This window comes from Ruegeria sp. H7 (assembly GCF_056532945.1).
This window is the reverse complement of the sequence record NZ_JBQFNZ010000004.1, coordinates 1-115,343: the sequence shown is the minus strand read 5'-3', so window position 1 is coordinate 115,343 and position 115,343 is coordinate 1. Positions and strand designations below refer to the sequence as shown.

At 60.0% G+C, this 115,343-nt stretch carries 103 protein-coding genes and 1 riboswitch (1 of these 104 running past the window's edge); of the genes, 48 read left to right on the top strand and 55 right to left on the bottom strand.

Annotated elements, in window-relative coordinates; translation table 11 throughout:
- Both ACR0AC_RS11110 and ACR0AC_RS11105 read right to left on the bottom strand, forming a co-directional pair.
- A protein-coding gene (locus tag ACR0AC_RS11110; protein ID WP_480873370.1) for an MmgE/PrpD family protein crosses the window boundary here: on the bottom strand, positions 1–1,092 show its 5' portion. 252 nt of this gene lie to the left of the window's left edge; only the first 1,092 of its 1,344 coding nucleotides appear in the window; it begins with the start codon at positions 1,090–1,092; its stop codon lies beyond the left edge, outside the window.
- A gap of 38 nt (positions 1,093–1,130) precedes the next feature.
- Entirely contained in the window at positions 1,131–2,051 is a 921-nt protein-coding gene (locus ACR0AC_RS11105) for a LysR family transcriptional regulator (protein ID WP_480873368.1), read from the bottom strand.
- Between the two features lie 149 nt (positions 2,052–2,200).
- Here ACR0AC_RS11105 and ACR0AC_RS11100 point away from each other — a divergent pair, with 149 nt between their 5' ends.
- The 8 genes from ACR0AC_RS11100 (at position 2,201) to ACR0AC_RS11065 (ending at position 10,942) form a co-directional block, all read left to right on the top strand.
- On the top strand, positions 2,201–3,217 hold the full coding sequence (locus tag ACR0AC_RS11100) for a TRAP transporter substrate-binding protein (RefSeq protein ID WP_480873366.1): 1,017 nt from the start codon (positions 2,201–2,203) through the stop codon (positions 3,215–3,217).
- A 60-nt stretch (positions 3,218–3,277) separates the two neighbouring features.
- The gene (locus tag ACR0AC_RS11095; RefSeq protein WP_170622569.1) at positions 3,278–3,820 is read left to right on the top strand and encodes a TRAP transporter small permease; all 543 of its coding nucleotides are present in this window, start codon (positions 3,278–3,280) and stop codon (positions 3,818–3,820) included.
- Entirely contained in the window at positions 3,820–5,160 is a 1,341-nt protein-coding gene (locus ACR0AC_RS11090; protein ID WP_170622570.1) for a TRAP transporter large permease, read from the top strand. Before ACR0AC_RS11095 ends, ACR0AC_RS11090 begins: the two co-directional genes overlap by 1 nt.
- Before the next feature lie 24 nt (positions 5,161–5,184).
- Complete coding sequence (locus tag ACR0AC_RS11085) at positions 5,185–5,673, top strand: universal stress protein (RefSeq protein WP_170622571.1); 489 nt, start codon at positions 5,185–5,187, stop codon at positions 5,671–5,673.
- Positions 5,674–5,869: 196 nt separating this feature from the next.
- Positions 5,870–7,120, top strand: a complete 1,251-nt coding sequence (locus ACR0AC_RS11080; protein WP_480873363.1) for a sarcosine oxidase subunit beta family protein — start codon at positions 5,870–5,872, stop codon at positions 7,118–7,120.
- 12 nt (positions 7,121–7,132) lie between these two features.
- Complete coding sequence (locus ACR0AC_RS11075) at positions 7,133–7,420, top strand: sarcosine oxidase subunit delta (protein ID WP_170630557.1); 288 nt, start codon at positions 7,133–7,135, stop codon at positions 7,418–7,420.
- Positions 7,417–10,377: a sarcosine oxidase subunit alpha family protein gene (locus ACR0AC_RS11070; protein ID WP_480873361.1), complete on the top strand. Its 2,961-nt coding sequence runs from the start codon at positions 7,417–7,419 to the stop codon at positions 10,375–10,377. The genes ACR0AC_RS11075 and ACR0AC_RS11070 overlap by 4 nt, the downstream gene beginning before the upstream one ends.
- Entirely contained in the window at positions 10,370–10,942 is a 573-nt protein-coding gene (locus ACR0AC_RS11065) for a sarcosine oxidase subunit gamma (protein ID WP_480873359.1), read from the top strand. The genes ACR0AC_RS11070 and ACR0AC_RS11065 overlap by 8 nt, the downstream gene beginning before the upstream one ends.
- Before the next feature lie 5 nt (positions 10,943–10,947).
- Here the strand turns inward: ACR0AC_RS11065 and ACR0AC_RS11060 are convergent, their stop codons facing one another.
- The gene (locus tag ACR0AC_RS11060; RefSeq protein WP_480873357.1) at positions 10,948–11,982 is read right to left on the bottom strand and encodes a GlxA family transcriptional regulator; all 1,035 of its coding nucleotides are present in this window, start codon (positions 11,980–11,982) and stop codon (positions 10,948–10,950) included.
- A gap of 130 nt (positions 11,983–12,112) precedes the next feature.
- On the opposite strand from ACR0AC_RS11060, the gene ACR0AC_RS11055 reads away from it, so the two are divergent.
- The 5 genes from ACR0AC_RS11055 to glnT all read left to right on the top strand — a co-directional run bounded on the left by ACR0AC_RS11055 (position 12,113) and on the right by glnT (position 17,273).
- Complete coding sequence (locus ACR0AC_RS11055; RefSeq protein WP_480873355.1) at positions 12,113–12,763, top strand: helix-turn-helix domain-containing protein; 651 nt, start codon at positions 12,113–12,115, stop codon at positions 12,761–12,763.
- Positions 12,764–12,935: 172 nt separating this feature from the next.
- Positions 12,936–13,832 (top strand): class II glutamine amidotransferase, encoded by an 897-nt coding sequence (locus ACR0AC_RS11050; protein ID WP_480873353.1) that lies wholly within the window; start codon positions 12,936–12,938, stop codon positions 13,830–13,832.
- Position 13,833: 1 nt separating this feature from the next.
- Positions 13,834–14,517 (top strand): protein GlxC, encoded by a 684-nt coding sequence (locus tag ACR0AC_RS11045; protein ID WP_480873351.1) that lies wholly within the window; start codon positions 13,834–13,836, stop codon positions 14,515–14,517.
- Positions 14,518–14,527: 10 nt separating this feature from the next.
- Positions 14,528–15,865, top strand: a complete 1,338-nt coding sequence (locus ACR0AC_RS11040) for an FMN-binding glutamate synthase family protein (protein WP_170622580.1) — start codon at positions 14,528–14,530, stop codon at positions 15,863–15,865.
- A 79-nt stretch (positions 15,866–15,944) separates the two neighbouring features.
- Complete coding sequence (gene glnT, locus ACR0AC_RS11035) at positions 15,945–17,273, top strand: type III glutamate--ammonia ligase (protein ID WP_480873348.1); 1,329 nt, start codon at positions 15,945–15,947, stop codon at positions 17,271–17,273.
- An 80-nt stretch (positions 17,274–17,353) separates the two neighbouring features.
- Here the strand turns inward: glnT and ACR0AC_RS11030 are convergent, their stop codons facing one another.
- Together ACR0AC_RS11030 and ACR0AC_RS11025 are read right to left on the bottom strand one after the other, a co-directional pair.
- On the bottom strand, positions 17,354–17,647 hold the full coding sequence (locus ACR0AC_RS11030) for a DUF1330 domain-containing protein (protein WP_480584133.1): 294 nt from the start codon (positions 17,645–17,647) through the stop codon (positions 17,354–17,356).
- On the bottom strand, positions 17,640–18,332 hold the full coding sequence (locus tag ACR0AC_RS11025) for a GntR family transcriptional regulator (RefSeq protein ID WP_480873346.1): 693 nt from the start codon (positions 18,330–18,332) through the stop codon (positions 17,640–17,642). Before ACR0AC_RS11025 ends, ACR0AC_RS11030 begins: the two co-directional genes overlap by 8 nt.
- 103 nt (positions 18,333–18,435) lie before the next feature.
- Here ACR0AC_RS11025 and ACR0AC_RS11020 point away from each other — a divergent pair, with 103 nt between their 5' ends.
- From ACR0AC_RS11020 to ACR0AC_RS11000, 5 genes are read left to right on the top strand one after another with little or no spacing between them, the layout of a single operon-like run.
- Positions 18,436–19,038, top strand: coding sequence for an amino acid synthesis family protein (locus tag ACR0AC_RS11020; RefSeq protein ID WP_480873344.1), 603 nt, complete (start codon positions 18,436–18,438; stop codon positions 19,036–19,038).
- Positions 19,010–19,837, top strand: coding sequence for an alpha/beta fold hydrolase (locus ACR0AC_RS11015; protein ID WP_480873342.1), 828 nt, complete (start codon positions 19,010–19,012; stop codon positions 19,835–19,837). The genes ACR0AC_RS11020 and ACR0AC_RS11015 overlap by 29 nt, the downstream gene beginning before the upstream one ends.
- Positions 19,834–20,778, top strand: a complete 945-nt coding sequence (locus ACR0AC_RS11010; RefSeq protein WP_480873340.1) for a flavin reductase — start codon at positions 19,834–19,836, stop codon at positions 20,776–20,778. Before ACR0AC_RS11015 ends, ACR0AC_RS11010 begins: the two co-directional genes overlap by 4 nt.
- Positions 20,775–21,812 carry an LLM class flavin-dependent oxidoreductase gene (locus ACR0AC_RS11005; RefSeq protein ID WP_480873338.1) on the top strand — a complete coding sequence of 346 codons (1,038 nt, stop codon included), beginning with the start codon at positions 20,775–20,777 and terminating at the stop codon, positions 21,810–21,812. The genes ACR0AC_RS11010 and ACR0AC_RS11005 overlap by 4 nt, the downstream gene beginning before the upstream one ends.
- 14 nt (positions 21,813–21,826) lie before the next feature.
- Positions 21,827–23,290, top strand: coding sequence for an aldehyde dehydrogenase (locus ACR0AC_RS11000; RefSeq protein WP_480873336.1), 1,464 nt, complete (start codon positions 21,827–21,829; stop codon positions 23,288–23,290).
- A gap of 15 nt (positions 23,291–23,305) precedes the next feature.
- Here ACR0AC_RS11000 and nadC read toward each other — a convergent pair whose 3' ends face one another.
- Genes nadC through nadA form a run of 3 tightly spaced genes read right to left on the bottom strand, consistent with a single transcriptional unit; the run spans position 23,306 to position 26,777 of the window.
- Positions 23,306–24,154 carry a carboxylating nicotinate-nucleotide diphosphorylase gene (gene nadC, locus ACR0AC_RS10995; protein ID WP_170622588.1) on the bottom strand — a complete coding sequence of 283 codons (849 nt, stop codon included), beginning with the start codon at positions 24,152–24,154 and terminating at the stop codon, positions 23,306–23,308.
- Positions 24,151–25,716 carry an L-aspartate oxidase gene (locus tag ACR0AC_RS10990; RefSeq protein WP_480873334.1) on the bottom strand — a complete coding sequence of 522 codons (1,566 nt, stop codon included), beginning with the start codon at positions 25,714–25,716 and terminating at the stop codon, positions 24,151–24,153. Before ACR0AC_RS10990 ends, nadC begins: the two co-directional genes overlap by 4 nt.
- 8 nt (positions 25,717–25,724) lie before the next feature.
- Positions 25,725–26,777, bottom strand: a complete 1,053-nt coding sequence (nadA, locus tag ACR0AC_RS10985) for a quinolinate synthase NadA (protein WP_480873332.1) — start codon at positions 26,775–26,777, stop codon at positions 25,725–25,727.
- Between the two features lie 245 nt (positions 26,778–27,022).
- Positions 27,023–27,126, top strand: a riboswitch (TPP riboswitch).
- Between the two features lie 31 nt (positions 27,127–27,157).
- Between nadA and thiB the strand changes: the two genes are divergently transcribed.
- From thiB to ACR0AC_RS10970, 3 genes are read left to right on the top strand one after another with little or no spacing between them, the layout of a single operon-like run.
- Complete coding sequence (gene thiB / locus ACR0AC_RS10980) at positions 27,158–28,138, top strand: thiamine ABC transporter substrate binding subunit (RefSeq protein WP_480873330.1); 981 nt, start codon at positions 27,158–27,160, stop codon at positions 28,136–28,138.
- Entirely contained in the window at positions 28,114–29,661 is a 1,548-nt protein-coding gene (locus tag ACR0AC_RS10975; protein WP_480873328.1) for a thiamine/thiamine pyrophosphate ABC transporter permease ThiP, read from the top strand. Before thiB ends, ACR0AC_RS10975 begins: the two co-directional genes overlap by 25 nt.
- Positions 29,648–30,340, top strand: a complete 693-nt coding sequence (locus tag ACR0AC_RS10970) for a thiamine ABC transporter ATP-binding protein (protein ID WP_480873326.1) — start codon at positions 29,648–29,650, stop codon at positions 30,338–30,340. Before ACR0AC_RS10975 ends, ACR0AC_RS10970 begins: the two co-directional genes overlap by 14 nt.
- A 21-nt stretch (positions 30,341–30,361) precedes the next feature.
- On the opposite strand, the gene ACR0AC_RS10965 is transcribed toward ACR0AC_RS10970, so the two are convergent.
- Positions 30,362–31,129: a helix-turn-helix domain-containing protein gene (locus ACR0AC_RS10965; protein ID WP_480873324.1), complete on the bottom strand. Its 768-nt coding sequence runs from the start codon at positions 31,127–31,129 to the stop codon at positions 30,362–30,364.
- A gap of 117 nt (positions 31,130–31,246) precedes the next feature.
- On the opposite strand from ACR0AC_RS10965, the gene ACR0AC_RS10960 reads away from it, so the two are divergent.
- Together ACR0AC_RS10960 and ACR0AC_RS10955 are read left to right on the top strand one after the other, a co-directional pair.
- Positions 31,247–32,848: an ABC transporter substrate-binding protein gene (locus ACR0AC_RS10960; protein WP_480873322.1), complete on the top strand. Its 1,602-nt coding sequence runs from the start codon at positions 31,247–31,249 to the stop codon at positions 32,846–32,848.
- 80 nt (positions 32,849–32,928) lie between these two features.
- Positions 32,929–34,404 (top strand): M81 family metallopeptidase, encoded by a 1,476-nt coding sequence (locus tag ACR0AC_RS10955; protein WP_480873320.1) that lies wholly within the window; start codon positions 32,929–32,931, stop codon positions 34,402–34,404.
- Positions 34,405–34,409: 5 nt separating this feature from the next.
- Here ACR0AC_RS10955 and ACR0AC_RS10950 read toward each other — a convergent pair whose 3' ends face one another.
- The gene (locus tag ACR0AC_RS10950; protein ID WP_480584093.1) at positions 34,410–35,318 is read right to left on the bottom strand and encodes a LysR substrate-binding domain-containing protein; all 909 of its coding nucleotides are present in this window, start codon (positions 35,316–35,318) and stop codon (positions 34,410–34,412) included.
- Positions 35,319–35,413: 95 nt separating this feature from the next.
- On the opposite strand from ACR0AC_RS10950, the gene ACR0AC_RS10945 reads away from it, so the two are divergent.
- Both ACR0AC_RS10945 and ACR0AC_RS10940 read left to right on the top strand, forming a co-directional pair.
- Positions 35,414–36,925, top strand: a complete 1,512-nt coding sequence (locus ACR0AC_RS10945) for a trimethylamine methyltransferase family protein (RefSeq protein WP_480873318.1) — start codon at positions 35,414–35,416, stop codon at positions 36,923–36,925.
- 41 nt (positions 36,926–36,966) lie between these two features.
- Positions 36,967–39,435, top strand: coding sequence for a GcvT family protein (locus ACR0AC_RS10940; RefSeq protein WP_480873316.1), 2,469 nt, complete (start codon positions 36,967–36,969; stop codon positions 39,433–39,435).
- A 104-nt stretch (positions 39,436–39,539) separates the two neighbouring features.
- Here the strand turns inward: ACR0AC_RS10940 and ACR0AC_RS10935 are convergent, their stop codons facing one another.
- Positions 39,540–40,292 (bottom strand): sulfotransferase-like domain-containing protein, encoded by a 753-nt coding sequence (locus ACR0AC_RS10935; protein WP_480873314.1) that lies wholly within the window; start codon positions 40,290–40,292, stop codon positions 39,540–39,542.
- A gap of 2 nt (positions 40,293–40,294) precedes the next feature.
- Positions 40,295–41,221: a hypothetical protein gene (locus ACR0AC_RS10930; protein ID WP_480873312.1), complete on the bottom strand. Its 927-nt coding sequence runs from the start codon at positions 41,219–41,221 to the stop codon at positions 40,295–40,297.
- A 17-nt stretch (positions 41,222–41,238) separates the two neighbouring features.
- Between ACR0AC_RS10930 and ACR0AC_RS10925 the strand changes: the two genes are divergently transcribed.
- A complete protein-coding gene (locus ACR0AC_RS10925) occupies positions 41,239–42,138 on the top strand; it encodes a LysR family transcriptional regulator (protein ID WP_480873311.1) in 900 nt (299 codons plus the stop codon).
- Positions 42,139–42,156: 18 nt separating this feature from the next.
- Here ACR0AC_RS10925 and ACR0AC_RS10920 read toward each other — a convergent pair whose 3' ends face one another.
- The 3 genes from ACR0AC_RS10920 to ACR0AC_RS10910 form a co-directional block, all read right to left on the bottom strand.
- The gene (locus tag ACR0AC_RS10920; protein ID WP_480873309.1) at positions 42,157–42,990 is read right to left on the bottom strand and encodes an HTD2 family dehydratase; all 834 of its coding nucleotides are present in this window, start codon (positions 42,988–42,990) and stop codon (positions 42,157–42,159) included.
- A gap of 108 nt (positions 42,991–43,098) precedes the next feature.
- Positions 43,099–44,202, bottom strand: coding sequence for a mandelate racemase/muconate lactonizing enzyme family protein (locus tag ACR0AC_RS10915; protein ID WP_480873307.1), 1,104 nt, complete (start codon positions 44,200–44,202; stop codon positions 43,099–43,101).
- 1 nt (position 44,203) lies between these two features.
- Positions 44,204–46,690, bottom strand: coding sequence for an FAD-dependent oxidoreductase (locus ACR0AC_RS10910; protein WP_480873305.1), 2,487 nt, complete (start codon positions 46,688–46,690; stop codon positions 44,204–44,206).
- A gap of 272 nt (positions 46,691–46,962) precedes the next feature.
- Between ACR0AC_RS10910 and ACR0AC_RS10905 the strand changes: the two genes are divergently transcribed.
- The 4 genes from ACR0AC_RS10905 to ACR0AC_RS10890 all read left to right on the top strand — a co-directional run bounded on the left by ACR0AC_RS10905 (position 46,963) and on the right by ACR0AC_RS10890 (position 51,183).
- Positions 46,963–48,051 (top strand): aromatic ring-hydroxylating oxygenase subunit alpha, encoded by a 1,089-nt coding sequence (locus ACR0AC_RS10905; protein ID WP_170622604.1) that lies wholly within the window; start codon positions 46,963–46,965, stop codon positions 48,049–48,051.
- A gap of 73 nt (positions 48,052–48,124) precedes the next feature.
- Positions 48,125–49,579 (top strand): aldehyde dehydrogenase family protein, encoded by a 1,455-nt coding sequence (locus ACR0AC_RS10900; protein WP_480873303.1) that lies wholly within the window; start codon positions 48,125–48,127, stop codon positions 49,577–49,579.
- A 3-nt stretch (positions 49,580–49,582) separates the two neighbouring features.
- Positions 49,583–50,803, top strand: a complete 1,221-nt coding sequence (locus ACR0AC_RS10895; RefSeq protein ID WP_480873301.1) for a Coenzyme F420 hydrogenase/dehydrogenase, beta subunit C-terminal domain — start codon at positions 49,583–49,585, stop codon at positions 50,801–50,803.
- Positions 50,803–51,183 (top strand): carboxymuconolactone decarboxylase family protein, encoded by a 381-nt coding sequence (locus tag ACR0AC_RS10890; RefSeq protein ID WP_480873300.1) that lies wholly within the window; start codon positions 50,803–50,805, stop codon positions 51,181–51,183. The genes ACR0AC_RS10895 and ACR0AC_RS10890 overlap by 1 nt, the downstream gene beginning before the upstream one ends.
- An 81-nt stretch (positions 51,184–51,264) precedes the next feature.
- Here the strand turns inward: ACR0AC_RS10890 and ACR0AC_RS10885 are convergent, their stop codons facing one another.
- The 3 genes from ACR0AC_RS10885 to ACR0AC_RS10875 form a co-directional block, all read right to left on the bottom strand.
- Positions 51,265–52,317: a quaternary amine ABC transporter ATP-binding protein gene (locus ACR0AC_RS10885; protein WP_480873299.1), complete on the bottom strand. Its 1,053-nt coding sequence runs from the start codon at positions 52,315–52,317 to the stop codon at positions 51,265–51,267.
- Between the two features lie 11 nt (positions 52,318–52,328).
- Entirely contained in the window at positions 52,329–53,363 is a 1,035-nt protein-coding gene (locus ACR0AC_RS10880) for an ABC transporter permease subunit (RefSeq protein WP_170630519.1), read from the bottom strand.
- A 159-nt stretch (positions 53,364–53,522) separates the two neighbouring features.
- A complete protein-coding gene (locus tag ACR0AC_RS10875; RefSeq protein WP_480873298.1) occupies positions 53,523–55,541 on the bottom strand; it encodes a CocE/NonD family hydrolase in 2,019 nt (672 codons plus the stop codon).
- A 341-nt stretch (positions 55,542–55,882) separates the two neighbouring features.
- Between ACR0AC_RS10875 and ACR0AC_RS10870 the strand changes: the two genes are divergently transcribed.
- Positions 55,883–56,851: an ABC transporter substrate-binding protein gene (locus ACR0AC_RS10870; RefSeq protein ID WP_170622611.1), complete on the top strand. Its 969-nt coding sequence runs from the start codon at positions 55,883–55,885 to the stop codon at positions 56,849–56,851.
- An 87-nt stretch (positions 56,852–56,938) separates the two neighbouring features.
- Here the strand turns inward: ACR0AC_RS10870 and ACR0AC_RS10865 are convergent, their stop codons facing one another.
- The 23 genes from ACR0AC_RS10865 to ACR0AC_RS10755 all read right to left on the bottom strand — a co-directional run bounded on the left by ACR0AC_RS10865 (position 56,939) and on the right by ACR0AC_RS10755 (position 82,537).
- On the bottom strand, positions 56,939–57,874 hold the full coding sequence (locus ACR0AC_RS10865) for a 3-hydroxyacyl-CoA dehydrogenase NAD-binding domain-containing protein (RefSeq protein ID WP_170622612.1): 936 nt from the start codon (positions 57,872–57,874) through the stop codon (positions 56,939–56,941).
- A complete protein-coding gene (locus ACR0AC_RS10860) occupies positions 57,874–58,623 on the bottom strand; it encodes an SDR family NAD(P)-dependent oxidoreductase (protein ID WP_480873295.1) in 750 nt (249 codons plus the stop codon). The genes ACR0AC_RS10865 and ACR0AC_RS10860 overlap by 1 nt, the downstream gene beginning before the upstream one ends.
- Positions 58,616–60,037 carry an aminobutyraldehyde dehydrogenase gene (locus ACR0AC_RS10855; RefSeq protein ID WP_480873293.1) on the bottom strand — a complete coding sequence of 474 codons (1,422 nt, stop codon included), beginning with the start codon at positions 60,035–60,037 and terminating at the stop codon, positions 58,616–58,618. Before ACR0AC_RS10855 ends, ACR0AC_RS10860 begins: the two co-directional genes overlap by 8 nt.
- Positions 60,038–60,049: 12 nt before the next feature.
- On the bottom strand, positions 60,050–60,985 hold the full coding sequence (gene kce / locus ACR0AC_RS10850; protein ID WP_480873291.1) for a 3,5-dioxohexanoate:acetyl-CoA acetone transferase: 936 nt from the start codon (positions 60,983–60,985) through the stop codon (positions 60,050–60,052).
- A gap of 3 nt (positions 60,986–60,988) precedes the next feature.
- Positions 60,989–61,783, bottom strand: coding sequence for an SDR family NAD(P)-dependent oxidoreductase (locus ACR0AC_RS10845; protein WP_480873289.1), 795 nt, complete (start codon positions 61,781–61,783; stop codon positions 60,989–60,991).
- Positions 61,773–63,320 carry a choline-sulfatase gene (betC, locus tag ACR0AC_RS10840; RefSeq protein WP_480873287.1) on the bottom strand — a complete coding sequence of 516 codons (1,548 nt, stop codon included), beginning with the start codon at positions 63,318–63,320 and terminating at the stop codon, positions 61,773–61,775. The genes ACR0AC_RS10845 and betC overlap by 11 nt, the downstream gene beginning before the upstream one ends.
- Positions 63,321–63,426: 106 nt before the next feature.
- Complete coding sequence (locus ACR0AC_RS10835) at positions 63,427–64,566, bottom strand: aromatic ring-hydroxylating oxygenase subunit alpha (protein WP_480873285.1); 1,140 nt, start codon at positions 64,564–64,566, stop codon at positions 63,427–63,429.
- A 109-nt stretch (positions 64,567–64,675) separates the two neighbouring features.
- Complete coding sequence (locus ACR0AC_RS10830; protein WP_480873283.1) at positions 64,676–65,695, bottom strand: GlxA family transcriptional regulator; 1,020 nt, start codon at positions 65,693–65,695, stop codon at positions 64,676–64,678.
- A gap of 80 nt (positions 65,696–65,775) precedes the next feature.
- Entirely contained in the window at positions 65,776–66,786 is a 1,011-nt protein-coding gene (locus ACR0AC_RS10825) for a LacI family DNA-binding transcriptional regulator (protein ID WP_480873281.1), read from the bottom strand.
- Between the two features lie 5 nt (positions 66,787–66,791).
- Positions 66,792–67,961: a dihydrodipicolinate synthase family protein gene (locus ACR0AC_RS10820; protein WP_170622620.1), complete on the bottom strand. Its 1,170-nt coding sequence runs from the start codon at positions 67,959–67,961 to the stop codon at positions 66,792–66,794.
- Positions 67,962–67,965: 4 nt separating this feature from the next.
- The gene (locus ACR0AC_RS10815; RefSeq protein WP_170622621.1) at positions 67,966–68,274 is read right to left on the bottom strand and encodes a Dabb family protein; all 309 of its coding nucleotides are present in this window, start codon (positions 68,272–68,274) and stop codon (positions 67,966–67,968) included.
- Entirely contained in the window at positions 68,271–69,863 is a 1,593-nt protein-coding gene (locus tag ACR0AC_RS10810; protein ID WP_480873278.1) for a GMC family oxidoreductase, read from the bottom strand. Before ACR0AC_RS10810 ends, ACR0AC_RS10815 begins: the two co-directional genes overlap by 4 nt.
- A 17-nt stretch (positions 69,864–69,880) precedes the next feature.
- A complete protein-coding gene (locus tag ACR0AC_RS10805; RefSeq protein ID WP_480873276.1) occupies positions 69,881–70,639 on the bottom strand; it encodes a 3-ketoacyl-ACP reductase in 759 nt (252 codons plus the stop codon).
- A complete protein-coding gene (locus tag ACR0AC_RS10800) occupies positions 70,636–72,126 on the bottom strand; it encodes a GMC oxidoreductase (RefSeq protein WP_480873274.1) in 1,491 nt (496 codons plus the stop codon). Before ACR0AC_RS10800 ends, ACR0AC_RS10805 begins: the two co-directional genes overlap by 4 nt.
- Positions 72,123–73,235 carry a sn-glycerol-3-phosphate ABC transporter ATP-binding protein UgpC gene (locus ACR0AC_RS10795; RefSeq protein WP_170622625.1) on the bottom strand — a complete coding sequence of 371 codons (1,113 nt, stop codon included), beginning with the start codon at positions 73,233–73,235 and terminating at the stop codon, positions 72,123–72,125. Before ACR0AC_RS10795 ends, ACR0AC_RS10800 begins: the two co-directional genes overlap by 4 nt.
- Before the next feature lie 6 nt (positions 73,236–73,241).
- Positions 73,242–74,123: a carbohydrate ABC transporter permease gene (locus ACR0AC_RS10790; RefSeq protein WP_170622626.1), complete on the bottom strand. Its 882-nt coding sequence runs from the start codon at positions 74,121–74,123 to the stop codon at positions 73,242–73,244.
- On the bottom strand, positions 74,123–75,016 hold the full coding sequence (locus tag ACR0AC_RS10785) for a carbohydrate ABC transporter permease (RefSeq protein ID WP_170622627.1): 894 nt from the start codon (positions 75,014–75,016) through the stop codon (positions 74,123–74,125). Before ACR0AC_RS10785 ends, ACR0AC_RS10790 begins: the two co-directional genes overlap by 1 nt.
- 97 nt (positions 75,017–75,113) lie before the next feature.
- Positions 75,114–76,364 carry an ABC transporter substrate-binding protein gene (locus ACR0AC_RS10780; protein WP_170630506.1) on the bottom strand — a complete coding sequence of 417 codons (1,251 nt, stop codon included), beginning with the start codon at positions 76,362–76,364 and terminating at the stop codon, positions 75,114–75,116.
- 52 nt (positions 76,365–76,416) lie between these two features.
- Positions 76,417–77,940 (bottom strand): aldehyde dehydrogenase family protein, encoded by a 1,524-nt coding sequence (locus tag ACR0AC_RS10775; protein WP_480873272.1) that lies wholly within the window; start codon positions 77,938–77,940, stop codon positions 76,417–76,419.
- Positions 77,941–77,945: 5 nt separating this feature from the next.
- On the bottom strand, positions 77,946–78,713 hold the full coding sequence (locus ACR0AC_RS10770; protein ID WP_480873270.1) for an enoyl-CoA hydratase/isomerase family protein: 768 nt from the start codon (positions 78,711–78,713) through the stop codon (positions 77,946–77,948).
- Positions 78,710–80,281 carry an acyl CoA:acetate/3-ketoacid CoA transferase gene (locus tag ACR0AC_RS10765; RefSeq protein WP_480873268.1) on the bottom strand — a complete coding sequence of 524 codons (1,572 nt, stop codon included), beginning with the start codon at positions 80,279–80,281 and terminating at the stop codon, positions 78,710–78,712. Before ACR0AC_RS10765 ends, ACR0AC_RS10770 begins: the two co-directional genes overlap by 4 nt.
- Positions 80,281–81,282, bottom strand: coding sequence for a Gfo/Idh/MocA family protein (locus ACR0AC_RS10760; protein WP_480873266.1), 1,002 nt, complete (start codon positions 81,280–81,282; stop codon positions 80,281–80,283). Before ACR0AC_RS10760 ends, ACR0AC_RS10765 begins: the two co-directional genes overlap by 1 nt.
- 139 nt (positions 81,283–81,421) lie before the next feature.
- On the bottom strand, positions 81,422–82,537 hold the full coding sequence (locus ACR0AC_RS10755) for an ROK family transcriptional regulator (protein WP_170622681.1): 1,116 nt from the start codon (positions 82,535–82,537) through the stop codon (positions 81,422–81,424).
- A gap of 256 nt (positions 82,538–82,793) precedes the next feature.
- Between ACR0AC_RS10755 and ACR0AC_RS10750 the strand changes: the two genes are divergently transcribed.
- The 4 genes from ACR0AC_RS10750 (at position 82,794) to ACR0AC_RS10735 (ending at position 86,407) form a co-directional block, all read left to right on the top strand.
- Positions 82,794–83,810, top strand: coding sequence for a sugar ABC transporter substrate-binding protein (locus ACR0AC_RS10750; RefSeq protein WP_170622633.1), 1,017 nt, complete (start codon positions 82,794–82,796; stop codon positions 83,808–83,810).
- Between the two features lie 112 nt (positions 83,811–83,922).
- Positions 83,923–84,996 carry an ABC transporter permease gene (locus ACR0AC_RS10745; RefSeq protein WP_170622634.1) on the top strand — a complete coding sequence of 358 codons (1,074 nt, stop codon included), beginning with the start codon at positions 83,923–83,925 and terminating at the stop codon, positions 84,994–84,996.
- Positions 84,996–85,772: an ATP-binding cassette domain-containing protein gene (locus ACR0AC_RS10740; RefSeq protein ID WP_170630976.1), complete on the top strand. Its 777-nt coding sequence runs from the start codon at positions 84,996–84,998 to the stop codon at positions 85,770–85,772. Before ACR0AC_RS10745 ends, ACR0AC_RS10740 begins: the two co-directional genes overlap by 1 nt.
- A complete protein-coding gene (locus tag ACR0AC_RS10735; protein WP_480873263.1) occupies positions 85,769–86,407 on the top strand; it encodes a nucleoside/nucleotide kinase family protein in 639 nt (212 codons plus the stop codon). The genes ACR0AC_RS10740 and ACR0AC_RS10735 overlap by 4 nt, the downstream gene beginning before the upstream one ends.
- 12 nt (positions 86,408–86,419) lie before the next feature.
- Here the strand turns inward: ACR0AC_RS10735 and ACR0AC_RS10730 are convergent, their stop codons facing one another.
- The gene (locus ACR0AC_RS10730) at positions 86,420–87,205 is read right to left on the bottom strand and encodes an ABC transporter permease subunit (RefSeq protein WP_480873261.1); all 786 of its coding nucleotides are present in this window, start codon (positions 87,203–87,205) and stop codon (positions 86,420–86,422) included.
- A gap of 156 nt (positions 87,206–87,361) precedes the next feature.
- Here ACR0AC_RS10730 and ACR0AC_RS10725 point away from each other — a divergent pair, with 156 nt between their 5' ends.
- From ACR0AC_RS10725 to ACR0AC_RS10715, 3 genes are all read left to right on the top strand, one after another.
- The gene (locus ACR0AC_RS10725; protein WP_480873259.1) at positions 87,362–87,871 is read left to right on the top strand and encodes an antitoxin Xre/MbcA/ParS toxin-binding domain-containing protein; all 510 of its coding nucleotides are present in this window, start codon (positions 87,362–87,364) and stop codon (positions 87,869–87,871) included.
- Positions 87,868–88,557 (top strand): RES family NAD+ phosphorylase, encoded by a 690-nt coding sequence (locus tag ACR0AC_RS10720; protein ID WP_480873257.1) that lies wholly within the window; start codon positions 87,868–87,870, stop codon positions 88,555–88,557. Before ACR0AC_RS10725 ends, ACR0AC_RS10720 begins: the two co-directional genes overlap by 4 nt.
- Before the next feature lie 130 nt (positions 88,558–88,687).
- Positions 88,688–89,125 carry a hypothetical protein gene (locus ACR0AC_RS10715; protein ID WP_480873256.1) on the top strand — a complete coding sequence of 146 codons (438 nt, stop codon included), beginning with the start codon at positions 88,688–88,690 and terminating at the stop codon, positions 89,123–89,125.
- Here ACR0AC_RS10715 and ACR0AC_RS10710 read toward each other — a convergent pair.
- From ACR0AC_RS10710 to ACR0AC_RS10690, 5 genes are read right to left on the bottom strand one after another with little or no spacing between them, the layout of a single operon-like run.
- A complete protein-coding gene (locus tag ACR0AC_RS10710; RefSeq protein ID WP_480583988.1) occupies positions 89,116–90,186 on the bottom strand; it encodes a polyprenyl synthetase family protein in 1,071 nt (356 codons plus the stop codon). The genes ACR0AC_RS10715 and ACR0AC_RS10710 overlap by 10 nt on opposite strands.
- Before the next feature lie 4 nt (positions 90,187–90,190).
- On the bottom strand, positions 90,191–92,305 hold the full coding sequence (locus ACR0AC_RS10705) for a hydroxysqualene dehydroxylase (RefSeq protein WP_480873254.1): 2,115 nt from the start codon (positions 92,303–92,305) through the stop codon (positions 90,191–90,193).
- The gene (locus ACR0AC_RS10700) at positions 92,298–93,125 is read right to left on the bottom strand and encodes a DUF3237 domain-containing protein (protein WP_480873252.1); all 828 of its coding nucleotides are present in this window, start codon (positions 93,123–93,125) and stop codon (positions 92,298–92,300) included. Before ACR0AC_RS10700 ends, ACR0AC_RS10705 begins: the two co-directional genes overlap by 8 nt.
- A 14-nt stretch (positions 93,126–93,139) precedes the next feature.
- A complete protein-coding gene (locus tag ACR0AC_RS10695; protein ID WP_480873250.1) occupies positions 93,140–94,018 on the bottom strand; it encodes an encapsulin in 879 nt (292 codons plus the stop codon).
- A gap of 25 nt (positions 94,019–94,043) precedes the next feature.
- Positions 94,044–97,274, bottom strand: coding sequence for an adenylate/guanylate cyclase domain-containing protein (locus ACR0AC_RS10690; RefSeq protein ID WP_170630496.1), 3,231 nt, complete (start codon positions 97,272–97,274; stop codon positions 94,044–94,046).
- Between the two features lie 413 nt (positions 97,275–97,687).
- Between ACR0AC_RS10690 and ACR0AC_RS10685 the strand changes: the two genes are divergently transcribed.
- From ACR0AC_RS10685 to ACR0AC_RS10675, 3 genes are read left to right on the top strand one after another with little or no spacing between them, the layout of a single operon-like run.
- Positions 97,688–99,211 (top strand): DUF4153 domain-containing protein, encoded by a 1,524-nt coding sequence (locus tag ACR0AC_RS10685; protein WP_480873248.1) that lies wholly within the window; start codon positions 97,688–97,690, stop codon positions 99,209–99,211.
- Between the two features lie 13 nt (positions 99,212–99,224).
- Positions 99,225–99,917 (top strand): response regulator transcription factor, encoded by a 693-nt coding sequence (locus ACR0AC_RS10680; protein WP_480873247.1) that lies wholly within the window; start codon positions 99,225–99,227, stop codon positions 99,915–99,917.
- Between the two features lie 38 nt (positions 99,918–99,955).
- Positions 99,956–101,455, top strand: coding sequence for a sensor histidine kinase (locus tag ACR0AC_RS10675; RefSeq protein ID WP_480873245.1), 1,500 nt, complete (start codon positions 99,956–99,958; stop codon positions 101,453–101,455).
- Here ACR0AC_RS10675 and ACR0AC_RS10670 read toward each other — a convergent pair.
- The gene (locus ACR0AC_RS10670) at positions 101,421–102,275 is read right to left on the bottom strand and encodes a LysR family transcriptional regulator (protein ID WP_480873243.1); all 855 of its coding nucleotides are present in this window, start codon (positions 102,273–102,275) and stop codon (positions 101,421–101,423) included. The genes ACR0AC_RS10675 and ACR0AC_RS10670 overlap by 35 nt on opposite strands.
- Positions 102,276–102,366: 91 nt before the next feature.
- Between ACR0AC_RS10670 and ACR0AC_RS10665 the strand changes: the two genes are divergently transcribed.
- Together ACR0AC_RS10665 and ACR0AC_RS10660 are read left to right on the top strand one after the other, a co-directional pair.
- Positions 102,367–103,362: a quinone oxidoreductase family protein gene (locus ACR0AC_RS10665; RefSeq protein WP_480873241.1), complete on the top strand. Its 996-nt coding sequence runs from the start codon at positions 102,367–102,369 to the stop codon at positions 103,360–103,362.
- 10 nt (positions 103,363–103,372) lie between these two features.
- Positions 103,373–104,110 (top strand): SDR family oxidoreductase, encoded by a 738-nt coding sequence (locus tag ACR0AC_RS10660; RefSeq protein WP_480873239.1) that lies wholly within the window; start codon positions 103,373–103,375, stop codon positions 104,108–104,110.
- A gap of 31 nt (positions 104,111–104,141) precedes the next feature.
- On the opposite strand, the gene ACR0AC_RS10655 is transcribed toward ACR0AC_RS10660, so the two are convergent.
- The 7 genes from ACR0AC_RS10655 to ACR0AC_RS10625 all read right to left on the bottom strand — a co-directional run bounded on the left by ACR0AC_RS10655 (position 104,142) and on the right by ACR0AC_RS10625 (position 110,451).
- Complete coding sequence (locus ACR0AC_RS10655; protein WP_480873237.1) at positions 104,142–104,672, bottom strand: Lrp/AsnC family transcriptional regulator; 531 nt, start codon at positions 104,670–104,672, stop codon at positions 104,142–104,144.
- Positions 104,673–104,776: 104 nt separating this feature from the next.
- Positions 104,777–105,793, bottom strand: a complete 1,017-nt coding sequence (locus ACR0AC_RS10650; protein ID WP_170622648.1) for an alpha/beta fold hydrolase — start codon at positions 105,791–105,793, stop codon at positions 104,777–104,779.
- Between the two features lie 58 nt (positions 105,794–105,851).
- A complete protein-coding gene (locus tag ACR0AC_RS10645) occupies positions 105,852–107,291 on the bottom strand; it encodes a glutamine synthetase family protein (RefSeq protein ID WP_480583951.1) in 1,440 nt (479 codons plus the stop codon).
- Positions 107,292–107,442: 151 nt separating this feature from the next.
- Positions 107,443–107,847, bottom strand: coding sequence for a cupin domain-containing protein (locus tag ACR0AC_RS10640; RefSeq protein WP_170622650.1), 405 nt, complete (start codon positions 107,845–107,847; stop codon positions 107,443–107,445).
- A gap of 3 nt (positions 107,848–107,850) precedes the next feature.
- Positions 107,851–108,288, bottom strand: coding sequence for a lactoylglutathione lyase (gene gloA, locus ACR0AC_RS10635; protein WP_170622651.1), 438 nt, complete (start codon positions 108,286–108,288; stop codon positions 107,851–107,853).
- Positions 108,289–108,303: 15 nt separating this feature from the next.
- Positions 108,304–109,413 carry an aromatic ring-hydroxylating oxygenase subunit alpha gene (locus ACR0AC_RS10630; protein ID WP_480873235.1) on the bottom strand — a complete coding sequence of 370 codons (1,110 nt, stop codon included), beginning with the start codon at positions 109,411–109,413 and terminating at the stop codon, positions 108,304–108,306.
- A 255-nt stretch (positions 109,414–109,668) separates the two neighbouring features.
- Positions 109,669–110,451, bottom strand: a complete 783-nt coding sequence (locus ACR0AC_RS10625) for a nitronate monooxygenase (RefSeq protein WP_480873233.1) — start codon at positions 110,449–110,451, stop codon at positions 109,669–109,671.
- A 173-nt stretch (positions 110,452–110,624) separates the two neighbouring features.
- On the opposite strand from ACR0AC_RS10625, the gene ACR0AC_RS10620 reads away from it, so the two are divergent.
- The 5 genes from ACR0AC_RS10620 to ACR0AC_RS10600 all read left to right on the top strand — a co-directional run bounded on the left by ACR0AC_RS10620 (position 110,625) and on the right by ACR0AC_RS10600 (position 114,941).
- Complete coding sequence (locus ACR0AC_RS10620; RefSeq protein ID WP_170622654.1) at positions 110,625–111,209, top strand: TetR/AcrR family transcriptional regulator; 585 nt, start codon at positions 110,625–110,627, stop codon at positions 111,207–111,209.
- Positions 111,210–111,429: 220 nt separating this feature from the next.
- Complete coding sequence (locus ACR0AC_RS10615; protein WP_170630485.1) at positions 111,430–111,720, top strand: DUF1330 domain-containing protein; 291 nt, start codon at positions 111,430–111,432, stop codon at positions 111,718–111,720.
- 147 nt (positions 111,721–111,867) lie between these two features.
- Positions 111,868–112,650 (top strand): M24 family metallopeptidase, encoded by a 783-nt coding sequence (locus ACR0AC_RS10610; RefSeq protein WP_170622656.1) that lies wholly within the window; start codon positions 111,868–111,870, stop codon positions 112,648–112,650.
- Positions 112,651–112,719: 69 nt separating this feature from the next.
- Positions 112,720–113,097, top strand: a complete 378-nt coding sequence (locus ACR0AC_RS10605) for a hypothetical protein (RefSeq protein WP_170630484.1) — start codon at positions 112,720–112,722, stop codon at positions 113,095–113,097.
- 344 nt (positions 113,098–113,441) lie between these two features.
- Positions 113,442–114,941 (top strand): CoA-acylating methylmalonate-semialdehyde dehydrogenase, encoded by a 1,500-nt coding sequence (locus ACR0AC_RS10600; RefSeq protein ID WP_170622658.1) that lies wholly within the window; start codon positions 113,442–113,444, stop codon positions 114,939–114,941.
- Positions 114,942–115,343 lie beyond the last annotated feature (402 nt).

Genomic DNA, 115,343 nt, shown 5'->3' with positions numbered 1-115,343 from the left:
GGTGCTGATACGCGTCATCTCGGGGTCGTCTATCAGGTGAATGGCGCGGCTGACACGCAGGATGTCGGGGTCGCGCAATGTGTCTGCGCTTAGCTCTTCAATCCCCAGGCGGCCGCGCACAATCATTGCCGCCACCGGAAAGGCAATTGCATATGCAAATTCGTCCTGATTTGCCGGTTCGTGGCCTGCCAGACGGGTGGCGTAGTGAAAGGTTCGGATTTCTACACGTTCGATTTGCTGGTGGGACAGAGCATGTTCGCGCATCAGGTCCCGAACCGAATCAAGTGAGGGATGGGCCCAACGACAACACGGGTAAGCCTTGTAATGCGTGTGATCGACCAACCGCCAACCGGATCCCAGATCGTTCCAGAAGGCGGCGCCGTCATCGCCTTCACAGGTCAGGGCAGGGGCGCCCGTAAAGCCTTCCATGGCCAGATAGGCGGCGGTGACGCCTGATGGTGCCCCCCAGCCGACCCCGTCGCGCAGCATGGTCGGATGATCGATGCAGCGCATCATCTGGCTGCGCGGGCCGTGGTATTCGCCGATACCTGCGGCGTGACGGATATGCTGCGCGTGTCCGCCCAGCAGCTTTGCACCGGCTGCCGCGACGCCCACGGCCGTCCAGGCCCCGGATGTGTGATAATCGGCGCAGGTTGCGTGCTGTACCAGACCGGCGCGATAAGACAGCTCGTACGCAGTCGCCAGAAGCGTGGCAAAGTCGCGCCCGTCCATCTTTGGCGCACTGGCCTGCGCCATCGCGATCAGTGCCGGGAAGATGGCCGATCCCGCATGGCCCTTGCAGGGCGTAGTGCCGTCATGGGCGTCTATACTGTCAATCGTGAAGGCACCGGCCATTGCCGCGCCGACGGGGCTGACCGCGCGCCCGTCCATCAGCATCTGTGCCTGCCCCGCACCGCCCGCCCCGAAAATCAGCGGGGCCACGCGACGCGCGATTCCGGACAGCTCGGTGGTGGCCCCGATGGCCGCGACGCCCATGGTATCAAGAAAGGAGCGGCGCAGAGTCCACAACGCCTGTTCGGGCAAATCCTCATAGCGCAGTCCGGCTGCAAAAGCGTCGAAACTGGGGGTCACGCGTTTATCCTCTGCAATCAGAAGGGCTGTGTTCGCGGCTAACTTTCGTGGGCTTTGCGCAGAATATCCAGAAACAAATTCAACCGACGTCCCTTTGATGCGCTTTTTCGGACAATGGCTGCCATGGTCGACGAAAACTCGGCCTCGGGGCAGTTGATCTGTTTGAGGAAACCGTCCTTCACCAAAGCGCGTGCTTTATGTGTCGGCACGAACCCCAAGTATCGACCGGACAGAACCAGAAGCATCAAAGATTCTTCGTTTTGGACGAATGCGGATTTCCTCAGCATCAACTTTTGGTGAACGGCCATGTTGGGCGAGTTGAAGCTCAGACCGGCATAATTGTATTTGCGCAGCTGGTTCAGGGGGACGATGTCGGACGCGGAATGAAACAGCTCGTGCTCTCGGCCGCAGAACAACCGCATTCTTTCGACATAAAGTTCCGAGTAGGACAGCATCGGCGACTGCCGATGCAAGGGAACGATCCCCAGATTGAAGCGCCCGTTGATGACGCCTTCTTCGATGATGTTCGGCGGCTCCATGGATATGTCCAGCGTCACGCCCGGCGCCTTGTCGATGAATAGTCTGATTGCTTCGTCGAGGTTGGATTCCTCGTTTGAAGTAGAATGATCAAACAAGGCGATACGCAGTTTTCCGGTCAGTTCCGAGCGCACATCGCCCAGCCCGTTCTGGAACTTGTCGATGGCCAGAAACAGCTCATTGGAGGAGTCCAGCACATACTGGCCGTCCGATGTCAGGGAAAACCCGGCGGCCCCCCGATGGCACAGTTTTGCGCCCAGCCGGGTTTCGAGATCGGCAATATGCTTGCTGATCGTCGACCGGCTGATGTTCAGTTCAAACTCTGCCGCTGTGAACCCGCCACAGGAGACGACTGTACGAAAGACCTGAAGCAGCCTTATGTCGACATCAGAGATGCTGGTAATTGCTTTTTTCTGTGGCACGGTTTACGTGTAGTTTTCTGCACCTTTACGTCGATTACTTTATCTTAGCGTTACAGTCAAAACAACTTAGTGTTCGTGCGAAGTGAGTCTAGTGAGCGCTCGTTCATGTCGGAACACTTTCCAAAAACCAACGAACAGGAGGAGGTTTTATGACTCTGCTCAACAGTATCAAAACATTTGCGGCGGTTGCATCGCTTGGCGCATTGGCATTGGCCGCGCCTGCAAGCGCCAAGAACTTCAAGATCGCTGTCGGTGACAGCGGAGGGTCCAGCCAGGAAGCAACCGGCCTTGCCTTCAAGGAAAAACTGGAAGAGCTGTCAGGCGGCAATCACACCGCGACACTGTTCCTGAACGGTCAGCTGGGATCCGAACAGGACACCGTCAACGATGCCGCAATCGGCACGCTGGACATGTCGCTGCTGGCGATCAACAACGTCACGCCGTTCTCGCCAACCGTTGGTGTGTTCACGCTGCCTTACGTGATTCTCAGCCTGGAAGACGCGGAAACGCTGACCCAAGGCCCGATTGGTCAGGAACTGACCGAGAACACCATCAATGACGCCGGTGTTCGCATCATCGCATGGACCTATACGGGTTTCCGCGTTCTGACGAACTCGAAAAAACCGGTCAAGTCGGTTGCTGATCTGGAAGGTCTGGTCATCCGCGTTCCCAAGAACGAGATCATGATCGACACCTACAAGGCGTGGGGCATCAGCCCGACCCCGATGGCATGGTCGGAAACCTTTGCCGGTCTGCAGACCAAAGTTGTGGACGGCCAGGACAACCCCTACACCACCATCAACGCGATGAAGTTCTACGAAGTTCAGGACTACGTCACCGAGATCCGCTATATCTTCTCGATCGAGCCTCTGATCGTGTCCGAGCAGGTATTCCAGGGTCTGTCGGCTGAAGATCAGGCCATGATTCTGGAAGCCGGTGAATACGCCACCAAAGCCTCGGCTCAGTTCCTGCGCGACAAGGAAGCCGAGATCAAAGAACTGCTGGTCGAAAAGGGCATGGAAATCCACGTTCCTGAAAACGACGAGGCAGAGTTCATCGAACTGGCAACCACCGCCGTGTGGCCAAAGTTCTATGACAGCATCGGCGGCGTCGAAAAGCTGAACGCCGTGCTGGCCGCAATCGGCCGCGAGCCGGTCTCGGAATAATAATACAAAAAGACCAAGAGAGCGCCCAAGTGGCGCTCTCTCACTTCTAGGGAGGGGCATATGAAAACCTTTTTAGGGATCCTCAACAATATAGAAAGCTACCTTTGCCGCTTTCTGCTTGCGACATTTGTTTGCTTGTTGTTCCTTCAGGTTGTCGTCCGAACAGTGTTCAATTTCTCGTTCTCCTGGGTCGAGGAGCTGTCTGTCTACATGTTCGTCTGGTTCGTGTTTTTCGGCGCGAGCTATGCGGCCAAGATGGGCGCCCACAACCGGGTGACGTTCCAGTTCAAGTTTCTGCCGCCGCGCGCGATCAAGTATATCGAAGCGTTCGCCGACCTGTTCTGGATCTGCTTCAACCTGTATTTCGTCTATCTGGCGCTGGACTTCATCTTCAACCGTATGAACCGGTTCCAGTCGTCCCAGACGCTCGGGTTCCACCTCAGCTGGGTCTACATCGTTCTTCCCATTGCATTTGCCCTGATGACCGTTCGCATTATTCAGGTGAACTACAAGAAAATCGTTCTGGACGAGGATCTGCGCGATCCGGACAAGGTTGACCTGGAAGAGGTCCGCGCAGAACTCGGCGAAGAAGGGGGCAAGTAATGGGCACCGAAATCATCTATATCCTGTTCGGCGGGTTCCTTCTGCTGTTGTTCATCGGCGCGCCGATCACGGTGGCGTTGGGTGTGTCGACGCTGATCACCTTCCTCGTGCTGGATGAAAACCCGATCAAGTTCGTCCAGATCGCCTTTACCTCGGTGGGGTCCTTCCCGCTGATGGCGCTGCCCGCCTTCATTCTGGCCGGTGCGCTGATGGAGGCGTCGGGCCTGTCCCGCAGGCTGATCAACGTGGCCGAAAGCTTTGCCGGGCCGTTTACCGGCGGCATGTCTGCAGCGGCGGTCTTTGCCTGCCTGTTCTTCGGCGCGATCTCGGGCTCGGGGCCCGCGACAACGGCGGCGGTGGGCATGCTGATGATCCCCGCGATGATCCAGCGGAACTACAGCCGCGACTATGCGTCGGCCATCACGGCCTCGTCCGGTGGTCTGGGCATCGTGATCCCGCCATCGATCCCGCTGATCATCTTCGGCATCGCGGCACTGGGTATGCCACCCCCACCCGAGGCGGTGGCCGAGCATGGCACCTTCCAGACTGTGTCGATTCCGAAACTGTTCATCGCGGGCTTTTTCCCGGCCTTCCTGATTGCCGGAAGCCTGCTGGTCATGAACTACATCCTGGCCAGAAAGCGCGGCTACAAAGGCACGACCGAAGGCTGGTCCGCCCGCCATATCTGGTGCGAGATGTACCGTGGGTTCTGGGCGCTGATGGCACCGGTGGTTATTCTGGGCGGCATCTATTCGGGCTTCTTCACCCCGACCGAGGCGGCGATTGTGGCCATCTTCTACACTCTGATCGTGGGTGCGTTCATCTACCGCGAACTGACATGGCCGAAGCTGTTCACCTCGCTTGAGACCACGACCTGGCTGACCGGCCGCGTGCTGCTGATCATGTTCACGGCGACGGTGTTTGGCCGCCTGCTGGTTGAAAACCAGATCCCCGCCATCATCGCGGACGGGATGCTGTCGATCACCGACAACATCTATATCATCTGGACGCTGGTGATCCTGTTCCTGCTGTTCGTCGGCATGTTCATGGAGACGCTGGCGACCATTCTGATCCTGGTTCCGGTGATGCTGCCGGTGGCCTACAGCATGGGGATCGATCCGATCCACTTTGGTGTTGTCATGGTCTGTACTCTGGGCATCGGCTTCCAGACGCCGCCATTGGGTGAAAACCTGTTCATCGCATCGGGTATTTCCAATATCTCGATCGAGCGTATTTCGGTGGCGGCCCTGCCGTTTGCCTTCATCAACACGGTGGCGATCTTCATTATCGCTTTCGTGCCCGAAATCGCGCTATGGCTCCCAAGGTTCTTTGGGTACTGATCCGCGACACGGAGGAAGAAGACAATGCTACCCAAAATCGAGAATATCCTGATCGCAACGGACCTGTCCGAAAACGCGGACAACGCGCTTCGGCACGCATTGAGCATCGCAATCGCACATGGGGCAAAAGCCCATGTGCTGCATGTCACCGAACCGTTGTCGCAGGATGCCATCGTCACCATGCGGATGTTCATTCAGGACGACAAATCCCGCAAGCAGGCCATCAAGGACCGGCACGATGCCGTGAAGTCTCTGCTGACGGACAATCAGCACGATTTCCTGAAATCGCTGACCCCCGAAGATCAGGAGAAATATTCCGCCGTGTCTTCGGTGGAACTGATCGACGGTCACCCTGCCGAATCGATTCTGAAACGCGCCAGAGAGCTGAAATGCGATCTCATCGTGATGGGGTCGCACGAACATGGCACGTCGCATACGTTTCTGGGCACAGTCGTAAAGCGCGTTCTGCGCAGATCAACCATTCCGACGCTTGTGGTGCCGAACCAGAACTAGCAAAACTCCCCATCGCTTTAGCGACCTGGGCAGCCTTTTGGCTGCCCTCTTTTTTTGGTGCCCCAAGGTTCACAGCCCGCTCCTTTTGGGCTTAGGACCCTGTTCAGGTCGCAAAGAGACAAGTGCACACCGCAAAACACCTAAGCCAAGCGATCCAGAATCGCGCATTGTGGGGTCAAACTGACATGAGAGACCCATGCGCTATTCCGGATTTCGGATCATCAAAGAGGCTTTGACCGGCCACAAAGGGTGGACGCCCGCCTGGCGCGACCCCGCGCCTCAAAGCGAATATGACATCATCGTCGTGGGCGGTGGCGGGCACGGGCTGGCCACCGCCTATTATCTGGCCAAGGAATTCGGCGAGGCCCGGATTGCCGTGCTGGAAAAGGGCTGGATCGGTGGCGGCAATGTGGGGCGGAACACGACCATCATCCGTTCGAACTATCTGCTGGACGGGAATGAACCGTTCTATGAGTTCTCGCTGAAACTGTGGGAGGGGTTGGAACAGGATTTCAACTTCAACGCCATGGTCAGCCAGCGTGGCATTCTGAACCTTGTGCACACCGATGCGCAGCGTGATGCGGCGCGGCGGCGGGGCAATGCCATGATCCTGAACGGCTCGGATGCCGAACTGCTGGATACCGAGGGCGTGCGGGCGATGTACCCGTTCCTGAACTTCAACAATGCGCGGTTCCCGATCAAAGGCGGCTTGCTGCACCGACGCGGCGGCACCGTACGCCATGACGCGGTGGCCTGGGGCTATGCGCGTGGCGCGGATATGCGCGGCGTCGATATCATTCAGAACTGCGAAGTGACGGGTTTTCGCATTGAAAACGGCAAGGTGCAGGGGGTCGAAACCTCACGCGGGTATATCGGGGCCAAGAAAGTCGGGGTGGCCGTTGCCGGATCATCCGGCCGGGTGATGGAAAAGGCGGGGATGCGCCTGCCCATCGAAAGCCACGTGTTGCAGGCTTTTGTCTCGGAAGGGCTGAAGCCGTTGATCGACGGCGTGATCACCTATGGTGCCGGGCATTTCTATTGCAGCCAGTCCGACAAGGGCGGGCTGGTCTTTGGCGGCGATATCGACATGTACAACACCTACGCGCAACGCGGAAACCTGCCCGTGATCGAGGATGTGGTCGAAAGCGGCGTGTCCCTGATCCCGGCCTTGGGTCGCGTGCGCCTGTTGCGGGCCTGGGGCGGCGTCATGGACATGTCGATGGACGGCTCACCCTTCATCGACCGGACGGGGATCGGGGGTCTCTATTTCAATGGTGGCTGGTGTTATGGCGGCTTCAAGGCCACCCCGGCCTCGGGCTGGTGTTTTGCGCATCTGCTGTCCACCGACCGCCCTCATGAGGTTGCAACAGCCTATCGTCTGGACCGGTTCCGCACGGGTCACATGATCGACGAAAAAGGGGTGGGCGCGCAGCCCAACCTGCACTGACGGAGCCGGCATATGATAATAAACCATCCTCTTCTCGGCCCTCGCGATGCGCAGGAATTCGTCTATCTGGGCGACGCTGCCATGATCGACCGCCCCGATTGGCAGGCCGATAACGCGGCCGAGGCGTTTCACGACTATCTATATCTGCGCGACAACCCGGCGGGGGAGCATCAGGAGCTTTGGTATCACGAACAGGGCGACCGGTCCTGGCTGGTGGTCACGCGCAACACGCTGACCCATGAAATTACCGATGTAAAACTGGCCCGCGACGTGGCCCGGGAACGGGGGCGCGGCAGATGAGCGGACAGATCAATCGATTGAGTGGCGGTCTGGTCGACCACGGGCAGAGCCTGAATTTCACCTTTGATGGCAAGCGTTATCAAGGGCTTGCGGGCGATACGCTGGCCTCGGCGTTGTTGGCCAATGGCGTGCGCCTGATGGGCCGGTCCTTCAAATACCATCGTCCGCGTGGGGTTTTAACCGCTGGATCGGAGGAACCGAATGCTCTGGTCGAACTGCGCTCGGGCGGGCGGCAAGAGCCGAATACGCGCGCCACTGTGGCGGAGCTGTATGAAGGGCTGGACGCGCGTTCGCAGAATCGCTGGCCGTCACTGCAGCGGGATGTTCTGGCGGTCAATGACCTGTTCAGCAATTTCCTGACGGCGGGCTTCTACTACAAGACCTTCATGTGGCCCAAGGCGTTTTGGGAGAAGCTGTACGAGCCGATTATCCGCCGCGCTGCCGGATTGGGCAGTGTTTCGGGACAGGATGATCCAGACCCATACGACAAGGGTTTCCTGCATTGCGACTTGCTGGTGATTGGGGCCGGTCCTGCCGGTTTGTCGGCGGCCCTGACCGCAGGGCGCGCTGGGGCGCGGGTGATACTGGCGGATGAGGATTTTGCCCTTGGTGGTCGGCTGAATTCGGAATCCTATGCCATCGACGACATGGCCGGGTCGGACTGGGCAGCTCAGGCCGTGGCCGAACTGACGTCGATGGACAATGTGCGCCTGCTGCCGCGCACAACGATTGTCGGCGCGTTCGATCATGGCATCTACGGCGCGGTCGAGCGGGTGGCCGACCACAAACCGCAACCCGGTTCGGCAGAGCCACGCCAGATCTTCTGGCGGATCTACTCGAAACGGGCGGTTCTGTGCGCCGGCGCAACCGAGCGCCCCATAGCCTTCCCGAATAATGACCGGCCCGGGATCATGATGTCGGGGGCTGTGCGATCCTACACCAATCGCTGGGCGGTGACGCCGCATGAACGTGTCGCAGTGTTCACCAACAACGACGACGGGCATCGCACGGCTGCGGATCTGATGGCAAAGGGCGTCAAAGTTGCCGCGGTCATTGACACGCGGGCCGATGCGCCTGCGGTCGACGGTGCGGAGCTGTTCGCCGGGGCTCAGGTCATTGGAAGCAAAGGGCGGCTGGGTCTTGAGACCGTCACGATCCAGACGCAACAGGGCTTTACCCACGACATCATCTGCGGGGCGCTGGCTGTCTCTGGCGGCTGGAACCCAAATGTGCATCTGACCTGTCATCAGCGCGGGCGACCCCAGTGGAACGAAGCGCTGGCTGCGTTTGTGCCAGGTGAGTCTCTGCCGGTTGGCCTGTCGGTCGCGGGTGCGGCGGCGGGAGTGTTGTCCACCCATGGAGCTATGGAAACGGGCGCCGCGCGTGCCGTCGAAGCTCTGGCTGATATGGGCATTCAGGCCACGCCGGGTGATGTTCCAACAGCCGAGGATGCTGCGGTCAATCTGCAACCCTTCTGGTATGTGAAGCAGGGCAAAGGTCGGGCCTGGATCGACCAGCAGAACGATGTGACCGTCAAGGATGTGAAACTGGCGCATCAGGAGAATTACGTCTCGGTCGAGCATCTCAAGCGCTACACAACCCTCGGGATGGCGACCGATCAGGGCAAGACCTCGAATATGGGTGGTCTGGCGGTGATGGCCGAGATGACCGGCAAGTCGATCCCCGAGACCGGTACAACCATCTTCCGTCCGCCCTATACACCGGTGGCGATGGGCACTTTGGCAGGCCGTGCAGTCGGCAAGCACTTCCACCCCACCCGCAAAACTCCCAGCCACACATGGGCCACCGAGCAGGGCGCGGTATTCACCGAAGTCGGCGACTGGCTGCGCGCGCAATGGTATCCGCGCAAGGGCGAGACCCACTGGCGGCAATCGGTGGATCGCGAGGTTCTGGCCACCCGCAACTCGGTCGGCATCTGCGATGTGACCACGCTGGGCAAGATCGACGTGCAGGGAGCGGATGCGGCTGAGTTTTTGAACAAGATCTACTCAAACGCATTTGCCAAACTGCCCGTCGGCAAGGTGCGCTATGGGTTGATGCTGCGCGAGGACGGGATCGCCTATGATGACGGCACCGCCGCGCGGTTTGCCGAGGATCATTTCGTTGTCACCACAACCACAGCCAACGCGGTGCTGGTCTATCGCCAGATGGAATTCGCGCGGCAATGCCTGTGGCCCGATCTGGATGTTCAGCTGATCTCGACCACAGAAGCCTGGGCGCAATATGCGGTGGCAGGTCCGAACGCGCGCAAGTTGCTGCAAAAGGTGGTTGATGCCGAGTTTGACATTTCGAACGAGGCCTTCCCCTTCATGGCCTGTGGCGAGATCACCGTCTGTGGCGGTTGCCGCGCGCGGCTGTTCCGTATCTCGTTCAGCGGTGAGCTGGCCTATGAGATCGCCGTACCCACCCGCTATGGCGACGCCCTGATCCGGGCGCTGATGGAGGCAGGGGAAGAGTTCGATGCGACCCCGTATGGCACCGAAGCATTGGGCGTCATGCGGATCGAAAAGGGCCATGCAACCGGGAATGAGATTAACGGGACCACAACGGCCCTAAACCTCGGCCTGGGGCGGATGGTCAGCAAGAAGAAGGACTGTATCGGCAATACGCTCAGCGAGCGGGACGGGTTGAATGAACCGGATGCCTTGCGGCTGGTCGGGCTGAAACCTGTCGATGCCAGCCGGACCGTGACAGCCGGGGGGCACCTGATGAACAAGGGCGGCCCTGTCGATGCGGCCCACGATCAGGGTTATGTCACCTCGGCGGCCTATTCCCCGATCCTTGGGTCTTCGATCGGGTTGGGCCTTTTGAAGAACGGGGCCGAGCGGATGGGTGAGGTCATGCGTCTGGTCAATCCGCTGGAAGGGTCCGAGACCGAGGTCGAAATTGTCAGCGCCCATTTTGTCGATCCGGAAGGGGAGCGTTTGCGTGCATAAACTGAAAGCCATAACCGCCCTTGGATCTACCGAGGCACGCGTCTCGACCATCGCAGGGCTGACGATAACCGAGGTGACAGACCGCGCTCTGGCCGCTGTTTCGATGCGTCTGGGGCAGGGCGCGGAATTTGCCAAACGGGCCAAAGACGTTTTGGGGTTCGATCTGCCGGGTCCCGGCGGCGCGGCTGTTGGGTCGCCATTTTCCGGCTTCTGGCTTGGCCCGGACAGCTGGATGATCGATGCGGATTACGCGGCGCATGAAACGCTGGCTGCAGACCTCAAGTCGGCCATGCAACAGACCGCTTCGGTGGTTGAGCAGACCGACGGATGGTGCCAGTTCGACGTCACCGGCCCGACGGCCTGCGATCTGTTCGAACGGTTGTGCAACGTGGACATTCGCGCGATGAAGGCCCAGACCGCGACACGTTGCTCCATTCATCACATCGGCTGCTACCTCTGGTGCCTTGAGGCCGGTCAAAGCTTTGCCGTGCTTGGGCCACGGTCGTCTGCCGGGTCCCTGCATCACGCATTGGAAGAGGCGGCGCAGGCCATCTCGGTCGGCTGAAACGATCAGTGCAACACGGTATCGCGGGTGACGCGGAACCGGTTACGCTCTTGCCGGTCCTGGCGCGGGGACGCGCCGAACTGTTCTGCATAGTGGCGCGACATGGCGGTTGGGTTGGTGTAGCCGATGGCGTGGGCAATCGATGTCAGGGAATCCTGCGTGTAGATCACCAATTGCCGTGCCGCGCGCAGGCGCAGATGCCGGTAGTATTCTGCCGGGCTTTGATCCAGCGCCTGACGGAAGCAGCGTTCCAGATGTCGCGAGGATACACCGACCTGACGCGCAACATCGCGCGTGGTCAGTGGAAATTCCAGATTGTCGGCAAATAACCGGACCGCACGGGCCACGACATGCGGCAGATGATCGGCGGTTTCGTCGGTTTGAAAGGTCGGCGTTTTTTGCGGGATATTGGGGCTGCGGATCGCGGGGTGCTGGAACCAGCAGGCGACCTCAGTCATCGTGGCCTCACCCAGCATGGCTTCGACCATGTGCAAGGACAGATCAAAGGCCGAGGCCGCGCCGGATGCGGTGCAACAGCGCCGGTTCACCGCGATCACGTCATCGGTTACGGCAATCTGGGGAAATTCGGCCTCGAACGCCGTACGGTACAGCCAATGGACCGAGCAGGTCTGCCCCTGCAAAACGCCCGAGCGGGCCAGTGGGAACACCCCGCCGCTGATCGCGCCCAACCGTGTGCCGTGGCGTGCGAGATAGCGCAGTTGCGCCGTAACCTCGGCAGGCGCGCTGAACTGGCCATCGGGTTCGGACAGAACAATCAGAAGATCGACATCGCGCAAGGCCTTCAGGGCGCACTCGGTTTGGAACGGGATACCCGCGCTGGCGGTAACGGGGCCTGCGTCCTCGGAACACAGCACCCAGGAAAACACCTGTTTGCGCGCGATTTCATTGGCGGCGCGCAACGGCTCGATCACCGAGGTCAGACAGGCCATCGGAAAGCCGGGCAGCAGCAGGAAGCCAACCGAAATCCGGTCTCGCCCGTCGAAATCAAGATCCTTTAAAGGGGCCGATAACTGGTGCATGTCAGCTTCCGTTGCAGGGAATTTCGATATACTATGGGGAAAAATACTTTCCTGACAAGAGTGGCTACACAAATCAGGGTCTCGTGTGCCATGGTTGGCAGAACCACCCTCAGGGATCAAGGGAATAGCAATGGCGCAGGCCGAAACGACCGATGACAAGCTGACATTGTCGCAGGACCCGCACAGGGTTCGGGACAGCGGTGAAAAGAATCTGGAAACGGCAATCGGGCGCGAAATCAAGGCGTTGCGCCTGCAGCAAGGGACAACGATTGCCGAATTGTCCGGGTTGACCGGCCTGTCGATCAGTATGTTGTCCAAAATCGAGAACGGGGCGACCTCGCCTTCCCTGACAACCCTCCAGTCTCTGGCCGATGCGCTGAGCACGCCGATCACATCGTTTTTCCGACGTTATGAAGAAACCCGCAACGCGGTGCACACCAAATCGGGCGAAGGGGTCGAGACCGAGCGGGCCGGCACGCGGGCCGGGCACCACTATACCCTACTGGGTCATTTGGGGGCCAATGCCAGCGGTGTCGTGGTGGAACCCTACCTGATCACGCTGACCGAGGAATCTGACCGCTTTCCGACATTCCAGCATGACGGGATTGAGATGCTGTATCTGCTGGAAGGTGAAGTGGATTACCGTCACGGGGACAGCATTTTTTCGATGAAGCCGGGCGACACGCTTTTCTTCGATGCCGATGCCCCGCATGGGCCAGAGGGTCTGGTGAAACTGCCTGCAAAATACCTGTCGATCATCTCGTATCCACAGACAAGCTGACCATTTTCATCATTGGTGTCGTCTAAACCGGGCTGCTTGAGTGCTGCGCCGGACCGTGGACCTATTCCTGTTTTGTGGATTTTCCTCACAGGAATATTTATTTCTCAGTGTTGTTTTTCACACTTCGGCCTGCTAGCGTCAGATTCGACGAAATTTCAGAGGACCAAAGCGGATGTGTGGAATTGTCGGTCTGTTTCTCAAGGACAAGAGTTTGGAGCCTGAACTGGGCTCGATGCTGACGGATATGCTGGTCACGATGACGGACCGGGGACCGGACAGCGCTGGGATTGCGATTTATGGCGCCGAGTCCGATGGGACAGCAAAGCTGACGGTGCAATCGGATGCGGCGGATGAAGACTTTGCAACGTTGGCCGCTGATCTGGGCGAGGCGATTGGCGCGCAGGTTTCCTTGCAGGCCAACGACACGCATGCGGTACTGCAGATGGACGGTGCCAAGGTCGAACAGGCCCGTCAGGCCGTGCGCGAACTGCGCCCCGGTCTGCGCGTGATGTCGGACGGCGCGGCGATTGAGATCTACAAGGAGGTTGGCCTGCCACGGGATGTGGCCGACCGGTTCAACCTGTCGACCATGGGCGGCAGCCACGGCATCGGTCACACGCGGATGGCCACCGAATCCGCTGTGACCACCGAAGGCGCACACCCTTTCAACACCGGCTCGGATCAGTGCCTGGTGCATAACGGCTCGCTTTCGAACCACAACGCGTTGCGACGCAAGCTCAAGCGTGAAGGCGTGCGGGTGGAGTCGATGAATGATACCGAAGTTGGCGCGGCCTACCTGACCTGGAAGATGCAGAACGGGGCCACCTTGGGTGAGGCGCTGGAAAGCAGTCTGGAAGATCTCGATGGGTTCTTTACCTTTGTCGTCGGTACCAAGGATGGGTTCGGCGTGGTGCGCGACCCCATCGCCTGCAAACCGGCGGTGATGGCCGAGACCGATCAATATGTGGCCTTCGGCAGCGAATACCGCGCTTTGGTCAACCTGCCGGGCATCGAAGACGCCAGGGTCTGGGAACCCGAACCCGCAACCGTCTATTTCTGGAGCCACTGAGATGCAGACTTACGATGTTGCAGAAAACGGCCTGCGCGGTTTGAATTCAACCCTTCAGGCCCAAAGCGCCGACACCAACCAGACCAGTTGGGAAGTGCGGAACCCCAAGGGCAGCCACGCCATTGCCGTGGGGTTGGACGCGCCCATTGAGGTGACGGTCAAAGGGTCCACCGGCTATTATTGTGCAGGGATGAACCAGCAGGCGACCATCAAAGTCGAAGGCTCGGTTGGTCCGGGCGTGGCCGAGAACATGATGTCGGGCACCGTGATTGTCGATGGTGATGCCAGCCAATATGCCGGGGCCACTGGGCATGGTGGTTTGCTGGTGATCAAGGGCAATGCCAGCTCGCGCTGCGGGATCTCGATGAAGGGGATCGATATCGTCGTGCATGGCAATATCGGTCATATGTCGGCCTTCATGGCGCAGGATGGCAATCTGGTTGTCTGCGGCGATGCGGGCGATGCGCTTGGCGACTCGCTGTACGAGGCGCGGTTGTTTGTGCGCGGCTCGGTCAAAAGCCTTGGGGCGGACTGCATCGAGAAAGAGATGCGGCCCGAGCACCTTGAATTGTTGGCCGATCTGCTGGACCGCGCCGGAGCGGACGCCAAACCGGAAGAGTTCAAGCGGTACGGCTCGGCCCGTCAGCTCTACAATTTCGACGTCGACAACGCGGCTGCTTACTGAGGATATGGGTATGAAAGACACAGATCACGCCATCCCCCGCACCATGCCGATCCAGTCGGCGACCTTTACCAACCCGATCAATGCCGAAATCCGGCGGGCGGCGGCGACCGGCATCTATGACATTCGCGGTGGCGGTGCCAAACGCAAGGTGCCCCATTTTGACGACCTGCTGTTTCTGGGTGCCTCGGTGTCGCGCTACCCGCTGGAAGGCTACCGCGAACGCTGCGACACCTCGGTCACGCTGGGCACGCGCTTTGCCAAGAACCCGATTCAACTGGACATCCCGATCACCATTGCGGGCATGAGCTTTGGGGCCTTGTCCGGCCCGGCAAAAGAGGCTTTGGGCCGCGGCGCTTCCGCGGCGGGTACGTCGACCACCACGGGTGATGGCGGCATGACACCCGAGGAACGCGGCCATTCGTCCAAGCTGGTCTATCAGTACCTGCCCTCACGCTATGGCATGAACCCCAATGACCTGCGCAAGGCCGACGCGATCGAAATCGTGGTCGGTCAGGGCGCAAAACCCGGTGGCGGCGGCATGTTGCTGGGTCAAAAGATCAGCGACCGCGTGGCCGAGATGCGCACCCTGCCGAAAGGCATCGACCAGCGCTCGGCCTGTCGTCACCCGGACTGGACCGGCCCGGACGATCTGGAAATCAAGATCCTTGAACTGCGCGAGATTACCGGCTGGCAGGTTCCGATCTACGTCAAGGTTGGCGCGACCCGGCCCTATTACGACACTGCGCTGGCGGTGAAGGCCGGGGCCGATGTGGTAGTGATGGACGGGATGCAGGGCGGCACTGCCGCAACGCAGGATGTGTTCATCGAGCATGTGGGCCTGCCGACGCTGTCGTGTATCCGCCCTGCCGTGCAGGCGCTGCAGGATCTGGGTGTGCACCGCGAGGTGCAACTGGTGATCTCGGGCGGTATCCGCACCGGCGCTGATGTGGCCAAGGCTATGGCATTGGGCGCAGATGCGGTGGCCATCGGGACTGCGGCTTTGATCGCCTTGGGCGACAATGACCCGAAATGGGAATCCGAGTACCAAAAGCTGGGCACCACCACCGGGGCTTATGATGACTGGCACGAAGGGCAGGACCCTGCGGGTATCACCACGCAGGACCCGGATCTGGCCGCGCGGCTGGACCCGGTCGAAGCGGGCCGCCGGTTGCGCAACTACCTGAAGGTGATGACCCTTGAGGCGCAGACCATCGCGCGCGCATGTGGCCATAATCACCTGCACAATCTGGAGCCCGAGGATCTGTGCGCCCTGACGATGGAGGCCGCCGCCATGGCGCGCGTCCCATTGGCGGGCACCGACTGGTATCCCGGCAAGGCCGGGTTCTGAACTGCAAGCGAAATGAAGGCGCGGCCCAAACGGGCGGCGCCTTTCTTCTTTTGAACCAACAGGGAAAGGAAGGCCGACCATGACGACAGATCTGGCAGCTTTCGCCAAGGAAAAAGGCGTCAAATATTTCATGATTTCGTTCACCGATCTGTTCGGTGGGCAACGGGCCAAGCTGGTCCCCGCGCAGGCTATTGCGGATATGCAGGAAGAGGGCGCAGGTTTTGCCGGGTTTGCCACCTGGCTGGATATGACCCCGGCGCATCCCGACATGCTGGCGGTGCCCGATCCGTCCTCGGTGATCCAACTGCCCTGGAAGCCCGAGGTCGCCTGGGTCGCTGGTAATTGCGTGATGGAGGGCGAGGACGTCGCCCAGGCCCCGCGCAACGTGCTGCGCCGCCTGATCGACGAGGCCGCCGACATGGGCATGCATGTCAAAACCGGGATCGAGGCCGAGTTCTTCCTGCTGACGCCCGATGGCGAGCAGATCAGCGATCCGTTCGATACGGCCGAAAAGCCTTGCTACGACCAGCAGGCGGTGATGCGCCGTTATGACGTGGTACGCGAGATCTGCGACTACATGCTGGAACTGGGTTGGGGGCCGTATCAGAACGACCACGAGGACGCCAATGGCCAGTTCGAAATGAACTGGGAATTTGACGATGCCTTGCGCACCGCCGACAAGCATTCCTTCTTCAAGTTCATGACCAAATCGGTAGCGGAAAAGCACGGCTTCCGCGCCACCTTCATGCCGAAACCGGTCGAGGGGCTGACGGGCAATGGCTGCCATGCCCACATCTCGGTCTGGGATGCGCCGGGCGCGGATGCAAAGACCAATGTGTTTGCCGGTGAGGGTGACGGTCCGACGGGCGAGGTCGGTCTGAGCGAACAGGGAAAACATTTCCTCGGCGGCATCATGAAGCACGCAAGCGCGCTGGCGGCGATCACCAACCCGACGGTGAACTCGTACAAACGCATCAACGCCCCGCGCACCATGTCGGGTGCTACATGGGCTCCGAATACTGTCACGTGGACCGGCAACAACCGCACCCACATGGTCCGCGTCCCAGGACCGGGCCGGTTCGAACTGCGTCTGGCCGATGGCGCGACAAACCCCTATCTGCTGCAAGCGGTGATTATCGCGGCGGGCCTGTCGGGCATTCGGTCCAAGGCCGATCCGGGCCGCCGCTATGACATCGACATGTATGCCGAGGGCCATACGGTGACCGACGCACCCAAACTGCCGCTGAACATGCTGGACGCGCTGCGCGACTATGACAAGGATACCGAGTTGAAGGCTGCGATGGGCGAAGAATTCTCCGCCGCGTTTCTGAAGATGAAACATCAGGAATGGAACTCTTTCGTCAGCCATTTCTCGCGCTGGGAAAAAGAGCACACGCTGGATATCTGAGGTTCATCGCCCTTTTTGAAACAGGGAAAGGCCGGAGTGTTTCGCAGTCCGGCCTTGTAGCATGACGGAGCGCGCCCGCCTCAGACGCCTTCGATCAGCGCAATATCCGCCTGACATGCATCCCGGCGCCTTTCTCGTGCTGCGCGGTATTCGTCAGAGGCATAGCAGGCGCGAGCGTCCTCGATACTGTCGAACTCGATGATCACCCGGCGTTGCCATGGGTGGCCTTCCAGCGTTTCGGCCTCGCCCCGGGCCAGGAACCGCGCGCCGAATTTCTGAAAGGCCGCTGGGGCGATATCCTGATAGCCCTTATAGGCCTCGGGGTCGGTGACGGTGACGTTGGCGATCCAATAGGCTTTGGGTTTTTCACTCAACTTGGTTTCTTTCATCCGATGCAAACAGCCGTTCGGCGATTTTGGTGGTGTCGTCCAGATGCCGCTCGACCGCTGCGCGGGCGGCGACCGGGTCGCCCGAGGTAATGGCGTCGCAGATCTGTTCCATATGGGTCAGGCCGGGCTGATCCCGATCGTCCGAAGACAGGGTCATCATGCGCAGCCTGCTGATCCGGCCATTCAGGCGCTGAACGATATCCCAGGCGATGTAGTGACCCGCGCCATCGAAAATCTCGGAGTAGAAATCCGCCGTGGCGCGGAACAGGGCACCCGGTGCCTTGTTCTCAAACCCGCGTCTGAGATGGTCCAGCGCCTGTCGCAGCGCGCCTGCGCGTTCGGGCGTGACATTGCGCGCGTAGTTTTCTGCGGCGGCAGTTTCGAGCATGCGGCGAATATCGTAGATCTGGCGTGCATCCTCCCACGACATGACGGCAACGATGGGTCCGCGCCCGGGCAGGATGTCTACCAGACCTTCGGCTTCGAGATAACGAATGGTTTCGCGGATCACGGTTCGGCTGACGCCCAACTGATCGCAAAGCGGGCGTTCGACCAGCCGCTCTCCGGGTTCGAACGTGCCTTCGATGATCGCCTCGCGCATCCGTTCCTGAACCATATCGCGCAGGGTCGCGGGGGGGTGGTCTATCTTGGTCAGTTTGGGTTCCGTCATGGCCAGATACCTATCGGTTTGGAAGATCGCTCGCAAGGTATGATTGACAGATGGTATGATGGTATACCAAATAGATCTGCACCGAATCGTAAGGAGCAGAACCATGCCCGCCGAAATCCGAAAGACCCTGTTGCATGTGGAAAACACATTGATCGAAGGGGGAAAGGTCGCCGAGACGCCGTTGAGGATGATTGCGGCTGTTGCGGTGATCCGGAACCCGTGGGCCGGGCGCGGTTTTGTCGAGGACCTGAAGCCCGAGATCCACGAGTGCGCGCCGGGTCTGGGCAAACTGCTGACCGATATGGTGCTGCAAGCCGCAGGCGGGGGCGACATGGTCGAAGGGTACGGCAAGGCCGCCATTGTCGGAGTGAATGGTGAGGTCGAGCATGGCTCGGCCCTGATCCACACGCTGCGGTTCGGCAATTTCTATCGCGAGGCGGTCGGGGCCAAATCCTATCTGGCCTTCACCAATACCCGCGGCCCGGCAAATGCGTCGATGCAGATCCCGCTGATGGACAAGAACGATGGCGGCAGGCGCAGCCACTATCTGACCATTCAGTTGCAAGTGGCAGACGCGCCCGCTCCGGATGAGATCATGATCGCGCTGGGGGCATCCATCGGGGGCCGTCCGCATCACCGAATTGGCGACCGCTATCAGGACCTCAGGGAACTGGGCCATGACGTCGACAACCCTGCAGCTGTCTGAGCCCTTCGGGCAGATTGCCTGTCGCGAGGCGGGCCTGTCCCATGCCGGGAAGGCCCCACCTGTGGTTCTGATCCACGGGGTCGGCATGCAATCGGCGGCCTGGGGTCCGCAGATCGAGGCGTTGTCGCAAACGCATCACGTGATCGCGCTGGATATGCCGGGGCATGGGGGTAGTGACCGTATCCATTCTGGCGCGGACCTGCCGGTGTTTCTGGACTGGTTGCTGGCCGTTCTGGATGCGCTGAGGGTTGAACGGGTCAGTTTGGCCGGGCATTCCATGGGGGCCCTGATTGCAGGCGGGTTCGCCGTGTGTCACCCGGACCGGGTGGCCCGCGTGGCCTTGCTGAACGGTGTGTTCCGCCGCGACGCCAAAGCCAGCAAGTCCGTGATCGAACGGGCCGAACTGATCGGAACCGGGTCCTTCGATCTGGACACGCCCCTGCGCCGTTGGTTCGGGGACACACCGACCGACCGCGCCGCGCGGGGCCACGTGGCGCAATGGCTGTCGGAGGTGGATATTGACGGCTACGCGACCGCCTATGGCGCATTTGCGCGAGGTGATGCGCTGTATGCTGACGGGTTCGGCAGGATCAAATGCCCGTTGCTTGCGCTGACCGGGCGGGACGATCCCAACTCGACCCCCGCAATGTCGCAAGCGATGGCAGAGGCGGCACCATACGGGCGCGCTGTTATCATCGAAAACCACAGACATATGGTAAACCTGACCGCACCAGACGTGGTGAACGCTGCGCTGACGGACTGGTTGCACATGCCATCTGAACAGGGTGAACTGACATGATTGAATTTGACCCGAACACGCTGAACAACCTGCGCGCCTTACGCAATGCCTACGGCACCTTCATGACTGGCGTGACCGTTGTGACGGCCAATGACGATGCGGGCAACCCGTTGGGCTTTACCGCGAATTCCTTCACCTCGGTCTCGCTTGATCCGCCTTTGGTTCTTGTCTGTCTGGCCAACACCTCCAGCAACTATGAAACCTTCGCCAATACATCGAAATTCGCGATCAACATCCTGTCCGAGGCACAGATCGCACTGTCCAATACCTTTGCCCGCCCGGTCGAGGATCGGTTTGCGAGTGTCGACTGGGAACCCGGCCCGCATGGCTCGCCCATTCTGGGGGGTGTCTCGGCGTGGTTCGATTGCGCCATGCACAGAACCGTCGAAGCGGGCGATCACCTGATCCTGATTGGTCAGGTCAAAGCCTTTGATCAGGATATCGCGCCGGGCCTGGGATACGCGCGCGGGGCCTATGTCACACCGGCGGCCGAGGCGCGGGCGCTCAGCAAACGCTCGGACATGGTGGTGTCGGCCCTGATCGAGCGCGACGGGAAGATCCTGCTGCAGGACGATGGCAACGGCTATTTGACCATTCCCAATACCGACGATGTCGCGGGCGGCGCAAACGCGGCTCTTACCCGCTTGATCGCCGACAGCGGCGTGAATGCGGAGCCCGGCTTTATCTATTCCGTCTTTCAGGACGACGCGCGCCAGCAGCAGCATATCTCGTTCCTGTGTCAGGCCGACGGCGGTGAACCGGTGAATGGGGTTTTCACAGAAATTAGCCCGTCCACATTGATGGATGTGTCGGACCCGGCCCTTTGCACCATGCTTGAACGGTTCGCGGCGGAAAGTCAGATCGGGAATTTCGGGGTGTATTACGGCAATGAGGTGAGCGGGCGGGTCAAGCCTCTCACCGGGGGAGTTAAGCGGACATGAAATTCTCACTCTTTGCGCATATGGAGCGGATCTCGGAGGATCAGGACCAGAAGCAGCTGTATGACGAGTTCATTCAACTGTGCAAAATCGCCGATGAGGGCGGGATGCACGCGGTCTGGACGGGTGAGCATCACGGGATGAATTTCACCATCGCCCCAAACCCGTTCCTGAACCTGATCGACGTGGCGCGCCATACCAAAAATGTGCGTCTGGGCACCGGCACCGTGATTGCGCCGTTCTGGCACCCGATCCGTCTGGCCGGTGAGGCGGCGATGACCGATATCATCACCGAGGGCCGTCTTGATTTGGGTATCGCACGCGGGGCCTACAGCTTTGAATACGAACGTCTGATGCCCGGCATGGACGCCTGGGAAGCCGGTCAGCGGATGCGCGAACTGATCCCTGCGGTGCAAAAGCTGTGGCTGGGCGACTATGCGCATGAGGGTGAGTTTCACCAGTTTCCCAAGACCACCTCGGCCCCGCAGCCGGTTCAGAAAGACGGCCCGCCCATCTGGGTTGCGGCGCGCGATCCCAACAGCCACGAATTTGCTGTATCGCATGGGTGCAACGTGCAGGTGACGCCGCTTTGGAACGGCGATAACGAGGTTGAAAGCCTCATGGTCAAGTTCAACGACGCCTGCGCCAAGTTTCCTGATGTAGCACGGCCCAAAATCATGTTGTTGATGCACACCTATGTGGCCTCGAATGACGCGGACGTGAAACAGGCGGCGGTCGAGCTGAACCGGTTCTACAACTATTTCGGGGCCTGGTTCATGAACAAGCGCGATATCTCGCAGGGCCTGATCGACCCGCTGAGCGACGATGAGATTGCCGCGCATCCCTTCTATACCCCGGAAAACATGCAGCGCGATCTGGTCATCGGTACGGTCGATACCGTCGTCGACCGGCTGCGCCACTATCAGGCGCTTGGCTATGATGAGTATTCCTTCTGGATCGACTCCAGCATGCCGTTCGAGCGCAAGAAAGCCTCGCTTGAGCGGTTTATCAAAGACGTCATGCCGGCGTTTCAGTAAAGGGGTGCCATAAGATGCAGCAGTTTCAACAGTATATCGATGGCGCTTTTTCGGATGGGGCGACACAGTTCGACAGTCTGGACCCGGCCACCGGAAAGGTCTGGGCAAAGATGCCCGAGGCCAACGCGGATGATGTCAATCAAGCTGTTGAGGCCGCGGATCGTGCGTTTTTTGCGCCAGAATGGGCCGGGATGACGGCCACTGCCCGTGGCAAGCTGCTGTACCGGCTGGCGGATCTGATTGCGGAAAACGCCCCGCGCCTGGCCGAGTTGGAAACCCGCGACACCGGCAAGATCATCCGAGAGACTTCGGCCCAGATCGCCTATGTCGCTGATTATTATCGGTATTACGCCGGGCTGGCTGATAAGATCGAAGGCGCGCATTTGCCCATCGACAAGCCGGATATGGAGGTCTGGCTGCGCCGCGAACCCATCGGCGTTGTGGCCGCTGTGGTGCCCTGGAACTCGCAACTGTTCCTGTCGGCGGTCAAGATCGGCCCGGCTTTGGCGGCGGGTTGTACCGTGGTGCTGAAAGCATCCGAAGAAGGCCCCGCGCCGATGCTGGAATTTGCCCGCATCTTCGATCAGGCCGGGTTCCCCAAGGGCGTGCTGAACGTCATCACTGGTGGACCGGTGGTAGGGGCAACGCTGACCAGCCACCCGAAAGTGGCGCATGTCGCCTTTACCGGCGGGCCGGAGACTGCGCGCCATATTGTGCGCAATTCGGCCGAGAATCTGGCTTCAACCTCGCTGGAACTGGGCGGCAAATCCCCGTTCATCGTGTTCGAGGATGCCGATATCGAAAGCGCCGTGAATGCACAGGTGTCGGGGATATTCGCGGCAACGGGGCAAAGCTGTGTCGCCGGGTCGCGGCTGGTGGTGCAGGCCTCGATCAAGGAGGAATTCCTCGCTCGTCTTAAGGACAAGGCCGAGGCGGTTGTGATCGGTGCCCCCGACGACATGTCGACCGAGGTCGGCCCGCTGTGCACGCTGCGTCAGCGGGACACTGCGGTCGACCTGATCCAGCGGTCTGTTGCTCAAGGTGCCCGACTGGTAACCGGTGGGCAGCCGATTGACCGCGACGGGTTTTATTTTCCTCCGACCATTCTGGATTGTTCCGACGTGCCGGACGCCGACAGCCTGACCAACGAGTTTTTCGGTCCGGTCCTGTCGGTCGTTTCGTTCGAGACCGAAGCCGAGGCCATCGCCATCGCCAACAATACCCAATTCGGTTTGGCCTCGGGCCTGTTCACGCAGAACCTGACGCGGGCGCATCGCATGATCCGTGCCATCCGTGCGGGGATTGTCTGGGTAAACACCTACCGCGCGGTCAGCCCGATTGCGCCGTTTGGGGGCCACGGTCTGTCGGGCCACGGGCGCGAAGGGGGTCTGCAAGCGGCGCTGGATTACACCAAGATCAAATCGGTCTGGCTGCGCACCAGCGACGACCCGATCCCGGATCCGTTTGTCATGCGCTGAGTTGCGCGGATCGGCCTAGAAATCCAGACCCAGATCGACAGTCCGATAGGAATGGGTCAGCGCGCCGGAGGAAATGAAGTCCACGCCGGTCGCGGCAATGGCAGCCACAGTCTCTTGTGTGACATTGCCCGAGGCTTCTGTGACCAACCGACCGTTCACCAGCGCGACTGCCTCGGCCAAGGTTTCGGGCGACATGTTGTCCAGCAGCACAACATCGGCACCGCCAACCTCAAGCACTTGGGCCAATTGATCCAGCGTATCCACCTCGATCTCGACCTTCATCATGTGCGAAGCGCGGGCCTGCGTCGCCTCAAGCACCGCGCGCACGCCGCCTGCCGCCGCGATGTGGTTGTCCTTGATCAGGATCGCATCCGATAGTGAGAACCGGTGATTGAACCCACCGCCATGCAAAACGGCCTGTTTTTCGACGATGCGCAGGCCGGGCGTGGTCTTTCGCGTGCAGGTGATGCGCGCGCGGGTGCCCTTGGTTTCCGCGACCAAAGCCGCTGTGGACGTTGCCACGCCGCACAGCCGCCCGGCAAAGTTCAGTGCCACGCGCTCCGCCGACAGGATCGAGGATGCCTTGCCCGTGATCTCGATCAGCGTATCGCCCTTGGCGCAGGGCTGGCCATCCGCGATATGTGTCGAGATATCCAGCGAAGGGTCGATCAGACGGAACGCCAGCGCCGCGACCTGCATCCCCGAGACCACGGCATCCTCGCGCGCGTTCAAGCGGGCCGCATAGGCCGTATCCGACGGGATTACGGTCTGGGTGGTGATGTCGCCATAGGCACCCAAATCCTCCATCAGTGCTGAGCGCACCAGGGGTTCAAGGATCATGTCGGGCAGGGCCGGATGGGTCATGCTGCGTCCTTTGCAATGCGGTCCCGCAGGGTCAGCGCCTCGTTCAGCGTCAGGGCCGAGCGTTGGCCGGGGCCGGGGGTAAGGTCGGGGAAATCAGAACGGTAATGCGCACCACGGCTTTCCTCGCGCAAAAGAGCGGCGGCGGCGATCAGCGTGGCGGTGGCGGTCATGTTCAGAAACACGTCGGAGTCCGGATGCCGGGCCTCAAGCGCCGCGATTTCGGTCAGAGCGCGATGCAGACCGGCCTGATCGCGGACAACGCCCGCATGCTGGGTCATGGCATGGCGCAGGGCAGCCAGATCCGGGATCTGTTCGGTCGCGCTTTCGGGGGTCAGCGAAACATCGACCTTTGGTGCAGGCTGCCCGGACACAACGGTTGCAATGTCCTGTGCGCAGGCGCGGGCAAAGACCAGCGCCTCAAGCAATCCGTTCGACGCCAGCCGGTTCGCGCCGTGCAACCCGGTCGAAGCCGCCTCGCCACAAGCCCAAAGCCCGTTCAGCGAACTGCGGCCCGCCAGATCGGTTTCGATGCCGCCCATATGGTAATGCGCCGAGGCGGTCACCGGGATCGGATCGCGCATCGGGTCGAGACCGTGGCGCAGACAGGCCTCGGTCACTGCCGGGAAATGGTCCGCGATCTGTGCGCCAATCGCCGCGCGGGTGTCCAGCGCCGGGCGTTTGCCCGTCTGTGCCTGTGTGTAGACGGCACGTGCAACGGTGTCGCGCGGGGCCAGATCGGCATCGGGGTGAATGTCGGGCATGAACCGATGCCCGTCATTGTCGATCAGAACAGCGCCTTCACCGCGCAGCGCTTCGGTCGCCAGCGGGGTGGGGTCTTCGCCGACGTCGATGGCGGTGGGGTGGAACTGGACAAACTCGGCATCCGCAATCCGCGCACCGGCGCGCGCGGCCATGCCGATACCCTGACCCCGGATGCGCGCAGGGTTGGTGGTTTGCGCATAAAGACCCGCCGAGCCGCCGGTCGCCAGTACATGCGCCGACCCGCGCAGCAAGACCTGTGGCGCGCCCGGCGCGTCGGCGCTGGTCAGATAGACACCGCTGACCTGCGCGCCGTCGCTTTCCAGCCCAACCGCCAGAGCGCCTTCGATGACCTGAATTGAAGGCGTTTCGCGCAGGGCCACAATCAGCGCGCGCATGATCTCGGCCCCTGCCTGATCGCCCTTGACGCGGACGACCCGCGCGGCGGAATGCGCTGCCTCGCGCGATTGCACAAAGCCGCCATCGGCGGTGCGGTCGAACCCGGTGCCCAGATCGGACAGATCAAGGATATGTTCAGGTGCCGCCTTGGTCACAAACTCGGCCACTTCACGCAGAACCGATCCGGCCCCGGCGCGCATCGTGTCCTCGGCATGGGCCTGCGGGCTGTCCGTTCGCGCCATCGCCGCCGCAACGCCACCCTGCGCCCAGGCCGAGCTTGCGCCGGATCCAAGCGGTTCGGGTGAGATCATGACAACGGGGCAGGGGGCCAGTTTCAGCGCCGTATAGACCGCCGCCAGCCCGGCCCCGATGATCACCACGCGTGGTGTCTGAACGGTTTGCATATCGCCGATCAAATACCCAACTGACGCGACAGGTCGATCATGCGCTGCACCGACAGGCGGGCCTTGTTTGCCACTTCGGCATCCACCTCGACCTGTCCGGTCATCGTGTCCAGCGCGAACAGCACCTTTTCCAGCGTGATTTTCTTCATGTAAGGGCACATGTTGCAGGGGCCGACAAAATCGACTTCGGGCAGAGAATCCGCGATATTCGACGCCATCGAGCATTCGGTGATCAACAGCGCCTTTTCCGGCTTCTCATCCGTGACGTATTTGATGATCCCGCTGGTCGAACCCGAGAAATCGGCCTCGGCCACCACATCCGGCGGGCATTCGGGATGGGCAATCAGACGCGTGCCCGGGTTCCATTCGCGGAAGTCGCGCAGATCGCTTGCGCTGTACTGCTCGTGCACGATGCACGAACCTTCCCACCAGACCACGTTTTTCTGCGGCACGTCCCGCGCCACGTTTTGGGCCAGATACTGATCCGGGGTCATGATGACGGTATGGCTGTCCTGCGCCGCAACGATCTGCGCCGCGTTCGATGAGGTACAGCAGATGTCCGAGGCCGCTTTGACCTCGGCCGTTGTGTTCACATAAGACACGACCGGCGCACCGGGATAGCGGCGTCGCATTTCCTCGACGCCTTCGGCGGTGATGGATTCCGCCAACGAGCATCCGGCTTCCATATCCGGCATCAGCACGGTTTTGTCGGGGCTTAGAATCTTCGACGTCTCGGCCATGAAATGCACACCGCATTGCACGATCACATCCGCTTCGACCTCGGTCGCCTTGATGGCCAGTTGCAAGCTGTCGCCGCCGAAATCCGAAATGCCCCGGTAAATCTCGGGCGTCATGTAGTTGTGGCCCAGAATGACCGCGTTGCGCCTGGCCTTCAGATCGTTGATCGCCTTGACGTAAGGCGCGTAGATCGCCCAATCCATCGGCGACACCACACGGGACATGCGGTCGTAGATGTCGCTCATGCTTTCGGCAAGCTCGGGCGAGGGGGCAAGATCATATTTTTCGGAGAGATGCGCGCGCTGCGCGGGAAGGTCGAACACGGGACTGTTTTTCTGCCTGTTAAACGCGTGGCGTTCCTCATATGGGGTCTTCAGTGGAATGACCAGCGCTCAGACAGGACGAATTTCCCAAAAATCGGATCGGGCGCAAAACAATCCGTTTTTTTGGCCCTTGTTTTGGGCATTATCGGAAATTTCCTGCCCGGTTTCGGCCCGACGCGGCCCTTTCAGGCGGCACCTGCGGGCAGCGAATCTGGTTGTCTTTTGATCCGTTCCCCCCTAGTCAGGCTTTTACCTCGGGGTGCGTGACAAAAACGCTGAGATGCCATGGGCGAACCCGTTGAACCTGAACCGGCTAGAACCGGCGGAGGGAAAGGTAACGGTTCATCCATCCTTGCCCTCTCGCCGCAATGGAGGATGACATGAAACATCTGCTGATTGCTGCGGGAATTCTGAGTGCAACAGCCGCCATGGCGGACGACAAACCTCAGCTGACCGTTTACACCTATGACAGCTTCGTCTCGGATTGGGGCCCCGGTCCCAAGGTCAAAGAGGCGTTCGAGGCCGTCTGTGATTGTGACCTGAACCTTGTTGGCGTTGAAGACGGCGCAGCGCTTCTGTCGCGCATCCGGCTTGAGGGCGAAAGCTCGGACGCGGATGTGGTGTTGGGTCTGGATACCAACCTGATCACCGCCGCCAAGGAAACCGGCCTGTTTGCGCCAAGCGCAGTGACCGCTGAATATGCGCTGCCGATCGAGTGGTCGGATGACGTGTTTGCCCCCTATGACTGGGGCTATTTCGCCTTTGTCCACAATGCCGATGCTGCGGCCCCTGCGAATTTCCGGGACCTGGCCGACAGCGACACCAAGATCATCATTCAGGACCCGCGCTCCTCGACCCCCGGTCTGGGTCTGCTGCTGTGGGTCAAGGCGGCCTATGGCGATGACGCGCCCCAGATTTGGGCCGGTCTGGCCGACAATATCGTAACCGTGACCAAGGGTTGGTCCGAGGCGTACGGGCTGTTTCTGGAAGGTGAGGCCGACATGGTCCTCAGCTACACCACATCGCCTGCCTATCACCTGATTGCCGAAGAAGACGCCAGCAAGGCGGCGGCGGCTTTTGACGAAGGTCATTATATGCAGGTGGAAGTGGCCGGGAAACTGGCTGGGACGGATCAGCCGGAACTGGCAGATCAGTTCCTGCAATTCATGGTCTCGGACGCGTTCCAGCAGATCATTCCCACGACCAACTGGATGTATCCGGCGGTGACTCCGGCATTGGGCTTGCCCGAAGGGTTCGATACGCTGATCACCCCGGAAAAATCACTGTTGTTGTCCCCGGATGAGGCTGCCGTTGCGCGGGATCAGGCGCTTGCGGAATGGCTGGGCGCGCTCAGCCAGTAAGCCCCTGGCCGGGTGTTGGCGCAGCGGCGCTGGTCGCTGCGCTGATCCTTGGGACGCTGGCCGCCGTTGCACTGCGGGCTGATGCAGCCGGCGGGTTCGGCCCGGCGGACTGGGCCGCGTTGCGCTTTACGCTGGTGCAGGCCGTCTTGTCGGCCCTGTTCAGCGCGGCGCTGGCGATCCCTGTGGCCCGTGCACTGGCCCGGCGGCGCTTTCCGGGGCGGCGCGCGCTGATCGCGCTGCTGGGTGCCCCGTTTATCTTGCCGGTCATCGTCGCAATCCTTGGTCTGTTGCAGGTCTTTGGCCGTGCGGGCTGGATTTCCGACGTTCTGGGTCTGTTTGGCTTGCCGCCGATACGGATCTACGGGTTGCACGGCGTCGTGCTGGCGCATGTGTTCTTCAACTTGCCGCTTGCCACACGGCTGATCTTGCAGGCGTGGCAGGAAATCCCCGCCGAGAGGTTCCGTCTGGCCGCGCAGCTGGGCTGTGACGGAATGGCGATGTTCCGCCTGATCGAACTGCCGATGCTGAAACGCATCCTGCCCGGTGTGCTGGCGGTGATCTTCGCGATTTGCCTGACCAGCTTTGCCGTCGCCCTGACGTTGGGAGGGGGGCCGCGCGCGACAACCATCGAACTGGCGATCTATCAATCCTTCACCTACGATTTCGATCTGGGCCGCGCCGCGCTGCTATCCGCGCTGCAACTGGCTCTGACAGCCGCCGCTGCACTGGCTGCCCTTCGGTTTTCGCGGGGTGACGGCTTTGGCACCGGGCTGGACCGGGCCATTCGCCGCTGGGATGGAGGGGCACCCGTCTTCGACACGTTCTGGATCATCGCCGCGGCGGCGTTTCTGCTGTTGCCGCTGGCGGCGGTCGTGATCTCGGGGATCAGCGGGATTTTCGACATGCCCGCATTGGTCTTCCGCGCGGCGCTGACCTCGGTTCTGGTGGCAGCCGTCAGTACCGCCGTTTTGCTGATGCTGGCGTTGCCTATGGCGATGGCGGTTGCGACCGGACGACATGGCATGGTCGAGATCAGCGGCATTCTGGGCCTTGCAGCGTCACCCCTGGTGATTGGCACCGGCCTGTTCATTCTGATCCGACCGGTGATCAGCCCCACATCGCTGGCCTTGCCCGTGACCGCGTTGGTGAATGCGGTGATGGCGCTGCCGTTTGCCCTTCGGATTCTGGTGCCTGCGGCGCGTGATGTGGTCACCCGGCACGGGCGGCTGGCGCTGTCGTTGGATATGACCAGATGTACCTTTTTCACGCGCGTCCTGTTGCCGCGTATGCGCGCGCAAATCGGCTTCGCCGCAGGGTTGGCGGCGGCGTTGTCGATGGGCGATCTGGGCGTGATCGCCTTGTTTGTCGATCCGCAGGTTGCGACCTTGCCGCTGCAGATCTACCGCCTGATGGGGGCGTATCAGATGCAAGCTGCTGCAGGGGCGGCGCTGTTGTTGCTGGTGTTGTCGATGGGCGCATTCTGGCTTTTGGATCGTGGAGGGCGAGCACATGCTGAAACTTGAGGGATGCGTCATCGAAAATGGCGGCTTCTCGCTGCATGCGGATTTTGAGGTCGAGGCGGGTGCCAGCGTAGCAATCATCGGCCCGTCCGGTGCGGGCAAGTCAACGCTGCTGGAGGCGATCGCCGGGTTTCGCGATCTCAGGCAGGGGCAGATCCTGTGGCAGGGCGCGCGAATTTCCGACCTCGCGCCGGGCAAGCGCCCCGTGGCGATGCTGTTTCAGGACGGCAATCTGTTCCCGCATCTGACCGTCGCGCAGAATGTGGCCCTGGGCCTGCGTCCGAACGGACGCCTGACTGACGCTGAGCAGTCGCAGGTTCAGACTGCACTGGCGCGCGTGGCCCTGTCCGGGTTCGAAGCACGCAAACCAGCCGAGTTGTCCGGTGGCCAGCAAAGCCGGGTGGCTTTGGCGCGGGTGCTTGTGCAGCGGCGACAGCTACTGTTGCTGGACGAACCATTCGCGGCCCTTGGACCCGCGTTGAAGGCAGAGATGCTGGACCTTGTCGCGGATTTGCTGGCAGAAACCGGAACGACCCTGATGATGGTCAGCCACGATCCGCAGGATGCGCGACGGATCGCAAGTCAAACCGTTCTTGTGGCCAACGGACAGGCGCATCCTCCGGCAGCGACAGGCCCGCTATTCGAAAACCCGCCGCCAGAACTGCGCGACTATCTGGGGTGATCGGTTGGCGGAAGACTGCCCTTATCCCGATGCCTGCCTCAGATGCTGGCGGATCTTGGACTCGACCCTTGGACTGTGCAGATCAAAGCTGCCGCTATTGGCAAAGAGTTCGCGCACCGAGCGGTAGCTTTCGACCTTCTTCCATACAACAGGCGAAGAGGTCGGCGCCCGGCCCGAAAGCGAGGCCAGATAGGACATTGTGCCAAACAACAGGCGGGATTTGTCCCGGTGTGGTTTGTTCAGAATATACAGGCTTAGCGGTGCGTCCGGTCCCCGCTCGGCATCGACGACAAACACCTGACCGGCGCGGAAGGCCGCTTTGCCATCACACCGGGTCCAGCGACGCGTCGAGGATTTTCCTTCGCTCAACGCTTCGACAATTCGGCTGTAGACGGTCCCGTTGCGCTCATCCAAGAAGGCTACGTTGACAATCACTTTGGTCGGATCGTTGGGCGCGCGAAAGAACACCTGATACGATCCCAGGAAAGGTCGCAATCTTTGCAGATCGCCCGGAAACACGTCGATCAGCGGGTCCCGACGTCGGTCGGCTTCGGTTTTGGCCAATCGGGTGGTGTGGCGGCGCAACTCGGCCGGGTCGCCCAGTAAAATATGCTCGTCAACGCCAAAGAACCGACCGATCCGGCGCAGGTTGTTGGGCGAGGGCTGACTGCGACCGCTGAGGTATTTGGCAAACTGCTGGTGGTTGATTCCGATGTCCCTGCACACCGCGGCAACCGAAGGGTGATCGGCGCACAGATGGCGCAGGTTCGCTGCCAGATGTTCATGCATATGCGGTTGGTCTTTCGCTTAAACTCGCTAAAGAAAGCATAATCTGGCGTTATTGTTAAGCCCATTTGGGCGCGCAATCCTTGGGCCAACGCATCCATGCCCAGGGGAGGTCAAGCAATGGATAAATTTCAGTATGTGCGGCAACTGGAATACCGCCTGCAAATGCGTCAGGTGGACCGCCGCCAGTTCATGCGTGGGGTACTGGCAACCGGGATGACCGTCAGCGCTGCAACCTTGCTGGCTGACCGGGCAATCGCTGCGACACCCAAGAAAGGTGGCAGCATGGTCGCAGGGATCGGCCACGGTGCATCCACCGAACAACTGGATCCGGGGCAGATCTCGGCGGGCTTCCTGATCCCGTTGAGCCTGGGTGTGAATGGCTTCCTGACGGCTGTGGACGCAGACAGCAATGTTCAGCCTTCGATTGCCCAATCCTGGGAAGCCTCGCCGGATGCCTCGGTCTGGACATTTCAGTTGCGCGACAGGGTCGAGTTTCACAGCGGTCGCAGCGTGACCTCGGACGATGTGATCGCGTCGATCAACTATCACCGGGGCGAGGGTTCGACCTCGACCGGTGCGCCGCTGTTGGCAGGGGTCAAATCGGTCCGCGCGGACGGATCGCAAACCATCGTATTTGAACTGGAAGGCGGCAATGCGGACTTTCCGGCCATCCTCAGCGACTATCGTTTTGCCATTCTGCCCGCCGAAGGTGACAGTATCGACTGGCAGTCGGGCATTGGCTGCGGGGCCTATCAGTTGACCGACTTCCAGCCCGGCATCTCAGCCGATCTGGTGCGTCATGCCAACCATTGGAACGATGATGTGGCCCATGTGGATGAATGGAAGCTGCTGGTGCTGCTGGATACGACCGCGCGTATGGCGGCCCTGTCGGCGGGCACGGTTGACGTTGCTGACAAGGTCGATCCAAAAACCGCCAAATTCATCTCGCGCGATCCCAATGTCACGCTGCATTCGGTGGCGGGCACCCAGCATTACTCGTTCCCGATGCTGACAAATACCGCGCCATTTGATGACAACAACATCCGTCAGGCGATCAAATGGGGCATCGACCGGCAGGAATTGGTCGACAAAATCCTGCTGGGCTATGGCGCGGTTGGCAACGACCACCCGATCGGATCGGGCCAGAAATACTTCAACGCCGAGCTTGAGCAGAAGACGTTCGACCCCGACAAGGCGAGATTCTATCTGAAACAGGCCGGGTTGGACTCGCTGGATGTCGAGCTTTCGTCGTCAGATGCCGCCTTCCCCGGTGCGGTGGACGCCGCGACGCTGATTTCGAACTCGGCGGCGAAATGCGGGATCAATGTCACCGTCAAACGCGAGCCCAATGATGGCTACTGGTCCGAGGTCTGGACCAAGAAACCCTGGTGCGCCAGCTACTGGGCCGGTCGCCCGGTCGAAGATCTGATGTTCTCGCTGGCGTTCCAGTCCGGCGTTGCCTGGAACGAATCCTTCTGGTCGCACGAAAAATTCGACAAGCTGCTGGTCGAGGCGCGGGCCGAGTTGGACACTGACAAACGCCGCCAGATGTATGGCGAGATGCAGGACATCGTGGCCAATCAGGGCGGCGTTGCGATCCCGATGTTTGCCTCATACGTCTTTGCTACGCGGCCCAGCGTCGGCACGCCGGAAAAATTCGGCTCGAACCTCGATCTGGATGGCAGCAGCTTTATGGAACGCTGGTGGAAAGCAGAATAGCAGCCGATCTATGCTAGTATCGTGAAAGAAAAGGGGATGGCTTTTGCGGTCGTCCTCTGCCGTGTCGGGGATAGGATTCCATGAAACTCTTCATTGCAACGCTATCGACCGAAACGAATACGTTCTGCACCATGCCAACCGCGATGTCGGGGTTCGAGGAGTATTTTCTGCGCCACGGAACCGCAACGCAGGAGCCGCCCAACCTGATGACCGAGGCACTGCATCTATGGCGCGCGAAAGCAGAGGCCTTGGGGTGGCAGGTCATCGAAAGTCTGGCCGCCATTGCCGAACCTGCCGGGCCGACCACCCGTAGCTGTTATGATGCGTTAAGCGGCGAGATCCTGTCTGATCTGACCGAGTGCGGCGGCGCAGATATCATTCTGTTGCAACTGCATGGCGCGATGGTGGCCGAACATATCGAGGATTGCGAGGGCGACCTTTTGGCCCGCGCCCGTGCGCTGTGCCCGAATGCCACGATTGGGGTGTCTCTGGACCTGCATTCTCATCTCACCGACAGGATGCTGCAGGCCAGCGATCTGATCGTGCATTTCAGGGAATACCCCCATGACGACGCCACCGCCTGCGCGGCTGAGCTATTCGACCTGGCCCGGCGCGCCCATGTGGGTGAGATCGTGCCTTGCATGGCGTTTTATGATGCGCGGATGGTGAATCTTTATCTGACGAAAGCGGGGGCGATGAAGGATTTCGTGGCCGAAATGGCCACCGCTCAGTCCGCGCCCGATGTGTTGTCGGTGTCACTCAGCCACGGGTTTCCATGGGCGGATGTTGCGGATGTTGGCGCGCGGATGCTGGTCGTGACCGACAATCAGCCGCAACTTGCGGTCCAACTGGCCGAGACACTGGGCCGTCGGTTTTTCGATCTGCGTCACCGGGTGACCACTGACTATCTGCCGATCGACAGCGCGCTGGATCAGGTAGGAACGCGCGCAGGGCTGTGTGTTCTGGCGGATATGGGTGACAATTCGGGCGGCGGCGCACCCGGCGATGCCACCTATCTGCTGGCCGCCATGCTGGAACGTGGGCTCAGGAATTTTGCCAGCGGGATGTTCTGGGACCCCGGCGTTGTTCGCATTTGTCAGGATGCGGGTATCGGCAGCACGTTGACCGTTCGGCTGGGCGGCAAGACAAGCGCGGTTTCAGGCGATCCCATTGATCTGCGGGCGACGGTCATGAATATCGCAACAGGTCTGGGTCAGCATCTGGGAACCGGGTTAGAGCCGATGGGCACCGTGGTCTGGCTGCGTCTGGACGGCCATATCGACCTGCTGGTCAACGACCTGCGCGTTCAGGTGTACCACCCCGAAGCGTTTGAACAGATGGGTATCCGACTGGCCGAGAAATCGGCGGTGGCGGTGAAATCTCTGTTCCATTTCTACGGCCCGTTCAGCAAAATCTCGGATCACATCCTGCAGGTCGCCAGTCCGGGCGGAACCCAGCCCGCGTTTCGTGACATCGCCCTGCACAAGCGCAAACTTCCCTATTGGCCGGCGGTCGAACACCCGTTCGTGGATGACTGCCTTGCGGATACCGGGTAGCGGCCTCAGTCAACCGTCCGGGCCGACAGAATCCAGTCGCGGACACTCTGGGCCTCGGGTGTCAGGGGGCGGGATTTCGACCAGACCAGATAGAAGCCTTTGCCGGTTCTCCATGTCCATTCCGGGCGCGCGGCCAACACGCCTTGCTGCACCAGATGTTCGACGATGTGGTGCCAGCCAAAGGCAAACCCTTCGCCCGCCATCGCCGCCTGCAAAACCAATGCGTAATCGTTGAGACGCAGACCGCTGCGGGGCGTAACTTCGGATATGCCGAACGCGCTGAACCACTGATCCCACGAGGGGCGCTCGCGGATGGGTTCCTCAAGATGGATCAGGCGCTGGTTCAACAGGCCCGGCACACTACGCAAGGTCACTGCGGCGGCCATGACGCGGGGGGCGGCTACGGGGTATATAATCTCGTCATAGATCAGCTGCGCCTCGCAATCCGGCCAGTTGCCATCGCCTAGCCGCACCGCAAGACTGATGGTTTCGACCGTCAGGTCAGGCTCGCGGTCGCTGGATTGCAGGCGCAGGTCAATATCTGGGTGCTTTTGCTGGAACGAGGCAATACGCGGCACCAGCCAATAGTTGTTGAAGGCCGAAGAGGCACTGAGTGTCACGTGGTCATTGCTGGCGAACTGCCGGATCGAGGATGCGGAATGCGACAACATCTCGAACGCGCGGGTCACATCGGCGAACAATCGCGTTCCCGCATTTGTCAGGGTGATCCTGCGATGGCTGCGCCGGAACAGGATCACGCCAAGCGCGGTTTCAAGCTGCTTGATCGACGCGCTGACCGCCGGTTGCTGCACATTCAGCTCTTGCGCCGCTTTGGTGAATGACCCGGTCCGGGCGGCAGCTTCGAAAACGACCAGATGACGGGGGGATGCGAGTTGGGACCAGAGGTTTTGCATAAATTCAGCTTATGCAAAAGATCATTCTTTTCAACCGTCACAGATGGGCGTTTGCGCAGTATGACTATGTGCGAACAAGTCGATGAGGGTTGGCAATGGCACGGCGCGCACGGGGATCCAGACAACGACAGGACACGCAGCCAGCGTCTCCGTTTATCCAACGGCAAGCACCATATTACGACCTGCTGGATGAAGAGCAGATTGCCCGGCTGGAACAGCAAGTCGACTGGATCATTCAGGATGCCGGCATCGCCTTTCGCGACGACCCCGAGGCGCTGGAATTGTGGAAAAGGGAAGGGGCCCGGATCGAAGGCGATACCGTGCGCGCCCCGGCGGACTGGATCCGCAGCCTGTGCGCCAAGGCCCCGCGCGAGTTTACGCAACTGGCCCGCAACCCCGAACGCTCGGTTCGGATTGGTGGACGCAATCAGGTCTTCGCGCCGATCTACGGCGCGCCGTTTGTGCGCGATTTGCACGGCGGTCGGCGTTATGGTGACATCAAGGCGTTTCAGGACCTTGTGCGCCTGACCTATATGCACCCGAACCTGCATCACGGCGGCTTTGTCACCTGCGAGCCCTGCGACGTGCCAGTCAGCAAGCGCCATCTGGACATGCTGCTGGCCCATATGACGCTGAGCGACAAACCCCATCTGGGCGCGATCACCGAGATGAGCCGCGCGCAAGACAGTGTCGATATGGCCGAGATTGTGTTCGGCGCCGATGTGATGGCCGAAAACTGCGTCATCATGGGCAACGTGAACACCAATTCTCCGCTGTTGGTCGACAAGGTGGTGACCGAGTCCGCGCGGGTTTACAGCAGCCGGGGGCAGGGCATGATCGTCGTGCCGTTCATCCTGTCGGGGGCGATGGGTCCGGTCTCGACCGCCGCCTCGGTCGCGCAGGCCATGGCAGAGGCGATGATGGTCTGTGCATATGTTCAACTTATCCGACCCGGCGCGCCCTTTGTTCTGGGCAACTTCCTGTCGTCGATGTCACTGAAATCCGGTGCGCCGACCTTTGGCATGCCCGAACCTGTGATCTCGAACTATGCCATCGGCCACCTGGCCCGCCGCGCGGGTCTGCCGCTGCGCTGTGGTGGCTCGCTGACGGCATCCAAGATCGAGGACGCGCAGGCCGCTTATGAAAGCGCGGATTCGATGCATTCGACCATGTTGGCCGGGGCGAATTTTGTCCTGCACTCAGCCGGTTGGCTGGAAGGCGGCCTGTGCACCGGGTTTGAAAAGCTGATCATGGATGCGGACCGGTTGGGGTCTTATCAAAAGGTTCTCAGCCTAGGGCTGGATACCTCGGATGAGGCACTGGCCCGCGACGCCTATGCCGAGGTCGGCCCCGGCGGTCATTTCCTGGGCTGCGGTCACACCATGCGCCACTATCAGAACGCCTTTTATGAACCCGCGCTGAGCCACAGCGAGAATGTCGAAAGCTGGGAGGATGAAGGCGCGAAAGATATGCGGACACGCGCTTATGACCGTTGGACCCAGATGCTGAAGGACTACGAAGCACCGCCTATCGAAGAGGCCACGCGCGAAGCCCTGGAGGCGTTTGTGGCCAAACGCAAAGAAGCCCTTCCCGATGCCTGGTACTGATCGCCCCCTTGCCGCGACCCGGATGATGTAAGGAACACCCCATGCCCGAGATTCAAAAAGACGAGACCGCCACCGGTAAACCGCTGCCGTCCCACGCCAAGGTTGTTGTAATTGGCGGCGGCGTTGTTGGCTGTTCGATCCTGTTTCACCTGGCCAAGTTTGGCTGGAAAGACGTAGTGCTTCTGGAACGGGACGAGCTGACCTCGGGCTCAAGCTGGCATGCGGCGGGGCAGATTCACACGATCAGTTCTGACCCGAATATCAGTCGCCTGCAAAGCTATACCATTGATCTTTATAAAGAGATTGAAGAAACATCGGGCCATTCGGTCGGCCTGCATATCACTGGCGGGTTCTACGCGGCCTCGACCAAGGAATGGTATGATTACCTGAAACGCGAACGCTCGAAAGCGCGCTATATGGGGCTGCATCAGGAATTCATCTCTCCGTCAGAACTGGCCGAACGGCACCCGCTGATCGATCCGAAACACTATTATGCGGCGCTATGGGATGATCAGGATGGTGATCTTGATCCGTCTGGGGCCACTTATGCTTTTGCCAAATCCGCCCGCGTGCATGGGGCGCAATATTTCACCCATTGCGGGGTGACGGCAATGTCTCAGCGGCCGGACGGGTCTTGGGACCTGACCACGCCCAAAGGGCGGATCAACGCCGAGCATGTGGTCAATTGCGGCGGCCTTTGGGCGCGTGAGGTGGGGCATATGTCCGGCATCCATCTGCCGGTGCAGCCGATGGAACATCACTATCTGATCACTGAAAAAATCCCTCAGATCGCCGAGCGGATGGAAAGCATGGGTGAGGCCGGTCGCCTGCCTGCCGGGATCGATTATGAGGCCAACATCTATTTCCGGCAGGAACGGCAGGGGATGCTGCTGGGTACTTACGAGCCGAAATCGACCCCGTGGAAAGTGGATGGCACGCCGTGGGACTTTGGGCACGAACTGCTGCAACCCGACCTCGACCGTATTGCTGACCGGCTTGAGATGTCATTCGAACGTATCCCCACGATCGGTCAGGCCGGGATCAAGGACATGATCAACGGTCCGTTTACCTTTGGCCCCGATGGCAACCCGATGATCGGACCGGTACCGGGGATGAAGAACTATTGGGTCGCGGTTGGCGTCATGGCGGGCTTTTGTCAGGGCGGGGGTGTCGGCCTGACCATGGCCGAGTGGATGATCGACGGCGAACCCTCGATCGACGTCTGGGCCATGGATGTTGCGCGATTTGGCGAATTTGCGACGCCAGACTGGGGCACGGTCAAGTCCTCGGAAAACTATGAGCGGCGGTTTGTGATGACCTTCCCCAACGAAACCTTGCCCAAGGGCCGGATGCAGAAAACCACCGCGCTTTATGACCGGCTGGTCGCCAAGGGCGCGCGGATGGGGCAGGGGTTCGGTCTGGAAAACGCGCTTTGGTTCGCAGATGGCCCCGACGACGCACACGAAGACCCGACATTCGAGCGCAATCGCAGCCACGACTATGTCGCGCGCGAGGTCAAGGCTGTGCAAGAGGCCGTGGGCGGGATCGAGATCGCCAACTTTGCCAAGCATGAATTCAAGGGCGCAGGCGCGCGTGCATATTTGGATCACGTACTGGCCGGATATGTGCCCAAACCGGGTCGCCTGACACTGACGCCGATGCTGACACCCAAGGGCAAGCTGTACGGAGATCTGACTGTCGCCTGTCTGGCCGAGGATCACTTTGTCCTGTTCGGCTCGGGTGCAATGCAAGAGGCGCACCGCCGCTGGTTCGAAAAGGATCTGCCCGACGGTGTGACCTATGCCAATGTCTCGGACGACTGGCATGGCATCGCGCTGTCTGGTCCAAAATCCCGCGACGTGCTGGCGCGGCTGACGCGCGAGGATGTCTCGGCCGACGCGTTCAAATTCCGTGACCTGCGTCAGACCTTTGTGGCCGGGGTTCCGGTCATTCTGAACCGCATCTCGTTCAGTGGCGAGTTGGGCTATGAAATCTACTGCAAACCGCAATATCTGCTGCGTCTGGCTGAGGCCATAGAAGAGGCCGGGGCCGATCTTGGTTATCGCTGGTACGGCGCGCGGGCGCTGATGTCGATGCGGCTGGAAAAGGGCTGGGGCGTCTGGACCCTGGAATTCCGTCCCGATTTCAATGCGGTCGAAAGCGGAATGGACGCGTTTATCAACTGGAAGAAAGATTTCGTCGGTAAAGATGCGACTGAGGCGTCGCGTGCACAGGGCGTGAAGCAGAAACTGGTGACAATGACGATCGACGTGGACGGGATTGACGTTTCAAACGACGAGGCGATCCTGAAAGACGGTGCCGCTGTTGGATATGTCTCATCCGGCGGCTTTGCCCACCGGGTCGGGCGATCCATGGCGATGGGATATGTCGCGACCGAGCATGCCGCTCCGGGCACGGCGCTTCAGGTGGAAATTCTGGGTGAATGCTATGACGCCGAAGTTCTGGGCGGACCCATCTATGATGCAAACGGGGCCAACATGCGGGCGTAAAAGCCGATGTGCATTAAAGACCTATAAGCAAGGTTATGTTAAATGTTGCTCGACCTTCTTCAAGGTCGAAACCCCACCTTCAGCCTAGCCGGTTGCTTCATCCCTCAGACAGTTTCCGACACCCGGATCCGGTTGCGGAACAAATGGTCGTAATGCGGCTTCATGCGGCGGTGAACGCGGCGGACGCGATCCGGGGTGTTGGACAGATCGACATATTTGCGTTCCTGCCGGACAAGGCCGGTCGATTTGGCGAGGTTTGCGTGGAAGGATCCTCCGTCCCACCAGCTATGCGCTGAAGGATCGCCGCCCGCCTCCCAGCTCAGCGCCTCTTCGATGAACGGGATTCCGACGGCTTCGCAGAAGGCTTGGGTCATTTCGTATGGGTTCTCCAGCACATCATCGCTGTCGATCACCGGCGGCGGCGTTCCGTGCAAGGCAGTCAGAAGATCGTAAAGCGCGCGTTGCTCGGGAAAGCCGACCTCTAACTCGTCGAAATCGGGCCACTTGTTATACATTGACGTGATCGTTTTGGCCGGATCGCGGATCAGGAAAGCATGGGTGAAATGAGACAGGAACTCGGCATCCCACATGTGATTGATATAATGCGGGAAATCCTTGATGAAGACGGGGCTTTTCTCGGCGCGGGCCTTGACGTCCTTCCACACGCTTTCAAGGGTCAGGCCGGGCGTTGTTTTCTCACCTTCCTTGAACCGGGGCCACATGGGATCCTCGCCCTGATACCAGGCTTCGCCGAAAGGTTCATGCAGACAGTCCAGATCGCCGCGCTGACGCATCATCCATTCAAACGCGGTCGAGGTTGAGCGTGGGATGGCCCAAAGGGCGACGATTTTGTGCATGTTCAGCCTTTCAGTGATGAGAGCAATCGGCCCTGCTGCGTTTCCGGGGCAATGCCGAGTGTCTTGAAAATCCGCCAGTACAGCGCCGTGTCATGGCCGATGATCGGTTTGCCCAAACGGCTTTCCAGCGCGACCTCATAATGCACCGGGCGTTGTGCGATCCCGTCAGATGGGCGGCGATAGTTGCTCATCCCGTTGATCAGGTAGGCGTCCACATTCGGGGCCTGCTCTGCCGTGTAGTCGAAGGATTTCCACAACAGGTCCTCGTCAAAGCACCAGATGCAGTCGTCAACCGCGTCCTGACTTTCAAACCAACCCTGATCGAAGAAATTGCCCGCCCAAACCACATCAAACCCGGCTTCGCGCAGGAAGCCAACGGTGCCGGTATACCAACTGTCGGGGTGGTAGCAGGCGTTCAGCGCCACCTTTTCAACATTCAACGCGCGCAGCGCCTCGACCATGGCATAACCCGCCATGTGAAAGGGGGTCTGGTATTTGTCGCTGAGTTGCTCGCAATGTTGCCGGATGCCCTCGACACCCAGACCGCTGGCATGCACCCAGTTCGAGCCGACCTGACCGCAGACATCCGCACCGTTATTGGCCATGCATTCGACGAATTCTTCCAAAAGGCCAAAGTTCTTTTGCCGCTGATCCAGACGGTGCGCGTAGTCCGGTACATGCAGCATCCGGCCATGCACGCCCACGCTGCGCGGGGCCATGCGCAGAAAGTCCGAAGGTGCTGCGTCAAAGTCATGTGGCGGGGCGGTAAACCCCACCTGATGCGGGAACAGCTTGACCTTGGGGTTCTGCCATTTTGGGGGTTTTACATAGCTTTCCATGCGCCAGCCTTGTGCCGTTCCGAACCTGTGGTGGGTTTTCGGACCTTGCTGCCGCGCAGCCCGAAATGCCATTGCTTTGACGTGCAGCATTCAATATCAAAACTGATATGAGTCAGCGCAAATATAACCTGCCGTCGATCAACGCGATGATTGCGTTTGAGGCGGTGGCACGATTACAGGGTTTTGCGCGGGCCGCAGAAGAGCTGAGGACATCGCAGCCCGCGATCAGCCGACATATCCGAAATCTGGAAATCCGGTTCGGAACCACCTTGTTCGAGCGGCAAGGCGCGCGCGTTTCACTGACCAGAAAAGGCAGGGATTTTTATCATTCTGTCGCGCAGACGCTGGATAAAATGCAATCCGCTGTGAACAGCCTGGCGCGTCCGCAAAGCGAGGTGACAGTTGTGTGTTCCCATTCGGTATCGCATCTTCTGTTGATGCCGCGCTATGGCGCGTTGCGCAGGGCGTTGGGAAGCGGGTCCGAGCTGCGATTGCTGACAGCGGAATACAACCTATTGACCGCCGCCATTGATACCGGGGCCGATATCGTCTTTGAATACGCTTCGGCCACTCCGGACGCGCCGCATGTGGTTTTGTGCGAGGAAGAGATCAAGCCAGTCGGCACGCCCGCCATCGTTGAACAGGCTGTTGCCGCCCTTGCGGGCAAGGCCAAGCCCCCTCCTCTGCTCAGGTTGCAGAAAGAGAATTTCGGATGGATGGACTGGCCCGACTGGGTGAATGTGCATCCCGCCTATGCCGGGTGGCCGATTGCCGAAGAGTTTGACAGCTATGTCTACCTGCTGGAAGCCGCTGCCGCAGGGCAAGGTTTGGGCCTTGGCTGGCGCAGCTTTGTGGATTCGTACCTGACCCGGGGCGCCTTGGTCGAGATGCCGGTCGACTGGCATTCAAACAAAACCAAGTTCTTCGCGCGCCTGACTCGGTTCGGCCAACAGAACCCGGTTGCGCATAAGTGCCTGTCTTTGCTGGAGCATCTGGATCAGCGCTGACAGGGTTTGGGCAACGGATCAGAATGTCGCCTTGGCGTCCATCGCTTTGACACCGTCCTGACGCCGCGCCCAAAGCTGGATATCTTTGCCGGTTCTGTTGCCCTCGATATTAAACGGGACCATGCCCGCAATCGGCGACAGCCCACGAAACGCGAAGGTTTTTGGCGATTTGCCTATTGTCCGGCAGGCCAGATCGACAAGAAGCGTGGCGGTCAGTGGGCCGTGGAAAACCAACCCGTCGTACCCTTCGACCGACCTAGCATAATCAACGTCATAGTGAATGCGGTGGCCATTGAACGTCAGCGCCGAGTAGCGAAACAGCATGACCTGAGACGGCGCCACATGCTCAGAGATTTGCGCATCCGTGGGTGCCACGGGCGGGATCGGCTGTGGCGCATCGGGATGTGGGTCTTCGCGATAGACGATGTCATGTTCTTCGGTCAGGGCGAGGGTGCCATCCTCAAGCATCAGCTCGTGCAGGACGGTTACAAAGCAAAGCGGGCCGCTGCGACCGGTCTTTTCCACGACGCTTTTGATGGTCGAGCGTTTTTCGACCCACACCCCCATAGGCAACGGGTTGTGAAAGACAAATCGCCCTCCGGCCCACATGCGTCGGGGCAGCGACACGGGGGGTAGAAAACCACCTTTCTTTGGGTGGCCATCGCGCCCCAGGCCATCCATCGGCTGCGCCTCAAGGAAATAAAGCCAGTGCCACAGCGGCGGCAGCGGGTCGCCGACCTGAAGGCTGGGGGTCCACCCCAGAGTCGCCTGCATGAAGCGCGCAGGCTCGGGCCGCAGAACGTCCCTGTGGGTCTCGGTTCGTCCGATCCAACTGTCGAGGGGCTTGGACATGGTGAGTTCGCCTGCAATTGCCAGGGCACTTGTGCCGCTGGCGCAGCGTAGGATCGACCGGTGCCAGGGGCAAGGCGGCAGCCCGGTGAACTGGGGCTGCCACCGAGGTCAGTCGATGATCGTGACCGGCTGGCCAAGCGCGTCCGCATCAGGTGTGACGCCAAGCCCCGGCCCTTCGGGCGGGGCGATACGGCCGTTTTCACGCACCGGGCCATCCGGTGCCAGACGCGGGCCGACATAGTGGCTCAGGTCGCAGGTGTTCATGATGCCGCGCGCCGGTGTCGATGCCGCCAGATGCAGCAGCGCCGCCGTGGTGATGTCACTGCCCCATGTATCCTCGACGCACATCCGGGTGCCCAGGGTCAGGCACAGATCGCGGATTTGCCGCATCGCCGACAGGCCACCCATCTTGGACAGTTTCAACGCTGCGGCCTGCATACAACCGGCCTGATGCGCCTCGATCACCGAGGCGATGTCATGGGCGTTCTCGTCGATCTTCATCGGCAGACCGGTGGTGCGCTGGACATGGGCGCATTCCTGCAAGGTGGTGCAGGGTTGTTCCAGCATCACGTCCAGATGCGCAGCGGCGCGTCCCACACGGATCGCCGACAGCGCATCGCTGCCGCAGTTCCAATCGCCATAGACCAGGGGCCCTGCCCCAACGGCCTTGCGCACCTTGGCCAGACGTTCGACATCCATCTGCCAGTCATTGTCGGCGCCCAGCTTGACCTGAAACTGGCGCATGCCCTTGTCATAGGCATCCCGCGCCATGCGCGCCATTTCGTCCGGCGCGACGCAGGTGATCGAGTGATAAAGGGGCATGTCCTTGACCTGCCTCCCACCCAACAGGCGATGCAGCGGCAAGCCCGCCGCCTGCGCCGTCAAATCCCAAAGGGCTGTATCAAGGGCGGATTTGGCATAACCGTGGCCCTGAAGATACGAGTTCAGTTTTTCCATCAGTGTTTCAGGGCCAACCGGGTCGGCCCCGATCAGAACCGGGGCCAGTTCCGTTACCGCAGGCACCACGCCCTTGGCGTAGGCAGGCAGGTAATGGGGAATGGGGCAGACCTCACCCCATCCTTGCAGCCCGGTGTCGGTGTCGATCCGCAACACCACCGAGGTTGTGGTGTCGCAGGTTTTTCCGTCTGCCATGTAGTAGGTCTCATGGCTGGTCAGGGGGACTTCCCACAGCGCGATGCGCGTGATCTTCACGTCAGGCTTCCTCTACTTGTTCAAGCTGTGGGGCGTCGGTGCGCGGCAGCAGGCTGGCCGGGTCATAGGCTGGCTCACCCAGAATGCACCCTTTGCGCGGCTTGCCCGCTATGATGACTTCGATCTCGGTGCCGGGCACATGTGCGCGCGGTTTGATATAGGCAAAGGCCAGAATTTTACCGACCGTATGGCCATAGGCGACCGAGGCCGTTGCGCCGACGATTTCGCCATTTACAACAACGGCTTCGCCGCCATGGCCGTCTTCGACCCCGTCCGGTTCGATCTCCAGATAGGCGCAGATCCACGGCATCTCGCCCGTCTCGGCCTGTTGCGCGCTGACACGGGTGGCCTCAACGCCCAGATAGTCTTTGTCCAGCTTCATGAAGCGGCCCACATTGGCCTCGGGCAGCGTGACCTCATTGGTCAATTCGCCCGCACCGGGGAAGGCTTTTTCCATCCGCATCGCGTTCATCGCGAAGGACCCGTAATTGACGATGCCAGAGGGCGCACCTGCGGCCCAGAGCGCGGAATAGACGTCAACGCAGGCCGCGTCAGGCATGTGCAGCTCCCAACCCAACTCACCCGCGTAGGACATCCGGAACGCCCAGACCTTGTGGCCTGCAACGGTGATTTCCTGTGCCGACAGCCAGCGGAACCCTGCATTCGACAGATCCGCATCGGTGCATTGCGCCAGAACATCCCGCGATTTCGGGCCGTTCAGCGACAGGGCCGACCATCCGGCGGACAGCGCCGTGATGATTACATCCTCATCGGCGCGGTTGTGGTTCAGGTGGTCCAGCAGGCGCTGTTCGAAGAAGGCGGCGCAGACCAGATAGAACCGGTCATCCGCCATGCGCACCAGCGTGGTTTCCAACTCGACCCGACCCCGGCGGTTCAGCATATGGGTCAGCGTGATCGAGCCGGTTTTCTGCGGCATCTTGTTGGCGGTCAGACGGTCCAACAATGCGTATGCGTCCGGGCCCGAAACCTCGACCTTGGTAAAGGCGGTGACGTCCATAATGCCGACGCCTTGGCGTACGGCTTTTACCTCGGCGCCCACCACATCATGCACCACATTGCGGCGGAAGCTGTAGTGGTCGCGTTGCTCGACGCCGTCCATCGCAAACCAGCGGGGGCGCTCAAACCCGTAAACCTCTTCATACACCGCGCCTTTGTCCTTGAGGATCTCATAGAGCGGTGACGGCTTGATCGGGCGACCTTCCAGTCGGTTGAAATGCGGGAAGGGAATCTCGTGGCGCAGCTTGTAATCCTCATGCGCTTTGATGACCTGCCAGTCCTTTTTGGCATAGCTGCCAAAGCGGCGGGGGTCGTAATCGCGCATCGAGATATCGGCGGCACCCCGCACCATCCATTTGGCCAGTTCGCGTGTCAGGCCGGGGCCCCAACCGATCCCGATCTGGGTGCCGCAGCAACACCAGTAGTTCTTGACGCCCGGCGCAGGCCCAACCATCGGGTTGCCATCCGGCGGGTGGCTGATCGCGCCGTGGACCTCACGGGTGATGCCCAGTTCCGCAAAGATCGGCATGCGCTCCAGAGAATTCTCAAGCCATGGCATGACACGGTCATAATCGGCCTCGAATAGCCAGTTCTCGTATTCCCACGGGCACTCGTCATGCCAGACCGAGTTCGAGTTTTCTTTCTCGTAGATCCCGATCAGGCCCTTTTTCTGCTCCATCCGGATATAGCCCGAGACCATCTTGTCGTCGCGGATCACGGGCAGCTCGGTGTCCAGATCCTGAAACTCGGGCACATTCTCGGTCACGAAATAATGGTGCGTCATCGAGGTCATCGGCAGTTGCAAGCCCGACCATTCGCCCATCTGGCGCGCATAGGTGCCACCGGCATTGACCACATGCTCGCAAATGATTGTGCCCTTTTCGGTTTCAACCACCCATTCGCCCGCATCATTCTGGGTGATGTTCGTGGCGCGGCAATGGCGAAAGATCTTCACGCCTTTCTGACGCGCACCGGTGGCCATCGCCATGGTCACGTTTGACGGGTCCACATGGCCATCATCCGGGGTGTAAAGCGCGCCCAGAACGCCTTCCAGATTATAGAAGGGGTGCTTTTCTGCGATGAAGTCCGGCCTCACCAGCTCGATATTGAAACCCAGCGAACGGCCGACGGACAGGGTGTGGCGCAGCCAGTCCATCTCATCCTCGGTATAGGCCAGCCGGAACGAGCCGCAGCCGTGCCAGGTGACCGCCTGCCCTGTCTCTTCCTCAAGCGTCTTGGAATAAAGGCCGATGTTGTAATCGACCATCCGCCCCAGCCCGTAAGAACTGGTGGAATGGGTGATCTGCCCTGCTGCGTGCCATGTCGACCCGCTGGTCAGTTCGGCCTTTTCCAGCAGGACGGTGTCGTCCCCCCAGCCCTCATGCCCCAGATGATAGGCCAGGCCGCAACCCATGACGCCGCCGCCAACAATGACGACCTTTGCACGCTGCGGCAGTTCTTTTTTGGACATCGCAAAATTCCTGTTCGAGAGTCGCAGATTTCTGTGGATTTGATATTCAAACAAATGTACCACGGTCAATGATAAATGATACAAATGATCGAGAAACGGATCGGAATGGAACAAATGCGTGAATCGGCCCGCGACGAGAACGGTTTGTCGCTGGTATCGGATTCGCTGTCGCCCAAGGCACGCAAGGTCGTTGCGTTTTGTGCTGACACTGGGACTGTTCGGACCTTTTGCGATCACCCCCAGCACCCTGGCTTCTAGGATGAGGAACCCAAATGAATAAGCCGCTCACCCATTCGCTGGACGCCAGCTACTATACGGATTCCGCCGTCTTCGAGAATGAGATGAACGGCCTTCTGGCGCGGACCTGGCAATTTGCGGGGCATTCGGCGGATATCCCAAATGTCGGCGACTATTTTGCGTTTCAGATCGCCGGGCAGAACCTGTTTGCCATTCGCGGGCGGGATGAGGTGATCCGCACCTTCTATAACGTGTGCCAGCATCGCGCCCATGAGATGGTGACCGGCACCGGGAACACGCGCGTTGTTGTGTGCCCCTACCACCAATGGACCTATGAGCTGACCGGCGGCCTGCGCGCCGGGCCGAATATCAAGAAAGTGCCCGGATTTGATCGCGAAAAGATTTGCCTGACCGAGGTTCGGACCGAGATCTTTCTGGGCTTCATCTTCGTCAATCTCGACAGGGACGCCGCGCCTATGGACGAATGGTATCCCGGCGTGCGGGAAGAGATCGCCGAATTTGTCCCACAGATCAATGACCTTGCGCCGTTGGAATGGGTGGAAATCCCCGAAAGCTGCAACTGGAAGGTTTCGGTCGAGAATTACTCGGAATGCTATCACTGCCCGACCAACCACCCGACCTTCGCGGAAGGCGTGGTTAAACCTGAAACCTATGACATTCAGCCGGATTCAGATGGCGGCTATGTTCTGCGCCACACGACCGAGTGTCAGGCCCTTGAAAAGATGACTTACCCCATCGACATGACGGTGCCGCATGCGGGTGATTACCAATCGTGGTTTCTGTGGCCGATGTTCTCGTTCCAGTGCTATCCGGGCAATGTGCTGAACACCTATCACTGGCGTGCTGAAACCGTCGATAGCTGCACGGTCTGGCGTGGCTGGTATACCGAAGGCGGCCATGAAAGCGATGTGATCCGCGGGCTTGCCGTGCAGGACCGGGAAACCACTGTGGCCGAGGATATTCGTCTGGTCGAATCCGTCTATCGTGGTTTGAAATCAAAAGGCTACGTGCCTGGCCCACTGGTGCTGGACCCCGAGGGCGGCGTGATGAGCGAGCATTCGATTGCCAAGTTGCAGCAATGGATGCGCGACGCGGTCGACTGAAACTCAGAATAGCGAAAGACAAGTTGTTCTAGGAATGCCAAGCGCGTTCCCTGAATACCCGGAGGCGCGAGATATGCATGACGTGAAACCCTATTGGCAGAACTATATCGACGGGCAATGGGTCGATGGCGGCGCGGGCCGCATTGATGTTGTCGATCCCGCCACGGGTGAGAAACTGGCCGAACACGCTTTGGCCGATGCCGCTGACGTGGACCGCGCCGTTCAGGCCGCGCGCCGGGTGCATCTGTCAGGCGCGCTTGGCGCGCTGCGCCCGGTCGAACGCGGGCGGATGGTTCAGGCCATCGGTCGCTATCTGCTGGATCATATCGATGAGATCGCGCCCGTTCTGACGCTGGAACAGGGTAAACCCCTTTGGGAAGCGCGGATCGAGGTCGAGGGCGCAGCGCGTTATTTCGAATATTACGGCAATCAGGCCGAAACGGTCGAGGGGCGCTCGATCCCGCTGGGGGCGAATTACTTCGACTTCACCACCTACGAACCTTACGGGGTTTCGGCGCAGATCATCCCGTGGAATTACCCGGTCGAAATGACGGCGCGGTCTTTGTCGGCCGCGCTGGCCACGGGCAACACCTGCGTGATCAAGACACCTGAACTGACCCCGCTGACCAACGCCTGGTTCGCCCACGCGGCCGAAGCGGTTGGCCTGCCCGCAGGCGCGGTGAATATCCTGTGCGGCTTGGGGCACGAGGCCGGTGCAGCCCTGTCCGCTCACCCGCAGGTCAACCAGATCGTCTTCACCGGCTCGGTTCCCACAGGCGTCGCTATCGCCACCGCAGCAGCGCAAAACGTTGTACCTTGTGTGTTGGAGCTGGGCGGAAAATCGGCAGCCATCGTTCATAGCGATGCCGATATCGACGCCTTCACCAATGATGTCCGCTGGGGCATCTTCTTCAATGCCGGACAAGTGTGTTCCGCCATGAGCCGCGTGATCGTGCATGAGGATGTGCATGACACGCTTGTCGGAAAACTGGTGGACATGGCCGAAGGGCTGTCGGTCGGTGCAGGGATCGAGCGCGCCGAATTCGGTGCCAACATGGGTGCCATGGTCAGTCAGGCCCAACGGGACCGCGCCTTTGGCATGGTATCGCAAGCCGTGTCGGACGGGGCCAGGGCGGCAACCGGTGGGCGCAAGCTGAACCGGCCCGGCGCGTTTCTGGAACCGACCATCCTGTGCGATGTTTCACCCGATATGACCATCGCCAATGAAGAGGCCTTTGCCCCAGTTCTGTCGGTCCTGAAGTTCAAATCCGACGCCGAGGCGATCGAGATTGCCAACGGCACCCCTTATGGTCTGGTCGGGGGCGTCTTTACCCGCGATATTGACCGCGCCACGCAGGCGGCCCGACAAATCCGCGCCGGTCAGGTCTTTGTGAATGAATGGTTTGCAGGCGGCGTCGAAACCCCGTTTGGTGGATATGGAAAATCCGGATATGGGCGCGAAAAGGGCCGCGAGGCGCTGTGGAACTACGTGCAAACCAAGAACGTCGCGATCCGGTTGAGGGCATAAGGTATGCGACACCCGCACTCCGTGAAAGATGTGGTCAATGCCGGTCTGTGTATCGGGTGCGGGTTGTGCGAGGCTGTGGCCCCCGCGCGTTGGAAAATGGCCTATACGGCCGAAGGTCGGCTGCGCCCTGCGGAAATCGGGCCCGGCTCGGATGCTGAAATTCTGCGCGCCTGTCCCGGCGCGGTTGCGCGCCCGAATGCTGAACCTTCGGCGCATACGGATCAGATCTGGGGCGGCTATCACAGCATGCAGGAAGCCTGGGCCGCAGACCCGGACATTCGCTATCGCGCGGCAACTGGCGGAGTTTTAACGGCGCTTGGTGTTCACCTGCTGCGATCCGGGCAGGCCAAATTCATCCTGCATTGCGCCGCCTTGCCGGATGACCCGATGCGCACCGGTTGGTGCATCAGCGAAACGCCAGAGCAGGTCGTGGCGCGGGCGGGGTCGCGATATGGACCCAGTGACACTCTGGCCGGTCTGAGTGCGGCGCTGGACCGGGACGCGCCCTTTGCCATCATAGCCAAACCCTGCGACGCAGGGGCCGTGCGGGCGCGGGCAGAGGAAGACGAGCGGTTGCGCCGAAATCTGGTTGCCCTGCTGGTGATGGTGTGTGGCGGGGCGTCGGACCTTGGCAAATCGCAGGCGGTTCTGGATGAATATGACCTGTCGGAACGGGACGTGACCCTGTTTCGCTATCGTGGGTACGGAAACCCCGGTGCCACGCGGATCGAAACCGGCGACGGGCAGGTGTTTGAAAAGACCTATCTGGATATGTGGGCGGACGAATCCGGCTGGCGTATCCAAAGTCGCTGCAAGCTCTGCCCGGATGCCTTGGGCGAGGCTGCCGATATTGCCGCAGCTGATATCTGGCTTGGTGGCGCACCGGTGGGTGAGGATGAGGGGTTCAACGGTGTGATCACCCGCACGACCGCCGGAGAGGATCTGTATCGCGCGGCCTGCGCCGCAGGCGATCTGCACTTTGGCCAGACCATCACCCCGCGCATGTTCGACGATTTCCAACCCCATCAGGTCCGCAAGAAACACGCTTTGGCAGCCCGGTTGAGGGGTATGACAGACGCTGGCGCCCCGGTCTACGCCCATGACGGTTTGCGACTGGATGCTCTGGACGCCCATGACCCCGACGAAGAGGCCGGAACCGCCAGACGCGTGCGCGAGGGCCGCTTTTATGAAAGCCTTCCGAAGATTGAAACAGGAGACACGTAATGGACAATGATCTGTTCGAAAAAGGGCTGGAACAGCGCAAGGCGACGCTGGGGGCCGAGTATGTGGAAAAAAACCTGGCCGCAGCCGATGATTTCACGCTTCCCTTTCAAGAGGCGATGACCGCCTGGTGCTGGGGCTTTGGCTGGGGCGATGACACGATTGACGCCAAGACACGCTCGATGATGAACCTGTCCATGATCGGCGCGCTTGGGAAGATGCATGAATGGGAGATTCACTGCAAAGGCGCGCTGAACAATGGGGTCTCCAAGGAAGAGATTCAGGCGATCATTCACGTGATCGGCATCTATTGCGGCGTGCCGCAGTCACTGGAATGCTTCCGCGTCGCGCGCAAGGTTCTGGAAGAGCGTGGTCTGCTCTGACGCCTGTCCACAAGGCAAACATGCCATCTGAGTGACCATCCGTGGCCGGGAAAACGGCCACGGATTTCGGGGATTGTGCCCCTAAATGCGGCGTGATGCGCTTTCGGATGCGGCGGAAGGCACCAGTGCCCGCACCAGATCCTTCATGTCCAAAACGCCCACATCCTGTCCGTTGGATTGTACCTTGTAGGTCTTGTAGGTGTCGCCGCCGGACAGGCCGATCAGGTGCTCAAGGTTGTCGTCCACATCGACCACCCCGGCGAAATCGGTCTCGCCATTCATCGGGTGCATGACGGACCGCACGCGCAGAACGCGGGCACGGTTAATGTCGCTGACGAAATCCTCGATATACGGATCGTTCGGGTTCAGCAGGATATGCTGCGGTTCACCCTGTTGGACCACGTAACCGTCTTTCAGGATCACAAGGTGATCGGCCAGTTTCAGTGCTTCGTCCAGATCATGAGTGATGAACACGATGGTCTTGTGCAGGTCTTTTTGCAGTTCCAGCAACAGGTCCTGCATGTCGGTCCGGATCAACGGATCGAGCGCCGAGAACGCCTCGTCCATCAACATGATCGGGCTGTCCGAGGCCAGGGCGCGGGCGATCCCCACCCGCTGCTGCATACCGCCCGACAATTGGTGCGGATAGCGCTTTTCGAACCCGGCCAGACCGACGCGGGCCAGCCACTTTCGGGCCTCTGCCAGACGTTCGTCATGGCTTTCGCCGCGCACTTCGCGGGCCATGGCAGCGTTTTCCTCGACAGTGCGATGCGGCAACAGCGCGAATTTCTGGAACACCATCGACATCACGTTGCGCCGCAGATCGCGCAGGCGATGTTCGCCATAGCTCAGCACATCTTCGCCGCGCACATCGATACTGCCTGCCGTGGGTTCGATCAGGCGGTTCAGGTGCCGGATCAGGGTCGATTTCCCGGACCCGGACAGGCCCATGATCACGGTGATCTCACCTTCCTGCATGTCGACATTTATGTCACGCAGGCCCAGCACGTGCTGGTGTTTCTCAAGCAGTTCGGCCTTGTCCATGCCTTGCAGAACCTGCGGCATCACCGATTTCGGGTTTGCGCCGAAGATTTTGTACAGTCCTTTGATGGAGACAATCGGGGTCTTGCTCATTTCATGCCTCCTTAATGATGCGTGGATTCGTCGACGCGCGACAGGGCGGCCTTGGACACACGGTCCAGCAGGATCGCCAGCAGAACGATGCAGAAGCCCGATACCAGACCAACCCCAAGTTCGAGGTTGCGAATGCCGCGCAGGACCAGAACACCCAGACCGGGGGCCGAGACCAGCGAGGCGATAACAACCATTGCCAGGCTCATCATGATCGTCTGGTTCAGACCGGCCATAATGTTGGGCAGGGCCAGCGGGATTTCGACCTTGAACAGCTTCTGGCGCGCGGTCATGCCAAACGCATCTGCCGCCTCGATCACGTCCTTGTTGACCAGACGGATACCCAGATCGGTCAGGCGGATGATCGGCACAATTGCATAAAGGATGATGGCAATACCGTAGAGTTTGGATTCCGTGACGCTGAACAAAAAGATCAGCGGGATCAGATAGACAAAGCTGGGCAGGGTTTGCAGCATATCCAGGATCGGGATGACCGATTTCTGCGTCTTGTCCGATTTAGACATAAGGATTCCGATCGGAACGCCAAAAAGGACGCACAGGAAGGTGCAGACAAAGATGATCGACAAGGTCTGGACGGCGAATGTGTAGTGGTCGATGAAGGCCATGAACAGGAAGGTCACGGCAACCAGTATGGTGACCGACGCCTTGCGCACCGCCAGATGTGTCCCGATCAGGATCAGCGGGATCAGGATGAACCACGGGATTGCCAGAAACAGCCACAGCGACCCGTCCAGCATCCAGCTGAGCGGTTGCGTGAGCGGATCGAGAATGAATTTCAGACCATCCTTGATTGCCAGAAAACCATTCTCGACCCCCGATGTCATGTCCCGTGTCTGGGCGATGGCCGGGCAGGCATCGTGCAGCGCATCAAGCGACGGAAACGGCGTTTCATACCAGGGGGTCTTGGCTTCGCTGCCTTTGACCTGCGCCATGAGATCTGTGAGTGAAAGCTGTTCGCCGCCGGTCTTCCCGGCATTGCACCATTCCGTAAGGCCAAGCGTGCTGAATAGCCAATCGTAAGTTGCCATTGTACCCCTCTGCGTTCCGGGTCAGGCCAGCGAGGACGCCGCCCGGTGTTGGACTAGTTTTATTGTTGTATTTGTGCGCAAACCTTAGCCCGAGCAGCAGCGTTTCACCAGCGATGCGAGGCGTCTTTGCAAATCAATCTCAAATGTGCTGCATCTGTGTCAGTTCAGGTGTCTGGGCACGGTTTCGTCCCAATGGTCTTCGTGCACAAGCTCGTCACCTTCAAAGGCGCGCAGGCTTGCCTTGATCTGCCAGTCCGTCAGGCGGGCCGTCATACTGACCTCGGTTTCCGTGCGAATGGACCAGTCGCCGCGCGACATCTCATAAACCCACGTCGTTTGGCCCAAAGCGCCTTCGGGGTCATGGTCCGATGCGCTGAAGGATTCCCGGCCCAGAACGCTCAGTTCAAGGTTGTTGTCGACGATCCGGTACCGGCCTGTTGCGTGTTGTGAAACCACGGTTGTGACGCCGTTGACCACATCATGGGTCACCCAACGCCCGCCTTCGGCCGCTTCCAGCATTTCGGTTTCCAGTGCCGGGGCCTGCGCGGCCGGCGGATACTCATGCAGCGTTTCGTCGATTGGGTTTGGCTGCCTGTCCGGCAGCGTCAGGCGGCAGTTTTCAAGCTTCAGCTCCAGTGTTGCGGCTTCCGGCGCGGGCCAGATCAGGGGGAAATACTGTGTCGAAAGCGCGATCCTGATGCGGCTGCCTGCCCCGAATCGATGTGCGATGGCGCGTAAGGGGATTTCGATCTCATAGTCCTGCCCCGGTACTAGAGGTTCAGGGCTTTCGTGACTATTGCGATGGGTCACGTTCAAAACGGCATAGGTCACACGAGAGGATGTTCCATCGGGCAACACCTCATTCAGACGCGCTGCGATCTGGGCCACGGGCTTGTCCGAAGTGAAAGCCAGACGCAGAACCGGTTGGCCGACGATTTCAAACGGTTCGGTCAGGCGATTGCTGTCGAAACAGACCGACACGGCGTCGTCGCGCCGTTGATCGCCGGGTAAATCGCCGTCGCTGGCAAAGGCGCACCAGAAACCGGCATTGCCGCCAACCATGACCGGCGAATTGACAGGCACCCTGCCCGCGCTGCGCGGGGTCGCTGAAAGCCCCCCATTTTCATCGAAATACCAATTGCTCGCCCCGATTGATGGCGATGGCCAAGTTTCCTCGGCCACCCAATGGCCTTCACGACGTTCCATTGCCGCTGCCGGGTCCGCGCTGTGCTGCAGAAATAGCCGCAGCATCGGTTCCGCCATGATGCCGGTGTCGCGGCCTTTCAGCCAATGATCCCACCAGCGCAGAACCTCTTGCAGGAACCCGATTTGCGGCCCCGGATTGCCAGCGTTTGGCATCACATGTGCCCATGGTCCGATCAGCCCTTTGCGCGGCCCTTGCAGATGTTCCATCATCCGAAAGACCGCCGGATAATAGCCGTCGGCCCAGCCCGAGACTGCAAAGACCGGAATGCGGATGCGCGAGAAATCCTCGCACACCGAGCCATGTTTCCAATAGTCATCGCGGGTTTGGTGCTGCATCCATGTCTTCAGCCAAAGGCCCGAGCCGCGCAGCCGGTCCAGCCACATGTCGCGCCAGCGATCACCGACATTTGCAGGGTCCGGCGGCATAGTGTTCTTGCCGAACATCGTCGAGGACCAGGTCAGTTGCTCACCCAGCACGCAGCCGCCGGAATAATGGATGTCGTCGGCATAGCGGTCATCGGTTGAACACAGCGTCATCACCGCCTTCAAGGCCGGAGGTTGCAACGCAGCGATTTGCAGCCCGTTGAACCCGGACCAGGACTTGCCGGTGATGCCGACCTTGCCGTCACACCAGGTCTGCGCGGCGATCCATGCAATTACCTCGCACCCGTCCTGCAGCTCCTGCGGTGTGTATTCATCGGTCAAAACGCCCTCGGAATCCCCGCTGCCGCGCAGGTCAACCCGCACCACGGCGTATCCGTGACCCGCGAGATACGGGTACAGTGTCACGTCCCTTTCGGCCATGATGTCGTTCTTGCGATAAGGTTGAAATTCAAAGATCGCAGCGACCGGTTGCGCCTCGGCGTTTTCGGGCATCCAGATCCGTGCACCCAATCTGCATCCATCGGACATGGCGATTTCAGTGTGATAGATTTCGCGGATGGGATTGGGGAAACCAGAAACGATGTTCATGCGGGCACCCGTCTTCCTGCTGCGGTTTGAGACTCCAGTGGCTTCCAGCCCACGGACAGGTTTCGGTGCACCATGATGATTCCTCCTGTCGGTCAGCATTTTTGGCTTGGGCACTTATGTCAAATTTGAATTCCACTGCCCTCGTGCAGGACCCGCCACGGGGAAACCAATCGGGTCGGCGGTATGATCAGCGAACAGCGATATGACTGATTATGTTAATTCGGCGACTGTCTGAGAAAAATGACAGAACGGCAATTGATGCAATCTAGCGGTTCAATTGCCAGAAGCGCTCGATAATAATGGCGCATGATAAAAACGAATCTTGCTACAGGGAGAAAGCAATGAAACTCAAGACACTACTGGCTGCATCGGCTCTTGCGACCGGGTTCAGCGCAACCACGGCACTGGCCGATTGCGGTGAGGTTTCGATCACTGAAATGGACTGGGCCTCGTCCGCGGTTGTGACTGCGGTGGCCAAGTTCCTGCTTGAGAACGGATATGGCTGCACGGTTGCTGCGGTTCCGTCCTCGACCACGCCTGCGATGGCGTCGATTGCGGAAACCGGCGAGCCTGACATCCTGACCGAATTGTGGACCAACTCTTCACCGGTATATGAAGAGCTGCGCGCCGACGGCAAACTTGTCGAACTGGCGAATGTTCTGGCTGATGGCGGGGTCGAGGCATGGTGGATTCCAGCCTATCTGGCCGAAGAGCACCCCGAACTGACAACGGTCGAAGGTATTCTGGCCAATCCTGAACTGGTCGGTGGCCGGTTCCATGACTGCCCGTCGGGTTGGGCCTGTGATGTGGTGAACAACAACAACCTCAAAGCGCTCAACATGACCGAGAACGGGATTGAGCGGTTCCAGCACGGGTCCGGCGAAACGCTGGCCACCGCAATCGCGGCGGCCTATGCGGCGAAAGAGCCCTGGTTCGGTTACTACTGGGCACCCACTTCGGTTCTTGGCAAGTATCCGATGGTTCAGGTCGAAACCGCACCCTTCGATCAGGATGCACACACCTGCAACGGTGACCCGGAATGCGCAAACCCGGTGCTGTCCGCCTATCCGACCGCCAAGGTTGTGACCGCCGTGGCCCCGTCCCTGCTGGAGCGTGAGCCGGACGTAGTTGAGTTCCTCAAGAAGATGTCTTTCTCGAACGATCAGATGGGCACGGTTTTGGCCTGGCAGGATGACAATGGCGCATCTTATGACGAGGCCGCCGTTTACTTCCTGACCAACTATCAGGACACATGGTCGGAATGGCTGAACGACGATGCGCGCGGCAACCTGTCGGCGCTGCTTCAGTAAGCCAGTTTGTCAGATCCCTCCGGCTGCTTGAGTGTCCGGAGGGATGTGAGAGTAAAGAAAGCGCCGCGTGTTGAGCGGCGCTTTTTCTTAGCTTGTATCGCGCAATCCCGTTGTGGCTTTTTGCATCGCAAGGATCAATGCGTCCCGCTTGGCGGACAACTCCGCCGGGCTTTGGCCCTTCGCGGCCTCGCCGACGCCCGCGATCAGGTGTTGGGCGACGGATTCGTCCAGATGGATCTGGCCCAGATCGTCCCACCAGCCATTGAACGTGTCCGAGAAATGATCGCAAAACGCGCGCAGACCGCCCTCTCCCGCGCCGAGGTTGAACAGCATGGTTGGCCCCATCGCCGCCCATCGCAGCCCCGGCCCGGCCCAAACGGCCTTGTCCACATCCTCGACCGAGGCGACCCCATCCATCACAAGGCTGATCGCTTCGCGCCAGATCGCCGCCTGCAGGCGATTGGCCACATGGCCCGGTCGTTCCTTGTTCACCCGGATTGTGACCTTGCCGACAGCTTCGTAGAACCGCTCGGCCCCGTCCACGGCGCTGGCATCGGTTCGGTCATTTCCCATCACCTCGACCAGCGGGATCAGATGCGGGGGGTTGAACGGGTGACCCAGCACAAAGCGGGCGGGATTGGCCCAGCCGCCCTGCATCTGGCCCAGCGTCAGGCCCGAGGCTGAACTGGCCACGATGGCGTTCGGGTTCAGCACCGGTTCGATCTCGGCAAAGGTTGCGTGCTTGATGTTGATACGCTCGGGCACGTTCTCCTGCACGAAGTCCGCGCCCTCAACTGCGGCGGCGGCGCTTGGGTGAAACCGGATCGCATCCGGGTTGCCGTTTTTGGTCAGGCCCAGCTCGGTCAGGGTGGGCCAGGCCATCTCGATGTATTCACGCACGGATGTCTCGACCGTCGGGGACGGGTCAAACAGCGCTACCGACCGCCCCGAGGCCAGAAACAGCGCGGCCCAACTTGCACCAATGACGCCGCCACCCAGACAGGCAGTGTGTTGAAATTCCATCAGAACAATCCCGGATTGAGGGGTGAGGCAGCCGTCATGCCGCCATCCACTGTGAAACATTCACCGCTGACATAGGCGGCTTTCTCAGAGGCCAGCCATGACACCATATTGGCAACGTCCTGCGGTTGGCCGAACCGGCCCACCGGATGACGGGCCAGCGCGTCGGCCATGGCTTTCTCGGGGTCTTGCGCCAACGCGAACCCATCCTCGGCCATCTCGGTCATGATCCAGCCGGGCCGGATCGCATTGCAGCGCACCTTGGGCCCGTGATCCACCGCGATGGATCGGGTCAGCCCGTGAACCCATGCTTTGGACGCGTTATACAGCGCCATGGACGGGTCCGCGACCATGCCCGAGATCGAGCCGATATTGATGATGTTGCCGCCATGCTCGCTCATATCCGGCAGCGCCGCGCGACACATGTTGAAGACGCCCTTGCAATTGACGTTCATCACCAGATCCCAGTCGGCATCGTCACTGTCGGCTATGGTCTTTTCGACCTGCACACCTGCGTTGTTGACCAACAGGGTAACCGGGCCTAAGGCTGATTTGGCGGCGTCGAACAGCCGCGTGGCATCGGCGGTTTTGGAGACGTCCGCAGTGACCCACATGACCGCTTCGGGCAGACCCTCGGGCCGTGCGCCGCGTCCGCAGGTCACGACGTTGAACCCGTCCGAGACCAGTTGATCGACAATGGCGCGCCCGATGCCCCGGCTTCCGCCTGTCACAAGAGCCGTTTGCTTATCCATGGGCGATCATCACATGTCTGACTGCGGTATACGCATCCAGCGCAAAGACACTCATATCGCAGCCTGTGCCCGAGGATTTCATCGCGGCCCACGGCATCTCGGGCGTCGCGACGCCGTGAGTGTTTACCCAAGTGAACCCATAGCGCAGCTTCGCACTCATCCGCATCGCGCGGCCCGTATTGTTGGTCCAGACCGACGAAGCCAGCCCAAAGGGGCCGGTATTGGCGACCCTCAGGGCCTCTTCTTCGGTACTGAACCGCGAGATGGTCACGACGGGGCCGAAGATTTCGGTACAGAACACCTCGGCATCATGCGGGATGTTGGCCAGAACGGTCGGTTCATAGAAAAAGCCCGGACCGTCGATCATGTTGCCGCCCGTCACAACCTCACAGGTGTCACGGGCACGGTCCACGAACCCGGCGACTGTGTCGCGCTGTGCGGCTGAGATGATCGGACCCATCTCGGTCCCTTCGGCCTTTTGCGCGCCGACCTTGATCTGCCCGACCTGATCGGCGACGGCGGCGACTACTTTGTCATAAATCTCATCCGCGACCAGCAACCGGCAGGGCTGTGCGCAATCCTGCCCGGCGTTAAAAAACGAACCATAGCGCACCGTTTCGGCCACCGCATCGATATCGGCATCCTCGAACACGATGACCGGGGCTTTGCCGCCCAGTTCCAGATGCACATGGCGGATCTTGCGCGACGCGGCTTTCATCGCCTCATACCCGGTTGCGGTTGAGCCGGTGATCGAGATCGCCTCGGTCCGTGGATCATTGATCATCCGGTCGCCGATCTCGCGGCCTGATCCGTGCAGTACGTTCACCACGCCTTTGGGCGCGACATCGGCAATCAACTGCGCCGCGCGTAAGGTCGAAAGCGGTGTCAATTGCGAGGGTTTCAGGGTCACCGGACACCCCGCTGCCAAAGGCGCGGCCAGTTTCCACGAGGCCATCATCAGCGGATAGTTCCACGGTGCGATTGCTGCGACCGGACCTACCGGGTCCTTGCGGATCATGCTGGTATGGCCTGCCACATATTCGCCCGCCGTCACCCCGGCCATGGTGCGCGCGGCCCCGGCGAAGAACTTGAACGTGTCCAAGGTCAACGGCATTTCATCGTCTAAGGCCGAGGGCCATGGTTTGCCCGCGTCCAGGCTCTCCAGTTCTGCCAGTTCTTCGGCGTGATCCTGCAGCGCAGTCGCGATATTGGCCAGCAGTTCCGAGCGTTCTGCCGGGCTGGTCTGACCGTAAGTGTCAAATGCCTCATGCGCGGCAGCGGCGGCTGCATCTGCTTGCTCGGGCGTGGCGGCGTTGATGGCACAAATCTCTTCGCCGGTTGCCGGGTTCAGAACCGGGATCGCAGCGCCCTGCCCTTCGACCAGTTCGCCGTTGATCAGCATTTTTGTCTGCATTGTAACCTCTCCTCAGAACGCCACCTGATCGCCACCCTTCAGGCCCAGTCGCGAACGCGCCTCGGCCGGGGTTGCGACCGAAAGGCCGAGATTTTCTATGATGCTGCGGATTTTGTTGACCTGCTGCGCGCTGGACACTGCCTTTTCGCCGGGGCCGATATAAAGGCTGTCCTCCATCCCCACGCGTACATTGCCGCCCAGCAAAGCGCTTTGCGTGGTGAAGGGTATCTGGTGCCGCCCGGCGGCCAGAACCGACCATTCATAGTCATCCCCGAACAGCTTGTTGGCGATGGTGTGCATATGCATCAGGTTGTCCAGATCAGCACCGACGCCGCCCAGAATGCCAAACACCATCTGCACAAAGATCGGCCCGTCGATCCAGCCCTGATCCCGGATCCAGGCCAGGTTGTAGAGGTGGCCCAGATCGTAGCATTCGAACTCGAACCGTGTGCCGTGGCCCTGCCCCAGCTCTTTCAGGCAGTATTCGATATCCGCGAAGGTGTTGCGAAAGATGAAATCGCGGGTCATGTCCAGAAACTCGGGCTCCCACGCGTGTTTCCAGTTCGAGTATTTGTCTTTCATCGGGAAGATGCCGAAATTCATCGAGCCGATATTCATGCTGGCCATCTCGGGCGAGGCGCGGGTGGCGGCGCGCAGACGTTCCTCGCGCGTCATGCCCAGGCCGCCGCCGGTCGAGACGTTCATCACCGCGTCGGTGGCCTGTTTGATGCGGGGCAGAAACTCCATGAACAGATCGGGGTTCGGGTCGGGCTTGCCAGTGTCTGGGTCGCGCGCATGCAGGTGGATGATCGAGGCCCCGGCCTCGGCAGCCTCGATACTGGCCGTTGCAATCTGGGTCGGGGTGATCGGCAGGTGTTCCGACATGGTGGGCGTGTGGATGCCACCGGTCGGGGCGCAGGTGATGATGACGGATTTCTGCTTTGCCATGGATTACAACCTCATCTGCTGCACTTGCGCGGACAAACCGCCATCCAGAACCCATAGCTGCCCCGAGGCATAGCGTGCCTCATCACTGGCCAGCCAGTTCACCAGATTGGCGATGTCTTCGGGGGTGCCATAGGTGCGCATCGGGTGCACATCGCGCACCGCCTGTTGCAACTGGTCGATGGTCTTGCCACCGCCGCCCGAGCCGTCTCCGGTGAAAAAGCTTTGCAGCATCGGCGTGTCGATATAGCCGGGGCAGATCGCGTTTACGCGGATGCCTTCGGGGCCGTGATCGCAGGCCATGGCGCGGGTCAGGGCATGCACCGCGCCCTTGGTGGCGCAATAGGCGGCAAGCCCCGGATCGGCGATGAACCCGTCATAGGAGCCGAAATTGATGATCGAGGCGCTGGTCCCGGACGTGGCCGCCGCCCGCAGCAACGGCAGAGCGTGTTTTGAGGTCAGAAACGTGCCGGTGCAATTGACCGCGAAGGATTGGTTCCACTCTTCCAGCGTGGTGTCTTCGATGGTCTTTTCGATCTCGATCCCGGCAGCGTTGACCAGAATGTCCAGTTTGCCGCATTCGGCGTGAACCTGCGCCATTGCGGCCTTTACGGCATCTTCATCGGCCACGTTCATCAGCACAAACCGGCTGCCGTCATCGTCATGGGCGTCCAGCGATCCCTGCGCCGTCAGATCAGCGGCATAGACCGTGGCCCCTTCGCGCAGGAACCGCGCGACAATGGCGCGCCCGATGCCGCCGCGCCCGCCTGTGACAAGCGCGACCTTGCTGTCAAGTTTCATCCATCTTGCCCTTTTTTAGCGGAGGAAAGCGGTAGCGGTCTGCGGCCACCGTCCAATCCATGTGATTGCGTACATATTGCTGGCTGGCATCCGAGGGCGGGTTGTAATCCCAATGCTCGCCCGCCCCGGCCTCCATCGCGGCATGCAGCGCGCGGCGGGACTTTTGCGTCGCGATCACGTCAGCCCGCAATTGCACGCTATCCCATCGCGCGGCGACCTCGGCGGCGAAGGCCTGAGCCTGCACCTGATAGGCCGGGTCGGCCGCAAGGTTGGTCTTTTCCAACGGGTCTTTCGCCAGATCATACAGCTGCGGCGGATCGGGGTCGCAATGAATGTATTTCAAAGGCCCCCGTCGGATCATGAAGACCGGAGAGGGCGTCATCTCGGCGCAGTATTCGCCAATGGCCTCGTCCACCGGATCGGCCTCGCCCCGCGCCAAAGGCATCAGGCTGCGGCCATCGACCGGTTCGCCAAACATGGTGTCATCTCCACCGGCGATCTCGACCAATGTGGGTAGCATATCGACCAGCGAGCAGGCATTGGCCGCAACCCCCTGTGCCAAGCCGGGGCCTGCCATGATCAGTGGCACCCGGGCCGAGGGTTCAAAGAAGTTCATCTTGTACCACAGCCCGCGTTCGCCCAGCATATCGCCATGGTCTGCGGTCACGATGATGATCGTGCTGTCCAGCTCACCCATGTCTTCCAGCGTTTTGACCATCTCGCCGATCTTGCTGTCGAAATAGCTGACATTGGCCAGATAGGCGCGGCGGGCGCGGCGGATTTCTTCCTCGGTCAGGGGGACATAGCTGGCCTCGATCCCGTCCATAACCCGGCGCGAGAACGGGTCCTGTTCCTCGGGCGACAGCACGAAGTCAGGCATGTCGATCTGATCGTCGGAATAGAGGTCCCAGAATTCGGGCTTGGCGACGTAAGGGTCATGCGGATGGATGAAGCTGGCCACCATGGCAAAGGGCGCATCATCGCCTGCGGCGCGATCCCGGCCCCGGTCGATCAGCCAGCGGCGGGCGGCAAAGCCAACCTCGTCATCATAGTCGGTCTGAAAGGTCGCGACGGCAACGCCGCTTTCCTTGACCGTCTGCATGTTGTGATACCACTTGTCGATCCGCTCATCCGGCGCTTCCCAATCGGGCGTCCACGCGAAATCCGCGGGGTAGATATCGGTGGTCACACGATCCTCGAACCCATGTTTCTGGTCCGGTCCGACAAAGTGCATCTTGCCCGACAGACAGGTACGATAGCCCAGCGATTTCAGGTAATGCGCAAAGGTCGGCACTGTTGCCTTGAACTCGGATGCGTTGTCATAGGCGGCAATCCGGCTGATCAACTGCCCCGACATGAAGGCAAATCGTGAGGGCGCACAAAGCGGCGAGTTGCAATAGGCCGCATCAAACCGCATACCCCGTGCCGCAAGTGCGTCCATATGCGGAGTTTTTGCAATCTTGTGACCGTAGGCACCACAGTAATGCGGTGCCAGCTGGTCTGCCATGATGATCACGATGTTTGGCTGATTTGGCACGATGCCCCTCCCGTAAAAGCCGCTGATCCCTTGTGTCAGGCGGGGGTTGGGGGCGGTTCGTATCGCATCGGCTTAGCGCCCGGTCGGGTTGAAGACGGAATACCTGTCATCGGGCCGCCGCTTTGTACGCATCCAGAACCAGACCGTGGAAATGATGCACGGCATGTTCCGATTGCCCCGAGCCATTGGCGTCATCCACGATACGGCCCTGCGTGAAAGCGGGCGTATTCATCCCACGCTGAACGCTTTCGACAAGGTTGATATCCTCGACCTGCAGAACCTCATCCAGATAGCGGATGGTGTCGAGTTCCGCCTCGTTCGGCGTCGTCTCTTCGAGGAAAAAGTCATAGGTTTCCAGCGTGCGATTCGGTCCGGCGGGGATGACGTTCATGATGATCATCGACGACCGCCCCGGATAGCGCATGATGCAGGTGTTGGGCCACAGCCACCAAACCGCGTGCGTTCTAACCGTCGCATTCGAGACATCATAGGCACTGTTGGCCGTGTTCCCTGCATCCGCCATATGACTGGAATAAATGCCATGGGTGGTCACCTTGTAGGTGTCCATGTCCACCAAATCGCAAAAATCCTTATGCGCGGTCGGGCAGTGGTAGCATTCAAGGAAATTGTCGACCACGTTCTTCCAGTTCGACTTGATGTCATAGGTCAGACGGTGCGCGAAGGTCAGATCCTCGATATCCGGGGCCCAGTGCTTGATCTCGGTCGCCAGATCGCCGGTTGTTTCGGCCAGAGACTGCGCTGTCGGGTCCAGATTCACATAGACAAAACCGCAGAATTCTTCGACCTGCACCTGATCCAGACAGATGTCCTTTGGGTTGAAGTCCTGCAATTGCTCGGTATGTGGCGCGCGCACCAGATTGCCGTCCAGCTTGTAGACCCAGGCGTGATAAGGGCACATTATGCGCGTGGTGTTGCCATCGCCTGAAAGCAGCTCATGCGCGCGGTGTTTGCAGACATTGTAGAACGCGCGCAGCCCGCCGTCCTTGTCGCGCACGACGGCGATGGGCTTGCCCGCGACCTCGACGGTCGTATACGCGCCCGGTTCCCGGACCTTTTCGACATGGCACACCCATTGCCACGTCTTCGCAATGATCGCTTCCAGGTCGGCATTGTGCCAAACCTGCTCGACATAGGCTTCCTTGCGCAATGACAGCGAGCGGGACGGGCTTTGATCATAGCCTCTGCCGATCTCCGCAAACTCTTTGGCCGATGGCAATTCAGTCATGGTGATCCTCATCCAAAGCGCACGCGGGCGCGCGTGCAAATCCGCTGGGTAGAGTGATTTAGCCGAGAAAAATCGGCGAATACTTTACATGGTTCGCCAACATTTGGCCTTAACTGGACGCGCCATGTTTGCGATGCATGGGCCAGGCGCGGAATTCGAAGGGGATACGGCCTTCGATTCTGTCCCGCATCGGAGGCAGGCCAAACCGGTCCTTATAGGCGCGGCTGAAATGGACCTGACTGGAAAAGCCGCAGGCGAACGCGATCTCGGACATGGCAAGGGTTGTCTGCGTCACCAGCCCACGGGCCCGGTCCAGCCGAATGTCGCGGTAATACAGCACCGGCGTTTTCTTCAGATGCTGGGCAAAAAGGCGGTTGAGCTGCCGCTGCGAAATTTGCGCCGCCTTGCAAATCTCGCCAATAGTCAGCGGCTCTTCCAGGTTGTCTTCCATTGCCCGGATGGCGTTGCGCACGGTATCGGGGATCTTGGCCCCCAATGGTTCCATGAATTGCGGGTTCTGCGGGGTGCCGCGTTCGCGCAGGCTGGGGTGAAACACATACCGCGCGGCTGCGTTCGCCAGTGCGTTGCCATGTATGCCCTGCAGGATTTGCAGCGCGAAATCGAACGAGGCTGATCCGCCGCAACAGGTGATGCGGTCGCCATCGAATTCGAACAGCGCCTCGGTGCAATCGACATCCGGATAAAGCTCGCGAAAGGCGTCGATATGTTCGTAGTGCACCGTGGCGCGGCGATGGCGCAAAAGCCCGGCCTCGGCCATGATGAACGCGCCGGTATCAATCCCGCCGAGTGTCGCCTGCTGGCGTGCGGCGCGGCGCAGGGCGGCCTGAATTTGGTCCGAGCCATGCTCCTCCGGGGTCCAGCTTGAAGAGACGATCAGAAAATCGACGGGCTGGGCGGAGGCGGTTTTCAGGCTCTGAGTCTCGATGCTGATGCCGTTGCTGGCCACGCATGGACCGCCGGTTTCCGACACAAGTTCCCAGCTGTAATGGGCCGCGCCTTCCAGATAATTCGCAGCCCGGAAGGGATCGATGAACCCCATGGTCGCAGCCATATTGAAGCTGGGGGTCACGATGACCCGAATTCGAATCTGATCGGATGGCTGCGACATTCAGATGGCCAATTTCGAAAAAATGACGGCGATAAAGCGTAAAACACATCCGCCATTCCCGCAAGTTTTGGCGGAATTGGTTACTTGCTCAGATCCTTTGTGGTCTGACGGTGAACCAAACGCACCGGGGTTTGGGTCAGCGCCGCTGGCACGTCATCGTCCTGAAGCCAGCGCAGGATGGTGTCCGCCACCTGTTTCCCAAAATCACCAACCCCGCACTGCACCGTCGACAAGGCGGGCCAGCATTCCGAGGCTTCCTGAATGTCGTCAAAGCCGATGATCTGAAAAGATGCGCCAATCGCGACCCGCGCCTCGTGGCAGGCGTTGATCATGCCAAACGCGACCAGATCGTTGAAACACAAGGCGGCGTCGCAATCCGGGTGATCCCTGAACAGGCCCGCCGCCGCCGCGTGACCAAAAGCGCGGGTGGATTTTCCTGTTACGACAACCGGTTGCAGCCCATTCTCCTGCACGATCTCAAGATAGCCCGAGATCCGTTCCTGCGTGACTTGCCTGCCTTCCAGCCCGCCAACAAAGGCAATCTTGCGCGCGCCGGTCTCCAGCAAATGACGGGTCGCAACCCGTCCACCGGCGCGGTAATCGGGTGCGATGAATGGGTATTTGCCGTTATCGCCTTCCACCTGACGCAGAACTTGCATCATCGGGATGCCGGCACGCTCAACCGCCTTAAGGGTTTTTGAGACATCCCCGTAAGCAGGCGACAGGATCAGGGCCGAGACCCCGTGTTCCAACATGGCCGTGACCACCTGATCCTGAATCGCGGGGTCTTCATTGGTGTTTGCGACCACCACCGCATAGCCGCGCGACCCCAATGCCATTTGCAGCGAGGTGGCGAATTCAGTAAAAAACGGGTTGGTCAGATCGTTGATCACCAACCCGATCAGGGCGTTCCCGGTTGACCTCAGATTGGCCGCGGATCGGTTATAAACATAACCGATCTCTTTCATCGCTGCGTGAACCAGCGTTCGGGTTTCCGCTTTGACCTGCGCGCTGCCCTGCAACACAAGGCTGACCGTGGATTTCGACACGCCCGCCTTGTTGGCGACATCTATGATCGTCGGTCTGCGCATTCAGTCTATTGGTCTACCCCGTGCAGGTTCAGCAATGTTGTCATCCGCGCTGTAGCCCGATCCGGGTCCGAGAGCAAACCCGCCTGATCCGCAAGCCGGAACACTTCGGCGTAGTGACAGATGTCGCGGCTCGACTGGAACCCGCCGGGCATGATGAAATGGGTCTGCGCGCCGTTCAGCCAGGCCAGAAAGGCGATCCCGGCCTTGTAGAACCGCGTCGGGGCGCGGAAGATTTCGCGGCTGAGCGGCACGGTCGGGGCAAACAGCGCGTGGTAGCGATCCATGTCGTTCTGTGTCAGGGCCTCAAGCGCCTGCGCGGCCGCCGGGGCGATGGCCGCAAAGATGCCCAGCAGAGCATGAGAATAATGGCCCCCGTCCCCAGCGATCAGATCGGCATAGTTGAAATCATCCCCGGTATAGAGGCGCACGCCGTCCGGCAGGCGCCTGCGAAACGTCTCTTCATGCGCCTGATCGAGCAGTGAGATTTTGATGCCGTCGACCTTGGATGGGTTCTCAGCGATCAAAGACAGCACAAACTCGCTGGCCTGATCCACATCCGTGCTGCCCCAATAGCCGGTCAGGGCCGGGTCGAACATATCGCCCAGCCAATGCAGGATCACCGGTTTCGCCGCCCCGTCGATCAGCGCGCGATAGACGTCGTGATAGGTGTCCGGCCCAGCATTGATGGCCGGAAAGGCGCGCGAGGCCATCAGGATCAGTTGACCACCGGCGGCCTCGATCGCCTCGGCTTGATGTTCATAAGCGGACAGGATTTCCCCGGCCGTATTTAGCGCGCCCATGGGCACATGATCCGTCCCGGCCCCGCAGGCAACGCGTGGCGACAGGGGGTGCGCTTTGGCGGCCACCATCGTGCGCTGGATCAGTTCCAGCGCGGTCTCCCAATCCACGCCCATGCCGCGTTGGGCGGTGTCCATCGCCTCGGCCAGCCCAAGGCCCTGATCCCACAGACCCTGTCGGAAGTTCAGGGTCGCGTCCCAGTCTACCGCCGGTCGACCATCCCACGGGTTTCGCTCGGCCAGCGGGTCCGAGACCACATGTGCGGCCGCGAATGCGGTGCGCGTCAACGGTACCTGCGGCGCGCGGGGGATCAAGGGCGTTCCGGTCAGAGCATAAGGTTCCAACTGGCCGTCGCGGTTTGGCAATATCAATGTCATTGTCTCAGACCTCCAGATCCAGAACTAGAATGCCGTCGATTCCACCCACGGCGTTTGCGACCAGTTGCGCCCCGCACGCCTTGTGATCCTCGTTCGCCTGATAGGTCGCCAAAGCGTCCCAATCGTCGAAATCGATCACAAACCCATGCATATAGCCGCGTTCGATCTGTTCCGGGCTTTGGCTGCGGCCCCCGGTGAAGCCTTTGGCACCGGGCAGAGCTTCGGCCACCTTGGCCAGTCCATTGTAGATTTGGGCGACCGTCTCTTCGGTCACATCCGGGCGGAATTTCGTCAGAACGATATGACGGATCATTGCGTAAATCCTTGATCTTGCTTGATCATGTCGGCGGCTTTCTCGCCGATCATGATCGTGGGCGCGTTGGTGTTCGAAGAATTGACCGTTGGCATGATCGAGGCGTCGGCCACGCGCAGACCCTCGATCCCGTTGAAGCGCAGGCGCGGGTCCAGAACAGCCTCGGCATCATTGCCCATGCGGCAGGTGCCCGCGCAGTGGTGCGAGGTTTTGGAATGCACGCAGATGAAGTCGAAATACTCCTGCTCGGTCTTTACAGTCGGACCGGGCAGACGTTCCGCCAGAACATATGGCTTCAACGCATCCTGCGCGAGGATGTTCTGCACCAGTTTCAGACCCCGGATCGACATCTCTCGGTCATAGGGATCGGCCAGATAGTTCGGATCGATCAAAGGCATTGCTGCGGGATCGGAACTTTGCAATCGCACCGTCCCCCGAGACCGGGGCCGCAGGAAACAGGCGTTCAGGGTGACGCCGCCATTGGGCATCGCTTCGACCCCGGCCTCGATCCCGGTGCCCAGCCCCAGATGCATCTGAATGTCGGGCGACCGGGCGTCGGGGTCGGCGTACCAGAAGCCGCCGGTTTCAAACAGGCTGGACGCCACCGGCCCCTTGCGGGTGAACAGATATTGCAGCCCGGCCCAAGCCGACAGGTGCAGCTTGGCGAAGCGGTCATAGGTATGCGGGCCAGTGACCTCGCAAATCGAATAGAGATCGAGGTGGTCCTGCAGATTCTCCCCAACCTGTGGCTGGTCATAGACCGGCTTGATCCCGAGGCTTTCCTGATGACCTGCTGGTCCGATCCCGGACAGTTGCAACAGGCGGGGTGAGCCGATGGCACCGGAGGACAAAATCACCTCGCGCGCGGCAGAGATCTTTTCGCCGCTCATCATCTCAACGCCGGTTGCCCGTCCTTTCTCGACCGTGATCCGACGGACCTGAGCTCCCATGCGAATAGTCAGGTTCGGACGGTTCCGATTAGGTGCCAGAAACGCCATCGCCGCCGAGGACCGTCGCGCATTGCGTTGGGTCAGCTGGTAATACCCGGCCCCGTCCTGTTTCGCGCCATTCACATCCCGCGTTTCGGGGATGCCAACCTGCTCGGCGGCCCTGATATAGGCATCGCAGATCGGCAAAGGCGCGGCGGGCATCGACACGCCCAGCGGGCCGCCTTTGCCGTGGAACTCATTGTCGTAGCTGTCGTTATCCTCGGACTTCTTAAAATAGGGCAGGACATCGTCATAGCCCCAGCCCTCGCATCCCATCTGCCGCCAGTCGTCATAATCCTGCGCAGCACCGCGTGTGTAGATCTGGGCATTGATTGCCGACCCGCCCCCGATCACCTTGGCCTGGGTGTAGTTGAACACCTTGTTCTGCATGTGCTTCTGCGGCACCGTCGACCAGCCCCAGCTGCCAATGCCTTTGGTCATCTTGGCAAAGCCCGCAGGCAGGTGGAAAAACGGATGGCGATCCGAAGACCCGGCCTCAAGCAGCAATACCTTGGCCGCAGGTTCCTCGGACAGGCGCGCCGCAATGACCGAACCTGCCGAGCCGCCGCCGATCACGATGAAATCATATCCTTCAGACATCTTGTCCTCTGAGTTCCTTACAGGCGCGAGATCGAAAGCCCGCCATCCACGGGGATCGCGGCCCCGGTGGCGAATTGCATCTGGCCGTCCACGATGGGAACGATGACCGCGCCGATATCCTGCGGCTCACCCCACCGCGCGGCGGGGACCAACCCGCCTTCGATCCGGTCGGTGTATTTGTCACGCACACCAGCCGTCATTTCGGTGGCGATGATGCCGGGGCGCAGTTCGAAAACGCCGATCCCATGCGGGGCCATCCGCACCGCAAACAGCTGCGCCATCATCGCGGCGGCGGCCTTGGACACGCAGTATTCGGCGCGCTCGATAGACACCATCGTGGCGCTGACCGAGGTGACAAAGGTGATCGAGCGATAGCTGTCCTGAGGCTGCGCCAACATCCGCCGCGCGACCTCTTGCGCCAGAAAGAAGGCACCGCGCAGATTGATGTTTTGCACGAAATCCCAGTTCTCGGGCTTCAGGTCCAGCATATCTCCCCGCACCGGCGCGCCGACGCCTGCGTTGTTGATCAGGGCGGTGATCGGTCCCAGCTGGGCCTCGACCTGATCCAGCAAGGCGGGCACGTGATCGATCTGGGACACATCATGCTGCACATAGATCGCGCCCGGTCCCAATTCGGACAAAGCGTTCCGGACCACCGGTTTGTCCGGGGCAGACCGTGACGCCAGCGCCACCTTGTACCCAGCCGCGATCAAGGCGCGCGAGATTCCAAGGCCGATGCCTTGCTGGCCACCTGTGACCAAAGCAACTCCGGTCATGCTGCAAACTCCGTCTCTAAGATGTGGCGACCGGCGCGCAAGGCCAGCGCCGCGATGGTCAGGGCCGGATTGACCGCAGCCGAGGTCGGCAGGACCGAGGCGTCAACGATGAACAGGTTCCGGTGGTCATGGCTGCGGCAGAACGGGTCCACCACGCTGCTGGCCGGGTCCTGCCCCATCCGGGCCGTTCCGCATTGATGCGAGGGCGTGCGCCGGTCGAAGGGCCGCGACAGGACAATCGGAAACCCGGCTCGGCGCAGGTGCTGTTTCAGCTTGGCCACCAGTGCCTCATGCGCCTGCCAGTTCGAGCGTTTCCAGTCCAGCCGGATCTGATCACCTTCGACTGTTACCCGGCTGTCCGGATTGGGCAGGTCCTCGGACATCGCATAGAAATCAAAGCTGCGGTTTGCGATCATTGTCGCAATCGGACCGGGTATACCGGGCTGGGATGCCAGAATCGGCCCGGTGATCTTGCCCAGCATCTGGATATTGCCCAAAGGCGCGCCGCCCTGCCCGTCATCATTGTAGTAGTCGTTGAACATCAACGTCTTTTGATAGACCGCGCGGTTACGACGCAGCGGATGCAAAGCCAGAACCGCCGAGCAATTGTGGTTCATGAAGTTGCGCCCAACCTGATCGGATCGGTTCGCCAATCCGGCGGGGCAATTGTCATTGGCGGATTTCAACAACAGCGCGGCGGACTGAACAGCCCCTGCAGATAACACGATCACCGGCGCGTGCAGGGTACCGTGCCCCTTGACCTCAACACCTGTGATGTGCCCGTCTTTGTCGCTCAGCAGTTTTTTGGCGGGTGCGTTCGTCAATAGTTCGACATTCTCGTGCTTCAGGGCATCCGCCAGAGCGCAGGTTTCCGCGTCCATTTTGCCACCGCAGGTGTTCGGAAACGCATCCCACGTGGTTTGCCCGGCCGAAAGCCAGCGGTCGATATCCACCCCCAAAGGGACAGATGCGGGCGACAGCCCCGCCCCGCGCAAACGCGCGCGCAGATCCGCGATGTCAGGCTCATCAGCTACAGGAGGATGCGGGTAAGCGCCGCTATGCGGCGGCTCGGTCGGGTCCTCATCGGCGGTTCCGCGCACTGCATAAAGCTGCTCCACCGCCGTGTAGTCCGGTTCCAGATCTCTGTAACGGAGAGGCCAGCCAGGAGAGCGACCGCCCATATGCTGGCGCGGTTCAAAATCCTCGGCCCGGTAGCGGATCAGGGCGGCACCGTAGAATTTCGAGTTGCCGCCGACGCAGTAATAGTTGCCCGGACTGAAAGGCTGCCCTTCGCCGTCCAGCCAGGTTTCGTCGGGGCGGAAATGCCCATCCTCAAAGATCGCCTTGGTGTCCCGATCCACGGGCGAAGGGCGCAGATAGTCGCCGCGTTCAAGGATCAGAATGCGGCGGCCCGAGGGGGCCAGCGCTGCGGCCAGCGTTGCCCCTCCGACCCCCGATCCGATGATTATGACATCCGGGTTTGTCACGGAGTGATCCGCATCTCGCTTTCAGGGTCAAAGGCCACGGCCTTCTCCATATTGACGGCAAAGTCGAAATCCTGCCCCGGCGCGACCTCAGCGTCCGAGCGCATCCGCGCGATCACATCCCGGCCCCCCAGCTGCATCGACACAAACGTGTCCGAGCCTGCGGGTTCAGTGACAACAATCCGGTTGGTCATCTGCGCAATGTTCGAGGATTTGCGATCCGCGCCATCCATATCGGTGATGGTTTCGGGACGAATGCCCAACAGGATCTCACGCCCGTCCCATTCGGCCAGATTATCCTGACTGAATGGCAACTGCGCCATCGATCCGTCATGGGTGGCAACCTCGGCATGAGGACGACCGTTCAGCACGGTCACTTTCGCAGGCACCACGTTCATCGCGGGCGAGCCCATGAACGTTGCCACAAAGATATTGGCCGGGGTGTCATAGATTTCCTGCGGGGTTCCCAATTGCTGCACATAACCGCCATTCATCACCGCGATGCGGCTGGACAGGGTCATCGCCTCGATCTGGTCGTGGGTTACGTAAACGATGGTTGTGCCAAGATTCTGGTGCAGCTTCTTGATCTCGGTCCGCATATCGACACGCAGTTTGGCGTCGAGGTTTGACAGAGGCTCGTCAAACAGGAACACATCCGGTTCCCGCACCAATGCGCGGCCCATGGCGACCCGCTGACGCTGACCGCCAGACAATTGACCGGGCTTGCGGTCCAGCAACTGCTCGATCTGCAACAGCGTGGCGACCTCGTGCATCGCCTTGTCGCGTTCGGGCTTGGGGACGCCGTGCATCTCAAGCCCGAAGGTGATGTTCTGGCCCACGGTCATGTTGGGATAAAGCGCGTAGCTTTGGAACACCATGGCGATGTTGCGGTTCGACGGATGCACCCCGTTCATCACAGTGTCCTTGATACGAATCTCGCCGCTGGTGATGTCCTCAAGCCCCGCGATCATGTTCAGCAGGGTCGACTTGCCGCAGCCCGAGGGGCCCACCAGCACCAGAAATTCCCCCTCCTGCACCGAGATATCGACCTTGTGCAGCACCTCGACCGATCCGTAGGATTTGGTCGCGTTGTCTATGTCCAGAAAACCCATGAGGCCTTATCCTTTCACGGAACCCGCCATCAGGCCGCGGACGAAATAACGACCGGCCACGATATAGACGAGCAGAGTTGGCAGGGCCGCCAGAATGGCTCCTGCGAAATGAACGTTGTATTCCTTCACACCGGTTGACGACTGCACCAGATTGTTCAGTGCCACCGTCATCGGCTGGCTGTTGGCATCGGCAAACGACGCACCGAACAGGAAGTCGTTCCAGATGTTGGTAAACTGCCAGATGATAGACACCACAGCGATTGGACCGGAACTGGGCAACAGGATACGCCAGAAGATCTGGAAGAACCCCGCCCCGTCGATCTGAGCGGCCCGGATCAACTCGGTCGGGAAGACCGCGTAGTAATTGCGGAAATAAAGCGTGGTGAAGCCAATCCCGTAGACCACATGCACCAAGGCCAGCCCCCAGGTGGTGCCTGCCAGACCCATCAGGCCCAGCATCCGCGCCATCGGGATCAGAACGATCTGGAACGGAATGAAGCAGGCAAACAACATCAAACCGAACAGAATCGTGTCGTATTTAAAACGCCATTTGGTCAGCACATAGCCGTTCAGCGCGCCAAGAATGGTCGAGACGATCACGGCCGGAACCACCATCTTGATCGAGTTCCAGAAGTAGGGCTTCAACCCGGTGGGATCGACACCGATCTGGGCTGAGGACCACGCTTTCAGCCAAGGCTCCAAGGTGAAGACCTGCGGTAGGTTCATCATGCCGCCACCGGTGATCTCTTCCAATGGTTTAACCGAATTCACCAGCATCACGTAAAGCGGCAGAAGGTAGAACAGCGAGAAGAGGATCAGCACCACATAGATCAGCGTCCGCGTGACCCGACCGGTGCGAATTGCGGTATCCTGAGTTGCTTGGGACATCAGCGTTTCTCCCGCAATTCGGCGTAAAGATAAGGGATCATGATCGCCGCGATGGTCATCAGCATGATCGTGGCCGAGGCCGCGCCGATCCCCATCTGGTTCCGCGTGAACGTGTAGGAATACATGAAGGTCGCGGGCAGCTCGGTCGCGCGTCCCGGTCCGCCGCCGGTCAATGCGATCACAAGGTCAAACGTCTTGATCGCAAGGTGGCTGAGGATCACGAAGGCCGACAGGAATGCCGGACGCAGTTGCGGGATGATGATCCGGCGATAGAGGTTCCAGTTCGAGGCCCCATCCATCTGTGCCGCGCGCAGGATTTCGTTGTCGATGCCGCGCAGCCCGGCCAGAAACATGGCCATCACAAAGCCGCTGGTCTGCCAGACGGCGGCCAGAACAACCGTATAGATCGCGTAGTCGCGGTTTTTGATCCAGTCGAACTCGAAACTGGTCCAACCCCATGTGTGCATGACGTTTTCCAGCCCGATACCGGGATCCAGAAACCATTTCCAGGCGGTGCCCGTGACGATGAAACTCAGCGCCATGGGATAGAGGTAGATTGGGCGCAGTAACCCTTCGCCGCGAATTTTCTGGTCGAGGAAGATTGCCAGACCCAAGCCAATACAGGTGCAGATCACGATATAAAGGCTCGCGAAGATTCCCATGTTGATCAGCGAGGTTTCCCAATGGCTCAGGCGCCAAAGCTTGTCGTAGTTTTCCCATCCGACCCATCCAAAGGTCGGCAGGATGCGGCTGTCGGTAAAGGACAGGTAGACCGAGAACAGAATGAACCCGTAAACAAAGACCAGCATCATCGCCAGCGACGGTGACAGGACCAGTTTCGGGATCCAGTTCTGAAGGCGTGTCTTGAAATCCGCGTCGGCTGAAGTTGCCATGGCGCGCCCTCCTTCAAGTCGGGGGTGTCTAAGGCGCGGGATGTGCCCGCTGGTGACAGGGCGGCGCGTTTGCCGCCCCGTCGGGAGGATCAGGTGATCACTTGGCGATGGAAACGGCGTCGACCAGTTCGACCACAGCGGTTTCGCTGTCGTATTCACCGTTGAAATGCGCCGTTACGACGTCATAGACCGCGTTTTTGACCGAGGCAGGTGCTGCGTGACCATGGGCCATCGATCCGAACAGGTTGCCCGAGGATGCAGCCGCCGCCAGATCCTTCATGCCCTGCTTGCCGCAGTCATCAAAGTCGGCGTCGCTGACATCGGTCCGCGCGGGAACCGAGCCCTTCACAACGTTGAACGCCGACTGGAAGGACGGTGACAGGATCGCGCTGGCCAACGCCGCCTGTTCTGCCGAAACAGAACCGCCCTGATCGAACATCATGAACTGGTCCGCGTTGAAGGTGACCTGATCTGCCGTGCCGGGGAAGCGGAAGCACAGGAAGTCCTGACCGGGCACCTTACCCGCATTCAGAAACTCACCCTTGGCCCAGTCGCCCATCATCTGGAAACCGGCCTCGCCGTTGATGACCATCGCAGTCGCCAGGTTCCAGTCCCGGCCCGAGAAGTTCTCGTCCACATTTTCGCGGATAAAGGCCATGCGGTCGAACGCCTCTTTCATGGCGTCACCACCCAGGGCTTCTTCGTCCAGATCGATGAACGCGGCTTTGTAGCCATCCGGACCCAATGTCGACATGGCCACAGCGTCGAAAATAGTGGCGTCCTGCCAGGCCTGACCACCATGGGCAATCGGGGTCACTCCGGCGGCTTTCAGCGCCTCAACAGCAGCCACAAATTCTTCCCAGTTGGTGGGTTGAGCGATGCCGTTTGCATCCAGAACCGCCTTGTTGGCCCAGACCCAGTTGGTCGAATGCACGTTTACCGGGGCCGAGACCCACTTGCCGTCATGCTTGGCGAAGGCCTTCAACGCGTCCGGTACAACATCGTCCCAACCTTCCTGCGCGGCCACTTCGTTCAGATCGGCCAAAGCACCTTGCGCGGCCCAGTCCTGAATGTCGAAGCCCAGACCCTGAACCGCCGTTGGCGCGTTGCCTGCTGTCACACGCGCGCGCAGAACGGTCATCGCCTGCTCACCGCCGCCACCGGCAACCGGCATGTCGGTCCAGCCGACGCCCTGACCGGACAGGTCATCTTTCAGAACGTTCAGCGCTGCGGCCTCGCCACCCGAGGTCCACCAGTGCAGCACCTCGACCTCTTCTGCCTGCGCCAAGCTGGTCGTGCACAGCAACCCGGCCACAATCAGAGATTTCGTCTTCAACAGATTACGCATTTTGTTTCCTCCCTTAATGCGATCTTGGTTCCGGCGGCTCGCTTCCCGCCGGTCAGTCTTGCGGCACCCAGGGCGCACGGCTGTTGCCGATGCGCATGACCACCGATTTAACCTCGAAAAATTCCTCGAACCCGTAGCGTCCGATTTCCCGCCCCTGCCCGGATTGCTTGACGCCCCCAAAGGCCACTTCGGGGAACCCGTCCATCCAGGTGTTGGTCCAGACCGTTCCCGCTTCGGCGCGTCGGGCGAATTCCAGGCAGGTGTGAACGTCGTCACTCCAGACCCCGGCGGACAGACCGTAAGCGCTATCATTGGTCAGGGCGATGGCCTCGTCCAGTGTTTTGAAGGTCAGGACCGACAAAACCGGTCCGAATACCTCATCCCGCGCAATGGGCATGTCGGGCTGAACATCTGTCACAATGGTTGGCTGGTAGAACTGATCGCCCAACCCGTCGACGGTCAGGCGGTCCCCGCCAAGGGCAATGGTCGCGCCTGCATCCTGCGCCTGTTTCACATAGGCATCGATCTTGGCATTGTGCTCGGCTGTAACGATGGCCCCGACCTGAGTGCTGGGGTCCAGGGGGTCGCCGAATTTCACCTTGCGGGACAGCTCGACGACCTTGGTCGAAAACGCCTGGGTAATGTCTTCGTGCACGATGATGCGGCTGCTGGAGTTGCAGCACTGGCCGACGTTGAAATAGACGCCAAACACCACCGCATCTGCGGCCGCATTCAGATTGGCGTCGGGGAAGATCACCTGTGGGTTCTTGCCGCCCAGTTCCAGCGCAACCTTCTTGAGCGTATCCGATGCCGTCTTGCTGATGGTTTTGCCCACGGCAGTCGAGCCGGTGAAGCTGACCATATCCACGTCTTCATGGGCCGAGAGCGTGCTGCCAACCGGCACACCATAGCCCAGTACCATGTTGCACACCCCTGCGGGCAGTCCGGCTTCGATCAACAACTCGCCCAGCATGATGGTGGTCGAGGGCGTCATTTCGGAGGGTTTCACAACCACCGTGCAGCCTGCGGCCAGCGCAAAGGGCAGTTTCTGGCTGAGGATCCAGAACGGGAAATTCCACGGGGTAATGATTGAGACAACACCAATGGGCTCTTTCAGAACCACACCCATCATATCTGCGCCCAGCGTGTTGTGGCTGTCGCCATGGTTGCTGCGGGCCAACGACGCTGCATAGCGCCACAGATCGGCGGCCCCCCCAACTTCACCTTTGGACTGGCTGATCGGCTTGCCGCTTTCCAGTGTTTCTATCAGGGCAATGCGGTCGAAATTCTGCTCGATCAGGTCCGCTACTTTCAGCAGTACTGTTGCGCGGTCTTTGCCCGACGCGCGGCTCCAGACGCCGCTGTCAAATGCGGTTCGGGCTGCGGCGATGGCCGCTTCGGCCTCGGCCGCGCCGCCAAGCGCTGACCGGCTGACGACATGCCCGTGCGAGGGCGAGCGACGCTCGAACGTCTCAGCTGACGCGCTGCTTTGCCATGCGCCATTGATCAGATGGCGGCCTTCGAACATTTCGGGCAGCGCGAACGGGATCGCAGGGTTGATCGTGAGGTCTTTCATATGCGTCAAAGCCCTGAAAACTGGGGGTTACGTTTTTCCATGAAGGCCGCGACGCCTTCGTCCCGATCGGCTGAGGCCGCCGCCGCAGCGCTGCCAAGCGCCTCGATCGCGGCTGCTGAATCTTCGCCGACCGCCGCGTGAATCATGTTCTTGGCAATCTCGGTGGCGCGCGGGGACAGAGCCTGCGCCTCGGTGGCGATCTCAAGCGCGCGGGTCAGGACATCGTCGGCCACTTCGGCGGCATAGCCCAGGGCAACCGCGCGGTCTGCGCCAATACGGCGACCGAACAAAGCCATTTCCTTGACCGCCCCTTCAGGGATCAGCCGCGCCACGCGCTGTGTGCCGGACCAACCCGGAACAATCCCGATCCGCGCCTCGGGCAAGGCCAGAGTTGCGCGAGGGGCCATCAGCCGCAGGTCGCAACAACTGGCCAATTCCAGCCCGCCGCCAAAGGCATGGCCATTGATCGCGGCAATTGTTGGTTTGCCCAGCCGTGCGAGGCGGTCGAAAATCCGGTGCCCGTCCCGCACCCAATGGCGGGCAAACTCTGCTGGGCTAAGCCCCCCCCAGGCACCAATATCCGCGCCGCAGCAAAACGCTTTTTCCCCCGCCCCGGTCAGCACCAGAGACCGAACCGCGCTGTCCCGCTCGACCTGCTGTACGTGAGTTTCCAATGCGTCCAGCATGTCAATCGTCAGCGCATTCAGCTTGGACGGGTTGTCCAGCGTCAGGACAGCCGTCGCCCCGTTGATATGAAAGCCAATCCCGCTCAAATCGTCATCCCCATTGGGCCTTCGGTGAACAGGGCCTTTGGCATTAAGGCTGCGTTTTCAGCAACTTGTACGCGGCCCTCTGATGCTGCCATAATGTCTTGCTGCGCGTTGATGCCCGGCATGATCTCGGTCGCGACCAGCCCCTGTTCGGTCAGGCGGATGACACAGCGCTCGGTCACGTAGATCACATCCTGTCCAAGCTCGCGCGCCCGGCGGCCCGAGAAGGTGACGTGTTCCACCTGATCCACCATCTTGGTGAACTTGCCGGGGGCCGCGACGCTGATCCCGTCCGAACCCAGATCGATCTTAGCACCAGCCTCGAACCAGCCTGAAAACACGATCTTTTTCGCGCCTGCGGTGATATCGACAAACCCACCGCACCCTGCGGTCAGATAAGGCTTCTTGCCCAGTTTCGAGACATTCACGTTGCCGTCCACGTCAACCTCAAGGAAGGACAGGAAGGACATATCGAACCCGCCGCCCTGAAAGTAGATGAACTGCTGCGGCGAGGGCACGTAAGCATGCGCGTTGGATGCACAACCAAAGGCGAAACCGGTCAGCGGAACACCCCCGACGGCCCCTTGTTCGATGGCCCATGTGACGGCCTTGGGATGCCCTTCCTCCAGCAGAATGCGGGGCACCATGGCGCTGATGCCAAAGCCCAGATTTGCGCTCATCCCCGCGCACAATTCCATTGCAGACCGGCGCGCGATTACCTTCTCAACACCATCTTCGGCCAATGAGAAACTGTTCCATGGGCGCATGATCTGGCCCGAGATGGCGGGGTCATAGGGCGTTTCAGTGGTCTGTTTCTGATCCGGGTCCTCGACGATCAAGTCGACCAGATGGCCTGGTACGCGTACATCATGCGGACGCAGGCTGCCCTCGGCAGTCACGCGCTGAACCTGCGCGATCACCAGCCCGCCATGGTTGCGCACGCAGATGGCCTGTTCCAGCCCGCCCAGATAGGCCCCTTCATGCTCATAGGTCAGGTTGCCGAATTCATCCGCAGTGGTTGCGCGCAGGATGCAGACAGTCGGGATGATGTTGGGAAAGTGCAGCCAGGTCTGGCCGCCAAACTCGGCGCGCGCGACGATGGGCGAAGCGGACCCGCGCGCATTCATCGCGCAACCCTCGCGTATCGGGTCTACGAAAGTATCCAGCCCGACCTGAGTCAGAACGCCCGGACGCCGGGCCGCAGCCTCGCGGTGCATGTCGAACATGATCCCAGAGGGCACGTTGTAGGCGGCCACGCGATCTTCTACGATCATCTTCCAGATTTCCGGCATCTCAAGGCTGGACGGCCCCGAGGGGTATGATCCGGCCAGCACACGGGTCAGCAACCCGTCCTGCGCCAGATATTCCATGCCCTTGACCCCATACATATCCCCCGCCGCAATCGGGTGCATCGTTGTGATATTGCGCGGATGCCCCTCGGCCCGGAACCTCTCACCCATGGCTTTCAGAACCAGATCGGGGCACCCCAAAGCTGACGAGGATGAGACGGTCACAATCGCCTCATCCGGGATGCGGGATACGGCGTCGGATGCAGAAACAAGCTTGCTCATCAGAAGCCACCATAGTTGACGTCAACGCGCTGACCGGTTGCTGCCGCTTCGCGCACGCTCAGCGCGACGGACAGGGATTTGACCCCGTCCGGGCCATCGGCGGCGGGGCGTCCTTGCCCGGCAGCGGCGGCGACGAAGTCCGAGACGCCCTGCACGTAAAGATCATGGTTGGAATAGGGGATCGCTTCGCTACCGGCTTCGGTGACAAGGGTGATGTCACCCACCGGCTGCTGGGTCATGATACCCTTGGCAAAGATCGACCCTAGGGTGCCGTGCACCTCAAGACCCGAGCCCGCATAGGGATGGGTAAAGCTTTCATGGGTCATCACCATCGCGCCCGAGGGCATGGTCCAGACCGACATGCAGGAATCCTCGACCCCCTGCCCCATGCCGGAACTTGTCATCTGCGCCACAACGCTTGCGGGATCTTCCTGTAGCAGGAACCGGGTGACGTCCGCGTCATGCACGACGATGTCGGGGATCACGCCGCCACCGGCGCCCGCGTCATTGATCCGCCAGCCCTGCAAATGGCCCGGCAGGTGAACCGCGTGATGAATGCGCAGTGACAGCACCTTGCCGACACGCCCGGCGGCGATGAGGTCCCGGATCGCGCGATGGGTGCCCGAGCAGCGCAGGTGGTGGTTCGTGCCAAAGGTGACGCCTGCGGCTTCGGCGGCCCGCACCATCTCGACCGCTTCGCCCTGCGTCATGCCCAACGGCTTTTCACACAGAACATGCTTGCCCGCTGCGATCGCCGCCAAAGCCTGCGCGTGATGCTTTTCATTGGTCGAGGAAATGTAGACCGCCTGAACATCCGAATCCGCCAGCGCCGTGGCCAGATCGGTGGTGGCGTTTGCAATGCCGTGGTCATCCGCCCAGATCTGCACCCGGTCAGGTGAGGTGCTGACAATCCAGGTCACCTCGTTGCCCGGCTGCTTGCGCACGGCGTTCAGCATATGTTGCGCGGCAATTGTGCTGGCCCCGACGAATACCCAGTTCATAGCAGATTCCCAAATTGGAACGTTCCAGAGATGTGTAGTGGAACGTTCCAAAATTTTCAAGAGGAATCATTTACCCCTGCCGGAACCCGCGCGCTGGCACTCATGATGCTGACGATAAAATGTAGAAAACCCGAGGGGTTTACGCTTCGACCAGATACCGTTCGGACAATGGCAGGCTGGCCGCGCCCAGCGATCTGGCGCTTGGGCCAACAGACCCGGCCGCGATCAGAGGCCGTTCAAGCCCAGTCAGGTTGAGCTGTGACATCTGTGATTCGACCTCGGCAATCAGCCGTGCCTTGATGTCCTCGGGCAGCCAGCCGTCGATCTTGACGCATTCAAAATCGATCAGGCTGCAGGATGAGACAATCGCACAGGCCAGTCCGAACCCGGCCTGTTGCAGCCAATTGTCCAACTCGACTTGTGGGATATGCCACTGATCGGTTTCCTCCCACATCAAGCCGTCGGTTGCGGTGACGGCACGTTCCAGGGTGTAGAGGCTGGCCACGTCGATCAACGGCTTCACAACGCCTGTTTCTATAGGAACGGGCATGGGCCCAAGCGCCCCTGCATTTCCCCGACCCGCATAGATCGAACCATTCAGGACAACGCCGCCGCCGATGAAATAGCCAACATAGAAATACAGGAAATCGCGCGGCCCGTCGGCGGGGCCAAAAACCAGTTCCGCACCGCAGGCCGCTGTTGCGTCATTCTGCAAAAAGACGGGAAAGTCATAGGCTTCGGCCAAATCCGCCTGAATGTCTGCCGTACGCCAGGGGTCCATCTTTTTCTGCGCCACCTGAAGGGTTTGTGCCCAGTCCCACAAATAGAAAGGCATGGCGATCCCAAGGCCCGCGACGCGGGGTCGGGCCTCGGGCGACAGGTCAGAGATCATCCGATCCAGCGCCTGTTTGGCAAATTTCAGTGTCGCGTCCGGTCGCGGGTAGTCGTACGTCTGACTTTCGTGCTTTCGCACGCGCCCAAGAAAGTCGGTCAGAACCAATTCGGCGCTGCGACGACCTATTTTCAAACCGAAAAACAACGCCCCATCCGGGTTAAGCCGCATCGGGATCGAGGGTTGCCCGACCTTGCCCCGCACAGGCTCGCCCCGCAGCAGCAGACCATCCTTTTCCAGCTGCCGCATGATGACCGACACGGTCTGCGCAGACAGACCCGTCATCCGCGCGATTTCGGACTTGGCCAAGGCTTCGTGCCTGCGGACCAGAGACAGGACCAGACGCTCATTCCGAGCGCGCATTCCGCTTTGGTTGGTCCCTTTGACCTCGGAAATCCGTTCTGACGGCGTGTTTTCCTGTGGCACTTCAACAGACACGTCTGACCCTCCCCTGTTCAAAACATGAGAAACCGGCGTCTTTCTGTCAATAATAAATAAGAGTGATTTATTTATTGACTCATTTTGAGATTCTTGTGATGGTTTTGCCGTGGGGTCGGGCCATTGCTGCCCGATCACCCATATGCCGACACCGGCATGGGAGAAATTGGGAGGAGAACTTATGAAACTTGCGACTTTCGCAGGCGCGACAGCTTTGGCCCTGACGGTCACAGCAGGCAGCGCGTTTGCCGACACCACTGTTTGTTTGATCACCAAGACCGACACCAACCCCTTCTTCGTCAAGATGAAGGAAGGTGCGACCGCCAAGGCAGAAGAGCTTGGCATGACCCTGAAGGCCTTCGCGGGCAAGGTCGATGGCGACCACGAAACCCAGGTTCAGGCGATTGAGACCTGCATTCTGGACGGCGCAAAAGGCATTCTGCTGACCGCCTCTGACACCTCATCCATCGTACCTGCCGTGCAGCAGGCACGGGATGCGGGCGTGCTGGTGATTGCGCTTGATACACCGCTGGAGCCGATTGAGTCGGCGGATGCGACCTTTGCCACCGACAACTTCCTGGCCGGGCTGCTGATTGGCCAATGGGCCAAGGCGACGCTGGGCGATGCGGCCAATGACGCAAAGATTGCCACACTGGATCTGGCGGTCAGCCAGCCCACCGTGGACGTTCTGCGCAATCAGGGTTTCCTGCAGGGCTTTGGCGTCGATCTGGCGGACCCCAACGTGATCGGAGACGAGGATGACCCCCGCCTTGTCGGCAGTGACGTCACCGCCGGGAACGAAGAAGGCGGTCGCCGCGCGATGGAGAATCTACTGGCCAAGGACCCGACGATCAACGTTGTGCACACCATCAACGAACCGGCTGCTGCGGGTGCGTACGAAGCGCTCAAGGCGATTGGACGCGAAAATGACGTGCTGATCGTGTCGGTCGATGGCGGCTGCCCCGGCGTGCAGAACGTGGCCGATGGCGTGATCGGCGCGACCTCGCAGCAATACCCGCTGCTGATGGCCTCGCTGGGTGTCGAAGCGGTTAAGAAATGGGCCGATGAGGGTGTGAAGCCCGAAAACACGCCCGGCAAGGACTTCTTTGACACTGGCGTTGCGCTTGTCACCGACAAGGCCGCCGATGGGGTCGAGTCGATCTCGGTCGATGAAGGCATGAACCTCTGCTGGGGTTAATCTGACGACGCAGGAGGCGGCACTGCGGCCTCCTGCCATCCAATCACACCTTTACCCGAAAACTTGCTAAAATGGTCCGCAGACGGGCTCTTGACGCTTGGGGGAACCTTTTATGTCCGATACGTCACGACAACCTGATGATTTCGAGGCCGCCGCGCAGGGCAGCCCGGAACAGGTCGCAGAGTTTGAAGATCATCACCGGGGATTTGTGGGAACGGTTCAGCATTTCCTGCATGTGAACCCCTCGCTTGTTCCGCTGATCGTTCTTGTTGCCGCCATTGTCATCTTTGGCGTTTTGCTGGGGTCGAAGTTTTTCTCGCCCTTTGCGCTGACACTGATCCTGCAACAGGTGCAGATCGTCGGTATCGTCGCAGCAGCACAGAGCCTTGTGATCCTGACCGCAGGCATCGACCTGAGCGTGGGTGCGATCATGGTGATGTCGTCAGTGGTGATGGGGCAATTCACCTTTCGCTACGGCCTGCCGCCAACGGTCGCGATCATCTGCGGGCTGGCTGTCGGGACGGCCATTGGCGCGATCAACGGATATTTGGTCAGCCGGGTCAAATTGCCCCCGTTCATTGTAACGCTGGGCATGTGGCAGATCGTTCTGGCCGCCAACTTCCTGTATTCGCAAAACGAAACGATCCGCTCGCAAGACATCGAAACAAACGCCCCGATCCTGCAAGTGTTTGGCGCGAAATTTAACGTGGGCGGGGCCGTTTTCACGGTTGGCGTCATCTTCATGTTGGTGCTGATATTGGTGCTGGCTTACGCGTTGCGGCACACGGCCTGGGGGCGGCATGTCTATGCTGTGGGCGATGATCCCGAAGCCGCCGAACTGTCGGGTGTAAACGTGCACCGCACACTGATGTCGGTCTATATGCTGTCCGGTCTGATCTGCGCCTTTGCGGGCTGGGCCCTGATCGGTCGCATCGGATCGGTGTCACCGACTTCGGGGCAACTGGCCAATATCGAAAGCATTACGGCGGTTGTGATTGGCGGGATTTCTTTGTTCGGCGGGCGCGGCTCGATACTGGGCTCGCTGTTCGGAGCGCTTATTGTCGGGGTGTTCACACTGGGTCTGCGCCTGCTTGGGGCGGATGCGCAATGGACCTTCCTGCTGATCGGTATCCTCATCATTGCAGCGGTCGCGGTCGACCAATGGATCAGAAAGGTATCAGCCTGATGGAACCCATTCTCAAAGGACGCAACCTTGTCAAACGCTACGGCAAGGTCACCGCACTGGACCATTGTGACTTTGACCTGATGCCGGGCGAAATTCTGGCGGTGATCGGGGACAATGGCGCAGGCAAATCTACGCTGATCAAGGCGGTTTCAGGCGCGGTCACGCCGGATGAAGGCGACGTCTGGCTGGATGGGCAGAAGGTGCAGTTCCATTCGCCCATCGACGCGCGGGAAGCCGGGATCGAGACCGTTTACCAGACCCTGGCCATGTCCCCTGCCCTGTCGATTGCCGATAACATGTTCATGGGGCGCGAGATCCGCCGGAGCGGCCCGTTAGGGTCATGGTTCCGAATGCTCGACCGTCCCGCGATGGAGAAATTCGCGCGCGACAAGCTGAGCGAATTGGGCCTTATGACCATCCAGAACATCAATCAGGCGGTCGAAACACTGTCCGGTGGTCAAAGGCAGGGCGTCGCCGTGGCGCGGGCGGCGGCCTTCGGGTCGAAGGTCATCATCCTTGACGAGCCCACAGCGGCGCTTGGCGTCAAGGAAAGCCGTCGGGTGCTGGAGCTTATCCAGGACGTGAAATCGCGTGGCATTCCGATCATCCTGATCAGCCACAACATGCCCCATGTGTTCGAGGTCGCCGACCGTATTCACGTGCATCGTCTGGGCAAACGCTTGTGTGTGATCGACCCCAAAGACCATTCGATGTCCGACGCGGTGGCCTTTATGACTGGCGCGATGGACCCACCCGGTGAAGGCAAGGCGGCGTGACGGCGGAAGGATCGACAGCCCCTGACCTCGCCCAGCAGATTGCCGAGGCGGTCCGGGCGCTGCCTGACCAGAAAACGCGGAACCTTGTGGCGATTGCAGGCCCTCCGGGCGCCGGGAAGACGACCATCGCGGCGTTGGCGCGGGACATGTTGCAGCGGCAGGGGATCGCCACCGGTCTGGTCTCGATGGACGGGTTTCACTATGACAACGCCATCCTGATCAAGCGCGGTTTGCTGGAGCGCAAAGGCGCGCCGGAAACCTTCGACATCGCCGGGTTTCAGGCAATTCTGCACCGCCTGTTGACCGAAGATGAGGTCGCCGTTCCCGAATTTGACCGCGAGATTGACAAGGCCATCGCCGCGCGTGGACTGGTCGCGCCCGAGCAAAAGCTTGTTCTGGTCGAGGGCAATTACCTGCTGTTGAAAGAAGCTGGCTGGGCAAACCTTACCCAGATATGGGCGCTCAGCGTCTTTCTGGATGTTGATCTGCCCACGCTGGAGGACAGGTTGACCGCGCGTTGGCTGGATCACGGCCTGCCCCCTGACGCGGCCCATGCCCGTGCGCTGGCGAATGATATTCCGAACGCGAAACGGATTCTCTCCAACTCACGTCCTGCGGATATTGTGCTGCGTTAGAACCGGCTGACGTCAGTGAATCCCAGCCGTCAGTGTCCGCACCAACTGGCGTTGCACCAGCAACAAAATAACGGCGGGCGGCAACAGGGCCATCAACGCCAGCGCCATCCCCGCCGGATCCCCGATCCCGGCATAGACCATCCCGCTGACCAGCGTGCTGTGGGTCAGGCTGGTCGTGGTGATGATGACCGGCCAGGCATATTGGTTCCAGCCGAACACGAACAGGATCGCAAACAGCGCGGCCATCATCGGCAGGGACAAGGGCAGGATCGTATCGAAGAAAAACCGCATCGGTCCGGCACCGTCCATTCTGGCGGCCTCCATCAGCTCAACCGGGATTTGCCGCAGGAATTGGTTCAGCACCAGAACGCCCAGCCCGCTGGCCGAAACAGGCAGGATCATCCCGGTGTAAGAGTTCAGAAGGCCCAGATCGCTGGTCACGGCGGATGTGGGCAGCATCCGGCTTTCGATGGGAAAGAACATGGCCAGCAAGATCGCTGCAAAGATCAGGTTTCTGTAACGCAGGCGAAAATAGACCAGCGCATAGGCGGCCAACATTGATACTGAGCATTTCAGGGCCGCCACGCCAACAGCCAGTACCAGCGAGTTCCACATCATCGCCCCGGCACTGATGCTGTTGCTGCTGACCCCGTTTTCCCAAAGGTTCTGGAACAGTGGCCACAGATTGCCGACGCCAACACCGGCCACAAGTTGCCAGCCCAACACGGCAACCGGCCCGGTCATGACGACCGCTCCGACAATCAGGATCACATGGTCCAGTATGTTGGTTTTGCGCAATTTTTGTCCAACGCGCCGTTTTGGGTTCCTTCAGCCTGACCGGGATAGGCAAACTGCGCGGTTCGGTCAACGCGCGGAATTGCCCGGGCAGAGTTGAATTACGGGCGTTTTGTCTATATATAGACATTAAATCTGTTTTCGGACAATGAGGACGCCATGGAAATCGCAGCTCTGCCGCAAGAGGACAACGCCGCCCCGTTGCTTGTCCCGGTTGAAGCCGCAGATCGCGCGCGCCTCAGCGGGCCGGGTCTGCGCACGTTTCGCAATATCGCGCAAGGCTGGGGGCTGAGCGAGGCGCAGCGCATTGCAACATTGGGGCATCCCGGTCGATCGACCTATCACGCCTGGATCAGGAAGGCGGTTGATCGCAAGCCGATCTCTCTGCCCTTTGACACATTGGTGCGCATCTCGGCCATTTTGGGGATCCACAAGGCCCTGTCGATCCTGTTTCTGGATCAGGATCAGGCGGTGAAATGGTTGACCAGCCCGCATAAGGGCACGGTCTTTGCAGGGTCGTCCCCATTGCATCTGATCGTGACCGGTGGGCAGGACGGCATGATGACCGTGCGCCGCTATCTGGATGCCTGGCGCGGTGGTGACATGGGTCAGGGCGCGCCCGAGGGCAGTTTCGAACCGGTAACCGAAGACGACGTGGTCTTTTTGTGAGCTGGGATCTGACCGGGTACACCCGTGCCCGAGCTACATCTTCAACCTGCCGTATCATCCCGTCACGCTTCCCGCCTGTGTCCGCGTTCGAAGACGTGGCCAGCGCCGACGATCTGGCAGACGTCTTTGAACTGGAAGGCTGGACCAATGACCGGCTGGTGGCCACGCGCTTGTCCCGGCTGGATCGGGCACAATGGGTCTATGGCCGACCCAATGCCAGCATTGTCATGTCCTCGTTTCTGCACGGGTCGGTCACGGGGATGCGTTTCACCTCATCCCTGTTGGGCGCGTGGTACGCGGCCAGCGATCTCATGACCTCGGTGCTTGAAGTCGCCAATGGGCTGCGCAAGGAAATCTCACTTTCGGGTCTGACCCACAAACGCGAGGCCTATCGCGAATACGAGGCACGGCTGGTCGGCGATTTTGTCGATGTCTTTGGCAAACACCCCGAGTTTCATGACCCCGACGATACAAACTATCCCGTTCCCCAACGCTTTGGCGAACATGTGCGACACGCGGGCCCTGGTTTGGGTCTGGTTGGCATTCGCTATGAAAGCGTTCGCAGGCCGGGACATGAAAACTGGGTCTGCTTTGACCCGCCATCGGTGCAAGATGTTGTTCAGGCCCGCCATTTCGAGATCGACATACGCCCGACGGGCAAAGTGACGGTCGAGGAATTGACGTAACCGCTGGGACATCAAAACCCTGCATTTCCCTGAAAAAGCCGATAACCCCGACGAAAATTCTGTTTACTGACCGCCACGTCCCGTGCACATTCGAGGCATGCCTTATTTCGAGCGAAAACCCTACGCCAGCATGCTTCGTGCAGTAGATCCGACCGCGCCGATGTTGGATCAAAACCCGATATCGGATTTGGCGCGCAGTGTTTTGGACGCTGAAACCGGTCAGAAACTGCCGCTGGACGGGCCATTTCAATGCCAGGAAACCTGCAGACCGGGCGGAACGGGAACAATTGTGCTGTCCGTTGCCGCACCGGCCGGGTTCGGTGCGGTTGAGATGCGGTTCGAGGCTGGTGATCTGACGAACGAAGAAGGTGCTGTGATCCCCGCCGACCGCCTGCGGGTCGAGCCTGCCACTCTAAAGCTGGGCGCGGGGGAAGTGGTCGATGTCAGCGTTATTCTGACGGTGCACGATCTGGTGGACCCCGGCCAGTATCATGGGCGGGTTCATTGTTTTGGCTCGGAACGCTCGGCCATCGTGGTAAAATTCGATATCGCCGCCCGTCAGACCTGACGCGCGACCAGATAATCCATGAACTGACCCAGAAAAGCCCGTGGGCCGCCCTGAGCCCCGGCAAACACGTTGTCAAACTCAGTGCGCGCTGACTGAAGCAGATCATCCGCCGCGCGCTGCGCGTACTCGACACAGCCGTAATGGTGCATCCGCGACAAAACCCAGTCGACATCATGGGTCGAGCGGTCTTGTCTGGGGTCGGACAGAAACCGGGACAGGCGGTCTTTTTCGCGCTGCTCGCCATTCAGGCTGAGCTGGCTCAGCATCAAGGTCCGTTTGCCCTCGTATATATCGCCGCCGATTTCCTTGCCGTATTTGTCTTGACTTCCGACAAGGTTCAGAACGTCATCCTGTATCTGAAATGCGGCCCCCAGAAAGAAGCCAAAGGCGTTGAAATCGTCCAGATTCAACCGGCCCGAGGCCACATCATCCGGTCGCGCGATCAACGCTCCAATCCGCAGCGGGTGGATAAAACTGTACCAACAGGTCTTTTTCAGACACATGGTCAGGTAATCCGCCGGGGTGACGTCCATCCGGTTGTCGCGAATCCACCCAAGCTCGATCGCCTGCCCTTCGATGGATTGCAGCAGAAGGTGATCGAACTCATCCAGCACGCGCGCCGACGTCTCGGGGCCCAGCGGGTCCAGATTGTCGCGCAACAGACGTAAGGCCAGCGCCTGCATGCCGTCGCCCGTATTGATCGCAAGCGGCACGCCGAGGCGTTTATGCATGCATTCCCGGCCGCGACGGAAATCGCTGACATCTTCAATGTCGTCATGGATCAGAAACGCGTTGTGCAGCAGTTCGATCACCGCTGCTGACACGATGGCATCTTCGGTTTTGCCGCCGAACGCCTCGCAGGTCGCCAGCAAAAGCGCCGGGCGCAGCCCCTTGCCGGACGTTTCGATATAGTCGCGGATTGGACCGTACAGATAATCTTTGGGCTCATGCGTCGGCAGCCGGTCCAACAACGCCTGTCGCGCCTGATCCCCGTAAGAGGTCAGTTGCTCCAGAAATCCCTGCGTTGCCGCCGGATCCAGATGCGCGGTGGATGCGCTCACAGGCTCAGCCCTTCTGCGTGATGATAACTTTGCGGCGCGAACCGCCCGCCGCGCCGGGGTTCGGCTTTGAATTCAGCGATGTGCCCATGATCCGGTCCACGCCGGGCACGGATGAGGGCTCGGCCCCGGTTCCGACAACGTCCAGCGCGACCTCTTCGGCCTGCTCTGCACCCGGGATCGGGATGTCCACACCCGGCACGTAAGACGCCATCATATCATACAATGCGGGCGGAGGGCACACCATCCGCAGCGCATCCGCAATCGCGGGTTCTTCGACAAACCCGCCGGGCTTGGAATACTCGCTGGCAATTGGGCCGACAGCGGCCAACGGCCCTTCACCCCCGCCCGTCGTTCCCGTGGTGTCCTGCGCGGTGCGCAGCGATGCCTGAACCGCCTCCGAAAACCGATCATCCCAGGGCAGACCGGCCTGATACCGCGCGTAATCATAGGCCCGCAGCGGGCGCAGAATATCCGGTTCGTGCAGATCCCAGATTTTGCAAAGCTCGGCGTCGGAGTTGCTGCGCCTTAGGATGCCATTGACGGCGCGGCGCGCGGCTTCGTTCGCGCCTTCCATGGTGGCAAGGTCGGTGAAGGTGCGCACATAATCCGACGCCAGAAAGAAATTCGGGATCAGAGTCGCCGCGTTGGGCCGCAAGCGCCACGTGTTTATGCGATTAACCAGCAGCGGTTCGACATTGCTCATCCGCGAGGGGTGCTCGGGGTCGGCGACAATATCGGGATCAAGGAACCAATAGTGCATATCCTCGTCGCGCAGAACGGTTTGGCCGTCCACGTTGAGGCTGCGTTTCATCTGCGCCCAGACCTCATCCGCGATCTCTTCGCGGGTGCAGTTGCGTGCGGTCTTGCCGTTCAGGCCCGGCTTGTCCCATTCGGAGATATCGATGGACAGCAGGCCCTTGGTCTTGCCCTCGGCCCAGTTCTCGAAATTGATATCGGGCCAGAATTGTTTCTGCGACACTGCGGTCAGCGCCCATGGGCTGTCGATGAAGATCACGTGGCCATGGGTCAGTTCGACCTCTTTCGTCAGGTAATACTGGATGCCGTTCATCCACTGGACGTTCTCAGCCAACAGCTTCAACTTGGCCAGCGCCGGATCCAGAGCGGTCATCGACCGGGTCACAAGCGGCGCGATCCGTTCGATTGGCAGGGCGCTGATGAACCAGTCGCCGGTGATCGTTTCCTCTTTCCCGGCCTGCTCGATTGTGGCGTTCACGATCCGCCCGTCTCGGCACTCGATGCCCGTGACTTTTGAATCGAAGTGGTATTTCACCCCCTTGCTCTCGAGGTAGTTGAGCCAGGGCTGGATCCAGACCAGATTTGTCGGCCCATTCAGCAATCGGTTGCAATGCGGTTCCGGTGTGGCAATGCCCAGCTGCAACTGAATGGCGATATCGCCCACGGTCTTGGTGCTGGCCGTTGTGGCCTTGGCCGCCACCAGCGAGCGCGTCAGGCCAATCGCCAGAAACTTCTGATAGGCCTCTGACCGTTCTTCGGCCCCGATGAAATCCCACCAGCCGGTGCGTTCATACTCATCCTCGCGCCGTTCCTTGCACGAGGTTGCAATGCGCCACATACAGCTGATGAAATGTTCGACATCCTCGAACCCGATCTCATCCCGGGGCGAGATCGTAAAGGCGAAGGTCTTGAGCGCGTCCGCGACCTCTTTCAAGGACCGGGGAGAGCGTTCGGGAACGATAATGCCCGGCTTGTCGAACTGGCTGACCAGAACCTGCGTGGTTGGCATCAGGTTATCGAAACAGGTGCCCTTGTCGTAATAGGGCGTGCGGGCCATCGTGTCGGTGATGTGGCGGTAGAAGTTCGGGAAGAAGCGGAACCCGTGTTCGCCCGGCAACCAGGGGCGTTTGACACCGGGCGGGAAGTCCGCGCCGTCCATATCGACCCATTGCTGAAGCGCCTCGATATGCTTGGCTTTCGATCCCCGGTCATCTTCGCTTTTCATCACGGGGATGCTGCGTGCCTTGCCGCCGGCGATCAGTTGTCGTTCATAAACCTCAACTTCGAACCCGCGCTCGATCAGCTCATGCGCGGCACTCATCCCCGCCACGCCGCCGCCCAGTATGACCACCTTCTCAGGCATCAGATGTTCCTTTCGCGGAATAGACGTCAAAGCGCAGGGTGACGTCGGACAGGCTCGCCTGCCCGATCCCGATCCCCTGCACCCGGTTCAGCCACTTATAGTTGGGGTTCGACGTCAGATAACGTGAGGCAATGTGAACGGGGGCCGTGGCGGGCAGCTGCCCCTTGCACAATGCGGCAAAGGCTGTCTGACCAAAGTCGCAAATGCCTGAGTCCTCGAACATGATCGGCTCGCCACCATCGTCCGGTTTGATCATCGCCCGCGCATTCAGACTGCCCACCCCGTCCGGTCGCACCTGCATCCAGTCGCCGCCCACCGGCTCAATCGTGCCATTCAGCTTCGGGCCACAAACCGTGCCGCCTTCGCGGATGGCGAAATGCAGCCAAAGCCCTTCCGGGGTCTCTCCGGTGGTGCGAAAATTTGCGTCAAACGGAACCACAAAACGCGCGATATGGTCCAGAGCCGGCGATACCGGGGCCGCATCTGCTGCCGGTTTTTGCGCTGGCTTGACCTGCTGATAGCCCGGATCAACTTCGCGACCCCGGCTTGTCAGAACGGGACGCCACGACATCGGCTTGCCCGCCAAAGCAAGGGGCAAAGTGGCGGCGAATTGCTGCATTCCTGTCTTCGGATCACACCCAACAGGCCACCCCCGCACCGCGCGTTCCGGCCCGCCCGCTTCGGAAAACAGCAATCGCAACGTGTCGTGCGACGATACAGCCGGTCCGGCCTCGACCAGAACCCGCTGAACCCCGCTGACGGTCTGGGTGACCGCCTCGGACCACCGCAGGGTAATCCCTTTGTCGGTGAACTCGCGCACGACCCCGTCCCCGATCAGAAGTGGATTTTGGTAACGGCCTTTTCTTCCTTGATCCTCAGACGGAATTTCTGCTGCACGCGGAAGACATGTTCACCCTCGGACGAGGTTTGCAGGTATTTGACCGCGATATCCGAAGGCACAACGATTTCAATCGGCGCCCCTTGCAGCGAGACCAGAACCGCTTCTTTTGCCGGAATGGCGCCAGAGCGCAGCAAAGGTCCATCAAGGAAGGGAAGGATGCTGTCGCGCGGCAGAACCATCGAGTTTGCCAGCGGAGTTGTCACCGCCTCGAACAGATCGTTACCCATGACACAGGCAAACGGACCCAGATGGCCTTCGGTTTCCAGTTTGTTGATCCCTTTCACGACCGTCTGGAACACTTCGGTTCCTGTGGCGTTAGTCCCCGCTTTGGTTCCTTTGGTAGGGTTTTTTGCCCCGGCTTGCAAAAGCCCGTCATATGCGCCGCCGCCGCTGACGGTGAAAATGTTTGGCAGCTTCCCGGTCCCAGTTGAGGGTGGAGCCTGGTTTGCTGCAGGTTGCCCCTTGAACACAATCAAGTCTTCGACTCGGGCAACAACAGTGGCTGCACGCCGGAACATGAGCTGCGCTGCGGCAAGTTCCGGATCGGCAATCTGGGCACCCTTCAGAAACACATTTACCGATACGGTTGTAAGGCGCGAGGTGTCATAATCATTCACCACAAGGCGATCGACCGCACCGCCCCCCGTGGAATCCACCTCTAGCGTGTTCAGCGGAACCGATTGCGTATCGGCTGGCAACGGCCCGTATAGGGGTAAAAAACTGGCAGCGACCCGAGATCGAAGCGCCTCATCATGAACAACCTGATTGACGGTGCTCCACTGCTCTTGACTCCATTCAAGTGCCTCGGTCATCAAAAATCCCTCCAGTTGGTACTGCTCAACTGATCTTGGCAGCTTTTTCAATATTCGTCGTATCGCTCAGCGTTTCCAACAAACGCCGGGCGCGATCTTCCAAAACAACGGCACCGGTTTCCTGGGCAAGCTGCAGTGCCGTCTTGGCCTCAGCTATCGCAGCGTCCCATTCACCACGGGCGGCAAAGGCCTTGGCCCGGACCCGATGATATTCGGGCTTGTTCAGCGTCTCACCCCGATCCCAACCGGGCTGGCACACATGCTCAAGCCGCTCCAGAGCCGGATCAATATTGCCCTGATCAATCTGTAATTCTGAAAGAACAATCTGATTCTGCGGAAAAGTAAAGTTCCCACCCGCATTCGAGACGAGATCCATGTACGTTTCCACCCGCTCGGCCCCGCCTGCGACGTCGCCCATACCGGCCTGCGCCAGACCCATATAGATGTCTTGCATCGCGTGCAGATACAGGAAGCCTTCCTCATCCGCGATCTTGCGCGCTTCTTTCATTGTCTTGTCCATCCGCTCCCATTCCCCGGCATAGGGCAGGAACATCGAACAGGCCCCCATGATGTAAACAAGGTTGGGCGCGTGTTTCAGCGATCTGCTGATTTCGATGGATTCCAGACGGGCGGCCTCGGCCTCTTCAAACTTGCCAAGTTGCCATAGCAGACAGCCCTTGATGGCCTGGAAAGAGGCCGCCGTAGACGATTGAGTAATGGGCAACATCGCCAGATCCATTTCCGGTGTCAGCAGGTCCAGCCCATAGTCGACATGGTGCTGACATTCGGCAAACTCGCCCCGGAAATAATGCGTGAAGCTCAGGGCCCGCGACGCCAGAACCAGTGTGACCGGATCCTGCACCGCACCGGCCATTCCGGCCAGGGCCTGCCCCATCTCCATGGCGCGGTTCATCTGACCGCCGACGAAGAAATTGGTCCATCGGCAGAAAGTCGCCGCAAACAGCGTTTCGCCATCGCCAAGCGCCTGCGCAAGCTCCATCGCGCGGGCGGCGGTCTGGCCGACCTGATCCGATGACCAACCATAGATTGCCATATAGGCCGGAAGCACATTCATCTGCACGCGCAGTTCCAGACCATCGCGATCCGGTGCAACGGGCAGCGTGTCGATGTTGCGAAGCGCCGCACGGAATGCCGAAATGGCTGGCAGATTGGCCAAACGCGACAACGCCTGCTCGCCAGCTGTAATCCAGTGGGTGACGGCCACGTCATTCAGCCCGCCCAGATCGCAATGATGCGCGACTGTGTCGGGGGCCGGAGTTCCAAATGCTTCATGCCCGGCCAGAAGCGCCTCGGCGATTTGCAGGTGCAGCTTTTCGCGATCATCCAGCAGCAGCGAGTTATAGGCGGTATCCTGAACAAGCGCGTGGTTGAACGTGTAGGTCGGCGAACCGGCATCGCTGGTGGCCAGAACCAGCCCTGCGGCCATCAGCTGAATCAACGCCCCGTCCACATCCGTGCCATCCGGTGCAACCGCGCGGATCATCGGAGCGGTAAAGCTGCGCCCGATGACCGACCCAAGCTGCGCAATCGGTTTGGCCTTTTCCATCCGGTCAAGACGCGACATGAGCGAGTCCTGCAAGGTCGCCGGAATGCTCAGCGTATCCAGAACCGCAGCGTCGATCGGTACGTCATGAGGCAGCTGATCCAGAACCGCCTTGGTCATTTCCTCGATATAAAGCGGCACGCCATCCGCCTTCTGGATGATCTGATGCACCAGAATAACCGGCAGGCTGCGCGGCTCTGCAACGCGGCGCACCAGTTCTGAAGCTTCCGATTTGCCCAAAGGTGTCAAATCGATGATCTCGGCCCGGCCTTCGAAATGCTCGGGCGGTTCATATTCCGGGCGATGCGACATCACGATCAGGATCGGCATTTGATCCAGTGCGCCAACCAGCGCGTCCAGCGCATCCAGTGTCGTTGCGTCTGCCCAGTGCACATCTTCCAGCACCAGCAACATCGCACCCTGCTTGTCGCAAACACTGCCGGCACATCGGATCAACAGGTCCAAAGACATCCGGGCCTTTTTCAACGGATCGGATTCGACCGGACCGTCTGCCGACAGACCGGCAAGATCCACCAGCAGCGGCAGATCGGCGTCAGTCAGGCGCGAGGCGTCCTGAACAAACTCGGCAATTGCCTGTTTCACCGCCTCTTCACCCGTGCCGTCATTGGACATGCCGCGAAGGTGCCCCTGCAGCGGATGCAGCGGCAAACTGGCCAGATGCGGAACGCATTGCAGGGTCAGCGGAACGGTATCCAGCGTCTCGGACAGGGACTTGATCAGCCGCGATTTGCCGATCCCCGCCGCACCACCAACCAACGCCAGCTTGCCCGAGCCGTCCTTTGCACTTTCCCACAGACCCGTGAGGGTCGACAGATCGCTTTGGCGCGAAACCAAAGTCACCGCAGATTGACCGGACCGCGCGTCAAACCGGCTGGGGGCGACTACTTCGGAGACGACCCGATAAACGGTGCGTTCGTGTTGAAAGCCCTTCAGCTCATGACTGCCGCGGGGTTCAAAATCAAACGCCCCTTTGGTCAACTGCCAGGTCTCGGATGCCACAATGGCCTCGCCCGGATTGGCCAGCCCTTGCAGGCGCGACGCAAGGTTTGCGGTTTCCCCAACCAGAAAATCCCCGGTGCCCAAGCTTTTGGACGACACGGTACCAACGACGACAAGACCGGTTGCAATGCCCGCCCGCAGATCCAGGTTTTCACCGTATTTGGTATCCAGATTCTGCACCGCCTCGATGGTTTCAAGAACCGCGCGTACTGCGCGTTCGGCATCATCCTCCATCGCTTTGGGATAGCCGAAATACATCATGATCCCGTCGCCCTGACGATACGCCAGGTGGCAGCCATGCCGTTTCATCGTTCCGATTGCGGTGTCCAGATACAGAGTCATGATCTGCATCAGCTCTTCCGGATCATAGCGTTGCGCCAATTGGGTCGAGCCAACCAGATCGCAGAACACCAGTGTCAGCTGGCGACGCTCGGCCACGCGGGACAGTTCGGGATTGTCCTCTACTTCCAGCCGCTTCAGCTCGATCTGGGCCTGCCGAAAACGCTTTCTCTGCCCGACTGTCAGGCCAAGATCGCGCAGCTCGGGATCTGTCAGATCGTCAAGAAGTTCATCCGAGATTTCTTCTTCGGCAAATCGGGATGCGTGTTCTTCCAACCCGGCCTTTTCAAGGACTGTGATCAGGCGGGCCGAATGGTCGACAACCTGAGTCATGGTTCCGTGCCTTTGCACATCTTAGTTTCCCCCTGTCACCCGTCCTAAACAACAGATTAACGGCAAAAACTTGCCGAATCTACACAATAGGATTGGCGCGGTTCTTAACTTGTTAGTTTCTGTTGCAAAAGAGTATCCGAATTACAGGGATTTACGGGGTTTCCAGCTACAATCTTCCGTTATTTAGGGGTTTAGACCAAAGCGCCTGACATATGTTCGGATCGCAATGTTCGTAGGCCTGCAACCATACCGCGAGCGGTGCTGAAAATCACTGATCCTTATGGAAGTTCTGCCGGTCATTCTGCGGAAAATCTGCACAAAAGCCCCCCGATCTCTGCGCGCATGGCTTCGCAAAGCTGCAATCGCGCCCGGCATTGCTGTGGGCAACAAAAACAGCAAGCAAGAGACAGAGCATGAGACAGGAACTGATCATTCAGGGCGTACCCGATCGCATCAAACGAGACGCATGGTGGCTGGAAACGGTCAGCACTCCGCAGTCCCAGCAACGGCGTCTTTCAACACCTGACGGGCCGTTGCTGAAATCCCTTCGGATGCAGCACGCGATCCCGTTGCTGGCGGCGTTGATCACGCTTGCGGATTGGCTGTTCTGGAACCAACCGGCGGGTATTTCGGTCGCGGTATTCTCGTTGCTCTTTGCGGTGGCCATCATGGTTGCCAGACCACTACGGCCCAGCCCGATCCAATGGCTGGGGTCCATGACCTTTGCGCTTATGTGCAACTTGCCGGTTGCGGTTGATCTGCAACCCTTGTCGCTGATGTTCAGTCTGGGCGGGATCGTGTGCCTTGCCGTTTGGGTCGTTTATGGAAGCCGCTCGAACGAGCACCTTGTCCTGCGCTCGGCCCTGACACTGCCAATTTTTGGAAGCCTTATGCTGTTTCGCGACACCGCGCGGGCCAGCAAATCGGTCGATGTCGGATCGGGCGCTCGCAATCAGGCGGCGTCGATGCTGTTGCCCCTGATCATGGGCGGGGTATTTCTGGCCCTTCTGTCCAGTGCCAACCCGCTGCTGGAGGAGTTCCTGTCCCGGCTGGATCCGGGTCAGATGTTTGTGTTGGATTTCTGGCTTCGGGTGCTGTTCTGGGCCGTCATTGCCTGTCTGATCTGGCCCTATCTCAACCTCAGCGAAAAGCTGCTGGGGTCGACCACACCCAATCCGGTTGCCAGACAGGCCGGGCCGGGTCGATCCGCCTTTTTGGTCAATCCAGCGTCGGTCCGAAACTCTCTGTTTCTTTTCAACGCCTTGTTTCTGGTCCAAACCGTCATGGACCTGGGCATCCTGACCGGTGGTGTCGCCCTGCCCGATGGGATGAACTATGCCGAATACGCGCATCGCGGGGCTTATCCGCTGGTGGCCACAGCCCTGCTTGCAGGCGTCTTTACACTGCTAACCCACAGCATGATCCGTGAGGACCGGACCTTGCGCGCTTTGGTCTATCTGTGGCTTGTGCAGAATGTTTTTCTGGTCGTCACGGCCGCGTTCCGGTTGCAGTTATATGTCGAAGCATATGCCCTGACCCACCTGCGCATTGCGGCGTTTATCTGGATGGGTTTGGTCATGGTCGGGCTGGTTCTGACCCTGTTGCAAATCCACAAAGGCCATAGCCGGGTCTGGCTGTTGCGCCGATGTTTCGCGGCCGCGCTGGCCACGCTTTATGTTTGCTGTTTCGTGAACTTCTCAGGGATTGTCGCCGATTACAATCTGCGCCATGGCGATCTGGCCTCGCGCGATACCTATTACATCTGCGGTCTGGGGGCCGATGCCTTTCCAGCCATTCATGCGGTCGAAATCGAAACGGATCAACAGATTTGCGGTCGTGCGATGTATTATGATCTGCGCCGAGACAGGATCACCAACTGGCGCGAATGGGGCTTTCGGAGATGGCGTATCCAAGCCTATTATCGGCAGCAGAATTGAAGGACCGCCGTTGATGCCCGCACGCATTCTTGTTGTCGATGACGACCCCAATATCCTTGAGGTGACAGGGATCGCGATTGAAAAAGCGGGCTATGAAACGCTGTTCGCCACCGACGGCGTTTCCGCCCTTGGCAGTTGTCAGGCAGAGCGCCCCGACCTGATTGTTCTGGACATCGGACTGCCCGAAAAAGACGGGCTGGAAGTCTGCCGCGAGATCCGCAAATCCTCGGACGTGCCGATCCTGTTTCTGACCGCGCGGGATGATGAGATTGACCGCATCGTAGGGCTTGAGATCGGGGCCGACGACTATCTGACCAAACCCTTTTCCCCACGCGAGCTGGTGGCGCGGATCCGGGCCATTCTGAAACGCAGCACCGCATTGGTGGCGCAGGCGGACCAGGGCCTGACGCGGGGCCGCCTGCATCTTGATCCCGATCGCCATGTTTGCCGGTTCGACAATATGGATGTGCCTCTGACCGGGTCCGAGTTCAGATTGCTGGCCACGTTGATGGCCCGGCCCGATCATGTCCTGTCGCGGGTGCAGCTGATCGACGCGCTGTATGGCTACAACATCCACGTGTCCGACCGGACCATCGACAGCCACATCCGAAATGTTCGGGCCAAACTGGCCTCAGCCGGGTGTGGCGACGGTATCGTGACCATCCATGGTGTCGGGTTGAGGATGGGTTCATGCCTGCCCGGCTAAGCCGAAGATGGCGCCCCCGGCTGTGGACAGTTGTCCTGTTGGTCCTTGCAATCGTCCTGTGCCTGCCCTTCGCCGGGCTGATCCTGTTTCGGTTCTACGACAGCCAGCTGGTGCAACAGACCGAGGAAAGCCTGCTATCCCAAGCCGCTGTGATGTCCGCGACTTTTGCCGAACTCTACGCGGACGCAGCCGGTGCTCAGCCGCCCGATCTAAGTTCGTTTTCCGTGGATGACGCGGTGTTCCCATCCCTGTCCGTCAATCGTGAAACGATCCTGCCGCCCCGCCCGGATGCGGTTCCGGTGACGGCATCAACCCGGCCTGTCTATCGCGACATTGCCGAATTGCTGACGCGCATGTCTGACGCCGCACAAGCGCAGACACTGGCGGGCTATCGCTTCTTGGATGCCGAGGGGCGTGTCTTTGCCGGTACCGCCGAGATCGGCAAGGGGATGGGCCATGTCGAGGAGGTCCAAGCCGCATTGGCGGGCGATACCACCTCGGTCGCGCGAACGCGGTTGCGCGATGACAAACCCCCCGCGCTCTATACGTTCAGCCGTGGTGCACGGGTGCGGGTCTTTGTGGCGATGCCGGTGTTCATCGATGAGACGCTGATCGGGGCCGTCTATATCAGCCGCACACCGAACCACATCTTCCGCTTTCTGTATGGCGAACGGTCCAACCTGATCAAGGCGGCCATCTTCGTCGCCTTGTCCACCGCCCTGATCGGCTACGTCTTCTGGCGCTTCATCACCCAACCCATTCGCCTGTTGATTCAGCGCAGCCAGTCTGCGGGCCATGGCGGCCAGCCATGGAAGCCACCCGAACAGCTCGGAACCCGCGAGTTGGAAGATCTGAGCCGCAGCTTTCAGTCGCTGACCGAACGTCTGCAACGCAAGCAGGACGCGCTGAAAACCTACACGGCGCATGTCACCCATGAACTGAAATCCCCCCTGACCGCTTTAAAAGGTGCGGCCGAGTTGTTGCGGGATGATGATCTGCCCCAGCCGCAAAGGCACAGGCTTCTGGATGCGATCGACAAAAGCAGTACGCGGATGGAGGATCTGCTTGCCAACATGCGCGCCTTCAGCCTGGCCGATCAGAGCGCGCTGGCCGGGTCCTGTTGCCTGGCCGATATCGAACCAGAGTTGCGGCGGGCATTCCCGAAACTGGCCCTGAAGATCGAGGCCGCAACCACCCGGTTACCGGTCGAGGCCCGCACACTGACGCTCATGCTGACCCATCTTTTGCAGAACGCGCAACAGCATGGGGCGCAAACGGTTTACCTCAGCACGGAACACAGCATTCGCAAGACCAGCCTGCGCATCAAGGACGATGGGGCGGGGATCAGTGAGGGCAATGTCGGCAAGGTGCTTGAACCCTTTTTCACCACGCGTCGGGACAGTGGCGGCACCGGCATGGGCCTGAACATCGTCAAGGCGACGGCCGAAGCGGTCGACGGGACGCTTGACATCGATCCCGGCAATGGCGGCGCTTGTTTTGTGATTACTTTCGATCAGGATCGCGACGCGACGCCATGAAATCGATCAGCTTCCGCATACGTGCAGGCAGCAAACGACGACTGGGGTAGACCGCATACATCTCGCGGGTCAAAGGGGTTGCGCCATCAACGGTCAGAGGTCGCAGACCGGCCCCGGTCATATCCGTTGGAAGCATCGCGACACCAAGATTGCGTCGGGCGGCATCCTCAAGGACGCTCAGATCGGTGAGGCTGTGCACGATATGCGAGGGGTGGATGCGCTCTCCTGAATCAAGAACCCAAGGCTGCCCCGCCACAAGGGCGGGCAGTTTCAGAAATTCTGCCCGTGTGATCGCGCCCTCCAACCCATGCTGTTTGACGAAGCCATCGCCTGCGCAGAAACAATACGGAATCGACCAAAGACGCTTTGCCACCAGACTGGAATCCCCAAGCGGCCCGACCCGGAAAGCAAGATCGACGTTGTCCCGGAAGAAATCCAGCATTGCGTTTGTGGTTGTCAGTTCCAGTTGAATGTCCGGATTTAGGACCGCGAAATCCAGCAGGCGCGGGCCAATGGTGGTGCGTGCCGCCAGCGGTGGGGCCGTGATGCGGATCACGTGGCGGTTTGTGTCCTCGCCTATCACCGCAATGTCCTGCAACGCCTCGATGGGGTCCTGACAGCGATCCAACAGATGCCGTCCTTCCTCGGTCAGTCGGACTTGTCGCGTGGTGCGTTCGAAAAGTTTGGTTTCCAGAAGATCCTCAAGCGCCGCAATCCGCCGGCTGACACGGCTGAGCGGTATGTTCAACCGATCCGCCGCCTTGGAAAAGCTAAGATCCCGCGCGACGGCGGTAAACAGGGCAATGTCGTTGTAGATCATTATTCTATTTTTGGGAATTTATCTCCTGATCTCAACTATTATCTCGAATAGGCGATCTCTCTATCTTCGGTCCATCAAGACGGAGAAACCCATGTCCTACGCGATCAAACTCTCACAGACCGGCGGGCCTGATGTGCTGAGCAGGTCGGCCATTCACCCCGCAAAGCCCGGCGCGGGCGAAGTTCTGATCCGCAATCACGCGGCTGCGGTCAATTTCATCGACACGATCATTCGACGCGGCGAAATGCCCGACGGCATGATGCCCGCCCTGCCCCACATCCCCGGTGTCGAAGGCGCAGGTGTGATCGAAGGCATCGGCGACGGGGTCGACGGCTTTGCGATTGGGGACAGGGTCGCCTGGATGGGTCCGATTGGTGCCGGTGGCTACGGCACGCACTCGATCATCGGCGCAGCTTACGTTACCCGAATCAGCGATAGTGTCAGTTTTGAACTGGCCGCATCAATCCCCGTAAACGCCATGACCGCCTATCACATGCTGGTCAATCTGGGCGGCGCGGCAAAGGGAAAAACGGTTCTGGTGCATGCGGCTGCAGGCGGTGTCGGCACCATGATCCAGCACATCGCCAAACATCTCGGCATGACCGTGATCGCCTCGGCCAGTACCGACAAGATGGGCTATGCCAAAGCGCAAGGCGCGGATCATGTCATCGACTACCGAATCGAGGATGTCACGGCACGGGTGCTGAACCTGACCGGCGGTCGCGGCGTTGATCTGAGCCTGAACCCTATCTCGGGCGACACATTGACATCAGACATGGCGGCCCTGGCCCCCTTGGGAACCGTTGTGCTGTTCGGCTTTCTTGCCGGTCCGCCAACCGGGAGTTTTGCCGGGGACCTTGGGCAGCACTTTCAGAAATCCATCGCCGTGCGGGTCAGCGATATCTACACCTATTTCAACGATCAGCCGCAGGCATTCAACGCCGACCTTGCGACGGTTTTTGACCTGCTGGGTCAGGGTATTTTGCGCCCACAGATCACCACACTGCCGATAACTGATGCGGCAAAAGCCCATCGTCGGCTGGAAAGCGGCGAAACCACCGGCAAGCTTGTACTGACAATCGAATAAGGAGATCGCTATGTCTGACGCATTGGAAACAAACCTGTCCGGCCAGCATGTCGTCATCGTGGGCGGCAGCAGCGGCATGGGCAAAGCGACCGCAAAACTGGCCAAATCCTGCGGTGCCAAAGTCACGATTGCAAGCCGCGACCCCGGCAAACTGCAAGCGGCTGCCGCTGAAATCGGCGATGTTGGACTCGCTCCGGTCGATACCACCGACGCTGCTGCGGTGACGGCATGGGCCGCCAGCCTTTGCACCGTTGACCATCTGGTCATCACGGCCTCAAGCGCGGCGCATGGTGCGTTCACGGAACTGCCCTTGGACCAGCTGCGCACCATGTTTGAGGCCAAGTTTACCGGGCCCTACATCACCGCACGCGAGGTGCTGCCCTATCTGACCGACGCAGGATCGATCACCTTCTTCTCGGGTGTTCTCAGCCGCCGTCCCTCGGTCGGGGCGACCGGGCTTGGGGCCGTCAATGCCGCCGTCGAAGCGCTGACCAAAGGGTTGGCCCTGGAACTGGCCGGACGCGCGCGTGTGAACTGTATCAGCCCCGGAATGGTTGCCACCGAAGCCTATGCCGCGATGCCGGAAGAGGCACGTCAGGGCATGTTCGCTCAAGTTGGTGACGGCTTGCTGGTCGGGCGTATCGGGCAGGCTGACGAGATCGCGATGGCCGTGGTCATGGCCATGGAAAACGGATTTCTGACCGGAACTGTTCTGGACATTGACGGGGGGCACATGGTGCGCGCCTGACGAAGGTTTGCCAAGGTTCTGAAACCCGCCTTTATGTCGTGTCGCCCTGTTCCCAGTCGCGCTTTAGCAGGAATTGGTTTTTGAAGTTCTTAAGACCCAGCATGACTTCGGAATCCACGATATCCTTGTCAGCGTGGATATGATCTTCGAGGAACGCGGCCAGATCGTCGGGTTCCTCGCATACCATTTCGACCATAAGATCATATCGACCGGTGACCCACAGGATGTAAACCACGCCCGAGACAACACCCAGCCGCTCCGCCACCGCCTGAGGGGTGACGCCCGGTGCGACTTTCAGGCAGATCATCGCGTCCGCCTTGTATTCCGATGCCACCGGATCCGCGATGGCGACAATCCGCAACAGACCCGCGTCCTTCATCGCATTCACGCGGTTTCGCACTGTCCCTTCCGAGACATCCAGCTTCTGCGCAATTTCCGAGAATGCCATGCGCCCATCCACTTCCAGCATCCGGACGATCTCGCTGTTCAGACGTTCCTCGACCGAATGCGTCGCCCGCTGGCGGGTTGGTTTTGATGTGTCTGGCTTTCGCGGTATGTTCAAAACGGGTTCCTATCACTCAAAGTTCTGACGCGTTTGCCGGCCAGCGCAAGGCATGTTAGCCAGTTCGCCCTGCTCTACAAGCCTTGGGTCTGTGCCCCAAAGGATCACTCGCCCAGCAACGTGCGAATGCCCGCATCCAGCGCAGCCGTAAAGCCCGGATCGTTGCCGGGATTGGCGGCGCAATGGCCCCAGGGTGAATCGTAGGGCCGGAACTCGGCATTCGGCATGTGCTGCGCCTCGATCGCGTTGTCTTCGGGGGGGAAATACAGGTCCTGCGCGCAGGGCATCAGGATCGCGCGGGCCTTGATCGCCCCTAGGGCGGCCTTGAAATCACCGTTGTAAAGCGGCCCGGCCGAGATGTCGCCCGCCTGCCATGTCGCCAGTTTGGCCAGCAGGTTGTTGGCGTCCCAGCCCTCGACATGGTCAACCTCCCAATCGAGCAGCAGATCCTCGATGCTGTCAAAGCCAAGCTGCTTGTAAAGCCCCTCGCGATAGAAGGTTTGCGAGAACGCCCAACCCGCATAGACCCGCCCAAACGCCTTCAGCCCCGCGACCGGCGGGCTGTCGTAGTCGCCGCCATTCCAGCTTTGATCAGCACACAGCGCGGCCTTGACCCCTTCGAGAAACACAAAGTTATGCGGCGAGGTTTTGGCCGAGGCGCAAAACGGCAGGATCGCCTGTACCATATCGGGGTATTGCGCCGCCCATTGATAGGATTGGCACCCGGCCATCGACCAGCCTGCCACCAATGCGATCTGATCAATCCCCAGATGGTCATGGATCAGCCGATGCTGGGCGGCGATGTTGTCCCACATCTGCACCAGCGGAAAGCGCGGCCCGTCCTGCGGCGCGGGCGTGTTCGACGGGGACGAGGATCGGCCATTGCCAAACAGGTTCGGGCTGACGATGAAGTGCCGGGCCGGATCAATCGCGCGACCCGGGCCAAAGAAGCCTTCGTTGCGGGAATTGGTGCCGGTGTAGAAGGTGGGCAGGACAATCACATTGTCCCGTGCGGGCGACAGGGTGCCATAGGTCTGATAGGCCAGCCGGGCATCTTTCAGGACTTCGCCTGACAACAACTGAAAATCGCCCAGTTCGAGTATCTGAAAGTCCTGCGTCATCATCCGCCCCGCCGTTCTTGAAAGACGGCCCCGACACATGCCGGGACCGTTTGATTTGTCAGTAGAGCCGCAGGTATTCCTGCACCTCCCAGTCGGTGACCGACTGGTGATACCGCTCCCACTCGTCGTTCTTGTATTCGAGATAGGATTTCCGCATCACCGGCCCCATCACATGCTCGGCCATGTCATCGCTGCGCAGCGCCTCGATGGCGTTGAACAGGGTTCGCGGCAGGCGGCGGATGCCCAGATCAGCCAGTTCACCCTCGGTCTTGGAATAGAGGTCGAAATCGGTGGGCTTGCCCGGATCGATCTTGTTTTTGATCCCCATCACTGCGCAGGACAGGTGCATCGCCATCGCCAGATAGACGTTCATCGTCATGTCGCAGGCCCGATTTTCGATGCAGTGGCGGCTTTGCGGCAGGCGGAACTGGGCCGAGCGGTTGTTGAACCCGTAGGTTATGTTGGTCGGCGCCCATGTGACGGTGCCGCCCTCGAACCCGCCCACACGTGGGACCAGCCCGTTATACGAGTTCACAGTCGGGCAGGTGATCGCGGTGATCGCCTCAGCGTGCTGCATCAGACCACCCACGGCCCAGCGGCTCTCGTCGCTCCAGTCGCCATCGGTGGTTTCAAAGATGTTCTCGCCGGGGCGGCTTTCATGCTGCATCGACATATTGATATGCGCGCCCGAGCGCCAGTCACCCACCGTGGGTTTCGGCATGAAGGTCACGAACATGCCGTGCTTCTTGGCAACCTCTTTCAGCACGATGCGCAGGAACGCCAGACGGTCGGACATTTCCAGCATGTTGGTATAGTGGAAATCCAGCTCGAACTGCGAATAGGCCCCTTCGGCCACCACGTCGTGCAGGTTCCAGCCCAGCCCCTCGATGATGTCGATCATGTCCTTGAGGAAAGGCATCGAGTCGACCGAGTATTCCACGTCATAGCCAAAGGCCTGACGACGCGGGCGCAGGCCGTCTGCCGGGTCGTCATCAAAGGCTTTCACCGGCTGACCGGCCTCGTCATATTTCATGACGATGAACTCGGGCTCGACCCCGGCATAGCCGGTATAGCCTTCCTGCGCGGCCTCGTGCATTGCGCGTTTCAGCGCCTGTCGGGGGCAGACATTATAGGGCGCGTCCTCCCAATAGAGATCCGAGAAGATGATCGCCATCGAGGTGTCCCACGGGCAGATATAGACCGCATCCAGATCCGGCACCACGACCTGATCGCTGTCGGCGGGGCTGAGTTCGGGCACGTATGAGATCGAATGCACCGCAAATTGTGGCCCTTTGCCCAGGCAGAGCTGTTCAAAATCGCTCATCGGGACGGGCTTGGTCTTGGGGATACCGTGCAGGTCGATCCAGGCGCCCATGACATATTTCACGCCCGCCTCTTCCAGCCGCTTTTTCACCTCGGGAATCTTCGGCCGGTTGCGTTCGACCGCGTCGTGAAAGCTTTCGTAATAGATCTTGGCGCTGGTGTTGTCTTTGGGCATTTGGCGTCCTCCTGTCAGGGTGCCACCCGTCGTTTGGATCATGTCCGGGCGGTCTGGATTCTGGGCGTTCATTCGCCGTTTGGGGGGAAGGCAGACACCCTATTCGCGGGGAGAGCACATCAGGTGCCTGCCTTCAGGTCGCAGCGGTGCGTCAACCCGCTACAAAATCGTCCGGATCAATGCCGGGGACCTTGGTGATCCCGGCCAGTTGCTTCCAGTTATGGGGATAGGCGGCGTAGAAGATCACGCAGCGATCATCCGCCTCATACGAGATGTGGTTGTCCTTTGGGATGAACAGCACATCGCCGCGGTTGCAGATATATTCCTCGCCATCGCAGACCAGCCGGAAGGTGCCTTCCAGGCAATAGATGATCTCATCACAGGTCAGGTCCCACGGCACCTTGATGTTCTTGAGCACATTGATGCCGCCGCACATCGTATCGCTGAAGGCGCTGGTCACCATCGGTTTGATATAGGTGTCGCTGTCGCTATCGCCGATCTGGTTATAGCGGTCTTCGACAAGGTCCCATTTCATAAGTCTTGGTGCGTTGCCCATGGATCAGGACCCTTCCTTGGCCAGATGTTTCAAAATGCTTTCGTTCAGTTCGACCTTGTAGCCATCCGGGTCCTCGCAAAACGCGATCACGCGGGTGCCATTCTTCATCGGTCCGGGCGGGCGGGTGATATTGACGCCAGCGGCTGCCAGATCCTCGCAGGCTTTGTAGACGTCGGGGGTTTCGATGCAGATGTGGCCCCAGCCATTGCCCTTGTCGTAAGGCTCTTCCTGATCCCAGTTCGCGGTCAGTTCCAGCGTCGGAGACTCGGCCTCGGGGCCATAGCCGATGAAGGTATTGGTGAATTTACCTTCGGGATAATCCGTGCGACGCAGCACCTGCATGCCCAGAATGCCGCAATAGAATTCCAGCGATTTTTCCATGTCCATCACCCGCATCATGGTGTGGGCAAGGCGGAATCCGCTGCTTAGGTTGTCGGTCACTGTTTTCTCCCTAATTCAGTGGTGTTCAGCGGTGGCGACATCACGGGCCACCAGTTCCTGAAATGCACGCACGCTGTCTTCCCAGGCCGGGGACAACACACCCCCGGCTTCCGAGACGATCGAAGACCGCCCCAGTTGCAGCCGTTCCGTCATTTCGTGATCTTCCTTGTGGACGTCCCACCACAGCTTTTTCAGCCCCTCAACTTCCTCAGGCGTCAGGGATTGGCCTTCGGTGGTGTAAAGCGCCCGCTTCTGCATCGTCGTGCCGGGGCCGGTGGGGATGTTCAGATAAACCCCCAATTGATCGGGGAAGTACCGGCCCAGAATGAAGTTTGGATACAGCGTCAGATAGCGAGAGCTGACAGCCAGACTGCCGGATGTGCCAACCTCTTCGTCCAGATCGACTGCGCTGCCCAGGCAATTGCCATCGATGATCGTGTAATGATCTTCTAGCGGCTGATCGGTGGTCGAGGCATGGACGAACTGCACGTGATAGGGCTCGATGAAGTTCTCCATGATGAACTTCCAGTTGCAGGCAATTTCGCCGAAATCCAGCGTACCGATACAGTCGAGCTTGTCCCAGTCCATACCGTCCAGACGGGTTCGGATTGCGGCGGAATATTCCTCGAAATCGGGGGCGTTGCCGTCGAGATTGACGAAGATCCAGTCGTTCCAGACATGACTGCGCACCGGAACCAGACTGTTCTGCGATTTGTCGAACCCGTCGGCCTGATGGTCGTTCGCGCCGCCAAAATGGGGGGCAGCACGCAGTTGCCCATCCAGATCATAGGCCCAGGCGTGATAGGGGCAGCGGATCAGCTTGCCCAGGTTCTTGGGCGCGTCCACCAGCGTCAGACAGCGGTGGCGGCAGATATTGTGGAACGCCTTGATCTCGCCCGCCGTATTGCGCACCAGCAGCAGGGGATGTTCGGCCACGGTGACGGGAACCGCGTCCCCAACCGCCTGCAATTCATGGGCAAAGCCGACGCAAACCCAGTTGCGGGTAAAGACCGAGGCGCACTCGGCCCGCCAGAACTCCGCATCCTTATAAGCCGCCGCAGGCAAGCCGTGCTTCAGGGTTGATTCCTCGTAGAAGGGCTCAAGCAACGAATGGATTGGCTTCATCGTTCAAGTTCCTGACACAGGGTTTCGAATTCAGCAGCGCAGCCGTGGTGGTGATACGGCCTCGCCTTGATTGAGCAGTAGTGAACTGCGAAAACCGCATCCTGTCCACTGTTTTTTTGCGAAACCATCACATAAATTCTACTGATACCTCAAACTTTTCGTGAGATTGGCTCTTTCGCGTCAGATTTTCGCAAAATTTACTGAGGCGAATGTCGGGCGCGGCAGAATGGGGTGGTCGCCTTTTGCGACTCGGGATCAGTGAATCACTTTGCGCTGCGCGTGCTTCATCAGGCGGCTTGCCCGGTTCGAGATGGTGCTCAGAATGTCCTGTACCGGCGCAATATCCCGGATCAGACCGATACTCTCACCCGAATATGGGACTGCGTCGTCGTGATCCCCTTGGGCCTGCAAGATTCGGCGTATTTGCGCATCTGGCAGGTCACTTTCCGCACTGGCCCAAAGCCGCGTGCCCATCAAAACGCCATCCGCGCCCAGCATGAGGCAGGCTGCCAGCCCCCGGGCATCGGCAATGCCGCCTGCGGCCAGCACGACGATGTCATGGTCTGCATGGCGCATATAGTCGGCCACTTCCGGCAACAGGCACAGTGTCGACCGCCCGCCCGCCTCGCCACGTGCCACAACGACATGCGCCCCGGCTTCAACCGCCATCGCGGCGCTTTGCAGGTCGTGGACCTGACAGATCAACCTTGTCTTTGCCTGTGCGATCCGGGGCGCGAACGGACGCGGATCGCCATCGGTCAGAAAGATTGCACGCGGGCGATGCTTTAGCGCCAGATCAAGCAGGTCGGGATTTCGCTTGAGATGTGCGGCGCTGAAACCGCAGCCAACCGATTCATTGCCCGCCGCACGGAACTGCGCAGCGATCCAATCGCCATTCTGTTCGCCGACACCGATCATCCCCAACCCACCGGCCCGCGCCACGGCCGAGGCCAGCCGACCATCTGCCATCCCCGGCATCGGGGCCAGCACAACGGGGCTTGTCAGCCCGAACAGACGGGTCAATCGCGTGTCGATCATGCTCCACCTCCTCAAAGACAGCCGAGTGAAACATGGGTTTCGGGGCTGAAACGTATGTTTTGGCGACATTGAATGTCTGGAAGCGGCAATATTCGGGGGATTGTTGAAGATTGTCTTGTTGACAAGTTTCGTAGACTCATATCTTGTCACAGTGACAATTTACTAGGCCCCGCTTGCCCAGACCCAAAATCGATACCGAGCGCCGTGAACAGATCCTTGAGGCTCTGGAAATCGTCGTGCTGAAAGAGGGGCTGGCGAAAACGACCTTGTCCAAGGTTGCCGCGCAGGCGGGATTGCCGCGCCCGCTGATCCGGTATTACGCGGGTAATCGCGACAGTCTGATCCAACTGCTGTTTGACCGTGTCTTTGCCCGCAGCGAGGACCATCTGGACAAGCTGCAACCGCAATCCGGGGTCGTCTCGACAGAACGTCTGGTCGATCTATTCGTGCAGGACATCTTCGCGGACAAGGTCATGAACAAGCTGATGAAAGAGCTTTGGTTCGCCTCAGGCTCTAGCCCCTCGATTTCCGAGGGGCTGCAAGCGCTTTACCAAAGGGTCTGCGCCACGCTTTGCGACAGTATGGCCCGCGACGGTTTGGGCCACAGCGATATCGACCGGTTTGACCGGGCCTTCAGCATTGTTGCGCTGTGTTTCGGGGCAACCAGCTTTTGCGAAATCGCGCTGCATCCCAACGATCCAGATCGTGTCCGCGAAACCGCGCGCGCGATCCTTTTGAACGAAAATCTGAAACGGTGAGGAGTCAGATGAGTACACAAACTGAAACGCGTGGTGGTCTGTGCACCACAAGTCTTTCTCTGTAGGCCAGCGTGTTTCGCGCCTTGTTTCGGGCCGGTCAAACCTCGCCAAAATGGACCCCAACGACCCCAAAAAACCGCGCACCACCCTTGCTTGACGCCTCAGAATCCGGCCCATAGGTTGCGTCGCAATCAACCTGATGAAGCAGAAAGGGTCACTTATGACCAAGGCATATTCCGTCGTCACCTACACCGAAATCTCTGATCCCGAGTGCTTTGCCGCATATGCCGCGATTGCAGGCCCCGCGATCCAGGCCGCTGGCGGGCGCTTCGTCACCCGCTCGGAACCGGCTGAGATTCTGGAAGGTGAAAACAACAACCGTGTCGTTGTGATCGAGTTCGAAAGCGTCGAAGCGGCGCATAGCGCCTATTACAGCGTCGCCTATCAGGACGCGATCCGCACATTGGGCAATGGTGCCCGTCGCGATTACCGCATCGTTCCGGGGTGCTAATCAGCCCGGCGGTGCGCTGACGCCACAAAGTCAAAACCTGAACCGACGGCCGTGCCGTCAGTAACTTGACAGTGTGGTAACACAATGATGTTCCCTCTTGGTTTATTGATTTTCAAATCAATTCATTTCGGATGAGGGTGGATCACCATGTCACCGCAAAAGGCCTGCGCCCGTCCGACGCGGCGGCTTCTGAAAGGGGCCAAACCGGGCAAATCGATGCTTTCGGTTCACTCCAAAGTGCACAAGTTGTCCTCGCTCAAACTTTTGATCGACAACCCGCAGGCGAATTTTCTGTGCACCAGCATGGCCGGGGTGTTGCAGCCGCCGCGCATCTCGCATGATCAGCATAATTTCACCTCGGTTTTCGATCTGGGCATGGCTGAGTGCGGCGGGAACACCGCGATTGTCGCCGGTCTGTTGGACGGCTACGGGTGCGAGGTCGAGCGCAGCTTTTTTCTGGGCCGCGTCCCGGATGCGGCGCGCAAGCCCTTTGACACCATGATGCAGGCAAGGGCGCTTGCGTTTCAGATGTGCAAGCCCGGCACCTCGATGCATGATCTGGATGTGGCGGTGAACGACGTTTTTCGCAAAACGGGCTTTGGCGACAACCTGCTGCACCGTACCGGCCACGGGATCGGCGTGACCGCGCATGAGGGGCCGTTTCTGGCCGAAGGCTATCACCACGAAATCCGCCCCGGCATGGTCTTCACCATTGAGCCTGGGGTCTACATCGAGGGGCTGGGCGGGTTCCGTCATTCCGATACCGTACTTGTCACCGAGAACGGCAATGAAAGCCTGACACCGCTGCCCGACAGCCTGGACGACATGACCATTCCGGTCGGCTTTGGATCCAGGCTTGGTCTGTCAAAGCTGCAAATTCCGATGTTGCGTCTGGCCGCAAGGCTCAGCGGGTTGAAGCTGGAGGCGTGATTGATGTCATTGGCTTTTGCGTCCTTTTGGCTCTGAACGCCGCTTACTCTCGGGGCACAGGGGACCAGAATGCAGCCTTTCAAGACAGCACTTTACGCGCAATGCCTTTGGCTTGTGGCCGCCACCGTCTTTAACCTTCTTAGCCTGCGCGACATCAAGCAGGGTCTGCCGGGCTGGGCCGGGGATCAGGCGCTTGGCGCTCAGATGGTCGTCATAGTGATGGGGGCCGTCATTGGGCTGGGCCTATTCGGGTGGCTCAGAACCTACCGCGTGCTTGTCATACCGGTTCTTGTGTTGCTGTTGGCCGGCGGGGTCCTGAGGCATGCCTTTGCCGATCCGGCCTCTTATGCCTCGGCAACAACATGGGCGGTGGCGATTGCGATCAACCTGTTCGGCAGCGCGGCTTTTGCCTTTGGCTTGATTGCGGTGATCCGTTCTCGGGAATGATCGGGGGTCTGGCCCCATGTCGTCGGACACAACACCCGAATCTGCGGCTTATCACTGGGCGCCGTTTTGGTTGAGGCGGGCCTAGCCAATCCGCTGGCCAGCCAAAAAACCAAGCGAATAGCACCATGAAACACGCCTTTCAGGGAAACACGGCTCGGCCGATTTGTGACAAACCCACCCTTCCCCACCTATCCGAGATGGATGGATTGGCCCAATGAATCAAAATACTTAAGCGGGCAGCCTTCCGGTCGCTTTGCAAAAACGCAAAATAGATATGCGAAATTTTTTATGGGAATTGCATTTTTACATGGATAGGAAACGGAAAAGCTTAGTGGAGAAAGCCAATGGAACAACTGACTCACTTCATCAACGGCGAGCACACCGCCGGAACAACATCGCGCTTTGCCGATGTCTACAACCCTGCAACCGGTGAAGTTCAGGCGAAATGCCCGCTGGCGACCACTGAAGAAGTCAACAAAGCGGTCGAGCTTGCTGCTGCGGCACAACCCGCATGGGGCGCAACCAACCCGCAGAAACGCGCACGCGTTCTGATGAAGTTTGTCAGCCTGCTGAACCGCGACATGGACAAGCTGGCCGAAGCGCTGAGCCGCGAGCACGGCAAGACCCTGCCCGACGCCAAAGGCGACATCCAGCGTGGTCTGGAAGTTGCAGAATACTGCATCGGTGCCCCCCAAATGCTGAAAGGTGACTTCACCGACAGCGCCGGTACCGGCATTGACATGTACTCGATGCGTCAGCCTCTGGGCGTGACCGCGGGTATCACCCCGTTCAACTTCCCGGCCATGATCCCGATGTGGATGTTTGCCCCGGCCATCGCCTGCGGCAACGCCTTTATCCTGAAACCGTCCGAGCGCGCGCCGTCGGTTCCGCTGATGCTGGCCGAACTGATGGAAGAAGCCGGTCTGCCCAAGGGCGTCCTGCAGGTCGTGAACGGCGACAAGGAAGCGGTTGACGCGATCCTGCACAACCCGACGGTTCAGTCGATCGGCTTTGTCGGCTCGACCCCGATTGCCGAATACATCTATGCGACCGGCTGTGCCAACGGCAAGCGCGTGCAGTGCTTCGGCGGCGCGAAGAACCACATGATCATCATGCCCGATGCGGATCTGGATCAGGCCGCCGACGCTCTGATCGGTGCCGGTTACGGTGCGGCAGGCGAACGCTGCATGGCGATCTCGGTTGCCGTTCCGGTTGGCGACGAAACCGCAGACCGTCTGATCGAAAAGCTGGTCCCGCGTATCGAAAGCCTGAAGGTCGGCCCCTACACCTCGGGCAACGACGTTGACTATGGACCGGTTGTCACCTCGGCCGCCAAGGAAAACATCCTGCGTCTGGTTCAGAGTGGTGTTGATCAGGGCGCGAAGCTGGTCGTCGATGGCCGTGATTTCAACCTGCAAGGCTATGAAGACGGTTTCTATGTCGGTCCGCACCTGTTCGACCACGTAACAACCGACATGGACATCTACAAGCAAGAGATCTTCGGCCCGGTTCTGAGCACCCTGCGCGCCAAGACCTACGAAGAAGCCATTGGTTATGCGATGGACCATGAATACGGCAACGGCACCGCGATCTACACGCGTGACGGCGATACCGCCCGTGACTTTGCCAACCGTATCAATATCGGCATGGTCGGCATCAACGTTCCGATCCCGGTTCCGCTGGCCTATCACACCTTCGGTGGATGGAAGAAATCGGCCTTTGGCGACCTGAACCAGCACGGCCCGGATGCGTTTAAATTCTACACACGCACCAAGACCGTGACCGCGCGCTGGCCCTCGGGCATCAAGGAAGGTGGCGAGTTCACCATCCCGGTCATGGAATAACTCTTCGGGTCCGAGAGCGCCCCGGCGCTCTCACCCCTCTTTCTGGGCCGTTGTCGAAACCCGGCAATACCTGCCCAGAGACATCACGGCGGCGTTTGCCAAGGCAGACCCGCATATCTGGCAGATCCCAAACGGCCAGGCCGTTGGGCTTTGATCTGCCGAGACCTGATCGCCGATGCGTGCCAAACGGCAACAAAACGCGGCGGATCACCGGAACACGCACACTTGCAAGGCTGTGCGTTTGGCTCGGAGACGCACTCCTTCTCCCCTGTCTCCGAGCCGACTTCCCACGACATTGAAAGAGCTGCACATGAAAATAGGCACACCAAGAGAGATATATGAGGGTGAGAATCGGGTTGCGATGACGCCTGAGTCTGCGGTTCAGTTGCAGAAGCTGGGGTA

Coding starts and splice junctions, on each gene's coding strand:
- ACR0AC_RS11100 (WP_480873366.1), top strand. CDS start 2,201: ATGACTCTGCTCAACAGTATCAAAACATTTGCGGCGGTTGCATCGCTT.
- ACR0AC_RS11095 (WP_170622569.1), top strand. CDS start 3,278: ATGAAAACCTTTTTAGGGATCCTCAACAATATAGAAAGCTACCTTTGC.
- ACR0AC_RS11090 (WP_170622570.1), top strand. CDS start 3,820: ATGGGCACCGAAATCATCTATATCCTGTTCGGCGGGTTCCTTCTGCTG.
- ACR0AC_RS11085 (WP_170622571.1), top strand. CDS start 5,185: ATGCTACCCAAAATCGAGAATATCCTGATCGCAACGGACCTGTCCGAA.
- ACR0AC_RS11080 (WP_480873363.1), top strand. CDS start 5,870: ATGCGCTATTCCGGATTTCGGATCATCAAAGAGGCTTTGACCGGCCAC.
- ACR0AC_RS11075 (WP_170630557.1), top strand. CDS start 7,133: ATGATAATAAACCATCCTCTTCTCGGCCCTCGCGATGCGCAGGAATTC.
- ACR0AC_RS11070 (WP_480873361.1), top strand. CDS start 7,417: ATGAGCGGACAGATCAATCGATTGAGTGGCGGTCTGGTCGACCACGGG.
- ACR0AC_RS11060 (WP_480873357.1), bottom strand. CDS start 11,982: ATGCACCAGTTATCGGCCCCTTTAAAGGATCTTGATTTCGACGGGCGA.
- ACR0AC_RS11055 (WP_480873355.1), top strand. CDS start 12,113: ATGGCGCAGGCCGAAACGACCGATGACAAGCTGACATTGTCGCAGGAC.
- ACR0AC_RS11050 (WP_480873353.1), top strand. CDS start 12,936: ATGTGTGGAATTGTCGGTCTGTTTCTCAAGGACAAGAGTTTGGAGCCT.
- ACR0AC_RS11045 (WP_480873351.1), top strand. CDS start 13,834: ATGCAGACTTACGATGTTGCAGAAAACGGCCTGCGCGGTTTGAATTCA.
- ACR0AC_RS11040 (WP_170622580.1), top strand. CDS start 14,528: ATGAAAGACACAGATCACGCCATCCCCCGCACCATGCCGATCCAGTCG.
- glnT (WP_480873348.1), top strand. CDS start 15,945: ATGACGACAGATCTGGCAGCTTTCGCCAAGGAAAAAGGCGTCAAATAT.
- ACR0AC_RS11025 (WP_480873346.1), bottom strand. CDS start 18,332: ATGACGGAACCCAAACTGACCAAGATAGACCACCCCCCCGCGACCCTG.
- ACR0AC_RS11020 (WP_480873344.1), top strand. CDS start 18,436: ATGCCCGCCGAAATCCGAAAGACCCTGTTGCATGTGGAAAACACATTG.
- ACR0AC_RS11015 (WP_480873342.1), top strand. CDS start 19,010: ATGACGTCGACAACCCTGCAGCTGTCTGAGCCCTTCGGGCAGATTGCC.
- ACR0AC_RS11010 (WP_480873340.1), top strand. CDS start 19,834: ATGATTGAATTTGACCCGAACACGCTGAACAACCTGCGCGCCTTACGC.
- ACR0AC_RS11005 (WP_480873338.1), top strand. CDS start 20,775: ATGAAATTCTCACTCTTTGCGCATATGGAGCGGATCTCGGAGGATCAG.
- ACR0AC_RS11000 (WP_480873336.1), top strand. CDS start 21,827: ATGCAGCAGTTTCAACAGTATATCGATGGCGCTTTTTCGGATGGGGCG.
- nadC (WP_170622588.1), bottom strand. CDS start 24,154: ATGACCCATCCGGCCCTGCCCGACATGATCCTTGAACCCCTGGTGCGC.
- ACR0AC_RS10990 (WP_480873334.1), bottom strand. CDS start 25,716: ATGCAAACCGTTCAGACACCACGCGTGGTGATCATCGGGGCCGGGCTG.
- thiB (WP_480873330.1), top strand. CDS start 27,158: ATGAAACATCTGCTGATTGCTGCGGGAATTCTGAGTGCAACAGCCGCC.
- ACR0AC_RS10975 (WP_480873328.1), top strand. CDS start 28,114: ATGGCTGGGCGCGCTCAGCCAGTAAGCCCCTGGCCGGGTGTTGGCGCA.
- ACR0AC_RS10970 (WP_480873326.1), top strand. CDS start 29,648: ATGCTGAAACTTGAGGGATGCGTCATCGAAAATGGCGGCTTCTCGCTG.
- ACR0AC_RS10965 (WP_480873324.1), bottom strand. CDS start 31,129: ATGCATGAACATCTGGCAGCGAACCTGCGCCATCTGTGCGCCGATCAC.
- ACR0AC_RS10960 (WP_480873322.1), top strand. CDS start 31,247: ATGGATAAATTTCAGTATGTGCGGCAACTGGAATACCGCCTGCAAATG.
- ACR0AC_RS10955 (WP_480873320.1), top strand. CDS start 32,929: ATGAAACTCTTCATTGCAACGCTATCGACCGAAACGAATACGTTCTGC.
- ACR0AC_RS10950 (WP_480584093.1), bottom strand. CDS start 35,318: ATGCAAAACCTCTGGTCCCAACTCGCATCCCCCCGTCATCTGGTCGTT.
- ACR0AC_RS10945 (WP_480873318.1), top strand. CDS start 35,414: ATGGCACGGCGCGCACGGGGATCCAGACAACGACAGGACACGCAGCCA.
- ACR0AC_RS10940 (WP_480873316.1), top strand. CDS start 36,967: ATGCCCGAGATTCAAAAAGACGAGACCGCCACCGGTAAACCGCTGCCG.
- ACR0AC_RS10935 (WP_480873314.1), bottom strand. CDS start 40,292: ATGCACAAAATCGTCGCCCTTTGGGCCATCCCACGCTCAACCTCGACC.
- ACR0AC_RS10930 (WP_480873312.1), bottom strand. CDS start 41,221: ATGCTGCACGTCAAAGCAATGGCATTTCGGGCTGCGCGGCAGCAAGGT.
- ACR0AC_RS10925 (WP_480873311.1), top strand. CDS start 41,239: ATGAGTCAGCGCAAATATAACCTGCCGTCGATCAACGCGATGATTGCG.
- ACR0AC_RS10920 (WP_480873309.1), bottom strand. CDS start 42,990: ATGTCCAAGCCCCTCGACAGTTGGATCGGACGAACCGAGACCCACAGG.
- ACR0AC_RS10910 (WP_480873305.1), bottom strand. CDS start 46,690: ATGTCCAAAAAAGAACTGCCGCAGCGTGCAAAGGTCGTCATTGTTGGC.
- ACR0AC_RS10905 (WP_170622604.1), top strand. CDS start 46,963: ATGAATAAGCCGCTCACCCATTCGCTGGACGCCAGCTACTATACGGAT.
- ACR0AC_RS10900 (WP_480873303.1), top strand. CDS start 48,125: ATGCATGACGTGAAACCCTATTGGCAGAACTATATCGACGGGCAATGG.
- ACR0AC_RS10895 (WP_480873301.1), top strand. CDS start 49,583: ATGCGACACCCGCACTCCGTGAAAGATGTGGTCAATGCCGGTCTGTGT.
- ACR0AC_RS10890 (WP_480873300.1), top strand. CDS start 50,803: ATGGACAATGATCTGTTCGAAAAAGGGCTGGAACAGCGCAAGGCGACG.
- ACR0AC_RS10885 (WP_480873299.1), bottom strand. CDS start 52,317: ATGAGCAAGACCCCGATTGTCTCCATCAAAGGACTGTACAAAATCTTC.
- ACR0AC_RS10880 (WP_170630519.1), bottom strand. CDS start 53,363: ATGGCAACTTACGATTGGCTATTCAGCACGCTTGGCCTTACGGAATGG.
- ACR0AC_RS10875 (WP_480873298.1), bottom strand. CDS start 55,541: ATGAACATCGTTTCTGGTTTCCCCAATCCCATCCGCGAAATCTATCAC.
- ACR0AC_RS10870 (WP_170622611.1), top strand. CDS start 55,883: ATGAAACTCAAGACACTACTGGCTGCATCGGCTCTTGCGACCGGGTTC.
- ACR0AC_RS10865 (WP_170622612.1), bottom strand. CDS start 57,874: ATGGAATTTCAACACACTGCCTGTCTGGGTGGCGGCGTCATTGGTGCA.
- ACR0AC_RS10860 (WP_480873295.1), bottom strand. CDS start 58,623: ATGGATAAGCAAACGGCTCTTGTGACAGGCGGAAGCCGGGGCATCGGG.
- ACR0AC_RS10855 (WP_480873293.1), bottom strand. CDS start 60,037: ATGCAGACAAAAATGCTGATCAACGGCGAACTGGTCGAAGGGCAGGGC.
- kce (WP_480873291.1), bottom strand. CDS start 60,985: ATGGCAAAGCAGAAATCCGTCATCATCACCTGCGCCCCGACCGGTGGC.
- ACR0AC_RS10845 (WP_480873289.1), bottom strand. CDS start 61,783: ATGAAACTTGACAGCAAGGTCGCGCTTGTCACAGGCGGGCGCGGCGGC.
- ACR0AC_RS10835 (WP_480873285.1), bottom strand. CDS start 64,566: ATGACTGAATTGCCATCGGCCAAAGAGTTTGCGGAGATCGGCAGAGGC.
- ACR0AC_RS10830 (WP_480873283.1), bottom strand. CDS start 65,695: ATGTCGCAGCCATCCGATCAGATTCGAATTCGGGTCATCGTGACCCCC.
- ACR0AC_RS10825 (WP_480873281.1), bottom strand. CDS start 66,786: ATGCGCAGACCGACGATCATAGATGTCGCCAACAAGGCGGGCGTGTCG.
- ACR0AC_RS10820 (WP_170622620.1), bottom strand. CDS start 67,961: ATGACATTGATATTGCCAAACCGCGACGGCCAGTTGGAACCTTATGCT.
- ACR0AC_RS10815 (WP_170622621.1), bottom strand. CDS start 68,274: ATGATCCGTCATATCGTTCTGACGAAATTCCGCCCGGATGTGACCGAA.
- ACR0AC_RS10810 (WP_480873278.1), bottom strand. CDS start 69,863: ATGTCTGAAGGATATGATTTCATCGTGATCGGCGGCGGCTCGGCAGGT.
- ACR0AC_RS10805 (WP_480873276.1), bottom strand. CDS start 70,639: ATGACCGGAGTTGCTTTGGTCACAGGTGGCCAGCAAGGCATCGGCCTT.
- ACR0AC_RS10795 (WP_170622625.1), bottom strand. CDS start 73,235: ATGGGTTTTCTGGACATAGACAACGCGACCAAATCCTACGGATCGGTC.
- ACR0AC_RS10790 (WP_170622626.1), bottom strand. CDS start 74,123: ATGTCCCAAGCAACTCAGGATACCGCAATTCGCACCGGTCGGGTCACG.
- ACR0AC_RS10785 (WP_170622627.1), bottom strand. CDS start 75,016: ATGGCAACTTCAGCCGACGCGGATTTCAAGACACGCCTTCAGAACTGG.
- ACR0AC_RS10780 (WP_170630506.1), bottom strand. CDS start 76,364: ATGCGTAATCTGTTGAAGACGAAATCTCTGATTGTGGCCGGGTTGCTG.
- ACR0AC_RS10775 (WP_480873272.1), bottom strand. CDS start 77,940: ATGAAAGACCTCACGATCAACCCTGCGATCCCGTTCGCGCTGCCCGAA.
- ACR0AC_RS10765 (WP_480873268.1), bottom strand. CDS start 80,281: ATGAGCAAGCTTGTTTCTGCATCCGACGCCGTATCCCGCATCCCGGAT.
- ACR0AC_RS10760 (WP_480873266.1), bottom strand. CDS start 81,282: ATGAACTGGGTATTCGTCGGGGCCAGCACAATTGCCGCGCAACATATG.
- ACR0AC_RS10755 (WP_170622681.1), bottom strand. CDS start 82,537: ATGCGCGCTCGGAATGAGCGTCTGGTCCTGTCTCTGGTCCGCAGGCAC.
- ACR0AC_RS10750 (WP_170622633.1), top strand. CDS start 82,794: ATGAAACTTGCGACTTTCGCAGGCGCGACAGCTTTGGCCCTGACGGTC.
- ACR0AC_RS10745 (WP_170622634.1), top strand. CDS start 83,923: ATGTCCGATACGTCACGACAACCTGATGATTTCGAGGCCGCCGCGCAG.
- ACR0AC_RS10740 (WP_170630976.1), top strand. CDS start 84,996: ATGGAACCCATTCTCAAAGGACGCAACCTTGTCAAACGCTACGGCAAG.
- ACR0AC_RS10725 (WP_480873259.1), top strand. CDS start 87,362: ATGGAAATCGCAGCTCTGCCGCAAGAGGACAACGCCGCCCCGTTGCTT.
- ACR0AC_RS10715 (WP_480873256.1), top strand. CDS start 88,688: ATGCTTCGTGCAGTAGATCCGACCGCGCCGATGTTGGATCAAAACCCG.
- ACR0AC_RS10705 (WP_480873254.1), bottom strand. CDS start 92,305: ATGCCTGAGAAGGTGGTCATACTGGGCGGCGGCGTGGCGGGGATGAGT.
- ACR0AC_RS10695 (WP_480873250.1), bottom strand. CDS start 94,018: ATGACCGAGGCACTTGAATGGAGTCAAGAGCAGTGGAGCACCGTCAAT.
- ACR0AC_RS10690 (WP_170630496.1), bottom strand. CDS start 97,274: ATGACTCAGGTTGTCGACCATTCGGCCCGCCTGATCACAGTCCTTGAA.
- ACR0AC_RS10685 (WP_480873248.1), top strand. CDS start 97,688: ATGAGACAGGAACTGATCATTCAGGGCGTACCCGATCGCATCAAACGA.
- ACR0AC_RS10680 (WP_480873247.1), top strand. CDS start 99,225: ATGCCCGCACGCATTCTTGTTGTCGATGACGACCCCAATATCCTTGAG.
- ACR0AC_RS10670 (WP_480873243.1), bottom strand. CDS start 102,275: ATGATCTACAACGACATTGCCCTGTTTACCGCCGTCGCGCGGGATCTT.
- ACR0AC_RS10665 (WP_480873241.1), top strand. CDS start 102,367: ATGTCCTACGCGATCAAACTCTCACAGACCGGCGGGCCTGATGTGCTG.
- ACR0AC_RS10660 (WP_480873239.1), top strand. CDS start 103,373: ATGTCTGACGCATTGGAAACAAACCTGTCCGGCCAGCATGTCGTCATC.
- ACR0AC_RS10650 (WP_170622648.1), bottom strand. CDS start 105,793: ATGACGCAGGACTTTCAGATACTCGAACTGGGCGATTTTCAGTTGTTG.
- ACR0AC_RS10645 (WP_480583951.1), bottom strand. CDS start 107,291: ATGCCCAAAGACAACACCAGCGCCAAGATCTATTACGAAAGCTTTCAC.
- ACR0AC_RS10640 (WP_170622650.1), bottom strand. CDS start 107,847: ATGGGCAACGCACCAAGACTTATGAAATGGGACCTTGTCGAAGACCGC.
- ACR0AC_RS10630 (WP_480873235.1), bottom strand. CDS start 109,413: ATGAAGCCAATCCATTCGTTGCTTGAGCCCTTCTACGAGGAATCAACC.
- ACR0AC_RS10625 (WP_480873233.1), bottom strand. CDS start 110,451: ATGATCGACACGCGATTGACCCGTCTGTTCGGGCTGACAAGCCCCGTT.
- ACR0AC_RS10615 (WP_170630485.1), top strand. CDS start 111,430: ATGACCAAGGCATATTCCGTCGTCACCTACACCGAAATCTCTGATCCC.
- ACR0AC_RS10610 (WP_170622656.1), top strand. CDS start 111,868: ATGTCACCGCAAAAGGCCTGCGCCCGTCCGACGCGGCGGCTTCTGAAA.
- ACR0AC_RS10605 (WP_170630484.1), top strand. CDS start 112,720: ATGCAGCCTTTCAAGACAGCACTTTACGCGCAATGCCTTTGGCTTGTG.
- ACR0AC_RS10600 (WP_170622658.1), top strand. CDS start 113,442: ATGGAACAACTGACTCACTTCATCAACGGCGAGCACACCGCCGGAACA.